Annotated in this window: 83 protein-coding genes, 1 tRNA gene and 3 pseudogenes; 63 read left to right on the top strand and 24 right to left on the bottom strand. The window is 65.4% G+C overall.

The genetic code is table 11. The annotated features are described in order from the left end of the window. Window positions 1-12: 12 nt before the first annotated feature. The 12 genes from kefB-GI to CDE01S_RS09945 form a co-directional block, all read right to left on the bottom strand. On the bottom strand, window positions 13-1,728 hold the full coding sequence (kefB-GI, locus tag CDE01S_RS10000) for a heat resistance system K+/H+ antiporter KefB-GI (protein ID WP_059889426.1): 1,716 nt from the start codon (window positions 1,726-1,728) through the stop codon (window positions 13-15). Window positions 1,729-1,731: 3 nt separating this feature from the next. After that, the gene (trx-GI, locus tag CDE01S_RS09995) at window positions 1,732-2,172 is read right to left on the bottom strand and encodes a heat resistance system thioredoxin Trx-GI (protein WP_012761376.1); all 441 of its coding nucleotides are present in this window, start codon (window positions 2,170-2,172) and stop codon (window positions 1,732-1,734) included. Continuing rightward, the gene (locus tag CDE01S_RS09990; protein WP_066706524.1) at window positions 2,162-3,307 is read right to left on the bottom strand and encodes a hypothetical protein; all 1,146 of its coding nucleotides are present in this window, start codon (window positions 3,305-3,307) and stop codon (window positions 2,162-2,164) included. Before CDE01S_RS09990 ends, trx-GI begins: the two co-directional genes overlap by 11 nt. A gap of 79 nt (window positions 3,308-3,386) precedes the next feature. Then, complete coding sequence (hdeD-GI, locus tag CDE01S_RS09985; RefSeq protein ID WP_003285392.1) at window positions 3,387-3,998, bottom strand: heat resistance membrane protein HdeD-GI; 612 nt, start codon at window positions 3,996-3,998, stop codon at window positions 3,387-3,389. Window positions 3,999-4,094: 96 nt separating this feature from the next. Next, on the bottom strand, window positions 4,095-4,982 hold the full coding sequence (gene yfdX2 / locus CDE01S_RS09980) for a heat resistance protein YfdX2 (protein ID WP_059889432.1): 888 nt from the start codon (window positions 4,980-4,982) through the stop codon (window positions 4,095-4,097). A gap of 102 nt (window positions 4,983-5,084) precedes the next feature. After that, entirely contained in the window at window positions 5,085-5,999 is a 915-nt protein-coding gene (gene yfdX1, locus CDE01S_RS09975) for a heat resistance protein YfdX1 (protein WP_059889434.1), read from the bottom strand. Between the two features lie 22 nt (window positions 6,000-6,021). After that, a complete protein-coding gene (gene hsp20-GI / locus CDE01S_RS09970) occupies window positions 6,022-6,480 on the bottom strand; it encodes a small heat shock protein sHSP20-GI (protein WP_059889436.1) in 459 nt (152 codons plus the stop codon). A gap of 78 nt (window positions 6,481-6,558) precedes the next feature. Next, on the bottom strand, window positions 6,559-8,388 hold the full coding sequence (ftsH, locus tag CDE01S_RS09965; RefSeq protein ID WP_059889438.1) for an ATP-dependent zinc metalloprotease FtsH: 1,830 nt from the start codon (window positions 8,386-8,388) through the stop codon (window positions 6,559-6,561). Window positions 8,389-8,415: 27 nt separating this feature from the next. Continuing rightward, window positions 8,416-9,846: a cardiolipin synthase gene (gene cls / locus CDE01S_RS09960; protein WP_059889439.1), complete on the bottom strand. Its 1,431-nt coding sequence runs from the start codon at window positions 9,844-9,846 to the stop codon at window positions 8,416-8,418. Between the two features lie 16 nt (window positions 9,847-9,862). Next, the gene (gene clpK, locus CDE01S_RS09955) at window positions 9,863-12,712 is read right to left on the bottom strand and encodes a heat shock survival AAA family ATPase ClpK (RefSeq protein ID WP_059889442.1); all 2,850 of its coding nucleotides are present in this window, start codon (window positions 12,710-12,712) and stop codon (window positions 9,863-9,865) included. A gap of 92 nt (window positions 12,713-12,804) precedes the next feature. Continuing rightward, window positions 12,805-13,374 (bottom strand): Hsp20/alpha crystallin family protein, encoded by a 570-nt coding sequence (locus tag CDE01S_RS09950; RefSeq protein WP_059889443.1) that lies wholly within the window; start codon window positions 13,372-13,374, stop codon window positions 12,805-12,807. A gap of 35 nt (window positions 13,375-13,409) precedes the next feature. Then, window positions 13,410-13,691: a helix-turn-helix domain-containing protein gene (locus CDE01S_RS09945; RefSeq protein ID WP_059889445.1), complete on the bottom strand. Its 282-nt coding sequence runs from the start codon at window positions 13,689-13,691 to the stop codon at window positions 13,410-13,412. A gap of 274 nt (window positions 13,692-13,965) precedes the next feature. Between CDE01S_RS09945 and CDE01S_RS09940 the strand changes: the two are divergent. Next, window positions 13,966-14,279 (top strand): annotated as a pseudogene (locus CDE01S_RS09940) (IS110 family transposase); the annotation flags it as partial. A 91-nt stretch (window positions 14,280-14,370) separates the two neighbouring features. Here CDE01S_RS09940 and CDE01S_RS09935 read toward each other — a convergent pair. Beyond that, window positions 14,371-14,800, bottom strand: a pseudogene (locus tag CDE01S_RS09935) (transposase domain-containing protein); the annotation flags it as partial. A gap of 139 nt (window positions 14,801-14,939) precedes the next feature. On the opposite strand from CDE01S_RS09935, the gene CDE01S_RS09930 reads away from it, so the two are divergent. The 34 genes from CDE01S_RS09930 to CDE01S_RS09765 all read left to right on the top strand — a co-directional run bounded on the left by CDE01S_RS09930 (window position 14,940) and on the right by CDE01S_RS09765 (window position 45,653). Further along, entirely contained in the window at window positions 14,940-15,848 is a 909-nt protein-coding gene (locus CDE01S_RS09930; protein ID WP_012761385.1) for a LysR family transcriptional regulator, read from the top strand. 539 nt (window positions 15,849-16,387) lie between these two features. Continuing rightward, window positions 16,388-17,146: a hypothetical protein gene (locus tag CDE01S_RS09925; RefSeq protein WP_003454930.1), complete on the top strand. Its 759-nt coding sequence runs from the start codon at window positions 16,388-16,390 to the stop codon at window positions 17,144-17,146. A 141-nt stretch (window positions 17,147-17,287) separates the two neighbouring features. Then, window positions 17,288-17,506 (top strand): AlpA family transcriptional regulator, encoded by a 219-nt coding sequence (locus CDE01S_RS09920; protein WP_003454927.1) that lies wholly within the window; start codon window positions 17,288-17,290, stop codon window positions 17,504-17,506. A gap of 40 nt (window positions 17,507-17,546) precedes the next feature. Beyond that, the gene (locus CDE01S_RS09915; protein ID WP_003454923.1) at window positions 17,547-18,413 is read left to right on the top strand and encodes a ParA family protein; all 867 of its coding nucleotides are present in this window, start codon (window positions 17,547-17,549) and stop codon (window positions 18,411-18,413) included. Beyond that, complete coding sequence (locus CDE01S_RS09910; protein ID WP_003454921.1) at window positions 18,397-18,654, top strand: hypothetical protein; 258 nt, start codon at window positions 18,397-18,399, stop codon at window positions 18,652-18,654. Before CDE01S_RS09915 ends, CDE01S_RS09910 begins: the two co-directional genes overlap by 17 nt. Continuing rightward, on the top strand, window positions 18,647-20,308 hold the full coding sequence (locus CDE01S_RS09905; RefSeq protein ID WP_059889552.1) for a ParB family protein: 1,662 nt from the start codon (window positions 18,647-18,649) through the stop codon (window positions 20,306-20,308). Before CDE01S_RS09910 ends, CDE01S_RS09905 begins: the two co-directional genes overlap by 8 nt. 12 nt (window positions 20,309-20,320) lie before the next feature. Next, window positions 20,321-20,881, top strand: coding sequence for a DUF2857 domain-containing protein (locus CDE01S_RS09900; RefSeq protein WP_003454899.1), 561 nt, complete (start codon window positions 20,321-20,323; stop codon window positions 20,879-20,881). Window positions 20,882-20,884: 3 nt separating this feature from the next. Continuing rightward, window positions 20,885-22,135, top strand: a complete 1,251-nt coding sequence (locus CDE01S_RS09895) for an STY4528 family pathogenicity island replication protein (protein ID WP_059889447.1) — start codon at window positions 20,885-20,887, stop codon at window positions 22,133-22,135. A gap of 229 nt (window positions 22,136-22,364) precedes the next feature. Next, entirely contained in the window at window positions 22,365-23,144 is a 780-nt protein-coding gene (locus CDE01S_RS09890; protein WP_059889449.1) for a PFL_4669 family integrating conjugative element protein, read from the top strand. After that, the gene (locus CDE01S_RS09885) at window positions 23,141-23,692 is read left to right on the top strand and encodes a DUF3158 family protein (RefSeq protein WP_003454894.1); all 552 of its coding nucleotides are present in this window, start codon (window positions 23,141-23,143) and stop codon (window positions 23,690-23,692) included. Before CDE01S_RS09890 ends, CDE01S_RS09885 begins: the two co-directional genes overlap by 4 nt. Continuing rightward, complete coding sequence (locus CDE01S_RS09880) at window positions 23,689-24,138, top strand: single-stranded DNA-binding protein (protein ID WP_003454893.1); 450 nt, start codon at window positions 23,689-23,691, stop codon at window positions 24,136-24,138. Before CDE01S_RS09885 ends, CDE01S_RS09880 begins: the two co-directional genes overlap by 4 nt. Window positions 24,139-24,415: 277 nt before the next feature. Further along, window positions 24,416-26,458, top strand: coding sequence for a DNA topoisomerase III (locus CDE01S_RS09875; protein WP_059889451.1), 2,043 nt, complete (start codon window positions 24,416-24,418; stop codon window positions 26,456-26,458). 807 nt (window positions 26,459-27,265) lie between these two features. Then, window positions 27,266-27,517 carry a hypothetical protein gene (locus CDE01S_RS09870; protein ID WP_003454891.1) on the top strand — a complete coding sequence of 84 codons (252 nt, stop codon included), beginning with the start codon at window positions 27,266-27,268 and terminating at the stop codon, window positions 27,515-27,517. 25 nt (window positions 27,518-27,542) lie between these two features. After that, on the top strand, window positions 27,543-27,935 hold the full coding sequence (locus tag CDE01S_RS09865) for a hypothetical protein (RefSeq protein WP_003454890.1): 393 nt from the start codon (window positions 27,543-27,545) through the stop codon (window positions 27,933-27,935). A gap of 103 nt (window positions 27,936-28,038) precedes the next feature. Then, entirely contained in the window at window positions 28,039-28,503 is a 465-nt protein-coding gene (locus CDE01S_RS09860; protein WP_003454889.1) for a hypothetical protein, read from the top strand. 80 nt (window positions 28,504-28,583) lie between these two features. Next, entirely contained in the window at window positions 28,584-29,300 is a 717-nt protein-coding gene (locus tag CDE01S_RS09855; protein WP_003454888.1) for a DUF5983 family protein, read from the top strand. 292 nt (window positions 29,301-29,592) lie between these two features. Further along, window positions 29,593-30,390, top strand: coding sequence for a hypothetical protein (locus CDE01S_RS09850; RefSeq protein ID WP_003454887.1), 798 nt, complete (start codon window positions 29,593-29,595; stop codon window positions 30,388-30,390). A 75-nt stretch (window positions 30,391-30,465) separates the two neighbouring features. After that, window positions 30,466-30,831 (top strand): DUF3085 domain-containing protein, encoded by a 366-nt coding sequence (locus CDE01S_RS09845; protein WP_003454886.1) that lies wholly within the window; start codon window positions 30,466-30,468, stop codon window positions 30,829-30,831. A 143-nt stretch (window positions 30,832-30,974) separates the two neighbouring features. After that, window positions 30,975-31,319, top strand: coding sequence for a hypothetical protein (locus CDE01S_RS09840; RefSeq protein WP_003454883.1), 345 nt, complete (start codon window positions 30,975-30,977; stop codon window positions 31,317-31,319). A gap of 298 nt (window positions 31,320-31,617) precedes the next feature. Next, window positions 31,618-32,190: an STY4534 family ICE replication protein gene (locus CDE01S_RS09835; protein WP_059889453.1), complete on the top strand. Its 573-nt coding sequence runs from the start codon at window positions 31,618-31,620 to the stop codon at window positions 32,188-32,190. 111 nt (window positions 32,191-32,301) lie between these two features. After that, window positions 32,302-32,931, top strand: coding sequence for a DUF3275 family protein (locus CDE01S_RS09830; protein WP_003454876.1), 630 nt, complete (start codon window positions 32,302-32,304; stop codon window positions 32,929-32,931). A gap of 101 nt (window positions 32,932-33,032) precedes the next feature. Further along, window positions 33,033-33,425, top strand: a complete 393-nt coding sequence (locus CDE01S_RS09825; protein WP_003454873.1) for a hypothetical protein — start codon at window positions 33,033-33,035, stop codon at window positions 33,423-33,425. Window positions 33,426-33,432: 7 nt separating this feature from the next. Continuing rightward, on the top strand, window positions 33,433-33,702 hold the full coding sequence (locus CDE01S_RS09820; protein ID WP_003454871.1) for a hypothetical protein: 270 nt from the start codon (window positions 33,433-33,435) through the stop codon (window positions 33,700-33,702). A gap of 137 nt (window positions 33,703-33,839) precedes the next feature. Continuing rightward, window positions 33,840-34,667, top strand: coding sequence for a DUF932 domain-containing protein (locus CDE01S_RS09815; RefSeq protein ID WP_003454853.1), 828 nt, complete (start codon window positions 33,840-33,842; stop codon window positions 34,665-34,667). A gap of 501 nt (window positions 34,668-35,168) precedes the next feature. Further along, a complete protein-coding gene (locus tag CDE01S_RS09810) occupies window positions 35,169-35,825 on the top strand; it encodes a hypothetical protein (protein ID WP_003454850.1) in 657 nt (218 codons plus the stop codon). A 67-nt stretch (window positions 35,826-35,892) separates the two neighbouring features. Continuing rightward, window positions 35,893-37,011 carry a DUF6094 domain-containing protein gene (locus CDE01S_RS09805; RefSeq protein ID WP_003454847.1) on the top strand — a complete coding sequence of 373 codons (1,119 nt, stop codon included), beginning with the start codon at window positions 35,893-35,895 and terminating at the stop codon, window positions 37,009-37,011. A gap of 132 nt (window positions 37,012-37,143) precedes the next feature. Continuing rightward, window positions 37,144-39,426, top strand: a complete 2,283-nt coding sequence (locus CDE01S_RS09800; protein WP_059889455.1) for a DEAD/DEAH box helicase family protein — start codon at window positions 37,144-37,146, stop codon at window positions 39,424-39,426. 160 nt (window positions 39,427-39,586) lie between these two features. Beyond that, the gene (gene pilL2, locus CDE01S_RS09795; RefSeq protein ID WP_003454835.1) at window positions 39,587-40,198 is read left to right on the top strand and encodes a PFGI-1 class ICE element type IV pilus protein PilL2; all 612 of its coding nucleotides are present in this window, start codon (window positions 39,587-39,589) and stop codon (window positions 40,196-40,198) included. Then, entirely contained in the window at window positions 40,195-40,839 is a 645-nt protein-coding gene (locus CDE01S_RS09790) for a hypothetical protein (RefSeq protein WP_059889457.1), read from the top strand. The genes pilL2 and CDE01S_RS09790 overlap by 4 nt, the downstream gene beginning before the upstream one ends. A 9-nt stretch (window positions 40,840-40,848) precedes the next feature. After that, window positions 40,849-41,580, top strand: a complete 732-nt coding sequence (locus tag CDE01S_RS09785) for a TIGR03759 family integrating conjugative element protein (RefSeq protein WP_003454822.1) — start codon at window positions 40,849-40,851, stop codon at window positions 41,578-41,580. After that, entirely contained in the window at window positions 41,565-42,164 is a 600-nt protein-coding gene (locus tag CDE01S_RS09780) for a lysozyme family protein (RefSeq protein ID WP_059889459.1), read from the top strand. Before CDE01S_RS09785 ends, CDE01S_RS09780 begins: the two co-directional genes overlap by 16 nt. Next, a complete protein-coding gene (locus CDE01S_RS09775; protein ID WP_059889462.1) occupies window positions 42,161-42,727 on the top strand; it encodes an integrating conjugative element protein in 567 nt (188 codons plus the stop codon). The genes CDE01S_RS09780 and CDE01S_RS09775 overlap by 4 nt, the downstream gene beginning before the upstream one ends. Window positions 42,728-42,747: 20 nt before the next feature. Next, window positions 42,748-44,907: a type IV conjugative transfer system coupling protein TraD gene (gene traD, locus CDE01S_RS09770; RefSeq protein ID WP_003454810.1), complete on the top strand. Its 2,160-nt coding sequence runs from the start codon at window positions 42,748-42,750 to the stop codon at window positions 44,905-44,907. Beyond that, window positions 44,904-45,653 carry a TIGR03747 family integrating conjugative element membrane protein gene (locus CDE01S_RS09765; protein WP_004265580.1) on the top strand — a complete coding sequence of 250 codons (750 nt, stop codon included), beginning with the start codon at window positions 44,904-44,906 and terminating at the stop codon, window positions 45,651-45,653. Before traD ends, CDE01S_RS09765 begins: the two co-directional genes overlap by 4 nt. Window positions 45,654-45,788: 135 nt before the next feature. Here the strand turns inward: CDE01S_RS09765 and CDE01S_RS09760 are convergent, their stop codons facing one another. Further along, complete coding sequence (locus CDE01S_RS09760) at window positions 45,789-46,658, bottom strand: ImmA/IrrE family metallo-endopeptidase (protein WP_003454806.1); 870 nt, start codon at window positions 46,656-46,658, stop codon at window positions 45,789-45,791. A 2-nt stretch (window positions 46,659-46,660) separates the two neighbouring features. Beyond that, the gene (locus tag CDE01S_RS09755) at window positions 46,661-47,047 is read right to left on the bottom strand and encodes a helix-turn-helix domain-containing protein (RefSeq protein ID WP_003454804.1); all 387 of its coding nucleotides are present in this window, start codon (window positions 47,045-47,047) and stop codon (window positions 46,661-46,663) included. Window positions 47,048-47,323: 276 nt separating this feature from the next. Between CDE01S_RS09755 and CDE01S_RS09750 the strand changes: the two genes are divergently transcribed. The 21 genes from CDE01S_RS09750 to CDE01S_RS09650 all read left to right on the top strand — a co-directional run bounded on the left by CDE01S_RS09750 (window position 47,324) and on the right by CDE01S_RS09650 (window position 66,134). Next, the gene (locus CDE01S_RS09750; protein WP_003454802.1) at window positions 47,324-47,548 is read left to right on the top strand and encodes a DUF2188 domain-containing protein; all 225 of its coding nucleotides are present in this window, start codon (window positions 47,324-47,326) and stop codon (window positions 47,546-47,548) included. Window positions 47,549-47,553: 5 nt separating this feature from the next. Continuing rightward, a complete protein-coding gene (locus CDE01S_RS09745) occupies window positions 47,554-48,555 on the top strand; it encodes a CBASS cGAMP-activated phospholipase (protein WP_003454800.1) in 1,002 nt (333 codons plus the stop codon). Continuing rightward, on the top strand, window positions 48,549-49,691 hold the full coding sequence (locus tag CDE01S_RS09740; protein ID WP_059889464.1) for a CBASS cGAMP synthase: 1,143 nt from the start codon (window positions 48,549-48,551) through the stop codon (window positions 49,689-49,691). The genes CDE01S_RS09745 and CDE01S_RS09740 overlap by 7 nt, the downstream gene beginning before the upstream one ends. Then, window positions 49,688-51,316 (top strand): ThiF family adenylyltransferase, encoded by a 1,629-nt coding sequence (locus tag CDE01S_RS09735; protein WP_059889466.1) that lies wholly within the window; start codon window positions 49,688-49,690, stop codon window positions 51,314-51,316. Before CDE01S_RS09740 ends, CDE01S_RS09735 begins: the two co-directional genes overlap by 4 nt. Next, window positions 51,304-51,780, top strand: a complete 477-nt coding sequence (locus tag CDE01S_RS09730) for a Mov34/MPN/PAD-1 family protein (RefSeq protein ID WP_003454794.1) — start codon at window positions 51,304-51,306, stop codon at window positions 51,778-51,780. Before CDE01S_RS09735 ends, CDE01S_RS09730 begins: the two co-directional genes overlap by 13 nt. A gap of 205 nt (window positions 51,781-51,985) precedes the next feature. Next, window positions 51,986-52,393 carry an integrative conjugative element protein, RAQPRD family gene (locus tag CDE01S_RS09725; protein ID WP_003454792.1) on the top strand — a complete coding sequence of 136 codons (408 nt, stop codon included), beginning with the start codon at window positions 51,986-51,988 and terminating at the stop codon, window positions 52,391-52,393. Then, the gene (locus CDE01S_RS09720; RefSeq protein ID WP_003454790.1) at window positions 52,390-52,629 is read left to right on the top strand and encodes a TIGR03758 family integrating conjugative element protein; all 240 of its coding nucleotides are present in this window, start codon (window positions 52,390-52,392) and stop codon (window positions 52,627-52,629) included. The genes CDE01S_RS09725 and CDE01S_RS09720 overlap by 4 nt, the downstream gene beginning before the upstream one ends. A 21-nt stretch (window positions 52,630-52,650) precedes the next feature. Then, window positions 52,651-53,028, top strand: a complete 378-nt coding sequence (locus CDE01S_RS09715) for a TIGR03745 family integrating conjugative element membrane protein (protein WP_003454787.1) — start codon at window positions 52,651-52,653, stop codon at window positions 53,026-53,028. A gap of 12 nt (window positions 53,029-53,040) precedes the next feature. Then, complete coding sequence (locus CDE01S_RS09710) at window positions 53,041-53,469, top strand: TIGR03750 family conjugal transfer protein (protein ID WP_059889468.1); 429 nt, start codon at window positions 53,041-53,043, stop codon at window positions 53,467-53,469. Beyond that, complete coding sequence (locus tag CDE01S_RS09705; protein ID WP_003454780.1) at window positions 53,466-54,158, top strand: PFL_4703 family integrating conjugative element protein; 693 nt, start codon at window positions 53,466-53,468, stop codon at window positions 54,156-54,158. Before CDE01S_RS09710 ends, CDE01S_RS09705 begins: the two co-directional genes overlap by 4 nt. Next, window positions 54,155-55,075, top strand: a complete 921-nt coding sequence (locus CDE01S_RS09700) for a TIGR03749 family integrating conjugative element protein (RefSeq protein WP_003454777.1) — start codon at window positions 54,155-54,157, stop codon at window positions 55,073-55,075. Before CDE01S_RS09705 ends, CDE01S_RS09700 begins: the two co-directional genes overlap by 4 nt. Further along, complete coding sequence (locus tag CDE01S_RS09695) at window positions 55,065-56,531, top strand: TIGR03752 family integrating conjugative element protein (RefSeq protein WP_003454772.1); 1,467 nt, start codon at window positions 55,065-55,067, stop codon at window positions 56,529-56,531. Before CDE01S_RS09700 ends, CDE01S_RS09695 begins: the two co-directional genes overlap by 11 nt. After that, window positions 56,512-56,946: a TIGR03751 family conjugal transfer lipoprotein gene (locus CDE01S_RS09690; RefSeq protein ID WP_033873709.1), complete on the top strand. Its 435-nt coding sequence runs from the start codon at window positions 56,512-56,514 to the stop codon at window positions 56,944-56,946. The genes CDE01S_RS09695 and CDE01S_RS09690 overlap by 20 nt, the downstream gene beginning before the upstream one ends. Further along, window positions 56,946-59,840 carry a conjugative transfer ATPase gene (locus tag CDE01S_RS09685; protein ID WP_066706506.1) on the top strand — a complete coding sequence of 965 codons (2,895 nt, stop codon included), beginning with the start codon at window positions 56,946-56,948 and terminating at the stop codon, window positions 59,838-59,840. The genes CDE01S_RS09690 and CDE01S_RS09685 overlap by 1 nt, the downstream gene beginning before the upstream one ends. A 13-nt stretch (window positions 59,841-59,853) precedes the next feature. After that, window positions 59,854-60,600, top strand: a complete 747-nt coding sequence (locus CDE01S_RS09680) for a DsbA family protein (protein ID WP_003454752.1) — start codon at window positions 59,854-59,856, stop codon at window positions 60,598-60,600. A gap of 193 nt (window positions 60,601-60,793) precedes the next feature. Beyond that, window positions 60,794-61,288, top strand: a complete 495-nt coding sequence (gene radC, locus CDE01S_RS09675) for a RadC family protein (protein ID WP_066706502.1) — start codon at window positions 60,794-60,796, stop codon at window positions 61,286-61,288. Window positions 61,289-61,444: 156 nt separating this feature from the next. Beyond that, the gene (locus CDE01S_RS09670; protein ID WP_003454745.1) at window positions 61,445-61,891 is read left to right on the top strand and encodes a TIGR03757 family integrating conjugative element protein; all 447 of its coding nucleotides are present in this window, start codon (window positions 61,445-61,447) and stop codon (window positions 61,889-61,891) included. Further along, window positions 61,888-62,838: a TIGR03756 family integrating conjugative element protein gene (locus CDE01S_RS09665; RefSeq protein ID WP_003454742.1), complete on the top strand. Its 951-nt coding sequence runs from the start codon at window positions 61,888-61,890 to the stop codon at window positions 62,836-62,838. The genes CDE01S_RS09670 and CDE01S_RS09665 overlap by 4 nt, the downstream gene beginning before the upstream one ends. Window positions 62,839-62,847: 9 nt before the next feature. After that, window positions 62,848-64,251 carry an integrating conjugative element protein gene (locus tag CDE01S_RS09660; protein ID WP_003454739.1) on the top strand — a complete coding sequence of 468 codons (1,404 nt, stop codon included), beginning with the start codon at window positions 62,848-62,850 and terminating at the stop codon, window positions 64,249-64,251. After that, a complete protein-coding gene (locus tag CDE01S_RS09655; RefSeq protein ID WP_004265620.1) occupies window positions 64,248-64,601 on the top strand; it encodes a hypothetical protein in 354 nt (117 codons plus the stop codon). Before CDE01S_RS09660 ends, CDE01S_RS09655 begins: the two co-directional genes overlap by 4 nt. 15 nt (window positions 64,602-64,616) lie before the next feature. After that, complete coding sequence (locus tag CDE01S_RS09650) at window positions 64,617-66,134, top strand: conjugal transfer protein TraG N-terminal domain-containing protein (RefSeq protein ID WP_003454733.1); 1,518 nt, start codon at window positions 64,617-64,619, stop codon at window positions 66,132-66,134. A 5-nt stretch (window positions 66,135-66,139) separates the two neighbouring features. Here CDE01S_RS09650 and CDE01S_RS09645 read toward each other — a convergent pair whose 3' ends face one another. From CDE01S_RS09645 to CDE01S_RS09635, 3 genes are all read right to left on the bottom strand, one after another. After that, on the bottom strand, window positions 66,140-66,511 hold the full coding sequence (locus CDE01S_RS09645; RefSeq protein ID WP_003454730.1) for a DUF3742 family protein: 372 nt from the start codon (window positions 66,509-66,511) through the stop codon (window positions 66,140-66,142). A gap of 86 nt (window positions 66,512-66,597) precedes the next feature. Beyond that, the gene (locus CDE01S_RS09640) at window positions 66,598-67,062 is read right to left on the bottom strand and encodes a type II toxin-antitoxin system YhaV family toxin (RefSeq protein WP_003454727.1); all 465 of its coding nucleotides are present in this window, start codon (window positions 67,060-67,062) and stop codon (window positions 66,598-66,600) included. Then, window positions 67,062-67,379, bottom strand: a complete 318-nt coding sequence (locus CDE01S_RS09635) for a type II toxin-antitoxin system PrlF family antitoxin (RefSeq protein ID WP_003454724.1) — start codon at window positions 67,377-67,379, stop codon at window positions 67,062-67,064. The genes CDE01S_RS09640 and CDE01S_RS09635 overlap by 1 nt, the downstream gene beginning before the upstream one ends. A gap of 320 nt (window positions 67,380-67,699) precedes the next feature. On the opposite strand from CDE01S_RS09635, the gene mobH reads away from it, so the two are divergent. After that, complete coding sequence (gene mobH / locus CDE01S_RS09630; RefSeq protein ID WP_031329115.1) at window positions 67,700-69,547, top strand: MobH family relaxase; 1,848 nt, start codon at window positions 67,700-67,702, stop codon at window positions 69,545-69,547. A gap of 26 nt (window positions 69,548-69,573) precedes the next feature. Here the strand turns inward: mobH and CDE01S_RS09625 are convergent, their stop codons facing one another. Next, on the bottom strand, window positions 69,574-69,879 hold the full coding sequence (locus CDE01S_RS09625) for a helix-turn-helix domain-containing protein (RefSeq protein WP_003454714.1): 306 nt from the start codon (window positions 69,877-69,879) through the stop codon (window positions 69,574-69,576). Window positions 69,880-69,983: 104 nt separating this feature from the next. On the opposite strand from CDE01S_RS09625, the gene CDE01S_RS09620 reads away from it, so the two are divergent. After that, window positions 69,984-70,610 carry a LysR substrate-binding domain-containing protein gene (locus CDE01S_RS09620; RefSeq protein WP_003454711.1) on the top strand — a complete coding sequence of 209 codons (627 nt, stop codon included), beginning with the start codon at window positions 69,984-69,986 and terminating at the stop codon, window positions 70,608-70,610. A 32-nt stretch (window positions 70,611-70,642) separates the two neighbouring features. Here CDE01S_RS09620 and CDE01S_RS09615 read toward each other — a convergent pair whose 3' ends face one another. Further along, window positions 70,643-72,499 (bottom strand): tyrosine-type recombinase/integrase, encoded by a 1,857-nt coding sequence (locus tag CDE01S_RS09615; RefSeq protein ID WP_003454710.1) that lies wholly within the window; start codon window positions 72,497-72,499, stop codon window positions 70,643-70,645. A 238-nt stretch (window positions 72,500-72,737) separates the two neighbouring features. Further along, a tRNA-Gly gene (locus CDE01S_RS09610) sits at window positions 72,738-72,811 on the bottom strand. A 376-nt stretch (window positions 72,812-73,187) separates the two neighbouring features. On the opposite strand from CDE01S_RS09610, the gene CDE01S_RS09605 reads away from it, so the two are divergent. Beyond that, on the top strand, window positions 73,188-73,730 hold the full coding sequence (locus tag CDE01S_RS09605) for a hypothetical protein (protein WP_066706497.1): 543 nt from the start codon (window positions 73,188-73,190) through the stop codon (window positions 73,728-73,730). Between the two features lie 13 nt (window positions 73,731-73,743). Here the strand turns inward: CDE01S_RS09605 and CDE01S_RS09600 are convergent, their stop codons facing one another. The 3 genes from CDE01S_RS09600 to CDE01S_RS09590 all read right to left on the bottom strand — a co-directional run bounded on the left by CDE01S_RS09600 (window position 73,744) and on the right by CDE01S_RS09590 (window position 78,127). After that, on the bottom strand, window positions 73,744-75,228 hold the full coding sequence (locus CDE01S_RS09600) for an NAD-dependent succinate-semialdehyde dehydrogenase (RefSeq protein ID WP_066706495.1): 1,485 nt from the start codon (window positions 75,226-75,228) through the stop codon (window positions 73,744-73,746). 195 nt (window positions 75,229-75,423) lie between these two features. Beyond that, a complete protein-coding gene (locus CDE01S_RS09595) occupies window positions 75,424-76,353 on the bottom strand; it encodes a sugar kinase (RefSeq protein ID WP_066706492.1) in 930 nt (309 codons plus the stop codon). Window positions 76,354-76,384: 31 nt separating this feature from the next. Further along, window positions 76,385-78,127: an IlvD/Edd family dehydratase gene (locus CDE01S_RS09590; protein ID WP_066706489.1), complete on the bottom strand. Its 1,743-nt coding sequence runs from the start codon at window positions 78,125-78,127 to the stop codon at window positions 76,385-76,387. Window positions 78,128-78,193: 66 nt separating this feature from the next. Between CDE01S_RS09590 and CDE01S_RS09585 the strand changes: the two are divergent. The 4 genes and pseudogenes from CDE01S_RS09585 to CDE01S_RS09570 all read left to right on the top strand — a co-directional run. After that, window positions 78,194-78,937 (top strand): annotated as a pseudogene (locus CDE01S_RS09585) (FadR/GntR family transcriptional regulator). Between the two features lie 22 nt (window positions 78,938-78,959). After that, on the top strand, window positions 78,960-79,505 hold the full coding sequence (locus CDE01S_RS09580; RefSeq protein ID WP_066706486.1) for a TRAP transporter small permease: 546 nt from the start codon (window positions 78,960-78,962) through the stop codon (window positions 79,503-79,505). A gap of 9 nt (window positions 79,506-79,514) precedes the next feature. After that, window positions 79,515-80,813, top strand: coding sequence for a TRAP transporter large permease subunit (locus tag CDE01S_RS09575; protein WP_066706479.1), 1,299 nt, complete (start codon window positions 79,515-79,517; stop codon window positions 80,811-80,813). Between the two features lie 43 nt (window positions 80,814-80,856). Next, a partial coding sequence (locus tag CDE01S_RS09570; RefSeq protein ID WP_066706527.1) for a DctP family TRAP transporter solute-binding subunit occupies window positions 80,857-81,542 on the top strand: 686 nt, incomplete at its 3' end.

The raw sequence follows: 81,542 nt of genomic DNA, 5'->3' as shown, positions 1-81,542 counted from the left end.
GGCGTGTTGATTTCATGACGATGAACTCCCTGGAAAACGGCTGCTGTCGAGACGGCGGCGCATTGCGCTGATGTGTCCTTCAATCAGCTCGGTCGACATGCCAAGCGTCGACATCACCTGTTCCGCCAGCCCAATAGCTGCGGCAAAGGATTGCTGGTACACGCGCACGTTGGGCATGGCGCGAAATGCATCGGCCGCGGTCGTACTTCTGCATGACACCCACAAGGTCAGCGCCGGACGGCGCTCGGCAATCGCCTGGGCGATGCGCAACGCTTGCTGGGCATGGGCGAACGTCAGCACCACCATGTGCGCATGCGTCAAGCCGGCAGCCAGCAAGGTATCGGGCCGACTGGCATCGCCATGGAACACCGGCGCGCCGGCGGCACGCGCGGCCTCGACCTTCTGCGCGTCCGCCTCCAGCAGCAGATGCGCCACGCCGGCGTGGCGAAGAATCTCGCTGACTGTCAGGCCAAGCTCGCCCGCGCCGCAAACGATGACATGGTCTCGATATCGCGCCGTCTGCGCGGCGATCTCGACTTCTTCAGCCTGGGGTGGCTGAATGACGCCGCCGGTGCGGCTCAAGAACCGGGCAAGTACATCGTGATGGCGGATCAGTAGCGGTGCCAGGGCCATGCTGAGCACCAGCGCAACTAGCATGGGTTGTACGACGGTCGCGGGGATCAGATGCTGCTGCAAGACCATGCCCAACAACAGCAGGGCGAACTCGCCGCCATGCCCCAACGCTATGCCCGTGCGCCAGGCATCGAGGGCGGACAAGCGCGTCGCCCGCAAGGCCAGGGTGTTGAGCCCGATCTTGACCGGTACCAGCACTGCCAGCCACGCCAACACCGTCAGCGGTGCCGAAAGAATCTGTGCTCCGTCCAGCTGCAGGCCGACAGTCACGAAGAACACCCCCGACAACACATCGCGAAACGGTTTGAGGTGGTTTTCCATGTGGTGCCGGACGTCGCTCTCGCCCAGCACCATCCCGGCCAGAAACGCGCCCAGGGCGGCGGATACGCCGACGGCGTGCGCAGCGGCGGCCGCGGCCACGACCACACACAAGGAGGCGAGCATGAACGCTTCCTCATGACCTTGGCGAGCCACCCAGCCCAGCAGGCCATGCAACAGACAGCGCGAAGCAACCGCCGCTGCTGCGAACAACACCAGCACGCCCAACACTTCGAGCAGCATGCTCTCGACCTTCGGCGACTCGCCGCGCGCCCAGATCGCCAGCAAGGCCAACAGGGGCACGCTGGCCAGATCCTGAAAGACCAGCACGGCGATGGCGCTGCGGCCATGGCGTGTGGTGAGTTCACCCTGGTCGGCCAACTGCCGGCTGACCAGCGCCGTGGAAGACATGGCCGCCGCAGCGCCGAGCAGCGCAGCGCTCTGAGCTGGCTGCCCCAACCCCATCAGCATCAGGGTCAGAGGTGCGGCCACAACGACCATCTGCAAACTGCCAGCCACCAGTACGGTCTTGCGAGTGAGCCAAAAGTGCCCGAGGGAGAATTCCAGTCCGACCATGAACAGCAGTAGCGCCACTCCCAGCTCGGACAGAAAATCAAGCGCTTCTCCCGGCGCGACTACACTGCTGACCGAAGGGCCCAGCAAGGCGCCGACGGCGAGGTAACCCAGCAAGGCGGGTACTCTGAACGCCGCCGTCGCCACCGCCGCGAGGCTGCATGCCGCCAGCAGGATCAGGGTGGCGCCGAACAAGTCCTGCATCGGTCAGCGCCCCACCTGTGCAGATGCCCAGCGCACGATGTCCTGCGCGCCCAAGGCGCCGGCCTGACGCCCGATCTCCCGCCCACCCTGGAACAGGGCGAGCGTCGGAATGCTGCGGATGCCGAACTGCGCGGCCAGGTGGGGTTCTGCCTCGGTATTGACCTTGGCCAGCCTGACCCTGGGTTCGAGCTGGCGCGCCGCTTGCTGGAACTGCGGGGCCATCATCTTGCACGGCCCGCACCAAGGTGCCCAGAAATCGACCAACAGTGGCAGGTCGCTGCGCTCCACGTGGCGCGAGAACGTCGCCGTGGTCAACTCGATGGGTTCGCCCGTGAACAAGGGCTGCTGGCAGCGGCCGCAGTTGGGATGTTCCGATAGCTTCGCAGTCGGTACGCGGTTGATGGACTGGCAATGCGGACAGACGAGGTGAAGATCATTCTTCATGGTTCGCCTCCTTGGACCACAGTGAGGCTGCCGCGCTTCGGGTCACAGACAATGCCGACCAATCAACGACTTGGAGCCAATCGTTCCCGTCTATGCTTACTCCGGCCTCTTCCAAATGAGCAGCGATGAACGCTTCGGCCTGCATCAGCCACCTTTGGACAGTATCTTCCTGACTAGGAATCAGCAGGATTTCAGAGACGCTGCTGGCATCCAGCCCGTCCACACGGATAAGCAGAAAAATGCGCCGCCACAAACGCGGCATGTCCTTCAGCAGGTCGAATGCAAAAGCGAACTCGCTCGACCGATCAACTAGCTCCTCCTGTTCCGCGATCGTTGCGGCATCGGGATGCTGACTGTCAGCGATGATATCGGCCAGCCTGAGTGTGTCATCGGGCTGATAAAATTCGAAGACTTCCTCTTCCACCATGGCCTCGGCGACGTCCTGGGCATCCGCTTCGACCGGCGCGTCCAGAGAAACGAATTCGCCAAATTGCCGGCTGTTTGCCACTTCGTGATCCAGGACGGCGAACAGATGCTTCAGAAGACCGAAGTAAGCCGCTTTTTCTTCCGGCACGGATTGCCATTCCACCTCAGCTTGGACAATCGCTTCATCCACCACGTCGCGCAGCGTCGGATAATCGCGCGGTAAATCGCCGACGGCACGCAGATAAGCCAGCTCACGCCTTGCGACAGCCTCAAGTTTCGACAGTAGAGGCATTCGGGTCACTTTGGCCTCATGGGCGGCTGACGCGGGTTTTGCGGCAATTCGCACCTTGAGCTCGCGCAAGCGCTCGCGTCGTGCTTTGCGCTTGATTTGGTCCTGAGCATGCAGCCGGTCAAAATGCTTCTTGGCCTGACGGAACAACGACTGTGCGAGCATCTGCGCGAGGGGCGTCAGCTCGTCATGTGATGCAGTAACGCTGACAATCTTTTTGCCGGGCAGGTGCATATAGCCACTGGCCAGAAATTGCCGCTTGGTCTTGTCGCGATCAAGGACGATTTGAAGTCGCACTGAATCTTTAGTGTGTTTGTCGAGCAATGGCTTGAGGGCGTGCTCGATCACATTTCCCAAAGCTCTCTGCCATGGTTCATGAAACTCTTTGTCGATAGCTCGATAGCTATATTGCATCTGCATATATGACTCCTTTGATGTCATTTCTATGGAGGCACGAACCGAAAATGCTCATATCCATAGAATTTAGTTTGACCCGCTCTTATCCCTGGCGCGTTTTGCGAAGACGCCAACTCAAGAACAAAAGCGTGACACCATAGACTGCCGCATAGAAGCCCAACAGCCAGCCTGCGGCCAGGAATGACTCGACCGGACGGGAAAAAAATATCCACAAGACGATAGCGCCAAGGACAATCGAGAGCAGTCCACTGAAGGCAAGCCAGATTTCACCCTTGATTTCTTGACGCAGCCGAACGGCGGCGGATATCTCCAGCACACCGGTGAAAATCGCCCAGAACCCCACGCTAGCCCATAAAAAAGAAGCCATGACCATCGTGGCGACCCAAGGAGCAACCAGGACGACGACGCCGGTAAGTATGCCGACAATGCCGCTGAACAGCAGCCAGCCCCAGCGCTCTTTTTTCTGGATATGGCGCACCGCTGCAACCAAGTTGAAAGCGCCATTGACCAAGGAAAATGCGCCGAACACTAAGGTCATGGCCAACAGAGCCGATTGTGGCATCCAGAACGCAAGGGCTGCGAAAATCAATGCCAAGACACCGCGCAACGCAAAAATCCACCAATTTTCGGTCAATGAACACAGTGTTTTGGTGGGCTCATCCGCACTGGAATCGGTGATGGTATCTGTATTCATGCTATATCTCCTAAAGATCTAATGGGGTGAAAAAGCAAACACTCCTGAGCCAAGAGAGGGGCGCGACGCGCCCCTCTTACGCCCTATCCAGCGGTTTCAGAACAACTTGGACAGCTTTGCCTTGATTTCATCGAGCCAGCCTTTTCCGCCGCCTCCCCCAGCCGTCTTTTGCTTGACTTTCTTGAGTTCGGCATACAGGGGCTCAAAGTCCTTCTTCTTTCCATAGCCCAGCAGTTCTGCCATTTCCAACTGCTGCCGCGCTTCGTTCAATAATGTCTCCAGGCGCTCATTGGACGCTTCGCTCCGCTGACCATCTTCTACCAAGGTCTCGGCGCGCTTCAGGAGCAGCCTGGCGCGCAGGGCGGGCAGCGGATGCACGCTGCGCGTCTCGACCAGCGTGCTGAGCGCTGCCTGCAGCGCGGCTTTGGCTTCTTCAATCTTGCCCTGATCGATCAGCGGCACGACTGACTTCACGGCTGCGGGATAGGACGCCAGAGGGATGTTGGTGACCGCGATCACGATTTCACTGGCCAGCAAAGCCAGCACGTGACGTGCCTGTTGCACCTCGCCATGTTTGAGGGCATCCAGCGCCTCGTCGGTCATCGCCTCAATGGTTTCCGTGTTGGCGAACAAGTCGTGCACGATGGTGCGCACATCAACGGGGGCCAGGGCAAGCGTGGGTTCGCGCGCGACGATCAGCTCCAGCTTTCCCGTCACTTCGGCCAGCGTTGCCAATGCGCGTGCAGCGTCCTTGCCGTCAAGTGCGGCCAGCGCTGATTTGGTCAGCGCCAAGGCCGAGACGGCCTCATCGAGGACTTGTTTACGTTTGTCTGCCGCCTGCGAGTCCGTTTCCTTCTGAACCTCAGGCTGTACCTCCGTGACGACTTCAGGCTTGGCCTGTGGACTGACAGGAAGGCTGCTTACCGCGGCCTGTTCGTTTATTTCTTTGTTCGTCGCATTGGGATTCGATGTTTGCTCATTCATGATGATATGCCTCGTATGAGTTAGTGAAAATAGGCGAATCTATTGGGGCTGACTGCGAACATCGCGAGACTGACCGACCGAACAGTCGGCCCCTTCATCACCTCAAAACAGCTTTTGGAGGCGCGTCTTCAACTCGTCGAACCATCCCTTGCCGCTTTTGCCACCAGCCGACTTTTGCTCAATGGACTTCACCTGATCGAAGATGGGTTTGAAATCCGCCTTCTTGCCATAACCCAGGATCTGCGCCATTTCGATCTCCGTGCGCACGGACGACAGTAAGGTGCTGAGCTCCTCGTTCTGCTTGGCATCGCGCTTGTCGGTCTCGGCCAGCTTTTCAGCTTTTGCCATCGCGGCTTCAGCCCGTAGCACGGGCAGAGGAAAGGCGACCGAGGTCACCACCAGCGTGTTCAGTGCGCGGGCGAGTTCCGCCTTGGCGTCGTCGATCTTGCCGCTGTCGATGAGCCGTGCGGCCGACTTGATCGCTGCCGGGTACGTTGCCATCGGCAGGTTGTCGGTTTCGATCACGATTTCGCTGGCCAGATTGGCGACGATGGGCCGGGCCTTTTGCACCTCGCCATCACCCAACAACTCCCGAGACAACTTGACCGCTTTCTTCACCGTTTCCACGTTGGCGTGGATATCGCGGGTGATGACGCGTACATGGACCGGCGCCAAAGCAAGTTTGGCGTCGCGTGCCAATACCAGTTCCAGCTTTCCGCTGGCCAGTTCCAGCGCAGCGAGCGCCTCCTTGGTCTTCTTTGCATCAAGAAGTGTCAAAGCCTCCTGGGTCTTGGTGAGCGCCGTGATGGCGTCCTGAGTGAGCTCAGCACGCTTTTTTTCGGCTTCCCGGGCGGCCTTGTCATCTACCTGTGGCTGCGCCGCCTTGGAAGCGGCAGAGGGGGCTGCAGCACCTGGGCTAGAACCTGCCGCCGATTGGGCCTGGGCTGGTCCGCTCAGTCCGACGACGACCGCCAGGGCAAGTGCGGAGAAGGTTGATTGGGGCTGTTTGATATTCATGATATTGGGCTCCTAAGTAAAGTTAGTTGACTGAGATTTCAATCTGTTTCGGTTTGGCTTGCTCGGCCTTGACAAGCCGCACTTCCAGTGCGCCGTCTTTCATCGAAGCCGTCACCTTGGTCGGATCAATGTTGTCAGGCAAGACAAAGCTGCGCACAAAGCGGCCATAAGCACGTTCGATGCGGTGGAACTTCTTGCCCTGCTCCTCTTTTTCCAGTTTGCGCTCGCCGCTGATGGTGAGCACGCCGTTTTCCGCGCTGACGCGCACGGCATCCTTGGGGACCTCCGGCAGATCCAGCTTGAGGAGGAATACGTTCTCATCCTCGCTGATGTCCACCATTGGTTCCCAGTCCGCCGTGGTCATGGCTTCGTTGCCAGTACGGGCGCCCTGTCGCTGGGGGGGCCGTCCCAACATCGTCGCCAGGCGGTTTTGCAATTCATCCAGTTCCCGGAAGGGGTCCCACGGAGTCAATGCAGACATATCGGTTCTCCTTGAACAATGCCGGCGAATTGGATGACGCAACGAACAGAGCCGCCGGCTCACTCTGAATAGCGCCTACTACTTTTGGTTTCCATCAAGAACAAGTCCTTGGGTCAATTGAAGGATGTCGTTCTCGTCGAGCGTTTCCCGCGCCAGCGGTTCGCGCGCACAACGCTCCAGCACCGCGCGGTTGGTGTCGAGGATCCGGTAGGCGCGCTCGAACACGCCCATCACGATGTCGCGGATGGCCTGATCGATGCGCGCCTGGGTCGATTCGGCCACCCGGCAGCCGCCGTGGGCCAGCTCGGGGACGTCGAGAAAACGCGGCCGCTGCGCCTCAAACGCGATGTAGCCGAGCCCCTCGTCCATGCCAAAGCGGGTGATCATGTCGCGCGCGATGTCGGTGGCTCGCGCCAGATCGTCTGCGGCACCGGTCGACAGTTCGCCAAACACCAACTTCTCTGCGGCGCGCCCGCCCAACAGTACGGCGATCTTGTGCTCCAGATCGGCGCGCGTCATCAGGAACCGGTCCTCGGTGGGGCGTTGCAGCGTGTAGCCCAGTACGCCGATGCCGCGCGGAATGATCGATATCTTGTGTACCGGGTCTGTGCCTGGTAGCGCCAGCGCCACCAAGGCATGGCCCATCTCGTGATAGGCCACCGTCTCGCGCTCCTTCGGGTTGAGGACACGGTTGCGCTTCTCCAAGCCGGCGACGATGCGTTCGATCGCTGCAGTGAAGTCCTGCAGCTCGACCGCACGGGCTTTGCGCCGGGTGGCAGCCAGCGCCGCTTCGTTAACCAGGTTGGCTAGGTCGGCACCAGAAAAGCCCGTGGTCAGTGCGGCTACCTGTTCGAGGTCTACATCCTGGGCCAGCGTCACCTTCTTGACATGAACCTTCAGGATGTCCAGCCGTCCCTTCTTGTCGGGCCGGTCCACCAGCACCTGACGGTCGAAGCGACCGGCGCGCAGCAGCGCCTGGTCGAGGATTTCGGGGCGGTTGGTGGCGGCGAGGATGATCAGCCCGACCGAGCTGTCGAAGCCGTCCATCTCCGTGAGCAGCTGGTTGAGGGTCTGCTCGCGCTCGTCGTGGCCGCCGATGGGGCCGCCGACGCCGCGCGCGCGGCCCAGCGCATCGAGCTCGTCGATGAAGATGATGGCCGGCGCCTGCCCGCGGGCCTGCTCGAACAGGTCGCGCACGCGCGCTGCACCCACGCCGACGAACATCTCGACAAACTCTGATCCGGAGATGGAGAAGAAGGGCACCGCCGCCTCGCCGACAACAGCCTTGGCCAGCAATGTCTTGCCGGTGCCCGGTGGGCCGACCAGCAACACGCCCTTGGGAATGCGCGCCCCGAGCCGTCCATACTCCTGCGGATTCTTGAGGAAATCGACGATCTCAACCAACTCCGCCTTGGCTTCATCGACGCCAGCGACATCGGCGAAGGTGACGCCGGTGTTCTTCTCCATGAACACCTTGGCGCGGCTCTTGCCGATGCTCAGGAAACCACCCATGCCCTGCTTCTCGGCAAAGCGGCGGAACAGGAAGAACCAGACGCCGAAGAAGGCCACCGCCGGCAGAATCCAGGACAGCACATCACGCAGCCAGGTGCTCTCCACCACCCGCGCATAGGGCACGTCGTACTTGGACAGCCGCTCGGCCAGGTCGGGTTCGACACGGGTGGCCACGATGGTGGTCTTGTCCCGGCTGTCCGGCGATTTCAGGCGTCCGGTGACCGTGCGGTCCGACACCAGCACTTCGGCGACGCGCCCCTCGGCCAGCGCCTTCTCGAATTCGCTGTAGGGCACGGGCTCGACGGTCTTCGCCGCCTGCCAGTAGTTCTGCAGCGTCAGCAGCAACAGGCCGGCGACGATCCAGTAGCCAATGTTCCATTGATCTTTCTTTTCCATGGGCCATGTTCCTCACAAGTCGTGCCGCTAGAGAATGGGGGTGAACAGACGGGCCACCCCGTCGCGCAAGCGGATGGCCAGCGGGCGGGCCCGCAACGCCATGGCCGATATCTCGTTCGATGCATCACGGGCGGCATCAAAAAGGGATTCCAGCCGCGTAGACAACGCGGTGTCGTACACCTCCACATTGAACTCGAAGTTGAGGCGCAGGCTGCGCGCATCCCAATTGGCCGAACCCAGGCAGCACCACGCTCCGTCTATCAGCATCAGCTTGCTGTGGTCGAACGGGCCCGGCCGTTCGAAGATGCGTACACCGTGCTCCAGCACCTGCCAGTAGAGGGCGCGCGCGGCCCATTGCACCGTGGGATGGTCGCCGTTTGCGGGCGTCAGCACCTCGACGCGCACGCCGCGCAACGCGGCCGTGCTCAGCGCCGCGATCATCGGCTGATCGGGCACGAAATACGGTGTCCAGATGCGCACCGAATGCTTCGCGGCGCTCAAAGCGCCCATGAAGGTCCAGCGCATCCGGTCCAGGGCCTCATCGGGACCGGCCTCGATGCCGCGCGCCCAACTGGTTCCCGGCTCATCAGCCGTTACGGGCGGTTCGCCCCAGTAACCCTTGCTGAGCCGCTCGCCCGTGGTATCGCACCAATCGTCGGTGAAGCACCGCATCAGATGCGCAACCACCGGCCCGCGCAGACGAAAGTGCAAATCGTGACAGGCCTGGCCCGGCGCATCGGGCCGCCAATACGGGCTGAAGATGTTCATGCCGCCGGTGAAACCCGTCTCGCCATCGATCACCAGCAGCTTGCGGTGATTGCGCAGATGCGCGGCATGCAGGCGCGCGGGAATCAATGTCGGGTTGAACGTCGCCGCCGGAACGCCGGCGCGCTGCAAGGCGCGGTAGGCGCTGCGGGGCGTCCAGCGGGCATACACGTCGTCGATCAGCACCCGCACTTGCACGCCGCGCTCATGAGCCCGGCGCAGCGCATCGACGAACTGCGCCCCAATGCCTTGGCTGTCGAAGATGTACGAGGCCAAGGCGACGCTGTACCGCGCCGATTCGATGGCGGCGAGCATGGCCGGGTAGGCCTGCTCGCCATCGACAAGCGGCTCGATGCGGTTGCCGCCGGTCAGCGACTGGCCGGTGGCGCGTCCCACCAGGTGGGCCAGACCGGCAAGTGGCGGCGATACAGCCCCGGGCATCGTGGGCGAGAGGTCTTGCCGAACAGCAGGATCTGCCCCCGGAAACAGCCGCCGCGCCCGCCGCTCGTAACGGTTGATGCCGAACAGCCCATACAGCAGCGAACCGCCCAGCGGCAACAGCGCGATCAGCAGCACCCACAGCGTGGCCGATCGAGGGTCACGCTTGTAGATGACCGCGTGCCCCGCTGTGGGGATAGCGACCGCCAGCGACACGAGGGTGGCTGCCCATGTCAGCCCGTTGGGGTCGGACACGACAGCCTCCCATCGCTCAAGATTCGCCGCCCGCTGACTTCTTCTTGCGCGCAGGCTTGCTCTCGTCGCTAGGCGGCGTCTCGGCCGCGTTCGCGGCATCGGGCTTCTCAGGCTCGGCCGGCTTCGCGGGTGGCTCCTGGCGCTCGAAGACCACCCGTTCGGCCTTGTCGTCCCAGCGGGCGCTGGCGTGATCGCCCTTGCCGATACTGCCACCCAGCATCTCGCGCGCCAGTGTCGTCTCCAGCTCGCTGCGGATCAGCCGCTTGAGCTCGCGCGCGCCGAACTCGGGTTTGTAGCCTTCCTCCGCGAAGTGGTCGATCAAGGTCTGATCGAAGGTCAGCGTCACGCCCTGGCTGGCGGCGTTGCGGGCCACACGATCGAGCTGCAGGCCGACGATATGGCGGATCTCCTCCTTGCCCAGCGCATGGAAGACGATGATCTCGTCGATGCGGTTGAGGAACTCGGGGCGGAAGTGTCCGCGCAGCACGTCCATCACCTCGGACTTGGTCTTCTCGTATTCCTCGCCGGCGGCGCCACGGGCCTTCAGCCGACGCTGGATGATGTCCGAGCCCAAGTTCGAGGTGGCGATGATGATGGTATTGGTGAAATCCACCACCCGGCCCTTGCCATCGGTGAGCCGCCCGTCGTCGAACACCTGCAGCAGGATATTGTAGACGTCGGGGTGAGCCTTCTCGATCTCGTCCAGCAGCAACACGCTGTAGGGCTTGCGACGCACCTTCTCGGTCAGCTGGCCGCCCTCGTCATAGCCGACATAACCCGGAGGCGCGCCCACCAGGCGTGCCACGGTATGGCGTTCACCGTACTCGGACATGTCGATGCGCAGCAGCGCACCTTCATCGCCATAGATGGACTCGGCCAGCGCCTTGGCGAGTTCGGTCTTGCCCACACCCGTCGGCCCGAGGAACAGGAAGGTGGCCACTGGCTTGCCGCCTTCGCGCAGGCCCGCGCGCGACAACCGCACGGCATCGGCCACCGCGCGCACAGCTTCGTCCTGGCCCACCAGGCGCTCGTGCAGCCGCTGCTCCAGATGCAGCAGCTTCTCGCGTTCTTCCACCGTCAGCTCGTTGACCGGAATGCCGGTCAGGCGCGAGACGATCTGCGCGACATGCTCGGCCTTGACTTCGGCGCTGCCCGAGGCGCGCTCGCGTTCCCATTCCTCGACAAGCTTCTTGAGTTCGGCCTCTTTGGCCTCGATGTGCTTGCCCAGCTCGGCGGCCTTGTCGTATTGCTTGCGCGAGGCCATGTAGTCCTGCTCACGCCGCAACTGGTGCAGTTCGGACTCCAGCTCCTGCACCGCCACCGGGCGGGCCGTGGCCGACAGCTTCACGCGTGCGGCAGCCTGGTCGAGCAGGTCGATGGCCTTGTCCGGCAAAAAGCGCGCGGTGATGTAGCGGTCCGACAACTCGGCGGCGGCGATGATCGCATCCTCGGTGATGCTGACCTTGTGGTGCGCCTCGAAGGTGTCGCGCAGGCCGCGCAGGATCATCATGGTCTGCGCCACCGTCGGCTCGGGCACCATCACCGGCTGGAAGCGACGCTCCAGCGCGGCGTCCTTCTCGATGTACTTCTGATACTCGTTGAGCGTGGTGGCGCCGATCAGGTTCAGTTCGCCGCGCGCCATCATCGGCTTGAACACGTTGGCCACGTCCAGCCCGCCTTCGCCGCCACCCTGGCCGGCACCGACGATGGTGTGCACCTCGTCGATGAAGAGAATCAGCTCACCCTGGTGCTCGGTCACTTCCTTGAGCACCTTCTGCACGCGCTCCTCGAACTCGCCGCGGTACTTGGCGCCGGCCACCATGGCATTGATGTTGAGTTCCACCAGGCGCTTGTCGCGCAGCGTCTCGGGCACTTCGCCGGCGACCATGCGCTGCGCCAGCCCTTCGACGATGGCGGTCTTGCCGACGCCGGGCTCGCCGATCAGCACCGGGTTGTTCTTCTTGCGCCGGGCCAGCACTTCGATGGTCGTCTCGATCTCCTGCGCGCGGCCGATGACCGGATCGAGCTTGCCCTCGCGCGCCATCTTGGTGAGGTCGCGCGAATACTTTTCGAGTTCCGGCGTATTGGTCGGCGTCTCGGCACGGCCGTCCTCGGCCCCCTTGCCGACCACCTTGCTCACCTGCTGGCGCAGCGCCTGCGGCGTGAGCCCGTAGCGGCGCAGCAGGTTGGCTGCCAAGCCTTCGCCTTCTTCGGCCAGGCCGATCAGAAAGTGCTCTGGCCCCACATAGGAATGACTCAACTCGTTGGAGGCCACGAAGGCACGGCTGAGCGCATCCTTGACACGTGGCGACACGCCGATCTCGCCTTCGAACGGCTTGTCGCCACGCTTGGCTTCGGATTCGATCTGCCGCTTGAGGTCATCGACCTTGATCTTGAACTGCCCTAAGATGGTCTTGACCACGTCGCTGTCGGTCAGCGCCAGCAGCAGGTGTTCGGTATCGACTTCGGGGCGGCCAAACTCGGCGGCATGTTTGGCGGCCTCCTGCAACAAAGCCTCGGACTGTTCGCTGATGCGGCTGGCGAGGCCACTGCCGCGACGGCGCGCAGTGCCCGTAGCAGCCGGGGCGGGTTCGCCGAACGAGGCATCGACCACCTCGTCGGTATCGGCCGCCATGGACGGTGCGTCGTCACCGATGCGGAAGAAGTCGCTGCCAAGGAAGTCTTCGAACAGGCCGCTGCGCGAGCCGAACAAGGCTTCGAGCGGCGAGACGGTGCGCTTTTGCTGGCGCACCAATTGGCGATAGTGATCGTCACACAACAGCATGGTGCTGTGGCGACCATTGAGATTGGCTTCCACCCGCACCGTGGCGGGCTGGCCGCAGACTTGGCATTGTTTTCTGGCCATGCTGATGCTCCTGTAAAGATGGATTTGATGAGACGCCGCCGATCACGGCGCCTCATCCTATTGTGGTTTTGAGAAAAGCGAGCCGACCAGCGTCAGCCGTTGATCGGGATCGAGCGGCCCTGCTTGGGCGCACTGGCCTCGCGCTTTTCCATCGTGATCGTGAGCACGCCGTTCTTGAAAGCGGCCTTGATCGTGTTCTGGTTGGCATCGGCCGGCAGGTTCAGAGCGCGCTGAAAGCTGCCGTAGGAGCGCTCCACCCGGTGGAAACCACCGTCTTTGGTTTCCTGCTCCTGGCGCTTTTCACCGCGCACCAGCAACACATCGTTATCGAGCGTGATCTGAATGTCCTTTTCCTCGACGCCGGGAACCTCCAAAGAAATCTTGTACTGCTTGTCTGTTTCCTGGATGTCCAGCGCCGGCTTCAGCATGCCCGGCCAGTCCGCCGGCCAGCGCGGCAAGGCCAGCGCCGGGAAACCGAAGCCCCGGAACGCATCATCGAACAGGCGATCGATTTCGCGATGCAATTGCAGGATGGGGCTGACCGGCCCGCCTGCCGCCGGCAGGTCATTGCGCTGCACCGGCAGTGAGGCGGTGCTCTGTTGTTCTTCCTGCTCCTTTTTGAACCAGTTCCAGGGAGCCAATTTCTTGAAATCAATGTCCATGTCACACCTCCAGCAGAAAAATTGAAGAATCTCGCTCACTCCGTTTGCCTGCGGCTATGGATAGCGCGCCCAGGCAACACGGGATGTTTCGCTGACTTCGGCTGCTCATCTGTACGTATCACCTCCTTCTTTCTGCCTGCTTGGGTCTGATCATTGATCCATCGATCGATTTCACTTTGACGAAACCGCCACGTCCCGCCGACCTTGAAGGCCGGAATCTCCCCGTGCGAGGCGAGCCGGTAAAGCGTCCGCTTGCCGACTTTCAAGTAGGCAGCCAACTCGTCGAGTGTGAAGATCGCCTGCTGGCGCGCTGTCATACCACCCCCACTAGTTCCGTCGTCACGCGGCCTCGCTCGAGGAAGTTCTTGCAAGACTTTGCTGAATGTTGCACCTAACATGCAGAAAGTCAACAGCCAACATCCAGCGATCTGCTGGCCGATTGATGTGAATTAATCGTAAGCAGCGAGGAAACAAATGTTGGCTGCCGCCGCGATGGTGCTCCCCAAGTCGTCAATCTGTAGCCATGTGAAGGGGAAGTCCATGAACGAGATTGCGCGAGTCGGGGTGGATCTGGCTAAGCGGGTTATCTAGGTGCATGCGGTGGATGCGCGCGTGGTGGTTGCCAAGGCGCTGGCCGCTGACAAGTTTGCGGCCCGGTGCGCGCAGTTGCCTCCCGGCTGCCTGGTGGCCCTGGAGGCCTGCGGCGGTGCGCATCACTGGGCACGCAAGCTGCGCGGCTATGGGCTGGATGCGCGGCTGATCGCAGGCCACTTCGTCACGCCCTACCGCATGGCCGTCAAGGGACGCAAGAACGATTCGGCCGATGGGCAACCCGCCCGCACATGCGCTTCGTGCCGGTGAAGACGCCGGCGCAGACGCTGCTGACCACCCATCAGCTGCGCAAACCTCCCGATTCACTCACGCAGCTGATTCCTGCTTGCCTAGGGACGACCATGTAAGCCGCAGATGGTCGGAGTCCTTTGCGACCAGCACCTACGTGAGCAGCCCGGAGGTGGGGATGCCCTTGGCGATGATCTCCGCCGGGACTGGCGCCTGGGTCAGCGTTCGGCACCTGTGCGCAGGTCCACTTGCCGCGGATGTGGCACTCTACCGTGAATACGCCCGGTGTGTTGTCCAGCTTCTCGCTGATGCGCTTGAGCGCACAGCCGCACGCGCAGCGAGTGTTCTCGGGCTCGTGGTGGCAGTCCACGCGCGGCAGGTCCGCCGGCAAGGCGGTGCGCTTAGGCATCGCGCCAGGCGTAGCCGGCGGCTTCTTCTTGCCCAGCAGTTCCTGGAGCTGCGCCTCAGCCGCGGCAAGGTCGGCGTCCAGAGCCTCGTCGAACAGCGCGCGTTGTTCGGCATCGAGCTGCTCGCTCTTCTTGCCGAACTTCAGGCGTCGCAGCTGGGCGATCTCGAACGAGAGCTTCGCCGTAGGCGCTGACATGGGCGAAAAGCATCCGAGCATCACCCCCCAGGATGGCTCTCATCTCGATACAGAGGTGAATCCTCCGCACTATTCGGCTCCCTACGATGATATGGACTGATCACATCGGTAGGGAGAAAGCATGAACTTACGCCATCTTCGCTGCTTCATCGCCGTAGCCGAGGAACTGCACTTCGGCCGGGCTGCTCGACGGCTGCACATCGAACAGTCTCCACTGTCGCGCACGATCCGCCAGATGGAGGCGGATTTAGGGGTGCCGCTGCTCAACCGCTTGCCACGCAGTGTTCGTCTCACACCGGCGGGACAGGTCTTCCTCGAAGAAGCCCGGCGCGTACTGCTGGCCTTCGAGCAAGCGCAGACCAAGGCACGCGCCGCAGCGAACCAGCGGAACACGCTGCGCATCGCACTATCTGGTGACATGGGGCAGGCCCGCTTGTCGGCGTTGCTTGCGCTTTGCCGCGAGGAGGCACCACAGGTCGGCATTCGGATATTTGAAACGCCACTGGCGCAGTTGGTGACCGGACTGCGCAACGACTTGTATGACGCAGGTTTTGCATTGGCTGGTGAAATGGACGCCGGCATCGTCGCCATGCCGGTGTGGCGAGACCCGCTGGTGGTGGCTTTGCCCGCCAGGCATCCGCTGCTGGCTTTCAAGGAAGTGCCGCTGGAGGAAGTGGCGAGCTATCCGCTGGTGCTGTGCGATCCCCAGGTATGCGAAGGTTGCAGCCGGCAGCGCGAACGGCTGCTCCGCACGGTGGATGCGCAGCCGACGGTAGCCGAGTACGTCAAGACCCATTCCCTGATGCTGGCCCTCGTGGCCGCCGGCTACGGCGTGGGCTTTTCGAGCGCGGCGCATCTGGCGGGTTGCCATCAGGCCGATGTCGTCGTGCGGCCGCTGGCCGACGAGACCGCTTCGCTGACGACCTATCTACTGCGACCCGAAGGCGAAATCATGGAGCCGCTGCGGCAGTTCATCGACCGCGTGGAGCGTGTCGGACGCCCGCAAGGCACCGATCAACGCCCGATGTGACGCGGGGATTTTGGACGGTACGATTCCCTTTCGGTCTGGACCTTGACCCGCATTGCATCGGCGGCCGACCTTTTGCGTCACGGGCATGGATGGCGAATCGGGCCTATCCACCCGGCATCAAGCAAGGCACCTTCAAGCTGTCGAGGTCACAGCAGTGACGCAGAACGCATGAGCCCTTGCTGGATGCAAACCGGCTCAGCCGGAAGTCGCATTGGCGCTTTACCCCGCCCGTATTCCTACGAAAACTTTGCCCTGGTTTTCCGGTAAAGCGCGGCATCCCTTCCTGATCGAACTTGGATGCGCGGCTTTTCAGACCGTTGCGCCGGTAACAAGATTTTTCGCAGGTGCATTATGGTTGAGGTGTAGCGGGCACCGCAAGGAGGTTTGCCCCCTGCGTAACGCTCGGCGACATCGCCGCACCCAACGTCCACCACGATGCCGACCGGCTCGCGCTTTATCGGGTTCTTTGGGCAATCGCTGCGCCCATGTGGGCCGCGCGCGCTTGCCATGTGTCGATCCGACGATGGGAAGAGCGCGTTATGCCGAAATCGAGCAGCCACGCCTTTGGCGCAAAGACGTACTACCGACCGATCGAGGCGGCCGTCCGCTGGTGCGGTCTCCTGCGCTTCGAGCAGCGTATTCTGGAAGCGCTGGAGCAGCGTGCCATGCCGGAGCCCGGCGAATTCCCGCGCTGGCCGCTGCTGCGCCTGTATGCCGAGCGCATCTTCGACGCGCTGACGCATGGCGAATTGCCCGGTGGCAAGGCCGGCATCGTGCTGGACTCGCAGCGGCCGGCGCTCGACGACCCCGAGTTGACCGTGCGCCACGTGGACTTGAAAGCGTGGATGTCGCAGTTCTACCCCGGCGATCGGCCGGGGTTTTTGTTTGACGGCATCGAACGCGCGGTGCATCCGGCGGTGAGCGTGGACACGCTCAACATTCTGCTGGCCGATCGCGAAGCAGCGAAGTCGCAACTTGCCGAACTTGCCCTGGTGCATGAAACGCTGCGCACCGCGCACGAAGCACTGGCGAAGGAACATGCCACGCGCGCGGCCAACGACGAACAGGCGCGCGAGCCTGGCCTGCGCAGCGAGACGACTTACCTCAACATCATCGGCGGACTGCTGACGCTGCTGCTGGGCAATTCGCCGTCAGGCGCGGCCTATTCGTCGTTCCGCAGCATGGATGCCGTGGTCAGCGCGCTGATCGCACACCATGAGGGGCGGCCGGGTCTCAGCGAGCGGACGCTGTGGAGCAAGCTCGCGCAGGCGCGGCGCCACCTGGAGGCGTCGCGCTGACGACGCGGCCAGCATGATGCCGATGCGGCGCACTGCAATTGCAGTCGCTGCTTCTGCAATTGCAGTGATTTCGGCGACCGCGGTGTATTGAATACGAGGCACTTTCCGAACAGCGCCAGTGAGCGTCAAGGAGTGTCTCTCATGTCTTCGCAGACCACCGCGCCGGCAGTGCCGGCCGAGCACCGCATCCTGCGTCGCGCCGAAGTCGAGGCCAAAACCGGCTTCAAGCGCGCGCACATCTACAGCCTGATGAAAGAAGGCAAGTTCCCCAAGGCGCTGCGCTTGGGCGTGCGCGCCGTGGGCTGGGACTCGGCGGAGGTCGAGCAGTGGATCGCCGATCGCCTCGATGAGCGCGCCTGACGCTTTTCCTCGGTACATGCCATTCAACCGGGAGAGGCCCATGCAGGTGGTGTCCATCATTTCGACCAAGGGCGGCGTCGGCAAGACCACGACGGCGGCCAACCTGGGCGGCTTCGCAGCCGACACCGGGCTGCGCGTGCTGCTGCTGGACCTGGACGTGCAGCCCACGCTGTCGAGCTACTTCACGCTGGCCGAGCGCGCGCCGGCCGGCATCTACGAGATGCTGGCCTACAACGAGCAGCGCGCCGAGCAACTGGTGTCGCGCACCGCGATCGAGCGGCTTGACCTGGTGCTCTCGAACGACGACCGCGGCGAGCTGAACACGCTGCTGCTGCACGCGCCCGATGGCAGATTGCGGCTGCGCCACCTGCTGCCCACGCTGGCGCCGCACTACGACCTGCTGCTGATCGACACCCAGGGCGCGCGCAGCGTGCTGCTGGAGATGGCGGTGCTGGCCTCGAACTTGGCGCTTTCGCCGGTGACGCCGGAAATCCTCGCGGCGCGCGAGCTGCGGCGCGGCACGCTGCAACTCATCGAGGACATCGCGCCGTACCGCCACCTCGGCATCGAGCCGCCGCCGCTGCACCTGCTCATCAACCGCGTGCATCCGGTGTCGTCGAATGCGCGGCTGATCCAGCAGGCGCTGCGTCAGGTATTCCAGGAGCAGCCTGGCGTGCGCGTGCTGGACACCGACGTGCCGGCGATTGAAGCCTATCAGCGCGCCGCGACGCGCGGACTGCCGGTGCATCGGGTGGAATACCGCCAGCCGGCGGGCCGCACGGCACCTGCCGCATTGGAGACCATGCGCGCGCTGGCCGGCGAGCTGTTCCCGGCGTGGCAGGAGCGCTTTGCGCTCGTCACCGGCCGAGGCGACGCGGGAGGGGCCGGCCATGGCCAGCGCACATGACCTGGCCCGCGGCCACAAGCGGCTGCGAGGGCTGATCGAGTTCGCCCTGGGAGAAGGTTGGAAGGTGGTGCGCACCCGCGGCGGGCACCTGCTGTTCACGAAGCAAGGCTGCGCGCCGATCTACACCAGCTCGACGGCGAGCGACCACCGCGCCGAGCGCAACGCCCGTGCGCAGCTTCGCCGCGCCGACCGACAGGCGGCCCAGGGTGTTGCAGCATCTCAGGAGAATGGCCGTGGCTGACCTGACGCCGCAGGACATGGCCGCCAATCTGCTGGCCTCGGGCTTCGAGCGCAACGGCCCTTCGGTCGCGGCCCTGAGCGACCCCATCGCCGACACGCCGATGGTGGTGACGCTGGACCAGTTGCGCCACTACGACCACGACCCGCGCGTGACGCGCAACCCGGCCTACGAGGACATCAAGGCCTCGATCCGCGAACGCGGGCTCGATGCGCCGCCCGCGATCACGCGCCGGCCCGGCGAACCGCACTACATCATCCGCAACGGCGGCAACACGCGCCTGGCGATCCTGCGCGAGCTGTGGAGCGAGACGAAAGACGAACGGTTCTTCCGCATCCCCTGCCTGTTCCGCCCGTGGCCGCAGCGCGGCGAAGTGGTGATGCTGACCGGGCACCTGGCCGAGAACGAGTTGCGCGGCGGGCTCAGCTTCATCGAGCGGGCCTTGGGCGTGGAGAAGGCGCGCGAGTTCTACGAGCAGGAAATGGGGCGGGACAGCGGCCAGCCGCTGTCGCAGAGCGAGCTGGCGCGGCGGCTTACGGCCGATGGCTTCCCGCTGCCGCAGTCGCACATCAGCCGCATGCAGGACGCCGTGCACTACCTGCTCCCGGCGATCCCCACGCTGCTGTACGGCGGGCTCGGCCGGCATCAGGTGGAACGGCTCGCGGTGCTGCGCAAGGCCTGCGAACGCACCTGGGAGCGGCGTGCCCTGAGGCGCAACCTGTCGATGGACTTCGCTACGCTGTTCCAGGACGTGCTGGCGCAGTTCGACACGCAGCCCGACAACTTCTCACCGCAGCGGGTGCAGGACGAGCTGGTCGGCCAGATGGCCGAGCTGCTGGAAGCGGACTACGACACGCTGAGCCTGGAAATCGACGACAGCGAGAGCCGGCAGCGCGCATTGACCAGCGATCCTGCGCCGCTGCAGGCGGCAAGACCTGCGGTGCCGGCCGGGCCACCGCGACCACCGTCACCGCCTTCGCTGCCGCCCGGCCCCTCGGTGCAGTCGTCGGAGCCTGGCCCTGGCCAGGCTGCGCAGGCCGGTTCCACGCCGGCCGCCAGCGACAAGGGCATGCAGCAGGATGACGAACGCCTGCAGGGTCACATCGTGTCCCCGGCCCCGACCACCGAACGCCTGCAATCCATCCAGCGCATGGTGGCCGATCAGATGGGCGACAAGCTGCCCGACTTCGAGGCCGACGCGCTGCGCGCGATCCCTGTGCAGGCGGGCGGGCTCTACCCCATCTCGGATGTCTGGTACATCGAGCCCGGCCTGGATGTGCCGGATCGGCTGCGGGTGCACATCGCGCAGTTCGCGCGCGAGATCGCCGAGGAAGCCGACGTGGCCGGGCAGGTCGAACCCAGCGAAGGCGGCATGGGCTTCGTCTGCGTGGCGCCCCCGGCGGTGCGCGCATTGCCTCCGTTCGCGTGTGCGGTGCTGACCTTGCTGCATGCGCTGTGCGCCGCGCCCCGACCCGCCCCCGGCTTCGATGGCGCCCGGCTGGCCGACGACCTGGCGGCCTTGCTGCATGGCGGCGGCGCATATCCGCGCCTGAGCGATGCCGGGCTGGTAAAGCTGTTCCGGCTGCTGCGCATGGCGCGCCGGCTGCTGGATCTGGAGACCGGCGCGGCCTCCAGCAACCCCGGCCACGGCGCCTGAGCAGAGGCCATCATGTCGGCACCGCATCCGCTCAACCAGGCCGTCATCGCACAGGCGCTGCACGACCTGCGCAATGGGCAACTGCGGCGCTGCAAGGCGATGGGCTTCGGCGAGGAGGAGCTGGACGCGCTCAAGCACCCCGAACTCGTGAGCATGCTGGTGAACGCCACGGTGTCGTGGTGTTCGGTGTCGGTGAACCGCGATGTGCTGAAGCGGCTGCTGAGCCAAGTGCACGACGTGGAGCGAGAGATCGCGACGGTCGACCGCATGCTGCGCCTGGGCGCCAGCACGGAGATGGTCAGCCGCTTCTACGGGCTTACGCACCAGGAGGTGGCCCTGCGCCGCGACATCCTCGGCCTGCCCAAGCGCAAGGGGCGGCATCCGGTGCTGGACGAGGCGCAGGACACGGCGCTGTGGAAGCAGTGGAAGGCCGGCGTCATGGAGCGCGGCATCGCGCTGGACGATGAGGTGGCGATGCTGACGCTGACCATGGACCTGGCCGAGACCTTGAACCTGCCGATGTCGGTGATCTGGTCGGCGATACGCAACTGGATCGACCAGGGGCTGGTGTAGGCCATGGCGACCGGCGGCGCACCCCGGCGCGATGGCCCCGTGGCGCTGTCGGCACTGTTCGACGACGCGCTGCGGGAACTGGTGCCACGGGCACCACCGACACCGCCAGCCCCGCGCGGCGCTGCTGCTGCATCGCCGGCCGCGCCGGTCAGCGACGGCTTCCTCTACAGCGGCAACCGGCACGAGAGCGTGCCGCGTGCGCTGTTCCTCGACCGGCGCCTGACGCCGCTGGAGCGCAACGCCTGGCAGGTGCTCCGCCTGCAGCTCCAGAGCGACGGCGTGACGGCGTTCCCGACCTACGACCAGCTTCGCCCCTACCTCGCCTCGATGCCCTGCGCGGCGCAGGCCTCGCACGAGACCGTGGCGCGCGCCTTGACGCTGCTGCGGCTGACGCGCTGGCTGAGCCTGGTGCGACGGCGCCGCGACCCGAAGACCGGGCGCATCCTGAGCAACCTCTACATGCTGCACGACGAACCGCTGACACCCTTCGAGGCGATGCAGCTCGACCCCGACTACCTCGGCCTGGTCGGCCAGGCGCTGACCCATGCGGCGAAGGCGGTGCAGATCGTCGGCATGAACACCCTGCGCGAGATCGCCGAAGACCCGATGCTCAACGGCCGCACGCTGCCCACGCGGCTGCAGGTGCTGGCACAGCGCATGGCGCGCAACGAATGGGCGGACGCGAGTTATCCACAAGCGCCTGTGGATCACGAATCCGAAGAAGGCCAGGACGGCCTGCTTCGGAATCTCGAAGGCCCGTCTTCGGAATCCGAAGCAGGGCTGAAATCCGCGCCAGACGGCTCACTTCGGAATCCGAAGGAGGACCGTACTGTACGTATGGATCGTATAAATCAAGTACGTACAGTACCGCGCGCGAAGTCGTTGCAGCACCTGCGCCTGCCCGAGCGCCTGCTGCGCTTGAAGGACGAGCAGCAAAGCGGCGCGATGGTGGCCTTGCAGCAGGTGGACGAGTCGCTGCGGCAGGCGGTGTTGGACGAATGGGATGCGCGCTGCCGCAACAGCGCGGTACGCAACCCGGCCGGCTATCTGTTCGGCATCATCCAGAAGGCGATCCGCGGCGAGTTCAAGGCCTGGGCCGGCGAAGGCGGTTCGCCATCGACGCCGCCTGCGCCGCCGCCACGGCCAGCCGCACCGGCACCGTCTGCACCGCCACCGCCCGCGCCGAACGGCCCTGGCCGCGAGGCAGCGCGGGCCTACCTGGCGAAACTGCGTTCAACCCTGGGCGATTCCTGAGCAGCTATCCCCAGGGGATAGCTGGGACACGAAGCCTTCCAGGCATCGGCTTCGGTTCTGTCATGCGTCGCACGGTCGCAGCCCGGCGCGGACCTATCCCCTGGGGATAGACGGAACACGCGACCTTCCGGGGCGACAACCGGGAGCGCACCCGCTGCGGTTTGTTGACTGACGCCCTTCCGGGCGATGCCGATGCTGGCGGCTCGTTCCCGTACCGCGAGTCGTCACCATGGCCAATGAATCCCAGCCGCCCCTGCAGTTGAATCTCGGATCGCTGCGCAGCGCGATGTCGCTGACGCTGCACACCCACCACGCTTCACGCATCTGGCATGGCCGAGCGCCTGCCGAGGGCCGGCCCGGGATCATCGGCCTGAACGGATACATCAGCGTGATGAACAAGATGAAGCGCGGCGCCGAGCAGGACGATCCCTACTCGGATTTCTGGATGCTGCGCATCGAGGACAAGCTGACGCAGACCAAGGACAGCTTGCAGGCGCTGCGTGAGCACGTGGACCAGGCGCTGGCCGACGTGCCGCCCGCGCTGTCGCTGGGCGAGAACATGAACGTGCAGCCCGTGAAGCTGCCGCTGTTCGTCAATGCGCAGCTCGGCTTCATGGCGGTGTACCTGCTGGCCGACTACGACGACCTGGCCCGCAAGCTGATCCTCGCCCACCACACCGCGCTGATCGACCGCAGCACGCTGGAACGCTGGCTCAACGACGGCGCGCATGCGCTGCGCAGCCTGTTCTCGCTGGCACAGCAGTACCGCTACTCCGGCGCGACGCGCGACGACTTCGCCTCGAAGAACGCGGTGGCGCGGGCGGCGCTGGAGAAGTTCGGCGAGTTGCCGCAGGACGTGCTCGAAGGCACGCGCCGCTCGCGCTTTGCGCCACCGATCGCACGGCGGTCGGGCAAGCCTGGTACAGCCGCGGATGCCGCACCCAGCGCTGGCGCAGCCGACGTGGCGGACGACGACCACGACCATGACGGCGAAGGCACGAAGGCATGACAGCATCGTCTTCCACCGGCCAACCGGCGCGCTTCCTGCCGCTGGAACAGGCGGACTTCCAGCGCCTGGAACACGGCTCCTACCTAAAAGGCCTTTTACAGCCTTTTAAAGGTAAGGGGAGTCTGGAGGCCTGGGCCAACCAGTGCACGGCGCTGCGCGACGACTTAATCGGGCTGGCGCAGCGGCGCGTGCTGCAACAGGCGCGGGCCTACCCCTTCTCGCTGCTCGACGTGCAACTGGCCCAGCAGACCACTGGCGCAGGCACGACCTTCCTGCGCTGGCGCAACCACGACCGTTCTTCCATGGGCGTGGCGCTGTGGGAATCGCTGCTCGACCGCCCGGCGACGCCTGCCTCGCTGATCGACGACCTGTACGCGATGGAGCTGCAGCGCATCGCTTTGAACATGCAGATCAGCCTCCTTCACACGCTGGGCCGCCAGGCCCAGGAGTGCGCCAGCAAGGCCGCGCAGGCCGAAGCGGCTTACCTGCGACGTGTCCACGGGCATGCCGCGTCGGTTCCATCCACCACCCCCAAGGAGTCTCCATGAGCACGCACTTCGTCGGCGAGGGCAACATCGGTTCCGCGCCGGACTATCGCGAATTCCCTAACGGCAACGACGAGCCGCGCCGGCTGCTGCGCCTGAACGTCTACTTCGACAACCCGATCCCAAAGAAGGACGGTGAATTCGAGGACCGCGGCGGCTTCTGGGCGCCGGTGGAGCTGTGGCACCGCGACGCCGACCACTGGAAAGACCTGTACCAGAAGGGCATGCGCGTGCTGGTAGAAGGCCGCACGGTGAAGGACGAGTGGGAGGACGCCGACGACAACGAGCGCACGACCTTCAAGATCGAGGCCCGCCGCATCGGCATTCTGCCGTACCGCATCCAGGCCGTGACCCTCAGCGCCAGGACGCTGGAACCCGAGGCCGCAGTACCGCCGCCGAAGGAGACCAAGGGGACGAAGGCGTCGAAGGAAACCAAGGCCAAGGGCTGATTCCCCGCAGGGGGCGGCTGTAGCAACCGTCAGACGCCCGCCATGCACCAGCTATCCCCAGGGGATAGCTCCAGGGTGTTCCACCGGGTTCCAGCCGCCCTCCCGAAACGACGCTCCCGCTGCGCCAGCCGTTGCGGCTTCGCGCATGCCGCTGCGGCAACGCATCGCCTGCCGATCACAAAGCGGTGTCTGCGCCAATCGGCTTCCTTGCTGCCGTCATCCGCTGGCCCGGCCAAGCTGGGGCCATCCGATGACCGCACACTTCCAAGGAGGCTTCATGCGCGTGTTCCTGTGCGAGAAGCCGTCCCAGGGCAAGGACATCGCCCGTGTGCTGGGCGCCGGCCAACGCGGCAACGGCTGCTACAGCGGTGCGGGTGTCGTCGTGACCTGGTGCATCGGTCATCTGGTCGAAGCGGTTCCGCCCGAAGGCTACGGCGAGCAGTACAAGCGCTGGGGCATCGAGCAACTGCCTATTCTTCCCGAGCGTTGGCGTGTCGAGCCCAAGGCGGCGACCGCGGCGCAGTTCAAGGTCGTGCAGCAGCTCGTCGCCAAGGCGGGCGAACTGGTGATCGCGACCGACGCCGACCGCGAGGGCGAGATGATTGCCCGCGAGATCATCGAGCTGTGCGGCTACCGCGGCCCGATCCAGCGCCTGTGGCTGTCGGCGCTCAACGATGCGTCGATCCGCAAGGCCCTGGGCACGCTCAAGCCGTCCGCCGAGACACTGCCGCTGTACTTCTCCGCGCTCGCCCGATCGCGTGCCGACTGGCTGATCGGGATGAACCTGAGCCGCCTGTTCACGCTGCTGGGCCGCCAGGCCGGCTACAACGGCGTGCTGTCGGTCGGGCGCGTGCAGACGCCGACGCTCAAGCTGGTCGTGGACCGTGATCGCGAGATCGCACGCTTCGTCTCGGTGCCGTTCTGGGCCATCGAGGTCGCGCTCTCGCATGCAGGCCAGTCCTTCGTTGCAAGCTGGACGCCGCCACAGGGCAGCACCGACGACGCCGGCCGCTGCTTGCAGCAGCCGGTGGCGCAGCAGGCCGCCGAACGCCTGCGCGCGGCCGGCACCGCCCAGGTGCTGTCGGTAGAGACCGAGCGCGTTCGCGAAGGCCCGCCGCTGCCGTTCGACCTCGGCACCTTGCAGGAAGTGTGTTCCAAGCAGTTGGGCCTCGACGTGCAGGAGACGCTGGACATTGCCCAGGCGCTGTACGAGACGTACAAGGCAACGACCTATCCGCGCTCGGATTCGGGCTACCTGCCCGAGAGCATGCTGGCCGAGGTGCCGGCCGTCCTCGACAGCCTGGTCAAGACCGATCCCGGTCTGCGGCCGCTGATCGACCGCCTGGACCGCCAGCAGCGTTCGCGGGCCTGGAATGACGGCAAGGTCACGGCGCACCACGGCATCATTCCGACGTTGGAGCCGGCCAATCTCTCGGCGATGAGCGACAAGGAGCTGGCCGTCTACCGGCTGATCCGCGCCCATTACCTCGCGCAGTTCCTGCCGCACCACGAGTTCGACCGGACGGTGCCGCAGCTCACGTGCGGCGGGCAGTCGCTGGTGGCGGTCGGCAAGCAGATCGCGGTGGCCGGATGGCGCCAGGTGCTGGCGGCGCCTGAGCCCGAGGACGGTGACGGTGACGGTGACGGTGAGGATGCACAGCGCGGACAGGTGTTGCCGGCGCTGCAGGCAGGTGCCGCCTGCCAGGTCGGCCAGGTCGAACTGAAGGCGTTGAAGACGCTGCCGTCCAAGCCCTACACGCAAGGCGAGCTGGTCAAGGCCATGAAGGGCGTCGCAAAGCTCGTGACCGACCCGCGCCTGAAGCAGAAGCTCAAGGACACCACGGGCATTGGCACCGAGGCCACGCGCGCCAACATCATCAGCGGGCTGCTGGCCCGCGGTTATCTGTTGAAGAGGGGTCGGTCCATCCGCGCGTCGGATGCCGCCTTCACGCTGATCGACGCCGTGCCTGCGGCCATCGCCGACCCGGGCACCACGGCGGTGTGGGAGCAGGCGCTGGACATGATCGAGGTCGGCCAGATGACGCTGGACACCTTCATCGCCAAGCAATCGAGCTGGGTCGCCCAGCTCGTGCAGCAGTACCGCGGCGCCACGCTGAACCTCAAACTGCCGCCCGCACCGAGCTGCCTGCAGTGCGGCGCACCGATGCGCCAGCGCAGCGGCAGGAGCGGCGCGTTCTGGTCTTGCAGCCGCTACCCGGACTGCAAGGGCACGCAGCCGGTCGAAGATACCGGAGCAGGCAAGCGCGGCGCATCCAGCCGTGCATCAGGCCCACCGCGTCGGCGCCCCAGGGCGAACTGACGCCCCCATCTCCCTCTGCCACGCCGGCTGCTGCCGACGGCGGGGCAAACCTCCCGCGCCTCGCGGGACTCCCCAGCGCGCGTTCCCTTCTGCAACGGTGTGCGCGTCCTGCACGGGCCGATCACGGCTGGCAGGGCGAGAAGGTCATTGTTCCATCGAATCGCGCTCGCCGCGATTCCGCTGATCGACGTGCTTCCGTCCATCCGCGAGCGGTCTCCTGACGCCTTGGCCCGCAAGGCTGCGAGGTGTCAGGAGACCGTTTGCGGTCGACGGTATTCGGTGCCGGTGCCCGCCGGCGGAACAACGGGTTCCCTTTGTGTGTGGATACACGCCAGAGGATGCCGGCCCCAGCCACGAAACGGGCCGGGTGAGATTGCTGACGCAGCGAATGGCTTTGACGATGGCCTGGCCTGCTTGCAGCCCACAGGTGGATTGATTTCTCTCCAGCCGAAGCCTTGCGAGGCTTCGGCGCCTTTGTCGTGGGCGAACGGAATCGTGCATCGCTGCTCTTGCCAGCGCTCGGCCCAAACTGGACGGCGTTCGGTTCCGTTTGATCAGCGACGGAGTGCCGCCGCGCTTTCATTCTTCCCGCATGTGTCGCTGACGGTCGTCAGCACCATGCCCTGGCAGCCCCGGTCCTCAAGGCTGCAACGCGGTTCGCCGCGTTGACCGATCCAGTCCGCTTCGCACCGACCACCGCGGACGCGCGTCGCCACGACGCGGGTGCTTTTCATGTTCAACCCTTCGGGAGGTATCCGCTCCCGTCAGGGCGTGGTGCTCCCGGTCTTCAACCAACAGGAGAAAACCATGTCCCTTGCGCTCGCATCGGCACCTTTGAGTGCTGAACAGGCCCGAGCCGAATCCATCGGCTACCAGGCCCTGGCCTGCGTCGGCAAGCGCCTGCCCCTGCAAGTGCTGTGCAGCGCAGCCGGCCACTACATCGGCACCGCCGATGCGGACGGCCCGGTCTCGCGGGAGTCGGTCAGCTACTTCCGCTCGCACCACGCCGCCGAGCACGCCCTGCAAACGGGCCGCTGGCAGCAGCGCCTCCACCCGTGATGTCCAACCACCAGGAGCCCATGTCATGAACCGTGCCCTGCCTCAAGAGGTACTTGATCAGATCGAGCTGGAACACCAGCACTTCGCCGCCGCGCCCCAAGCCTTCTTCGAGGCGTGGAAACGCGGCGTCGACATCGCCGGAGCCGAATGGTTCGGCGACGGCACCCGCGAAGGCCTGCAGCGTGCCACCACCAAGTGGGATCTGCGGCCGAAGCTGCTGATGCTCAACGATGCCCTCGGCGTCCTGAGCAGCGGCCAGCGGATGTTCCTGTCCGCGATGGTGAGCTTCTACAACGCCCGCGAGGGCGGGGCGATGCTCAAGCGTTGCGGCTTCGAGGGTCTGTCCGACCTGGGCGGCCTCGACCTGGAACGGCGCAAGGTCGTCGCCGACCTGACGCTGAACTACAACGGCTGGTGAGCCGCGCTGCGGCCTGCCGACGTTCTTCTTTTCTTCCCACCCCACGAGGGACATGCGTCCCTGCATGGGGCCATGTCCCTCCTTTTCTTGAAAGGAGTGATTCATGTCCCCTGACTTTTCCATCGGTCTGCTCGTGACCGACGACGACATCGATGCGGTCATCCTTGAAGGCTGGCCGGCCGACGTGCGCAAGCCGCGCATCGTGGTGCTCGACTACGCCGGCAATGATGTGCCCGACGAGTATGTGCTGCATGTCAGCAGCGGAACCCCGAATACCGGATTGACCGGGCGCGAGGTGTTCCCGGTCGAGTACGGACCCGACTGCCGCTACCCATCGCCCGCTGAAGTCCTTTCGGTGCTCGATGCACCTAAGCCGGCCGGAAAACCTTCCGCGCTGAGCATCGCCCGCAACGTGCACCAGAGCATCCTCAACCTGGATGCGCGGCTGGATCGCCTGGAGCAGGCGCCGACCGGCGACGACTACAACCGCCTGTACCAGCTTGCGAATGGCGGCCTGCTCGACCTGTTGAAGGCGCTGGGCGACCCGTCCTCTACCGCTGCCGACTGACCGGCTGCCACTTTATCCACCCGCTGGGGTTCAATCCCCAGCAGGGGATCGCCTCGGCCATCCTCTGCTGGAGAAATCCCATGTCCTACTCGAACAACAATCCCTTTATCCGCGGCTACGATGGCCTGTCGGTCGAGCGGCTGCTCGCCATCTCCTACGATGACGACTGCCCACTGACCTACCTGCCGCTGCATCCCTCGCAGTCGAATCTACCGGACAGCCAGATCGAACGGCGTAGCTGTGTCTTCTCGGACGACTTCGCGCTAATCACCGAAGACCAGGCCGTGCCTGCCGAGCTGGAAGCGCAATGCCGCAGTCACGGCCTCGCCCGCAACGTGGTCTATGCCGTCATGGCCGAGGAAGAAGGCAAGCCGCTGCACGTGGGCGATACCTACTCCGAGGAATCAGCCCGCGAAGTCGTGCAGCGCCTGCGCTTCGAGACCGGCTACTACAGCCGGTGCTGGGAGATCAGCAGCGCGCACCTCGACGTCGACGCGCATCGCTTCCTCGCCGAGCTGGCGGACATCGCCACGCCGACGCTGTTCCTGTTCGTCGCCTTCCGCATCCCGTACAGCCCGGCCATTGGGTTGAAGCTGATCGCCACGCCCTGGACCGACGAGAACCTGCGTGTGGTCGAAGGCATCACGGCCAAGCGGCTGATGCAGGAGCATCGCAAGAAGGGCATGCCGGAATCCCTCATGCACGTGCTGCACCTGGCCGCGCTCGCCGACGTGCGCATGCTGGTCTTCGATGCCGATGCGCAGGTGCTGGACGGCCTGCCGATCTACGACGACTGACACCACCTTTCGAGCCCCCACGCGGGGCTCGTATTCTTTCTGGACGAAGCCGGTGGACGCGCAGTGCCGATTCCCCCGCGTCGCTGGCCCACGCCTGACGCACGCTGCTCGCATGTTCGCTGGCGTTGCCGGCAAGCATGCCCAGGCAGTCGAGACCTTCGAGGCTGCGGCACGGTTCGCCGTGCTGGTTGCTATTCCTTCTCCGGGCGCATGTCGCGTCCATCCACCTCACCCCCAAGGGACACACCTCCCTTGCGGGCGGAAGTCCCTTGGTTGCCACAAGGAGTCTTCCATGGATACCCAAGCCATCCGCGCACAGATGCCGACGCTGGTTCGCGGCCACGTGCCTTCCAACGTCCGCAGCTTCAAGTTCAACATCTTCGACGGCCAGCCCAAGGTTTCGACGCTGGGCTTCCACGTTGATCCCAAGCCCTTCGAGGGCAAGGTCATCGCCACCACCGACGAGGCCATCGTCGTCAAGACGGGGCGGGCCGAGTTCGCGGTGCTCGACAAGGCCCTCGTCACCGACGTGCCCGACGAAGGCGCCAAGGTGCAGGTCGAACCGTATGCGCGGCGCCGCTTCGACGGCTTGCGCGCGGATACGCCCGAGGAGAGCACTGAGTTCACCGCCGACGGCCAGCCGTACACGGTGAAGCGGCTCATCCTGGGTTCCGCGCCGGCCAAGCTGCCGATCCCCGAGCCGCAGTGCCCCGAGCTGCAGGAGCTGATCCACCAACTGGAGCAGTTGCCCGCGCCCGATGGATTCCGCCGCATCACGCACCTGCTGGTGGATGCCGGCGCGCGGGACTTCACGGTGGTCGATCCGAGCCCCAGCAACATCATCGCCACGCCGCCGGCCATCGGCTTCACCGTCGCTTCGGCGAAGTTCCAGGGGCGCGTCACCGTGCTCTACGAACGCGGCCTCGACACCTACGCGGTGGAGCTGCATCGCGAAGGCGAGCTGGTCGAGCGGGTCGATGAAGTGTTCTTCGACACCTTGGGCCAGGTGCTGGAGCGGCTGATCGACGACGGGAGCTGGCGCCTCATCCGCGTACAGCGCCTGTCCGGTCGCAAGCCCGTCCAGCACTGATCCCCTCACGTCCCCAAGCGGCTTCCCGTCCTCGCGGCGGGAAACCTTCTTCCTTCACCGTTGGAGACCACTTCCATGACTGTTCGATTCAAAGGCACCGAGCTTCGGCCCGTGCTTGCCGAGGCGGCGGCCAACCAGTGCCGCGTCATCCTGGTCAAGGACCAGGGCGTGTATTTCATGGCCGAGCACGGCGAGAGCCGGCCCGATGGGCGGCGCAAGACCATCGCCTACGCCGTGGGCTGCAACCCCGATGTCGATGCGTTCGACGACTGGTGGGAACTGGCGCGCGCCGAATTCGGCGGCGACGACTTCGGCGAGTTCTTCGCCCTGCAGGAACGGGTCCTCACCCGTATCCTGCACAGCGAGGACGACCTCGAAGTGTCGGCCACGGTCACGCACCTGTCGATGCAGGCGGTATCCGCTGCACCGGCCGGCCACTGACCGTACTGCTTCCCAGCCCCCTTCACGGGGGCTTCTCTTTATCTCGTGCCGCGGCCCATGGCCGCATCGCACGCGCTCGTCTCCAGTCCGGCTCGGGCCGCTCACGCCGGCATCTGCCGGTGCCACCGCCTGGTGACGCCTGCATGCGAGACCCGTTCAAGATCGAGCAACCGACCTGCATCAGCTTCAGCGGCGGCCGCACCAGCGCGTACATGCTCTGGCGCGTGCTGCAAGCCAACGGCGGCCTGCCCGCAGATGCCGTCGTCTGCTTCGCCAACACCGGAAAAGAAGTGGAAGCCACCTTGCGCTTCGTGCGCGACTGCGCCGAGCACTGGCAAGTGCCGATCCACTGGCTGGAGTACCGGCCCATCGAACCGGGCTTCGTGGTGGTGGACTTCGATACCGCCAGCCGCGCGGGCGAGCCCTTCGAGATGCTGGTCCGCAAGCGGCAGTACCTGCCCAACCCGGTGGCGAGAGGGTGCCACTAATGCGGACAGCCGCCTGTGCCGATTGCCGCTCGCGCGGGCGCGCGCCTGGCGCCACGCTGCCGCCATGTTCCGCTGACGCCCGTCAGCAGCATGCCCAGGCAGTCTCGATCTTCAAGACTGCGACGCGGTTCCGACCGCGTTGATCAACCAGTTCGCTCCGGCATCCCAGCGCGAACAGCCATCGGTTCTCCCGATGGTGATGCCACCCAAGCTGTTCCTTCAACCCACGCGGGGGTTCCACACCTTCCCCGCCTTGGGTCGGGTGTGTCTCCGCCTCATTGTTCTCAGGAGATTCACCATGACCACTTCCACCGACAAGTCCTACTTCGACCTGCACATCACCGGACTCGGGTATCTCAATCGCATCCGCGAAGTGAAGCCCAAGAAAGGCGATGCGTTCCTGGCCTGCGACATCGCGGCGCTCAACGGCCCCAGCGATGACGTGGCCTACGTGCGTTTCGACACGCGCGTCTCGGGCTCCGAAGCGCAGCACCTCGTGCGCCGCTGCATCCAAGCGGTCGATGCCGAGAAGAAAGTGATGATCGGCTTCCGTCTGGGCGACCTGTGGGCCGACACCTTCACCTACTCCAAGGGCAAGCGTGCCGGCGAGCAGGGGGTGAGCTTCAAGGCCCGCCTGCTGTTCGTCAGTTGGATCAAGGTCGACGGCAAGCTCGTCTACAAGGCCGAGCCCAAGCCGACCGATGCCGACCAGCGCGACGAACGCGACGAACGCGACGTGCGTAACACGGATGTCCCCGCGACGTTCGCTGAGCCGCAAGCCGCTGCGTTCGAGCCCGCCAGGCCCGCCGCCGAAGCTGCCGACGAAGCCACTGCCGATGCGCCTGCATTGGAAGTTGCCGAGTCGTTCTGATCCGCAAGGCCCCGTCCCCTGGGGCCTTGTCTTCTTCCCACTCGCGTGCGCATGCGACCGTCGCCATGACGGCCGTGTGCGTGATCGCAGCTTCGTCCGCAGGAGTTCTTCATGATCACCATTCCCGGCCAATTGGCCATCAAGACCATCCACGGCCGTAACGGCGACTTCAACGTCGGGCGCCTTGCGACCTCCATCGGCGAGTTCGTCGTGAAGAACGCCGAACTCGACCAGTACGCCGAAGGCAAGTACGAGGGCGATTTCGCCATCGCGGAGATTCGCCCGTCCACGTACACCGCCAACGGCCGCATGGTCATTGAGATCCGCGCCCTCCTGGGTGGGATGACTTTGTCCAACATCGACGCCCTGAGCCGTGACGACGCCCGCCGGCTGAGTCCGCAGGAAGTCGATCCGATCGACGAGGAAGCGCAGACCGCCACGCCGACGCCGACGACCGCCCCCAAGGCGGCCGGCCGGAAGAAGGCGCGCAGCTCGCGCGACCCGCTGGTCGATACCACGCCGTTCGGCAGCGAGCCGGCTGCTGCGTCTGCCGAGGCTACGGCCCATGCGGACGACGACGGCGACGCGGCGCTGTTCGGCACACTCTGGCCGCTGGGCGATGTCGTCAAGCTCGATGCCACCGTGGATCGGCGCGTGCTGCGTCAGCAGCGCGACCGCCTCGGCGACCTGGGCTACGAGTTCGCTCCGCTGTCCCAGGACTGGCACCTCACCAGGGTCTGATCCCATCGCCATTTCACGCCGCATGCCTGCGGCTTTCCACCACCCGCCGGGGCTCCTTCCCCGGCGGGAGGACTCCGGCCCTTTCTCACAGGAGTCATTCCATGGGCTGGACATTCGTTCGATTGACGCGCGATCAGTTGATCCGCGAGCTGACCGCAACCGAGGAAACCGAGCGGTCGCGCAGTGAGGTCATCGACCACACGCTGGTCGGCAACGTGCTGTGGACGGTGGCGCGCGTCACCGCCAAGCAGGCCGGCGTCCTGGGTCTCGCACCCGGCGAGTCGGCCACCTTGATCGGCTGCCATCTGCTGGAAAGCGAGGGCCGCGAATGGGGCTACAAGTTCCTGGTCGAGGCCGAGCACCCGTACTACTACTCGTGCCCGCTGCGCTATCTCGACATGGCGCCGCAGCGCTGCGCCACCTGGCGCGCAAGGGTGCATGCCTTCCACCAGCAGCCGACGCGCAAAGCGGCCGGCGATGCAGCCACCGACTGAGGCGAACATGGACACCCTCATGTCGTCCTTGCCGCCCGAGCTGCTTCGCTTCGTCGAAGACCAGTTGGCCAACAACGAGGTTTCCGACGACGACGAACTGCGCGAGCACTTCATCGCCAACGGCCTGAGCGAAGAACAGGCGTGGCAGGCACTGACCTACCGCGCGCTGTACCTGCGACACGTCTTCCTCGACGGCTTCACGCCGATCCTCAAAGGCCAGGAAGCGCTTTGCTTCAACCCGCACAGCCGCGGCTGGGAGCCGGTTCCGAACCCATAGGCCGGCCTTCACGCGGCGCACTTCTTCATCCCTTTCATCAGGCCCTGTTCAGCAGGGCTTTTCTTCGTCCTACGCAATCGCGCGCATCCGGCCTCGGCCGCTGGATGCCGATTGCTCCATTCCGCAAGGAGATCATCATGCAACTCGCATCCCGCTTCGCCCCTCGTTCCCCGGTGCTGCGCGCCGACCATCCGTTGTCGGACGATCAGATTCGCACCGTGGCCCCATCCATCTTCGCGGACACCCCGCACGAAAGCCGCTCCGAACGGTACAGCTACATCCCCACGGCGGCTGTGCTGACCGAACTGCGCAGAGAAGGTTTCCAGCCGTTCATGGTGTGCCAGACCCGCGTGCGACACGAGGATCGCCGCGACTACACCAAGCACATGCTGCGCCTTCGCCACGCCAGCCAGATCAACGGCGCCGAGGCGAACGAGATCATCCTGCTCAACTCGCACGACGGCACCAGCAGCTACCAGATGCTCGCGGGCATGTTCAGATTCGTCTGCCACAACGGTCTGGTGTGCGGCGACACCTTCGCCGACGTGCGCGTGCCCCACAAGGGCAACGTCACCGATCACGTGATCGAAGGCGCCTACGAGGTGCTGCACGGCTTCGAGCGCGTGCAGGACTCGCGCGACGCCATGCGCGTCATCACCCTCGACGACGGCGAGGCCGAAGTCTTCGCCAGGTCGGCGCTGACCTTAAAGTACGACGAGTCGGGCAAGGCCTTGCCCATCACGGAGACGCAGATCCTGCGGCCTCGTCGTTTCGACGACAACCGTGCCGATCTTTGGTCGGTCTTCAACCGGGTTCAGGAGAACCTTGTCAAGGGCGGCCTGACCGGCTGTGCCGCCAACGGGCGCCAGCAGCGCACGCGACCCGTTCAGGGCATCGACCAGAACGTCCGGCTCAACCGGGCGCTTTGGCTGCTCGCGGATGGCCTGCGTCAGCTCAAAGCCTGACCCACAAGCGGATCGTGCCTCGCGGCATGGTCCGCTTTTTCTTTGGCGGCGCTGTGCTGCCAGCGCACCACGTTCAGTTTGGCTCGGTGTAACCCTAATGCGGCAATTCGCTGCCGCCGCGAAAATTGCGGTTCGACTGCATACCTCCCTGGCTTTTCCTCCCTGAGCCAAGCAGTCATCTTTGCCGCCTCGGTGTCCCCGGGGCGGTTTTCTTTTGTGGCCGTCCTTCCGGCGCCGCGGGCGATGCGCCAGAGCAAACAGGGTTGCGCGCCGGGTCGGTTTTCCGCTCCCGCGACACGCGCACCTTAGCGCAGGCTATGTCCCATGTCCGTCGGCGTTGCCGACAACATGCCCAGGTAGCCCAGACCTTCAAGGCTACGGCGCGTTGCGACGCACGGTCTGATTCTTCACCACGACGCTCACCGCGTCTTCTTCCATCCCCCTGGGGCAGTGACTGCCCTCGCGGGCGGTGCTGTCTCCGCTCACTTCGAGGACATCACCATGCCTGCACCTTCTTCCCCTAAGACGCTCTATCGCATCGACGAATGCCCCGACCTGATGGCCGATGGCGTCGTCGGTGACGAGAACGGCAACCTGGTCTTCATCTCCCTCTGGGCGCGCGACACCGCCGTCCAGGAATTCCTGGCCCGCCTTACCCTGGGCCGGGACGAACAGGGACTGGATCAGTTCCACCTCATCACCGAGCAGGGCGCGAGCATTCCGATCTTCGTCAGCAACGTCGAGAACCTGGAAAAGCGCAGCGCACGCGCCTACCGACGCACGCTGTTCGGCTCGCTGACCAACATCTGGCTGTTCGATCGGCGCTGCGTCAAGCCCGACAAGGCCAACGCCAGCGCGCTGGCGCTCCTGCCTCGCGATTCCACGCACCGGCTCGACCGGCTGTGGAAGCTGGTGCGGGATACCTGCCCGCTGCCGCTTCTTGATCCCTGGCGCGAACCCGTGCTGGAGCTGCTGCAGGCGAAGTCGATGCTGACGCGCCTGCCGTTCGCCCTCGGACCTCTGGAGGGCCATCGACTCGCCATCGACGTGCCGACGCTGACCCAGGTGCTGGGCGGCCTGATCCGCAGCGGCGCGCTCGTCGCGGGCACACCCGCCAGCCGCACCCCTTCGGCACGACCGCTCGAAGCGGTGGCTTGAGGTTTTCGCATCGGACATGCACGCGCGCGTGTCCGCATCCCTTCATCTTCAATGCCAGGAGATTCCCATGGCCCTCATGTTCCCGCGGCTCGCCCGCAACTTCGTCAAGAACGGGTACTTCCCCACGGATGAACCCACGCTCGAAAGAGCACTCGCCGCACTGGCGCCCGCCGAATCCTCGAACGGGCCGCTGTGCATCATCGATCCCTGCGCCGGCGAAGGCGTGGCGATCGCCGAAGCCGCGCACGCCCTCGGGCGCGAGCAGGTCCAGGCCTTCGCCGTCGAGTACGAGGCCGAGCGTGCGCACCACGCCCGGCAACTGGTCGATCGCTGCATCCACGGCGACCTGATGGACACGCTGATCAGTCGGCAGAGCTTTGGCCTGCTGTGGCTCAACCCGCCGTATGGCGACCTGGCCAAGGACACCAACGGCAACGTCGGCTACCAGGGCCAGGGCCGCGCGCGGCTGGAAAAGCTGTTCTATCAAAAGGCGCTGCCACTGCTGCAGTACGGCGGCGTGCTGATCTACATCGTGCCGCACTACGTGCTCGATGCCGAGCTGGTCGGGTGGCTGACCCGGCACTTCGCCGATCTGCGCATCTACCGCGCGGTGGAAGCGCAGTTCAAGCAGGTGGTGATCTTCGGCCGCCGTGTTCGTCAGCGCGACCAGGCATCGGATTCGGTCAAAGCCACGCGCGCGCTGCTGCTGCAGATCGGGCAAGGCGACGCCGAAGCGGAGGAGCTGCCGGTCGAATGGCCGTTCCTGCCGTACACGGTGCCTGCCAGCCCGGCCGAGCCGGAGCACTTCTACCGCGTGACGATGGAGCCCGAGCAGTTCGCCGATGAAGTCGGCCGGCTGCAAGGGCTCTGGCCGACGCTCGACACGCACCTGGGCGCCGCGCAGCAATCGCTGCGGCCTCCGGCGCGGGCCTTGTCGCACTGGCATCTTGCCTTGGCGCTTGCTGCCGGCGCGATCTCCGGCGTGGTGAAGTCCAAGACGGGCCGCGTGCTCGTCGTCAAGGGCGACACCCACAAGGAGAAGACGCTGCAGACGGAATACACCGAACGCGACGACGGCTCCGTGGCCGAGACGCGCATCCTGACCGACAAGTTCGTGCCGGTCATCCGTGCCTGGGACATGACACCAGGCTCGCCGACCTGCGGCGAGGTGTTGACCATCCGCTGATCGCTGTTCCCTGACGGTTCGCCGTCGATCTGTTCTTCCACTGCGGCTTCGCGCCGTTCCCCTCTTCCCACCCCGGGGCATGCCATCGCCCCGCAGGGGAGGTGCATGCCCCATTTTCTTTGGAGCATCACCATGTCCCTCGATACCGACGTTGTTCCCGCCGCCGACAGCACGCCCATCCAGGGCGACCTGCTCGAAGCGGCCGCTTCTCCCTTGGCCTTGAGCCTTCAGGATTTCGTCGCCGAGTTCGGCGACGAGCTGCTGGATTCGCTCAACCGCGCCAACCCTCCCGTCTACACCGGCCAGGCCCGGTCGCACCGCCAGCTCGTGCTGGCCAGTCTCAAGCGCAAGCTGTTCCAGGCGCAGGCCGAGGTGGTACATGCCGTCACCGAGCTGTTGGCCGACCGTGGCGAACGCGCCGCGATCGTCAATGGCGAGATGGGCTGCGGCAAGACGACCGTCGGCATCGCCACGGCCGCCGTGCTGCACGCCGAAGGCTACCGCCGCACTCTGGTGCTGTCGCCGCCCCACCTGGTCTACAAGTGGCGCCGCGAAATCCAGGAGACGGTGGCCGGTGCCAAGGTCTGGGTGCTCAACGGCCCGGACACGCTGGTCAAGCTCATCAAGCTGCGCGAGCAGTTGGGCGTACCGGCGCGCGGCCAGGAGTTCTTCGTGCTCGGGCGCGTGCGGATGCGCATGGGTTTCCACTGGAAGCCCGTCTTCAACGTGCGGCGCACGCGGCACGGCGAAGTAGGCGCATGCCCGGACTGCGGCCAGGTCATCACCAACCTCGACGGCGAGCCGATCAACCCGGTCGAACTCGAAGCCGAGGACTACCGCCGCCGGTGCAGCCATTGCGCCGCACCGCTGTGGACGCTGATGCGACCGAGGAGCCTGTCCGCCAGCGACCAGTCCACGGCCGTCTTCAAAGCCTTGCAGCGCATCCCGACCATCGGGGAAGTCACCGCGCAGAAGCTGATGCGCAAGTTCGGCGACTCCTTCCTGGCGTCCATGCTCGGCGACAACATCCACGAGTTCATCAACCTCATGGATGCCAACGGCGAGCTGGTCTTCTCGGATCGCCAAGCGCACCGCATGGAGCGGGCGATGGCGAACATGGAGTTCGGCTTCGGCGAGGGCGGCTACCAGCCGTCCGAGTTCATCAAGCGCTACCTGCCGCAAGGCACGTTCGACCTGCTCATCGCCGACGAGGCGCACGAGTACAAGAACGGCGGCTCCGCACAGGGCCAAGCGATGGGGGTGTTGGCGGCCAAGGCACGCAAGACGCTGCTGCTCACCGGCACGCTGATGGGCGGCTACGGCGACGACCTTTTCCACCTGCTGTTCCGAGCCCTGCCGGGGCGAATGATCGAAGATGGCTACCGCCCGACCAAGAGCGGCAGCATGACCTCGGCCGCGATGGCGTTCATGCGCGATCACGGCGTCCTCAAGGACATCTATTCCGAGAGCACCGGCACGGCGCACAAGACGGCCAAGGGCAACAAGATTTCGGTGCGCACCGTCAAGGCGCCGGGCTTCGGCCCGAAGGGCGTGCTGCGTTGCGTGCTGCCGTTCACGGTCTTCCTCAAGTTGAAGGACATCGGCGGCAATGTGCTGTCGCCCTACGACGAGGAGTTCCGCGAGGTGGCGATGGACACGGCGCAAGCCGCGGCCTATCGCGATCTGTCAGGTCGGCTGACCACAGCGCTGAAAGAAGCGCTGGCGAAGCGCGACACGACGCTGCTCGGCGTGGTCCTCAACGTGCTGCTGGCCTGGCCGGATTGCTGCTTCCGGTCGGAGGCGGTGGTGCACCCGCGCACGCGCCAGACCTTGGCCTTCGTTCCGGCTCAGTTCAACGAGCTGGAGGTGATGCCCAAGGAGCGCGAGCTGATCGAGATCTGCAAGCAGGAGAAGTCTGCGGGTCGCAAGACGCTGGTCTATTCGGTCTACACCGGCACGCGCGACACCACGTCGCGCCTGAAGGTGCTGCTGGAGCAGGAAGGCTTCAAGGTGGCGGTGCTGCGCGCAAGCGTGGATGCCTCCCGCCGCGAGGACTGGATCGCCGAGCAGTTGGACCGCGGCATCGACGTGCTGATCACGAACCCGGAGCTGGTCAAGACGGGTCTCGACCTGTTGGAGTTTCCGACGATCGTGTTCATGCAGTCGGGCTACAACGTCTACAGCCTGCAGCAGGCGGCCCGGCGCTCATGGCGCATCGGCCAGAAGCTGCCGGTTCTCGTGATCTACCTCGGCTATGCGGCTTCCTCGCAGATGACCTGCCTGGGGCTGATGGCGCGAAAGATCATGGTCTCGCAGAGCACGTCGGGAGACGTGCCCGAGTCGGGATTGGACGTGCTGAACCAGGACGGTGATTCCGTCGAGGTAGCACTGGCCCGGCAACTCGTCGCGGCCTGATCCACCCACCCACGCCGGCTGCCCTTCGGGGCGCCGGCTTCTTTTTTCCGTGCATCGATGGCGCGCGATGAAGTCGGGCGCCTGCCAGTTCCCTTTGTTTGCTGCCCGAACGCTTCGCGGCGGCGATGGTGAGGGCTCCGTGTTCCAGGGAACTTGCCCCATGCAACCACTCACCTGCGTCGCCCACCGCCTGGCTGTGCCTGCATTGCTCGCCGGCTGCGTACTGATGGCCGGCTGCGCCACCACGGGCGTGGCGAATCCCCCGACGGCCGCTGCCACCGCGCCCGAGCCTTCGGCGTTTGTCAGGGCCATCGCCCCGGAGTCTGAGCCGAACCTGATCCCGGTGGCGCGCTACGGGCGCTACACGCTGGTCGAGATGGTGCCCGAGCCGGCGCAGCGCGACCTGCTGCGGCAGGTGATCGAGATTTCGATTCCGCCGACCTTGGACGCGAGCGTCGGCGATGCGCTACGGCACGTGCTGCTGCGCACCGGCTACCGCCTTTGCGACGCGCCGGACGCCGCTTCGCTGTTCACGCTGCCGCTGCCGGCGGCGCATCTGCGGCTCGGGCCACTGCCGTTGCGCGATGCCTTGCTGGCGCTCGCCGGGCCGGCCTGGGAGTTGTCCGTCGATGACGCTGCGCGCGCGGTGTGCTTCGCGCGCGTGACGACTGCGCGTGCGCCGAGTGCAAGCCCGATTCCCGCGCCTCCGGCACCGAGCGCGCCGGCCGACGAACCCGCCGATCCCCATGTGCCCCAGGAGGCCCAGCCATGACCATCCCGCAGCTTCCCGACGAGAATGCCGGCCGCGCGCGCTGGTTGAAGATCACAGCGGCCGCGTGGCTGCTGCTCGTGAGCATCCTCGCGGTGGTCAACAGCGTGGGCCTGTCGCGCCTGAGCGAGCAGAGCCAGGCCAGCGCCCAGGACGCGCACGTGCAGGCGCTCAACACGCGCGTCGCCGAACTCGAACAGCAGGCGGCGACCTCGAAGAATCAGCCCAAGCCTGTCACCCAGCCCGACTTCGAGGCCACCCGCAAGGCGCTGGACGAACGCCTGGCACAGGTGGAGCAGGCCCAGGCCACAGACGCCCATGCCGGCGACGTGCAGGCGCTGCAGGCCCGCGTGGGCGACATCGAAGCCCGCATGAAGCGAACCGCCGCGCCTGCCGCAGCACCCCAGCGCACCGCCGAGCCGGCCAAGCCCAAGGTGCCCGAACCGCCATTCCACGTCGTGGGTGTGGAGCTGCGCGGCGGCGAGCGCTTCCTGTCGGTGACGGCACCCAAGGCGTCGTCGGTGCTGGACGTGTGGCTGCTGCGCGAAGGCGATGCCGTGGGCGCGTGGCATCTGCTGGCGATCGAGGCACGCGCCGCCGTGTTCCGCGTGGACGGCCAGACCCAGCGCCTCGCGCTGCCGTAGGGGCCGGCCATGAAGCACGCCGCGATCTGCTTCGCCGCCATCCTCGCCGCTGTCGCAGGAACGGCAGGCACGGCCTCGGCACAGTCGGCGCCGGTCGCGTCCTCGCGCACGGTGCCCGCCCAGATTCAGAACAGCAGCGACGCCGCGCTGGACGAACGGCTGGCGCGCGATTGGGGCCTGCGCTCCGATGAGTGGGCGCGCTACCGCCAACTGATGCAGGGGCCGCTGGGCATCTATTCCCCGAACCTCGATCCGCTCACGGCGCTGGGCATCGAGGCGCGCAGCGACGAGGAACGCAACCGCTATGCGGAGCTGCAGGTGCAGGCGGAATCGAAGCGCGTGGGCAAGACGCTGGCCTACCAGCGGGCCTACGACGCGGCGTGGAAGCGGCTCTATCCGGGACAGCAGCGCGTGAACATGCCGGGTGCGAAGGCGCCGGGCGCCGGCAACCGGGGCTCGGGCCGGCTGGCGGTTTTCGTGAAGGCCGAGTGCCCGTCGTGCGAGCAGCGCGTGCGCCAGCTGCAGGTGGCCGGCACCGCCTTCGACCTCTACATGGTCGGCAGCCGCCAGGAGGACGCCCGCATCCGCCAGTGGGCGACGCAGGCTGGCATCGACGCCGGCCGCGTGCGCTCGCGCGCCATCACGCTCAACCATGACGCCGGGCGCTGGCTGTCACTCGGCCTGCCCGGCGATCTGCCCGCCGTGGTGCGCGAGGTCAACGGCCAATGGCAGCGCCAATAGCGGCATCGAGTTTGGCTCGCCGCGCCGGCCGCGCGGCAGTGGCCCTGGTGCTCTGCGCCTGCACGGCCATCGCCTTCGGCCAGGAGGTGCCACCACCCGCCTACCAGCTCGCCGCCCAGCAGGCGGGTGTGCCGTCGCCGGTGCTGTACGCGGTGGCGCTGCAGGAGAGCGGCGCGCGGCTGCGTGGCCGCCTGATCCCCTGGCCTTGGACGCTCAACGTCGCCGGCCGCGCCGAACGCTACGCCACACGGGCCGGGGCCTGCGCCGGCATTCGCCAGGCGCTCGCCCGCGTGCCGGCCAATCGCATCGACGCCGGACTCGGCCAAGTCAACCTCGGCTACCACGCGCAGCGCTACGAGCATCCCTGCGAACTGCTCGACCCGTACCGCAACCTCGCCATCGCCGCGGAAATCCTGCAGGAGCAGCACACGCCGGGCGAGGACTGGTTGATCGCCATCGGCCGCTACCACCGCCCCGCGGGCGGGGCGCCTGCCGCCCGCTACCGCCGCTGTGTCCACCAGCACCTGACCCGCGTGCTCGGGCCGGGCGCTGCACTTCCCACTGCCCGGAGCCCCATGTCATGAACCGCATCCTCCTTGCCGCCATGGCGGCACTGCTGGCCGCCACGGCCCACGCACAGGGCCGCGGCCCGGTCATCAAGAGCAGCTCCCCGCCGTTGATCGTCGTCGAGGACAAGGGCGGCAGCTCGGCACTGCCGCACTACCGGGCCTTGAACCCGCAGGATGCGCAGCCCAGTCAGCCAGCCACGCCGCAACCAGCGCCGCAATCCAGGCCGCGCATTGGCGGCCCGACCGATGCCGAGGCGGCCATGCTGCCGGTGCGCTCGATGCGGCTGACACCCGGCGACGAGCCGCGCCGCGTGATCCGCGCGCCGGGCCTGACGCCGCTGTTCCTGGTCGGCGACGACGACCGCTCGCGCGACTGGCTCCAACAGCGGGGCAAGGACTTACAGGCGCTGCGCGCCGTGGGGCTGGTGGTCAACGTCGCGACACCCGAAGCACTGGCCGCGCTGCGCCGCCTCGCGCCGGGCTTAGTGCTGTTGCCCGTCTCGGGCGACGACCTGGCGCAACGCCTGGGCATCAAGCACTACCCGGTGCTGATCACCGCCACGGGCATCGAGCCCTGACGTGACGTGAAGCGCCCGCCATGGCCCAGTCCCAAGCCGTCGAAGTCCTGCTGCGGCCAGCGGTGGAGCTATACACCGTCGCGGTCTGTGCGGGCGCCGCGTTTCTGTGCCTGGTGGCCCCGTGGTCGCTCGCGCTGAGCCCCTTGCTGGGCCTGGGCAGCGCGCTGGCCTTCCTGACCTTCGGCGCGCTGCGCTTGCACGACGCCTGGGCCATCTTGCGCTACCGGCGCAACATCCGGCGCCTGCCGCGCTATGTGATGACCAGCCGCGACGTGCCGGTCAGCCAGCAGCGGCTCTTCGTCGGCCGGGGCTTTCGCTGGGACCAGCGCCACACGCACCGGCTGATGCAGACCTACCGGCCGGAGTTCCGACGCTACGTCGAGCCGACGGCGATCTACCGGATGGCGCGGCGCATGGAAGAGCGCCTGGAGTTCGCGCCGTACCCGTTGTCCAAGATGGCGAAGGCCCTGGCCTGGGACAACCCGCTCAACCCGGCGCGTCCGCTGCCGCCGGTGGGCGGTATGCCGCGGCTACACGGTATCGAACCGCACGAGGTCGACGTCACGCTGCCATTGGCCGAGCGCGTCGGCCATAGCCTGGTGTTAGGTACGACCCGCGTCGGCAAGACGAGGTTGGCCGAGCTGTTCATCACCCAGGACATACGGCGCAAGCTCAACGGACAGCACGAGGTCGTGATCGTCTTCGATCCCAAAGGCGATGCGGACCTCCTGAAGCGCATGTACGTGGAGGCCAAGCGTGCCGGGCGCGAGGGCGAGTTCTATGTGTTCCACCTGGGCTGGCCGGACATCTCCGCGCGCTACAACGCGGTGGGACGCTTCGGGCGCATCTCGGAAGTTGCCACGCGCATCGCCGGCCAGCTTTCCGGTGAAGGCAACAGCGCGGCGTTCCGCGAGTTCGCCTGGCGCTTCGTCAACATCATCGCGCGGGCGTTGGTCGAGCTGGGGCAGCGGCCCGACTACCTGCTGATCCAGCGCCATGTCATCAACATCGATGCGCTGTTCATCGAGTACGCCCAGCACTACTTCGCCCGGAACGAGCCCAAGGCCTGGGAGGTCATCGTCCAGCTCGAAGCCAAGCTGAACGACAAGAACATCCCGCGCAACATGATCGGCCGCGAGAAGCGCGTCGTCGCGCTGGAGCAGTACCTGTCGCAGGTGCGCATCTACGACCCTGTGCTCGACGGCCTGCGCAGCGCGGTGCGCTACGACAGGACGTACTTCGACAAGATCGTCGCATCGCTCCTACCGCTGCTGGAGAAGCTGACCACCGGCAAGATCGCGCAGTTGCTGGCGCCGAACTATTCGGACCTCGCCGACCCACGCCCGATCTTCGACTGGATGCAGATCATCAGGAAGCGGGCCGTGGTCTATGTCGGCCTCGATGCACTATCGGACGCGGAAGTCGCGGCGGCGGTCGGCAATTCGATGTTCTCCGACCTCGTATCCGTCGCGGGTCACATCTACAAGTTCGGCATCGACGACGGCCTGCCGGGTGCCGCGACGGGCATCAAGGTGCCCATCAACGTCCATGCCGACGAGTTCAACGAACTCATGGGCGACGAGTTCATACCCATGGTCAACAAGGGCGGCGGCGCGGGCGTCCAGGTCACGGCCTACACGCAGACCCTCTCGGACATCGAGGCGCGCATCGGCAACCGCGCGAAGGCGGGCCAGGTCGTCGGCAACTTCAACAACCTGTTCATGCTGCGCGTGCGCGAGACCACCACGGCCGAACTGCTGACGCGCCAACTGCCCAAGGTCGAGGTCTACACGACGACGGTGATGAGCGGCGCCACCGACAGCTCAGACCCGACCGGCAACACCGCCTTCACGTCGAACACGCAGGACCGCATCAGCAGCAACAGCGTGCCGCTGATCGAACCAGCGCACGTCGTGGGCCTGCCCAAGGGCCAATGCTTCGCGCTGATCGAGGGCGGCCACCTGTGGAAGGTGCGCATGCCACTGCCGGCGCCCGACCCCGACGAGGCCATGCCCAAGGATCTGCAGGAACTGGCCGGCTACATGCGGCAGCACTACGTCGAGGCCGGCGAGTGGTGGGACAACAAGGGGCTTCCCGGCCTGCAGGACCAGGCGCTGCCCGACGATCTGCTGGCCGACTTCAAGCAGATGGCCAGCGCGGATGAAGGGGCCACGGCATGAGCGACCCCGCCGTCGCCGTCCAGCGCCAGCAGGTTCGCCAGCAGGGCCTGATCGCAGGCCTCATCACGCTCCCGTTCCGGCTGTTCGGGGTGTTGGCCGGTTCGCTGGTGCTGTGCATCGCGATCGAGTGCATCGGCATGCACTTCTTCTGGCCCGAGCAGGGCTGGCGCCATGCGCAGGGCATGCTGAACTACGAGCTGTCGCAGGTCTCGGAGCATTTCACGCAAAGCGTGCTGGTGCAGGAGCCGGGGCGCAGCGCCCTCCAGCTCGTCGAGTGGGCCTACCAAGGACTGTTCGTGAAAACGGGCCTGCTGGACTGGATACGCGACGCGGCGGCGCAATCGCGTGCCGGCGCGCGCAGCCAGGCGCAGGACTTCCGCTACTACATCGGTCAGCTCTACGTGCATGTCGAGAGCTACCTGATCGCCTCGGCGTACACAGTGCTGGTGTTCCTCGTGCGGCTGCTGGTGCTGGTCCTGACCTTGCCGCTGTTCCTGATGGCGGCCTTCACCGGCCTGGTGGACGGGCTCGTGCGCCGCGACGTGCGCGGCTTCGGCGCCGGCCGCGAATCGGGCTTCGTCTACCACCGGGCGAGAGCCAGCCTGATGCCGCTGGCGGTGCTGCCCTGGGTCACTTACCTCGCGCTGCCGGTCAGCGTGCATCCGCTGCTGATCCTGCTGCCCAGCGCGGCGCTGCTCGGCGTCGCGGTGTGCATCGCGTCGGCGACGTTCAAGAAGTATCTGTGAAAGCGGTTCAAGATAATCTCCGTCTCACTCTTCATGGCGACTCATCGACACCAAACATCTTTTGACCTTTGACACTGCATCCAGCCTACATCTTCGAGGCCATGTGGCCACTCAGACACACGAACGCAAATGGCCTCAGCGGCGCCTGCTGCGTCCCGGCCACGGTAGCTGCCCAGTGAGTTCAGCCAAGCCACCGTCGTCCTCGACGCGTACACCGAAGCGGTTCACTTCGACCTCAGGTAAATCGTCGCTGTCGAACCAGAGCAGCGAGGTCGTGGTGTCAGTACGTGCGTAGTGCCTGGAGAGTTCCCAGAGATCGAGGCCCTTTTCCCAGTTGTCGAACCAGATGTCTTGTGCAACCTCATCTGTGTCGGCAGCACTGCTGCCTGAAGAACGGAGACGGTGAGCCACAGAGCCGACAGGAATGGCAGACCTGGGAGATATCCAAGCCCCAGCCTGTCGCAAACTGGTGGAGCGTGCCGCGTAGCGCACTGCACCGCGCTCCATGGTGACGAAGGCGCAAGGGATGTCGCTGAGGGAGGCGAACCGCGACGCAGCGGCGGGAAATGATGTGCTGAAAAGCGCCGCCATGCCCTGGATCAGCTCCAGCGAAGGTTCTTCCTTGGGCACAAGCGATAGCCATTGCTGATACGGCATCAGCAACTCGGCGGCGAAAGTGTCGCATGCGATTTCGTTCGGATGCCGCTTCGCATAGGACCAGGACGGCACCTCTTCGTGGCTCGATTCCAGCGCAAGGACGATATGCGCAATTTCGTGGCAGATGGTGAAGCGTTGGCGTTCTTCTGTCTCCAGCGAATTCACCGTGATCACGTGCTTGCCATTCGGCTTGGTGATCGTGTAGCCGGACTCCCCCTCACTAAGCTCCTCTTTCTTGACTTTGGCGTTGGCCGCGACCACATAGGGCGTCAGGTCTTCTCGGATGCCGGACACATCAACCTTCGCAACAAAGGCCCGTGCTTTCTGTGTGACATCCGCTTCATCCATATTCAGTCGTCCTCGTCCTCGAATGCTCGCTGTATCCGGGCGATCAGTGTCGCGGGATCGGGCCTTGTATTTCCACGATGCCTCACGCCTGCTGCAGCCGAAAAGATGTCGATGCTGATGGAAGGATCGTTCAGCACGAATTCAACAAGGCGGGGATCGGCCTCCGCATGGTCGACAAGCCACATCACCAGCGCAGCATCTCTTTCACCTGGTTTGAGAACCTTCAGCAGCTTCTCGACTAAGTCCACTGACGGATTTGTCTTTTCGCCGGACTCCAGCCGGTGGACATAGGCATGGTCCACCGAAGACAGTTGACCGATTTCGCGCAATGAGAGGGTTCTGCGCTCGCGTAGCGTCTTGAGGGCGACGCCCAGGCCTGTTTGTGACATCCGTTCCGTTCCTTGTGGCTGCGGCGGACAACGGTGTGTGTCCGGTCCGAAGCAGTTGCGTTCTGCGGCACCAAGCCCACCATTTGCAGCTTGGCACCAAGTCTGATACATTGTTGTCCAGCCAGACAACAGAAGTGAGTTCTACGACTGCAGCAAGTTGATTTGGCTTGACTCGCCCGTTGTCTGCAAGAGCAACGAATTTTGCTTCAACCGGTGGTCATTGGCAACCCGGCCGGCTGGCCGGGGTCTCGATGGTTCAACTTTAGGAAATTCGCCATGACAGGCAAAAATCAGCATGTAGTTCCTCACCAGGACGGTTGGGCCGTCAAGGGTGCCGGCAATCAACGGGCAACCTCCGTGCACGATACGCAGCAGCAGGCCATTGACGCGGCGCGGGACATCGCACGCAACCAGCAGTCCGAACTGGTCATCCACCGTCCGGACGGTCGCATCCGTGACAAGGACAGCCACGGTAACGACTCCTTCCCGCCGAAGGGCTGAGTGCCATGATGGGCGTGCCCACCTACCATGTGCTCGCCCTGTCTGGGGGCGGCTATCGCGGCTTGTACACAGCGACGGTTCTTGCCGAGCTTGAAGCCGTGCTAGGCCGCCCCATCGCTTCGCACTTCGACCTGATCTGCGGCACCTCTGCAGGCGGGATGCTGGCCTTGGGGCTGGCCGCGGAAATCCCCGCCATTGAACTCAAAGCCTTGTTCGAACGACAGGGCTCCCGCATCTTTGGTTGCCGAAGTCTCGCTCGGCGCCTTCTGGGCTTCTGGTTGACCGCCAAGCACGACTCCGCAGGGTTGCGGGGCGTGCTGACCGAGCGCTTTCAAGACGCCACGATCGGCAACTTGAAGCACCGCGTTCTCGTGCCAGCCGTCAACTACTCGACGGGGCGCGGCCAGTTCTTCAAAACGCCTCACCATCCCTCATTTGAGATGGACCACCGCATGAGGATCGTGGATGTGGCGTTGGCGACCGCCGCTGCGCCCGTTTACTTTCCGCTAGCGCGCAACGATCGTGGCGTCTTTGCGGATGGAGGACTGGTCGGCAATGCGCCAGGACTGTTCGGGCTGCACGAAGTCAATACGTTCCTCGCGCCGAAACAGAATGCACTGGTCCGGGTGCTGTCCATCGGCACGATGACGATCGGTGCAACCGTCCGTGGCGGCGCCAGCCTCGACCGCGGATTCGGCAAGTGGCGCGGAGGGCTGTTCGATCTGGTGATCTCTGCCCAGGAGTCGTCGGTGGACTACATGCTGCGCCAGTCGTTGGGTAGCAACTACTTCCAGATCGACGACAAGGCCACGCCCGATCAAAGCAAGGACGTAAAGGCGCTGGACCGGGTTTCCATCGGCGCCACGAATACGCTGAAGGACCGCGGCAATCATGCAGCGCAGCGCGCGCTTGGCGACCCTCTTTTCCAACCGTTTCGAGCGCACCAGGCCGGCGCACCCACCTTCTATCACGGCCCCAACAAGAATGTGCCGGAGGCCGAATGCTGAACCTGAGCCCGCTTTTCTTTACCACCGTCGATGACGAATCCTGCATGCATGACGAGCTGGATCTGTCGCCCGAGCAACGAGCCTGGATCGCCAGCGCCCGAAATGATGTCAGGAACTGCCTTCGCACCGGAATTCCGCGCGTGCTGCGCGAACGCGGGTACACGGACGACGTGCCGCAGCCACGCTTCTTCACGCAAGGATCGTGGGCGTACAAGACCTTGAACGGCCCGGCACAATGGCCCCAGCAGGCGGATGTCGATGATGGTTGCTATCTGCCGTTGAGTTTTGTCTCGCAGACGAAGCGTCCCAGCAGGGCCACAACGGTGTTCTTTGCAGCTGCTGAAGAAGCCTTGAGGCTGTTGGTCGAGGAGAAGCACTGGAAGCTTGTCACCGACAAGCCGACATGCATCCGGATTGTCATTGCGGCCTATGCCCACATCGACATTCCGTTGTACGCCATCCCCGACGAAGAATTCGTCACGCTCGCGAAAGCCTCGATGGAGCGATACGGCTATGACTCGCTGACGGAGGCGGTGAACATGGCAGAGCGGGATGCCTGGACGGCATTGCCCGCTGATAAAGTGCTCCTGGCTCACCGCGAGTGCAACTGGATGCCCTCCGACCCCAGGCCTGTGAAGGAATGGTTTTTGGGCGAGGTGGAGGCCAGGGGCGAACAGTTCCGCCGCGTGATTCGCTACTTGAAGGCGTTTCGCGATTGGCGGTGGTCGAGCGGTGGACCGGCTTCGATTCTGTTGATGGCCGCTGCGGCTCCGCTATTCGAGAAGCGGGATCGGCGCGACGACCTGGCGTTGCTGGATGTCGTCGCGGCATTGCCGGCCCGGCTGCGCGCGGGGGTGAACAACCCCGTTGATGAGTCGGAGTCGCTTACTGCACGCCTTGGTAAAGAGGGCGTCGAAGAGGCTGCGAAAGCGTTCGAAGCATTCGAAAAAGTGCTGCGCGGAGCCACCAACGCCGGCAGCCCTTCACAGGCCTGCGTCTGGATGCAAGGCGAATTCGGTCCGCGTTTTCCGAACGAGCCGGACCGGGTCAAGGTGGTATCCGTTGTCGCCACCATTGCCGCAGCGCCGGCTACGGCTGGTCCGAGCGAATTGGTCGGGCGCACGAAGGCCGGATGAGCAGCGTCGCCGTGGTCTCCGATGTGGTCGAAGCCTTCAGGCTGCAAGGCTTCGAGTTTGTCGGCAAGACGGACGACGGCTGGTTCAAGCTGAGGGGGCCGTTGATCCCGTGCGGCGCGGACGATGGCATTCCATGTGAGGTTCAGCTCGACCCTACCTTCTTCGACCTGCCTCGCATTCGGCTGCTCGAAATTCCGCCTGAACTGCCCAATGCAGTTCCTCATCTTGGCGCGGAGGGCGGCCTTTGCTATCTGGCCAAGGGAACTGTCGTGCTGGACATCTACGATCCTGTAGGGCAGTCCTTGGCGTGCCTGCAACGGGCGGCAGCGGTGCTCGGGCAGATCTTGAAGGGCGAGATGATCGAAGATCTCGCCGAAGAGTTCTTTGCCTACTGGAACGGCTGGCTTTGTTTTGTGGACATGCAAGGCGAAGATCTGGGGCGACAAAACTGTATCGTTGCGCAAGCCAATGGGAATCCACTCTGGTTCATCACCGACAACGAAGATCGAACAACAAGAAAGTTGCATTCACTCGGCTACCAGGTCACTGATAAAACGGTGCTGACATACCGGGTCAAGACCACCGCGCAACCCCGCCCACTAACCAGCCACTGGCCCCCCGAAACGGTGGGGGACGTCTTGGCTTGGCAAAGCACCCTGGACCCACGGTGTCGGCGCAAGATTCACGAACGAATCAAGGAAGGGCAAAGCAAAAAAGCAAATGGCGTCCTGATCATCATCGAATCGCCACTGATGACCTACGGCTTTGCCGTGCTCTTTGACCACCAAGTGAGTCAAAAGACCAAGCTTGCTGATCGCAGGGATTCGAGTTTTGGGCTGAAGGTAATGCCCGTCTCAGTGATCAGGATCGATGAACGGTATCTGGCCCAGCGCAACATCCCCAAGTCGAAAACGTTGGCGGGGAAACGAATCGCACTTGTGGGTTGCGGCACGATCGGCGGATACCTCTCGGACATGCTGGTCAAGGCCGGGGCAGGATCATGCGGAGGGAAACTCACGCTGGTGGATTTTGATGGCCTCCTTCCACAGAACATCGGACGGCATCGGCTCGGCTTCCCGGACCTGTTGTCGAACAAGGCTGAGGCGATGGCGAAGGAACTCAAGCGCTTGTCGCCAGGCGTCGAGGTTCATGCGCTCCCCGTGGACGTGAGACAGGCCCAACTGGGAAAGCTGGACCTACTCATCGATGCCACCGGCGAAGAATCCCTCGGGCATTGGCTGTGCGGCCGCTACAGGGCTCCCACGCCCATGCTTTCTGTTTGGATCGAAGGGCCGGGAACGGCTGTGCGTGCGCTCCTGAGAACGAACGCATCGGGTGCGTGCTACCGATGCCTATGGCAGAGCCACAGAAGAGGCGAACTTCGCTCGACCATTGATGCTCTGCCTAACATCTTGGCAGGCCACGGGTGCGAGGGCTTGTATGTGCCATTTCCGGCTTCGGTGTCGGTGCAGGCAGCCAGCTTGGGTGCTGAGATGGCCCTTGATTGGGTCAAGGGCGTCCACTCTCCTGCATTGCGGACCCGGCTGATCGACCAGACCCATCATCTGGCCACGCCTGACTGCGATCCTCTGCGAGATCATGATTGCCCTCTATGCAATTCCTAGGGTCCTGGGCAACTGGCGACAAGAGCAGGTTGCTGCATTTTTCGACCCAGACGCTGGAGACATTCAGTCAGCATATCCAGGCTAGTGATGCCGACTGCGAAGCGGGCGGACTCTTGCTTGGTTCTGTACATGGAGCCCATTTGCTCATTGAGCAGGCGACGGTTCCTACCGCGTGGGACAAGCGGTTTCGCTATCTGTTCGAGCGGATGCCGTTTGGTCATGAGGCTATTGCGTTGTCGCGATGGACGGCGAGTCAGGGAACTGTCCGCTATTTAGGCGAATGGCATACCCACCCGGAAGACCATCCCCAGCCTTCTAGCCTTGACAGATCTGAATGGACTTTGTTGGCAGCGCAGCGTCGGGACAAGCGGCCAGTGCTCGCTGTCATCATCGGGCGTAGATCTCTGTATGCAGAGTTGGTGCCGAGATCAGGCGAAGGGTCGATATTCTTCCCCGTGGAGTAGAGCACTAGCGCAACAACCATCATCGTCTTGACTTGCACCTCCACTCAGACGGTAGTGCATTAAAGACGACGTCATCGGGGAAATTCCTTCCTCTGCAGCGGAGTTTGCCGCGGAAAGCGGTGGCTGGCCGGTTCCGATTGATTGCGGCGCCGGAAGACCGGCCGTTTGAGCATCGAGCCATCCGCATCCCTCGGAGAACGGCTCGATGGAAACCACTCGCAATCCCGCGCAGGTTCGGCGCTTCGCCGTCGAGGCACCCTGGGCCGTGCGTGTTGCCGCGCTGCTGCTTGCCGCTGCCGGATTGCAGCCCGCCATCGCCGCTGACGCCTCCGACAACGCTGCGGAGCGCGAGATGCTCGCCGCGGTAACGCGCCAGCTCGAACTGCTGGACCGCCTCGCCGAGCACGCCGCCACCACCGCGCCGCAGGAGCGCGCCCGCTACCACTTCGACTACGCGCGGCTGCGCGCCGACCTGGAGCGCGTGCGCACCGGCGTGCGCGACTACCTCGTTCCGCAACGCGCCCAGCCGCGTGATCCCGTGCCGCTGGCCGGTGACTACACGCGCAGTAACGCGGCGCCTGCGACGTCGCCCAAGGAGGCGCCGTCGCCATGACGCCTTCCGCCGATCAGGTCGCCGCCTTCACGGCCAACGGCGGCTTCGCGCCCGGGGCCGTCTCCACCGTCGTGCTCGGCTTCGTCTTCGCCATCCTGCTGCTGTGGGGCGTGTGGGCGATGCGCACTGCCTATGTCGGCTGGGCCGAGCACCACCTGACCCAACGCCAGTTCCTCGGCGTCATCGTGCGCTTCGTCGCGATGTACCTGGTGCTGGGCTTTTTCCTCCTGTCCTGACCCCATGAAAGGTACTTCGCCATGAACGCTCCCGCTACTTCTCGCCGTCCCACGTCGCGGCCCGCCGCGCGCATCGCCGCGCTGCTGATCCCGCTGGGCATCGCCGCCACGCCGCTGCCGTCGTTCGCCGACCTTCCCACGCTGGAAGACCCGTCGCGCGGCACCGGCAGCGGCATCATGCAGACGCTGCAAAACTACGGCTACGACATCGTGCTGCTGATCGCGCTGCTCGTCGTCGCCTCGATGTTCGTCGGCGTCTGCTACCACGCCTACACGCGCTACGCCGAGATCCACACCGGCCGCGCAACGTGGGGGCAGTTCGGGTTGACCGTCGCGGTGGGCGCGATCCTGCTGGTCGTCGGCATCTGGCTGCTGACCAAGGCTACCGGCGTCCTGTAAGGCCCGGCAACGATGGCCGGCGCCCTGGAGAGTCCGTCGCGCGACGGGCTCGTGACCTTCCTGCCGCACCGCCTCAACCGCCACCCGGTGGTCGTGCGCGGGCTCACGGCCGACGAGCTGTGGGTCTGCGCCGGGCTGTCCGGCGCGGCCGGTCTCGTGGCCGGCGTACCGCTGGCCTGGCTGACGCACAGCATCGCGATGGTGCCCACGCTGATCGTCGCCGGCATCGGTGTCGGTGTCTTCGTGGGCGGCGGCCTGCTGCGGCGGTGGAAGCGCGGCCGGCCCGACACCTGGCTGTACCGCCAGCTCCAGTGGCGCCTCGCGCTGCGCTACCCCGCGCTGGCTGCGCATGCGGGCGGGGGCCAGCTCATCACCCGGTCGGGCTGGTGGTCCACGCGGCGCCTGCGGCCCGATCCGTCCCTGCGTCGAGGTAGACTATGAGCCGATTCAAGAACGAGGTCGCGCACCTGCAGGCGCATGTGAAGACCTTGCGCCTGGCTGGCGCCGCACTGTTCGTCGTGGCGCTGCTGCTCGGCTTCGGCTGGTGGAGCGCACCCAAGAGCCTGACCATCCACGTGCCACCCGACCTGCGCTCGGGCAGCACGCGCAAGTGGTGGGACGTGCCGCCGGAGAGCGTCTACGCCTTCACCTTCTACATTTGGCAGCAGGCCCAGCGCTGGCCGACCAATGGCGAGCAGGACTACCCGCGCAACCTGCATGCACTGTCTGCGTACTTCACGCCGAGCTGCCGTGCCTTCCTGCAGCAGGACTACGAATTCCGGCGCAGCAACGGCGAGCTACGCCAGCGCGTGCGCGGCATCTACGAGATTCCCGGCCGCGGCTACGGCGACGAGCCGGCCATGCGCGTGCGCACCGTGTCGGCCAACAACTGGATCGTCACGCTGGACGTGAGCGCCGACGAGTACCTGGGCGCCGAGCAGGTCAAGCGCGCGCTCGTGCGCTATGCACTCAAGGTTGTGCGCATGGACGTGGACCCCGAGCGCAACCCCTTCGGCCTGGCGCTGGACTGCCATGCACGCGCGCCGGAGCGCATCGAGACCCCGCCGCCTGCGGCGCCGCCCGGCCGGGCCGCAAGCGCCGGCTCCAACTTGCAGGGAGACACCCCATGAAGTCCCTCGTGAAGCGTTCATCTGCGGCGGCCCTGGCTGGCCTGCTGCTGTGCCTGGCCTTCGTGCCTGCGGCCCATGCCGTCGAAATCCTGCGCTGGGAGCGCCTGCCGCTGGCGGTGCCGCTGGTGGTCGGCCAGGAGCGCGTGGTGTTCATCGAGCGCAACGTGCGCATCGGTGTGCCGCCCACGGTTGGCGAGCAGTTGCGCGTGCAGAGCGCTGGTGGCGCGATCTACCTGCGCGCGAGCGCGCCGATCCCGCCCACACGGCTGCAACTGCAGGACGTGGAGTCGGGCGCGCTGATCCTGCTGGACATCGCGGCCGAGCCGGCGAAGGCGGGCCAGCCTGCACTCGAACCCGTGCGCATCGTCGAAGGCGACGTGCCGGCGACGCGCTACGGCGAGCCGGCCAAGCCGGCGGACGACGATGCGGAGCGCACCGTACCCGCAGCGAAGCGCGCCACGCCGGTGGCGGTTGTGCTCACGCGCTATGCGGCGCAGAACCTCTACGCGCCGCTGCGCACCGTGGAGCCCGTTCCCGGCCTCGGCCGCGTCAATCTGCGCCGTGGGCTGGAGCTTTCCACCTTGCTGCCCACACTGCCGGTGCGTGCGCAGGCGCTGGCCGCTTGGCGGCTCGAAGACCAGTGGGTGACGGCGGTGAAGCTCACCAACGCCTCCGGGCGCTGGCTCGACCTCGATCCCCGCGCGCTGCAGGGCGACTTTCTCGCCGCGACCTTCCAGCACCCGAATCTGGCGCCGGCCGGCCGCGCCGCCGACACCACGGTGGTCTACCTCGTGACCCGTGGCCACGGCCTGGCCGAGTCGCTGCTGCCCAAGCTCTCACCGATCGACGCGACGGTGAACCTGCCGCCGGCCGCGGCGGCCGGCCAGGCCGAAGGAGGTGCCCGCCATGAAAAGTAACCCCCTCCTGAAGTGGCTGCTGATCCCGATGGCGCTGGTGCTGCTGTTCGTCGGCATCAAGATGTTCTCCGGGGATCGCGGCGCCAAGCCCGTTCCGGCCGGCAGCGCCAACTCGCTCACGCCCGAAGAGATGAAGGCGCTGGGCATCGAGGGCGACACGCCGCGCGATACCGTTGCCACACTGGTGGCCCAGGTCAAGCAGTTGCGCAACGAGCTGCAGACGGCGCTCAACGACAACAAGAACCAGAAGAGCGAGAACGAGCGTATGCGCGCGCGGGAAAGCGCGATCGACCAGCGCATCCAGTCCGCGCTGGATGGTGAACGCGGCCGCCTGCAGCAGGACCGCGAGCAGTTGGCCGGCGACCGCCAGCAGACCCAGGGCCTGCTGCAAGACCTGCAGCGGCGCCTGGATGGGCTTTCCGGCAAGGGCGGCCAGGCCGATCTGCCGGTCGGGCTCGGCCTGGAGGACGGCGACGGCAAGGGCTTCAGCGGCAGCCAGGGCGGCGCCGCGCGCAGCACCAGCGGCACGCGCTGGGTGGAACCGGACGATGCGAAGCCTTCGGCGAAGAACGGCAGCAGCGGCGGCCTGAACTTTCCGACCAGCTTCGGGCCGGCGCAGAAGACGCTTTCCGACACGGCCGACAACGTGGCCAGCACCGTCGCGGATGCAGGCAGCCGCGCCGTGGGCACGTCGTCCAAGCCGGTCTACACGGTGCCGTCGAACTCGACGCTGATGGGCTCCATCGCGATGACCGCGCTGATCGGCCGCGTGCCGATCGACGGCACGGTCAACGACCCGTACCCCTTCAAGGTGCTGATCGGCCCGGACAACCTCACCGCCAACGGCATCGACATTCCCGACGTGGCGGGCGCGGTGGTCAGCGGCACGGCCTCGGGCGACTGGACGCTTTCCTGCGTGCGCGGGCAAATCCGCTCGGTGACGTTCGTCTTCAACGACGGCACGGTGCGCACCATGCCGGAGGACGGCAACCGCAACCAGAACGGCGGCTCGGGCGGCAACGCGAACAGCACCACGCACGGCGGCCTGGGCTGGATCAGCGACCCCTACGGCGTCCCCTGCGTCAGCGGGGAACGGCGCAGCAACGCGCAGCAGTACCTCGGTTCGCAGGCCCTCATCACCGCGGCCGGTGCCGGTGCGGCCTCCCTCATCAAGTCGGACAACGGCAGCGTGGCCGTGGTCGCCAACAGCAACGGCTCGCTCGGCACGGTGGGCATTACCGGCAACGAGGCCATGGGCCGCATCCTGGCCGGCGGTGTGCGCGACATGGCCGATTGGGTCAACAAGCTTTACGGGCAGGCCTTCGCCGCCGTCTACGTGCGCCCCGGCGCCAAGGTCGCCGTGCACCTGGAGCAGCCGCTCAACATCGACTACGACGCCAAGGGGCGCCGGGTCAATCACCGCATCGGAGGCAAGCATGCGTCGGATTTGGATTGAATCGGCCGTGGTGCTGTGCGCGGTCGTGGTGCTGGGCGGCTGCGCCACCAGCAAGGACAAGGTACTCCCGCACGGCGACTACACCATGCTCGACGTGTGGAACCAGGAGACGGGCGGCAGTGCCGGCGGCGGGCAAGCGGCGCGGCAACTGCTCGATGCACGCCAGGGCCTGCGCCGGCCGCTGACGGAGGCCGACGTGCATGCGGCGCCCGCCGCCGCTACCGCCTACACGCGCACCGCGGCCAACGAGATCTACCGCCAGTTCCACCGGCTCCCCAACCCCGATCTGGTCATGTACGTGTTCCCGCACCTGGCTGGCAGCGATCCGGTGCCAGTGCCTGGCTACACCACCGTCTTTCCCCTGTATCAGAGGGTCCAGTACGCCATGCCCGGCGAACGCCTGGAGGACTACTGATGGCCTGGACCTTGCCCTGGCCGCGCAAGGCCCTCGCATCGGCTGGCCCTGAGCTGCACGACGAGGATGCCTGGTCGCGGCATGTGACGACACTGGCGGCACACGGCATCCCGGAGCCGGGCACCGTCGCGGATGACCGGCGGCACCGTCCTGCTACCGAGGCGGACCAGCAGGCGCTCTACGGTGTGGCGCCGTCCTTCGCCGACCTGCTGCCTTGGGTGGAGTACCTGCCGGGTTCCAAGAGCATGCTGCTGGAAGACGGCCAGTCGGTGGCGGGCTTCTTCGAGCTGGCGCCGGTGGGCACCGAGGGCCGCGAGATGGCCTGGCTGTGGCAGGCGCGCGATGCGCTGGAGAACGCACTGCAGGACTCCTTCGACGAACTCGACGAGAACCCCTGGGTGGTGCAGCTCTATGCCCAGGACGAATCGAGCTGGGACAACTACCTGCGCGGGCTGGCCGACTACGTTCGGCCGCGCGCCCAGGACAGCGCCTTCACCGACTTCTACCTGCGCTTCTTCGGCCATCACCTGCGCGCCATCGCCAAGCCCGGCGGCCTGTTCGAGGACACGACGGTGACGCGCCTGCCGTGGCGCGGCCAGGTGCGGCGCGTGCGCATGGTGGTCTACCGGCGTGCGAGCGCTACGACCGCATCGCGGCGCGGTCAGTCGCCCGAGCAGGCACTGACGACGATCTGCGACCGGCTCGTGGGCGGCCTCGCCAACGCGGGCGTGAAGTCCCGGCGCATGGCGGCCGACGACATCCACGACTGGCTGCTGCGCTGGTTCAACCCGCACCCGACGCTGCTCGGCCCCAGCGCCGATGACCGCGAGCGCTTCTACGAGCTGACCCGTTACCCCGAGGAAACCGAGCAAGGCGAGATCGAGCTGGCCAGCGGGGACTTCGCGCACCGCCTGTTCTTCGGCCAGCCGCGCTCGGACATGGCGAACGGCACCTGGGTGTTCGACGGCATGCCGCACCGGGTCATCGTGATGGACCGGCTGCGCATGCCGCCCGCCACCGGCCACGTCACCGGCGAAACCCGCAAGGGCGGCGATGCGGTCAATGCGCTGTTCGACCAGATGCCCGAGGACACGGTGATGTGCCTGACGGTCGTCGCGACGCCGCAGGACGTGCTCGAAGCTCACCTGAACCACCTGAGCAAGAAGTCGGTCGGCGAGACGCTGGCCTCGGAGCAGACACGCCGCGACGTGCAGGAAGCGCGCGGGCTGATCGGCAGCGCGCACAAGCTGTACCGCGGCGCGCTCGCCTTCTACCTGCGCGGGCGCGACCTGACGCAGCTCGACGCCCGCGGCCTGCAACTGGTCAACGTCATGCTCAACGCCGGTCTGCAGCCGGTGCGCGAGGAAGACGAGGTGGCGCCGCTGAACAGCTACCTGCGCTGGCTCCCGTGCGTGTTCGATCCGGCGCTGGACAAGCGCCAGTGGTACACGCAACTGATGTTCGCGCAGCACGCCGCGAACCTTGCGCCGGTGTGGGGCCGCAGCCAGGGCACGGGGCATCCGGGCATCACGTTCTTCAACCGCGGCGGCGGGCCGATCACCTTCGATCCCTTGAACCGGCTCGACCGCCAGATGAACGCGCACCTGTTCCTGTTCGGGCCGACCGGCTCTGGCAAGTCGGCAACGCTCAACAACATCTTGAACCAGGTCACGGCCATCTATCGGCCGAGGCTGTTCATCGTGGAGGCTGGCAATAGCTACGGTCTGTTCGGCGACTTCGCCACGCGGCTCGGCCTCAAGGTGCATCGCGTGAAGCTCGCGCCCGGCGCCGGCGTCAGTCTCGCGCCGTTCGCCGACGCGCACCGGCTGGTCGATACGCCCAGCCAGGTGCAGACCTTGGATGCCGATGCGCTGGACGAGGACCAGGAGCCCGCAGCGCAGGCGGCGAGCCGCAGCGACGAAGTGGACGAGCAGCGCGACGTGCTCGGCGAGCTGGAAATCACCGCGCGGCTGATGATCACCGGTGGCGAGGACAAGGAAGAGGCGCGCATGACGCGCGCCGACCGCAGCCTGATCCGCCAGTGCATCCTCGATGCGGCCCAGCGTTGCGTGGCCAACCAGCGCACCGTCCTGACGCGCGACGTGCGCGATGCGCTGCGCGAGCGCGCCCGCGATACGGCACTACCCGAGGTGCGGCGCGCGCGGCTGCTGGAAATGGCCGACGCGATGGATATGTTCTGCCAGGGCGTGGACGGCGAGATGTTCGACCGGCCCGGCACGCCCTGGCCCGAGGCCGACATCACCATCGTCGATCTGGCGACCTTCGCACGCGAGGGCTACAACGCGCAGCTTTCCATCGCCTACATCAGCCTTATCAACACGGTCAACAACATCGCCGAGCGCGACCAGTTCCTCGGCCGGCCGATCATCAACGTGACTGACGAGGGGCACATCATCACCAAGAACCCGCTGCTTGCGCCCTACGTCGTCAAGATCACGAAGATGTGGCGCAAGCTCGGCGCCTGGTACTGGCTGGCGACGCAGAACATCGACGACCTGCCCAAGGCCGCCGAGCCCATGCTCAACATGATCGAGTGGTGGATCTGCCTCTCGATGCCGCCCGACGAGGTGGAGAAGATCGCGCGCTTTCGCGAGCTGAACGCGGCGCAGAAGGCGCTGATGCTGTCGGCCCGCAAGGAGGCCGGCAAGTTCAGCGAGGGCGTGATCCTTTCCAAGAGCATGGAAGTGCTATTCCGCGCGGTGCCGCCCAGCCTGTACCTGGCGCTGGCTCAGACCGAGCCGGAAGAGAAGGCCGAGCGTTTCCAGTTGATGCAGCAGTACGGCATCGGCGAACTGGACGCCGCTTTCAAGATCGCCGAGAAGATCGACCGCGCCCGCAGCATCGAGCCGCTGGTGCTCGATGCGCTGGCGTGACGGGGAGTCCACGATGCGCATCCCTCGCTTCGCGCCGTCCCGCACCGTCCTTGTCGTCGCGCTGCTGATGGCCGCGGCCCTGACAACGGCCGCATGGCTCGGCCTGCGGCCGCAGTCGCCGCCCGCCGAACCCGATTTTCCTTCGGCAGAAGCAACGCCTGCGCCGGCAACGGCACCAGCCGGCCCGCCCTGGCGCTATGGCCGCGCCGATGCGCGCTTCACGGTGGTCGAGTACGCCGACCTCGAATGCCCGTTCTGCCGCGCCTACTTCGCAGTGCTCAAGCGCTGGATCGACGCGCACCCGGACGTGAGCTGGCAATGGCATCACCTGCCGTTGCCGTTGCACGAGCCGGCCGCGTCTGCCGGTGCGCGCCTGGTGGAGTGCGTCGGCGAGGCCGGCGGCCAGGCCGCGTTCTGGCAGGCCGCCGAGTGGGTCTACACGCACACCCGCGGCGACGGTCAGGGCCTGCCCGAGGGCCTGCGCTATCCCGACCTCACGCCGGCCGCGCAGCAGTGCCTCGACAGCGACCGCCCCGATGCGCTGATCCGCGCACAGTCGGCGAGCGCGGCGCAGGAGGGCATCAAGGTCACGCCCACGCTGCGCCTGCAGGATCGCCAGTCCGGCAAGACGCTGCTGCTGCACGGCCCGGTCGAAGGAGATGCCTTGCTGTCCGCGATCGACCTGCTGGCGGCCAGTGCAGCGGCCGAGCCCGCATCGAAGGAAATGCCTGCCGAGTCTCTCGGAGACATGCCCAGGTAGCCACGATCTTCAAGGCTACGACGCGGCTTGGCCGTGCTGATCGACCCCGTTCGCTGCGCATCCCTGGACGCGAACAGCCACTGTGCATGCGGTGGCGGATGCCCGCTCTTCTGCCGCTTGTTCTTCATCGTCCCCGGAGGGTTTGTCCCTCCCGGGACAGGCGTCCTCCGACTTCATCCCGTGGAGGTTCGCCATGTCCTATGTCGTCGCCGACTCGCGTCCCGAGTCGCTCAGCCTGATCGCCGCCCAGCACGAAGACTGGATCATCCGCCAGGCCATCGCCTTGCTGGAACAACGCATCTTCAAGGCCGGCCCGATGCTGAACAGTCCCGCCGCCGTGCGCGACTACCTGCATCTGAAGCTGGTCGCGGAGCCCAACGAGGTCTTCGCCGTCGTGTTCCTCAACTCTCAGCACCAAGTCCTCGCCTACGAGCCGATGTTCAAGGGCACGGTCGATCAAACCTCGATGTACCCGCGGGTGCTGGTGCAGCGCGCCCTGGCCCTCAACGCCTCGGCGGTCATCCTGGCCCACCAGCATCCATCTGGCATGACCGTGCCTTCGGCCGCCGATCAGGCGCTGACCGACCGGCTCAAAGCCGCCCTGGCGATAGTCGATGTCCGGGTGGTGGATCACTTCATCGTCGGCAAGGGCACGCCGTACTCCTTCGCCGAATTCGGCCTGCTGTAGCGCCGCTGACCGCCTGGTCCCCGCGGGAGCCTCGGCTCCCGCTTTTCTTTCGCCTGTCTGCCCAAAGCGGAGCGCGCGCGGTGCGCATTCCTTGTCGCGGTTGGACTGCCTTCGGCGTTCGACTAGAGCCTTGCTCTCATTCCCAGGACACCCGCCATGACGGCTCCCTTCTTGAAACCCATCCCGCGGCTGCGGTGTACGCGCATCGCCTGCGCGGGAGGGCTGCTGCTGTGCCTGCTCGGCCAGGACGCATCCGCAGCCGACGTGCTGGTCGTGACCGACAGCCGCCATCCCGTGCAGTCCGCATCCGGCGCGCGCGTGATCGAGCTGGATCTGCCCGAGCGCATCGAGGCCGAACTGGCCGCGGGCCTGCCTGCCGATCCGGGCCGCGCGGCCGCGCTCGTGCAGCAACGCCTGCGCGATGGCAGCCAGGCACTACAGCGCCGCATCGGCAGCGCCTACCAGGGCGTCGCCGATGCCTGGGGCTTGGGGCTGGCCAAGGTGCCTGCCGTGGTGGTCGATCGCCGCTACGTGGTCTACGGCGAGCCCGATGTCGCGCGCGCCGTGGCACGCATCGAATCACATCGGAGGGCACAGCCATGAACCGCCTGCTGTCGGCGTCGTCGCGCCGGGCCCGCCTTGCCATCGCTTCGGTGCTGCTCGGCGGCGCCGCTTCGAGCTTCGCGCTGAACACGGCTACCATCGTGTCCTCGGCCCTGTCGCCCGACTGCCTGGAATATCGCGTCGTCGGCATCTGCTACTGGCTGTTCTGCACCTGGACGGGCTGCACGGTGCGCACCTCGGTGAAGGTGCGCCACTACATTCCCGACGCGGTGGTGTCGAGCTACAGCAACACCGGCGAGAACCCGTGGATCGAGGTGCGCGCCATGAGCATGCCCAATCCCACGGCGCAGGCCGGCGGCGACGGGACGACGAACCACGACAACGAGAACAACCTGGCGAAGTTCAAGAACGCCGACGTGATCGGGCATCCCGGCGGTTCGGTGTTCAGCCAGTTCGCCAGCGCGTCCGGCTACGCCTGCCAGGGCGCAGGCACGGCCTTCATGCCGTACCTGCTGAGCACCCTCGACACGCTGGCCTGGCGCTACAACGTCCCGGAGATGGTGTACCCCGAGGCGGTGATCCCCGGCATGCGCGAGATCGGCGGCCGCACGACGCTCAACCTGTGGGGCAACGTCTATCCGCGCGGCGGCTTCCTGCATCAGACCGACGACTACAAGAGCGGCGCCGTCGTCGCGCAGCGCGCGGGCGATGTCGTCACGCGGCGCATGCAGCCGCACGTCTACCAGCCGCTGCTCGCGAGTTCGAGCGACGGCTATTGGCCGGCCGGCGCCCTGGTGGAGAGCGATGCCTCCACCGGCAAGTGGCAGGAGCTGACGCCGACCCTCTCCAACTCCTGCGCCGTGTTCCCCCACTCCAACACGCGCGTGCAGGCCCAGCAAGGCGACTACGCCTGGGCGCTGTGGCGGCCCTATGCCTGCTGCCAGCGCCGCGGGCAGGTCTTCCTCGGCAGCGTCGATTTCCTCTGAGGTATTCCGATGAAAGCGTCTCTCTCCCGTTTCGCACAGCGCGCCAGGCCCTACGCGCTCAGCATCGCGCTCGCCTGCGCCGTCACGGCCGCAGCCGGCGTCGCGTGGGCGCAGACCCGCATCAGCCCCACCGGCGTCGGCGTGAGCGGCAGCGTCATCGGCGACGACGTGCTCTACAGCATCGGCGGCGGCCGGGCCGTGTCCATGGGCGGCGCCGGGAACATGCAGAGCATCGGCGTGGGCATCGGCTGGAACAGCAACCTGATCTGCGGAAACATGAGCATCACGACGACGCTGCAGAACCAGTTGAACGGCCTCACCAATGGCTTTCAGCAGATCATGTCCTCGGTGATCCAGAGCGCCACCAGCGCCGTGGCGTCGCTGCCGGCCCTGATCATCCAGCGCGCCGATCCGGGCCTCTACAACCTGCTGACCAACGGCGTGCTGCAGGCTCGGCTCGATTTCGACCGCAGCAAGTTGACGTGCAAGGCGATGGCCAACCGGATGGCGGACATGGCCGGCGGCCAGGCCGGGTGGGATCAGCTCGCCGAAGGTTTCGCGCTGCGCGATGCGGTGAGCAGCACCGATGCGGTGTCCGCCGTCGAGCAGGCCGAATCGAACAAGGGCAACAACGGCGTGCCCTGGGTGGGCGGCGGCAACGCGGGCGGCTCGGGCCAGGGTTCCATCAAGGTGGTCGGCGACGTGACCCGTGCCGGCTACAACCTGCTCAACAGCCGCGGCGTCAGCGACACCTCATCCATCCCGCGCGCGTCCTGCGGCAACCGGCTGACCTGCCAAACCTGGTCCTCGCCGCAGGCCGCAGCGGACTTCGCAACCCGCGTGCTCGGCGAGCGCGAGCAACGCACCTGCGAGACCTGCACCAAGACGCAGACCACGCCTGGCGTCGGCCTGACGCCGGTGATCCAGGAAGAGTACGAGACCAAGCTGCAGGCACTGCAGGGCCTCGTGACGGGCTCGACGCCGATGACGGTGGCAAACCTCGAAGCCGCCGGCAGCAACTCGCTGCCGATCACGCGCGGCGTGATCGAGGCGCTGCGCGACGAGCCCGATCAAGACCTGCTCGGCAAGCGCCTGGCGTCCGAAGCCGCGCTGTCGAGCGTGCTGGAGAAGGCCCTGCTGTTGCAGCGCACGCTGCTGACCGGCAAGAAGGAGCCGAACGTCGCCGCCAACGAGCTGGCCGTGAAGGCGGTCGATCAGGAGAACAACGCGCTGGAGCAGGAGATCAACAACCTCAAGACCGAGCTGGAGCTGCGGCGCACGCTGGCCGGCAATTCGGCGATGGCGATCGTGCAGCGCCACGGCACCCGCGCCGCGGGCTCGCGCGGCATCTTCGAGGGCGACACGACGCGCGACCGGCTCAAGGAAGTGCAGAAGCCGCGGAGCGGGCCATGACCAGCCGGGCCTGGCTGCGGCCGGCACGGCTGCTCGGCCGCCGCGTCGGCATCGTGCTGCTGTGGGTGCTGCTGGTGGCGGGCATCGCGGTCGGCGTGAACGTCGTCGGCCTCCACATCGTCGGCAGCATCGACGGCTGGGAGCAGTGGCTGCGCGAGCACTCGGGCCACTTCCTCGTCTGGCGGCTGCTGCTCTACGCGGCGACGGCCTACGGCTGGTGGTGGATGCGTCGGCGCCTGCGCGAACGCGAGCCATTGGCCGAGACCCATCAGCGCCTGCTGCGCGCCGAGATCGCGGCCGTCGCCACCCTCGTGCTGCTCGAAGGCAGCCAGCTACTGCGCAATGGCTGAGCCCTGGAGAACGCCATGACGCTCAACACAACGGACTACCTGGAGTATTACCTGACCCTGGTCGGGTGGATCGTCAGCAACGGCATCTGGAACATCCTCGTGGCCAGCGGCGTATTCGCGCTGCCCTTCGTGGTCATGGTGGTGCAGGAATGGCTGCGCGCGCGGGCCGAGGGTGCGGACGAGGGCAACAAGGGGGTGCTGTCATCGATGCGCATCGAGAACCGCGTGTGGGTGGCGATCGTCGTCATCCTGTTCGCCGGCATCCCCTTCATTCCGGTCGACCTCAGCACCATCAAGTTCGACACGACGCGCTCCGCGCAATGCCAGGTCAGCGTCCCGCAGCCCACCGACACGGGCTGGTCGAACGCCTACACCACGCTCAACAACCAGAGCGCGCTGGTGCCGGTGTGGTGGTTCTTCATGCACGCCATCTCGAAGGCGGTGACGGGCGGCGCGGTGGCGGCCATCCCCTGCGGAACGGATCTGCGTCAGATGCGCATGGACGTGGATGCCACGCGCATCGATGACCCGGTGCTGGCCCAGGAGGTCGGCGACTTCGTGCATGACTGCTACGGCCCCTCGCGCGCCAAGCTGTTCATGTCTCGGCCCACGCTCTCCGACGAGCAGATGAATGACGTGACCTGGATCGGTTCGAGCTACTTCCTGAACAACGCGGGCTTCTACGACACCTACCACTCGAACACGCCACGCACGGCCTGGCCCTACGACGCGACGCGCGATGCGGGGCTGGCCCAGGTGGATAGCGGCGGGGGCTACCCCACGTGCCGGCAGTGGTGGTCGGACGGCGGCAGCGGCCTGCGCGCGCGCCTGCTGGCCCAGGTCGATCCCGACCTGCTGACGCGCATCGGCCGCTGGGCGGGCTTCCTGTCGCAGAGCGAGGTGAACGACTCGGTGATCCGCGCCGTGGTCTCGCCGCGGCAGCAGAAGATGAACCAGGGCTCGGTCTACACCGACTACGGCGGCCAGATCGAGAAGACGCTGCCCAACGTCGTGACGCGCGGCGCCGGCGACCTGGGGCTGACCATGGGCTCGCTGGGCTTCTTTCCGGCGATGGACGTGGTACGCCAGGCGCTGCCGATGGTGCTGTCGCTGCTCAAGATGGCGCTGGTGATCTGCATCCCGCTGGTGCTGGTCTTCGGCACCTACGAGCTGAAGGCGCTGGTCGCGGTGAGCTGCGTGCAGTTCGCGCTGTTCTTCGTGGATTTCTGGTTCCAGCTCGCGCGCTGGCTGGACAGCACGATCCTCGACGCGCTCTACGGCTGGGGGTTCGGCGCGAACCGGCCGCACAGCAACTTCGATCCGCTGATCGGCCTGAACAACGCCTTCGGCGACATGCTGCTGAACTTCGTCATGGCGACGATGTTCATCGTGCTGCCTACCTTCTGGGTGGCTGCGCTGGGCTGGGTAGGCGTGCGCGCGGGAACGGCAATTCAAGGGCTGGCGGCAGGAACCAGGGATGCCCAAGCTGCTGGCGGCAGGGGTGCGGGTGTCGCTATGAAAGCAGCGAAGTAACGCCTCTAGGCTTGCTCGTCTTCTGGATCGTGGGGGTCGATCCGGTAATCGTCATGGGTGTAGAGGCCGTACCCGGCAGGGCCGTATCGCCATTCCGGCTTGTGTTCCTCGTCGTAGCTCCCATCGTCGTTGCGGACTACCCAGGCGCCGACCAGCGCGAACGCAAGCAGCAGTGCCAGCCAGAACGCGGTGTAGAGCAGGACACCGATCGCAGCGAGCTTGACGGCCAGCAGCGCGGCCTTGGCAATGCCAGGCGCCCATCCCTGCGCGAGCAGCCAGCCCTGCGCCCGCCGATCCAGACGCGCGCAGCCTCTCCACGCCCGGCCCAGTGTCCGGCCGAGGCGTTCTGCGAAGGTGGTCTGTGCGGCGGTCTTCATGGTGGCTACCTCATGTTCATCCTGTCGTGTGGCTGTGATCCCTGTCCGTGTCGCGATTGAAACCTGTGCTGTTCTTCAACCGCGGTCTAGTCCTTGTCTGCTGCGCGCCAGTCGGCCTGGCTTGCGGCCACCAGCGCCGCCCAATCGTCCGGCGGGTTGCCGCGTCCCAACATCTTCTCGAACACCGCATAGGGGTCGGACTTGCTGCCCGACGACCGCAAGGTCTGCTCGTCGTTGACCCAGGCGAACACGATCGCCTTGGCCTTGGAGTCGAAGCGGAAGAACAGCCGGAACCGCCTCCCGATCTTTGCGCGCCGCCAGTGCCGGTAGGCCGGCCCCAAGGTGTTGCCCTGGCGGAATTCGTCGCGCGCAGGATCGCTCGGCACGACATCCATGATCAACTGGCTCAACGCCCGGAACAGCTTGACGTTGGCGTTGCTCTCGAACCCCTGCGGGTCGTTCTGTTCGGCCCGTTCCGCGGCCGCGTGCAGCTTGCGCAACTGCTCGATCACGCCCTCGTGGAACAGGAGCGTCCAACCGTGCCGCTGCATCAGAGCGCCACTTCGCCTTCGATGTCTTCATCGAGGTTCACCGCGTGGTGCGCGTTGGCCAGCATGGCCCGCGCCAGATCGTCCGGCAGGGACTGGACGTGCCGCCCGGCCCGGATGTCCGCTTCCAGCAGCCCCAGGAAGGCGCCGATGGCCGGGTCTTCATGGTCGGCGTCGGCGCGGGTCACGACGACTTCGCCGCCGCGCAGGTCGAACGCCACCTTGCCGCCGGTGTCCACGCCCAGCGCTTGCCGGATGGACTTGGGCAGCGTGATCTGACCCTTGGAGGTCAGCGTCGCGACTTCGTGGATTTCGGGCATGGCGGCACTCCTGATGGCAATGCCTGGATGGTAAGGAAGTTTCCTTACCTTGTCAATCTGGGTGTGCATGGTGCTCCGTCCGGTCGATGAAACGGCTCCATCGTAGGGGCGGCACAGCCAGCCTTCCCGCATCAATCCGACTTGGGCCAAACCCGCATTGGTTGTGGTTCGGCAGGCGTCGTTGCCCTATATCCAAAGGTTTCCGTAAAGGCCAAAGGCCAAAGGGCTGGGGAAGGGGCAAGGGAATGGGGCCAAGGGGAAAGGCCCTACCCGAAAAGGCCAAAAGGCTCTCCCGACCGGCCCGCCGTCTGGGGTTCGCCATGCTCTCGCTGTTCCAACGCAAACGGGTGCCACCTGCCGCCAGTGCGCCACCGCCCAAACCTCCCGCCGAGCCCGGCAAAGGGCTGATGCGGCCGGAGCCGGCCGCATCGCTGCTGGCGACGCCGCGCCGGCAGAAGCTGCTGGAACACATCTGGCAGCGCACCTCGCTGTCGCGCCGGCAGTTCGCCACGCTGTACCTCGCCCCGCTGGAACGCTACGCCGAGCTGGTCCAGCAATTCCCCGCGTCGGAGGCCCATCACCACGCCTATCCGGGCGGCATGCTGGACCACGGCCTGGAGATCGTCGCCTACGCGCTCAAGCTGCGGCAGTCGCATCTGCTGCCCGCCGGCGCCACGCCGGAGGCGCAAGCCGCCCAGGCCGAGGCCTGGACCGCAGGCACCGCCTATGCTGCGCTGCTGCACGACATCGGCAAGATCGCGGTCGACCTGCACGTCGAGTACGCGGACGGCACGGTCTGGCATCCCTGGCACGGCCCGCTGCGGCGGCCGTACCGCTTCCGCTACCGCAGGGAGCGCGAATACCGGCTGCACAGCGCCGCCACCGGGCTGCTCTACGCCCGGCTGCTCGATCCGGGCATCTTCGACTGGCTCGCCGACTACCCCGACCTGTGGGCCGCGCTGCTGTACGTCCTGGCCGGCCAGTACGAGCACGCCGGCATGCTCGGCGAACTGGTCGTGCAGGCGGACCAGGCATCCGTCGCCCAGGAACTCGGCGGCGATCCGAGCAAGGCCCTGGCAGCGCCCCGGCACGCACTGCAGCGCAAGCTGCTCGATGGCCTGCGCTACCTCCTGAAGGAAGAATTCAAGCTGAACCAGCCCCAGGCCTCGGATGGCTGGCTGACCCAGGACGCGCTCTGGCTGGTGAGCAAGACCGTCTCGGACAAGCTGCGCGCGCATCTGCTGTCGCAGGGCATCGACGGCATCCCGGCCAGCAACACGGCGGTGTTCAACGTGCTGCAGGATCACGGCATCGCCTTGGCCACACCGGACGGCAAGGCGATCTGGAAGGCCACCGTCACCAGCGATGCCGGCTGGTCGCACAGCTTCACCTTCCTGAAACTGTCTCCGGCCATGGTCTGGGATGCGGCCGACCGGCCGGCGCCGTTCGCGGGTCGCGTGCAGGCCGACGAGGAACAAGGGGCGCCGACACCGCAGGCACCGGCATCCGAAGCGCCAGGCTTGGAAAGCGCCGATACGGCGCCACCAAGCATCGCGCCGACCGTCCCTATGCCCACCGACAACGGCGTGGCTGCGCTGCTCGATCTGCTGAGTGACACGGCCCCACCCGTAGCGCCGGAGGCCCCGAGCGAACCCGAGCCTGCCTCGCCACCGGCGCCTACGGTGCTGCCGCAGATAAGCCTCGCGCCATTTCAGGATCGGCCGGAGCCATCCGGCGAGCATTTCATGGCCTGGCTGCGTCAGGGCATCCAGACGCACAAGCTCATCATCAACGACGCCAAAGCCTTGGTGCACAGCGTCGCCGGAACGGCCTACCTGGTGAGCCCCGGCGTCTTCCAGCGCTATGCGCAGGAACATCTGCAAATCGCCGCACTGGCGAAACCGGAGAACCTGGAGGGATGGCAGTGGGTGCAGAAGCGTTTCGAGAAGCTAGGCCTGCACCGCAAGCAAGCCAGCGGGCTGAATATCTGGACCTGCGAAGTCACGGGGCCGCGCAAATCCAGGCGACTGCACGGCTACCTGCTGAGCGCTCCCGAAGCGCTGTTCCAGGAAATGCCTCCGGACAATCCATACCTGCGCCTCCTCACCGAGGCCGTAAAGCGCGAAAATTCAGCCGCCGGTAATAAGAACGACAACGAACAGGGGTAGACAAGGAGCCACGGCGCGGGCCGGCTTCAGTCCGCTGATTTAGGCGGAGCCGTCTCTGCCAGCTTGGCTTCAGTCAGCGCCATCAAGTGGGCAGAACTGCATTTCAGCGCACGGGCGATTTTGAGAATGAGGGGGAGCGTGGGGACATGCTCGCCACGCTCGATCTTTCCCATGTGCGAACGCTCGATTCCTGACAGATGAGCCAGCGTTTCCTGGGCGATGCCTTGACTGGTTCTTTCTTCGCGCACGGAGGCCCCAAACGCGATGGCTGGTTCCGCTTCGTAGGTTGTTGTCCCGGTGGGCCGGCCTCTTTGAATCGAACGCTTTTGCATTGCCAAAAGCGTCGAGGATTGACACGATATAAACCACGTTAAACTTAACTCAATAGAAGCGACTTCATCGGTCGCCGCGAGTTCACTGCCTGGAGGAACTGGACGTGAAATCGAGCGATGCCTCCACTGAAATCCGGGTGGCTGTGCTCGGCGAGTGGGTGCCTTCACCGCTTGCCGACTTGCTGGCGTTGCAGCGCGCCGAAGAGCCAGAGACCGCCACCGCCTTGATCGGATGCAGTTCCACAGCGCAGGCGCAGGAACTGCCGCACGATAACTTTGACTTGGCCCTGTCCACAGCCGCCTGGGAGTGGCCAGGCTGGGTGTGCGAGCCGTTGTGGCATGACACGCTGGCAGTCGCCGTCGCCAAGCGCTCGCACCTGCTGTCCTACCGTGAAGTGCCTCGCCAAGAGCTGCTCAAGCAGCCGTTGATCTGCGCGCAGTCAACGGCCGACGAGCCGTGGCGCGCGGTGGCGCATGGCCTGGTCGAGGATGCACCGCAGGGCCATGAGCAGACCGTCAGCACCTTCGACATGGCGATGACGCTCGTCTCCGCGGGCTACGGCATTGCCGTCGCACCCGCCGCGAGACTGACCTGCTACCTGCGTCGCGGCATCGCCGCGCGGCCATTGGCTGGCGCACCCATCATCGTGATGGCCTACCTGCTTCGCCCGTCCTCGTCCTTGACCGAGCCCCAGGAAAGATTCGCCCGCCGCGCGCGCTCCGTGTCCTGAGACAGGGGCGCGCACTGCTGGGCGCTGGCGCGCTACGCAAACGCCACCTGCTGCGGGGACCACTCGCTTTCCTTCACCGTCGTGCTCACCGCCATGATGATCTTGTCGAGATTTGTGGCACTGACGCTTTCCAGAGCCGAGCCGCCGCGCAGCTTCGCGCGCGGCTGCAGGAGCGCGTTGTAGATCTGCCAAGGGTCGGCGCCCCTGGTCAGCTTGAGGACCGCCTGGATCAGCGCGTGCTTGACCGGATCGAGATGCCAATCCGGCACGCGCTGACCACGGTTGCCCAGGTTCAGCGCCAGCAGGTTGCCGGCCTTGATCTCGTAGCTGATCCACCGGCGGGACTTGCCCGCCATCTTCGCGTACTCGGCGACTGGCAGGTTGTGTGGTGCCTCGAAGACATCGACCAGTTCCATCCGCTGGCGCTGTATGTCGGACAGCGGTTCCTCCATGACGGAACGCGGCAACGGCACTGCGGGCAGCCGATGCGTCTCGGCTGACACCAGTGGCATCGCGTCTCCCGGCCTGGTCACGATCAGGAGCGGCGCCGACGCGGCCGCTGGTTTGGGTGGCGCACTCGCGGCTTCCTCATCCGAGAGGACGGGCACGCCCTCCAAATGAATGGTGAGCGGCATGCTCGCTGCCTCGACCATGTTCTGCTCGAAGAGATCGAGCCGGTCGGCCCAATCCTGCATCATCCGCCGCCGCTGCTCGACGTACTCGGCGTGGTTGTAGGTGGCACTGACCTTGTTGGGATCGACGTGCGAGAGTTGCGCGTCCACCCACACCTTCGGGTAGCCGATCTCGTTGAGCGCGGTGGACATCGTGCCCCGGATGCCGTGCCCGGTCAGCAGGTCGCGATAGCCCATGCGCTTGAGCGCGCCGTTGAGCGTGTTCTCGCTCATGCGCTTCTTCAACTCGCTGTCGTGGCGGAACAGATAGTGCTGGGCCGGTTTGAGCTGTTCGAGCAGGTGCCGGACGATCTCGATGGCCTGCACCGACAGCGGCACGATGTAGGGTGGAATGTCCTTGGGCAACTGGCGCTTCCTGCGCATGTCCACCTGGAGCTGCTTCACGACCTCGGGCGGGATGATCCAGAGGCCCCGATCGAGGTCGAACTGATCCGGCGTCGCCAGGCGCAGCTCGCCCGTGCGCACGCCGGTGAATAGCAGCAGCCGCAGACCGAGCTGGGTCTGCAGCCGGCCACGATACTTGCGCAGGCGCTGCAACAGCTTCGGCAACTCGGCCATGCGCAGGAACGGGTTGTGGTTCACCGGGGGCAGCGGCAGCGCCACCACGTCGAGGTCGGAAGCCGGGTTCTGCTCCAGGCCCGGCACGACCACCAGCGCGTAGCGGAACATCTGGTTGAACCACGTCCTGACTTTCTCGGCGACGGAGAGCGCCTTGCGCCGCTCGATCCTGGCGATCACTTCCAGCAGGTCAGGGCGTTTGATGTCGTAGATCGAGCGCTTGCCCAGCAAGGGCAGCACATCCTTGGCGAAGACGCGAGGGAGGATCGAGAGGGTGGTCTGCCGGCCCTTCTTGAGGCCGAGTTCGCGGTGGGCAAGCCACTTCTTGTAGATCGCCTCGAAGGTGTTTTCACCGGCGAGTTTGACCGCGGCGCGCTTTTGCTTGCGGTGAAGGCGCGGGTTGATGTCCTTGGCCACCAAGGCGCGCGCCTCGTCACGCAGGGCGCGTGCCTCACGAAGGGACACCTCGGGATAGGTGCCCAGCGACATGCGCTTGGGCTCCTTCATCCAGTAGTAACGGAAGTGCCAGCTCTTGCTGCCCGTGGCCGTCACGGCCAGGGAGAGACCATCGATGTCTGGAAGTGTGTAGGCCTTGCCGGTGGCTTTGGCTTGGCGGACCACCAAGTCTGAGAGTGCCATGCTCTAGCTCCTGAACATGAGTCAGGAACCAGATGCTTAACCCATCGACCTCAGCGCCCTAGCAACAATCCGGAAGCCGTCGTGCCCGCAAAAATGGACACAAAAATGGACATAAACGTCGTGGCTTCAGGTGGATTTCCGTGGAGCCCACTGGAACATCGAGGTGTCGAAAACTCAACCAGAATCAACGACTTACGATGCCTCTTGGACTTCCTCAGAATTCCCTGGAACGATGCAGTGGAGCGGGTGAAGGGAATCGAACCCTCGTATGAAGCTTGGGAAGCTGCCGTTCTACCATTGAACTACACCCGCGAACTGGCAGAGATTCTACAGGAGGCAAGAATGAGGGTTTCCCTGGGCGGGTGACGGGTATACAGGCCGGGGGGTGAGGGTTTATGCTGCGAAACTCCGAAACCTGCAGGGTGCTCCATGACTGCAAGAACCGCAACTATCCGCAAAGCCGGGCTGCAGATCGTTCTGTTGTGTCTGGCGTGGTCGAAGCCTATACGCAACCCATATGCTTTGTGGATGAGCCTTTCCCGTCAGTCGCGGCTCTATACTGACCTGAACCGGTACAAAGGGGGAGATTGGCATGAGAACAAGAAATCTTCTGCAATTCAGCGGCGTTGCCGCAAGCTTGGTGCTTGCGGGCTGCGCCGGCCCGGGAGACAGGAATGCCCGGCCGGAAATGGTGATCGATCGCCAGGGCATTGACGTGGTGGCGGCTGACTACGCGCGCCAGTTCACGTATTTCAAGGCGCATGGCGCGAAGGAGCGTTACTGCCGTGGGCCGGGACCTGATGCGATCACGACCAGCAGTTCAGGGGTTGAGCTTGGCGTGCCAGCCCAATCGGGAGGCGTGGGCGCCATTGGCAGCAGTTCCGCCAGAGGGGGGGTTGATCTGGGCGGGCGCAACCCGGCGGTACTGATTTCGCGCGAGTTGCTTTACCGTGCGTGCGAACTGGCGTCCAACGTCAATGCCGATCCTGCGACGGAGTTGAGGATCTATCAGCAGTTCCTGGACGCGATCGTCACGATTTCCAAGACACAGGTATCCACCGGCAATGCGGCATTGGCGGCAACGCCCATGGCGCCGGCCCTGCCGCAGCCGGTAGCTGCGGCGCCTCAGCCCAATCCGGTGGACGGCTCGACGATGAATCCCGGCAGCACGACCTCGGGCACCATCACACCGCCTGTGGACACGGGAACGTTATCGCCCACAACACCTTGATAGCCGTGGGTGGCTATTTCAGGATGTCACCCAGGCAGAGGTACTTCATCTCCACATAGTCTTCCATGCCGTGGCTGGAGCCCTCGCGGCCCAGGCCCGACTGCTTGACACCGCCAAACGGCACGTGTTCGGTGGCGATGATGCCGACGTTGATGCCGACCATGCCGTACTCCAGTGCCTCGCTGACGCGGAAGATGCGGCCGATGTCGCGGCTGTAGAAGTAGCTGGCCAGGCCGAAGATGGTGGCGTTGGCCGCATCGATGACCTCCTGCTCGGTCTTGAAGCGGAACACCGGGGCGAAGGGGCCGAAGGTCTCTTCGGTGGCGCACAGCATGCTGGCGTTGGCCTCGGCAATCACGGTTGGCTCAAAGAACTGGCCGCCCAGCTTCTTGCCGCCGGCCAACACTTTGCCGCCCTTGGCCACGGCATCGGCTACGTGGCGTTCCACTTTCTGTACCGCAGCATCCTCGATCAGTGGACCCTGCGACACGCCGTCTTCGAAGCCGTTGCCGACCTTGACTGCCTTGACCTTGGCGGCGAACTTCTGCACGAACTCGTCATACACGCCGTCCTGCACGTAGATGCGGTTGGCGCAGACGCAGGTCTGGCCGGCGTTGCGGTACTTGCTGGCCATGGCGCCTTCCACCGCGGAATCGATGTCGGCGTCATCAAACACGATGAAGGGCGCGTTGCCGCCGAGTTCCAGCGAGAGTTTCTTGACGGTCGGGGCGCTCTGAGCCATCAGGATGCGGCCGACTTCGGTGGAGCCGGTGAAGCTGATGTGGCGCACCACCTCGCTGGCGCAGAACACCTTGCCCACAGCGATCGAGTTGTCGCCATCGGCGGTGATCAGGTTGAGCACGCCGGCCGGAATGCCGGCGCGGATGGCCAGTTCAGCCACCGCCAGAGCAGTCAGCGGCGTCAGCTCGGCCGGCTTGATGATCACCGGGCAGCCGGCGGCCAGCGCCGGCGCCACCTTGCGCGTGATCATGGCCAGCGGGAAGTTCCACGGCGTGATGGCGGCACAGACGCCGATCGGCTGCTTGATGACCATCAGGCGGCGGTTGTTGTCGAACTGTGGCAGGGTTTCGCCGTTGACGCGCTTGGCTTCCTCGGCAAACCACTCGACGAAGCTGGCGCCGTAGGCCACTTCACCCTTGGCCTCCGGGAAGGGCTTGCCCTGCTCGGCGGTCATGATGCGGCCCAGGTCTTCCTGGTTGGCCATCAGCAGCTCGAACCATTTGCGCAGGATGATGCTGCGCTCCTTGGCGGTTTTGGTGCGCCAGGCCGGCCAGGCGGCGTTGGCTGCCTTGATGGCCAGTTCGGCATCCGAGGGGCCGAGGTTGGCCACGTCAGCCAGCTTGGTCCCGGTGGCCGGATCCAGTACGTCGAAACGGCTAGCGGCGGCCCCCTTGACCCATCGGCCGTTGATCAGCGCATCGGTCTTGAGAAGGGATGGGTCTTTCAGCAAGGAAAGCGGAGAGGTTTTCATGTCCATGGTGTGTACCTGCGGGGTCGGAGATTAGACAACTTTAGCGCGATTGTGTGGGGGGGCCTGTCGCAGACAAGGCAGGCCTGCGAGACGGCACAGGCCGATCTTTGCACATAGTGCCAAGCCTTGTTCCAGCGTATCCCAGGTCTGTCCGTGCCGGCGAGTTGATTGTCGATGGAACATGGTTTGCGGGCAAGGGGCTCACAGCAGCGCTTTTACCTGGGTCGGGCGGGGCAGCGGGGCGACTGCGCCATAACCCTGTACAGACAGAGCGGCTGCGGCGTTGGCGTAACGTGCGGCCTCCGGGAGTGGGGTGCCGAGCGACCGTTGCGCCAGCAGGTTCCCGCAGAAGCAGTCTCCCGCTCCTGTTGCGTCGATCAGAGGCACAGGCAGGGCGGGGAGGTAGTGGCGTTCGCCGTTCATGCTGCTCATCACGCCGTGATCGCCCAGCTTGAGAACCACCTCATGCGCGCCCAGCGCATGACTCCAGTCAACGATGGCGTCGGGGTTGCTCAGGCCGGTCAGCGTCGTGATGTCCTCCAGGCTGGGGAGGAACACATCGCACAGTGCCACAGCGCGTTGAATGCAGGCGCGGGCCTTGTCCAGCGGCCAGAGCTTGAGACGCAGATTGGCATCAAACGCCACGCGGGTGCCGGCTTCGCGCGCCAGCTGAATGGCCGTGTAGACGGTCTCGCGGGCACTGTCGGAAATCGCCAGCGAGATGCCGGAGACATGAAGGAAACGCGCGGAGACAATCATCTGCGCGGCCGGTCCGGCCTGCAGCCAAACCGGCGTCATGTGGCTGGCTGCCGAGCCTGCGCGGTAGTAGCTGAAGTCGTGGCCGTGGGCGCCGTGGGTGACGAAGTAGATGCCAGTGGGCGCCTGCGCGTCGCGCTCTACGCCCCGAGTGTCCACACCCTCGTCGGCCCAGAGTTCTAACAGGCGGGTGCCGAAGGCGTCGGCGCCAACGCGGCTGAGGTAGGCGGTGCGCGCGCCGGCACGGGCGGCGGCAATGACCACATTGCTGGTGTCGCCACCAAAACCCTGCAGATAGTTCGGCTGAGCGGCCTCTGTCTGGTTGAATTCCAGCATGGCCTCGCCCAAGGCGACCACGTCCAGTGTCTTGTCCATGTTGACTCAGCGCAAGGGGAAGCGGCGCATGTCAGTGGTTGTCCTTCGGAACGAAGGCACCGCGTTGACCAACCAGGAAATCCAGATCAGCACCTTCATCGGCCTGCAGCACATGGTCCACATACAGTTTCCAGTAGCCGGACTGCAGCGGCGGCTGGGGGGCCTTCCAGCGGTCCAGGCGGGCCTTCAGCTCCTCGTCGTTGATCAGCAGCTGCAGCCGGCGCTCGGGCACATTGAGCTCGATCATGTCGCCGTTCTGCACCACGGCCAGAGGCCCGCCGGCGGCCGCCTCAGGCGCCGTGTGTAGCACCACCGTGCCATAGGCTGTCCCACTCATGCGCGCATCGCTGATGCGCACCATGTCCGTGATGCCTTTTCTCAGGATCTTGGGGGGCAGGGGCATGTTGCCGACCTCGGCCATGCCCGGGTAGCCCTTGGGGCCGCAGTTCTTCAGCACAAGGATGCAGTTCTCATCCACGTCCAGCTGCTCGTCGTCAATGCGCTTATGGAAATCGTCACTGTTCTCGAACACCACGGCGCGGCCCTTGTGCACCATCAACGCCGGGGTGGCGGCGCTGGGTTTGATGACGGCGCCGCGCGGTGCCAGGTTGCCGCGCAACATGGCGATGCCGGCCTTGTCCTTGAAGGGCTTGGGAAACGTCTTGATGACCCGCGGGTCGTAGTTCTGTGCGTCGCCCACGTTTTCGGCGACGGTTTTTCCGTTTGCTGTGATGATGTCCTTGTGCAGCAGATGCAGTATCTCTTTCATCACCACTGGCAGGCCACCGGCGTAGCAGAAGTCTTCCATCAGATGCTGGCCTGAGGGCTGGAGGTTCACCAGGCAAGGCAGCTCGCTGGCGAGGCGATCGAAATCATCCAAGGTGAGCTTGATGCCCAGCCGTCCGGCGATGGCAATCAGGTGGATGACGGCATTGGTCGAACCGCCGATGGCGGCGAGTGTCTTGATCGCGTTCTCAAAGGCCTCGCGCGTGAGCACCTTGGAGATGGTCTGGTCGGCGTGCACCATCTCGACGATGCGCCGGCCCGCGTTGCGCGCCAGTACATTGCGCCGGCCATCCACCGCAGGATAGGCCGCATTGCCGGGTAGGCCGATGCCCAGGGCCTCAACCATGCTGGCCATGGTGGAGGCCGTGCCCATGGTCATGCAGTGGCCGTGGCTGCGGTGCATGCAGCTCTCGGCCTCGAAAAAGTCCTGCAGTTTCAAGGTGCCGGCGCGTACCTGTTCGCTCATGCTCCACACGCCGGTGCCGGAGCCGAGCTCTTGGCCGCGCCACTTGCCGTTGAGCATGGGGCCACCGGAGACGCCGATGGTGGGCAGGTTGACGCTTGAGGCGCCCATCAACAAGGAAGGGGTGGTCTTGTCGCAACCCATGAGCAGTACCACACCGTCGATCGGATTGCCGCGGATGCTTTCCTCCACGTCCATGCTGGCCAGGTTGCGGTACAGCATGGCCGTGGGGCGCAGCAGCGTCTCGCCCAGTGACATCACGGGGAATTCCAGCGGGAAGCCGCCGGCCTCGTACACGCCGATCTTGACCTGCTCGGCCAAGGTGCGGAAATGCGAGTTGCAGGGTGTCAGCTCGCTGAAGGTGTTGCAGATGCCGATGACAGGCCGGCCGTCGAACTGGTCATGCGGAACCCCTTTGCCCTTGACCCAGCTGCGGTAGGCAAACCCATCGCGGTCCTGGCGGCCTAACCATTGCTGGCTGCGGAGTTCCTGGGGCTTCTTCTTGGGACGGTCGGCGTTCGACATAGGGTAAATCCGGGACAGAAAAACATATTATCGTCATACCATTGGGAAAAGCGCTTAGTAAAAACCATGATCAAAAATGTCCACGGCAATACTGTCGATCACCTGGGGGCAGCCATCGTTGCCGGCCACTACGCCCCGGGTGCCTCCATTCCGCCCGAACCCTTGTTGTGCGAAGAACTCGGCGTCAGCCGCACCGTGGTGCGTGAGGCGGTGAAGTCGCTCATCGCTAAAGGGTTGGTGAGCGCAGGACCCAAGGTGGGCACGCGCGTGCTGTCCGAGCATCAGTGGAACTGGTTCGACCCCGACATCATTGCCTGGCAGGCCCAGGCTGGCCTTACCCCCGAATTCCTGCGTGATCTGATGGATCTGAGGCGCGTGGTGGAGCCTGCCGCCATGCGCCTGGCCGCGCAGCGCGCCATGCCCGAGGACATCGCGTTTGTGGAGGAAGCCTACGCCGGCATGGCCCGCGCGGTGAAGGAGGGTGGTGATTACGTCACACACGACTTGCGTTTTCACCAAGGGCTGTTGCGTGCCAGCCGCAACCGCATGCTCATGCAGATGAGCAAGGCCCTGGGTGCCTTGTTGCACACCAGTTTCGAGTTGGCCACCAAGAAGAAAGACGGTCCTGCGCGTTCGCTGCCGTTGCACCGGGCCGTACTGGACGCCGTGATTGCCCATCAACCGGCCAAGGCCTAGAAAGCCATCCTCGTCCTTATCGACGGCGCGCACGAGGACATCGAGGAAATCCTGGCCTCGCGCCGCCGGTTGCCACGGCTGAATACACCGGCCTCGGTGCTCAAGGCCGTCTGAAATTCATCACGCAAGAATTCCGATGCACAAGCTGGTACATCTTTTTTTCAAGCTGCTGGAACTCCTGGTCGTCATCTGCATGGTGGCCATGGTGGTGATGGTGTTTGGCAACGTCGTGTTGCGCTACGGCTTCAACTCGGGCATCGACGTGTCGGACGAGTTGTCGCGCTACTGCTTCATCTGGCTGACCTACCTGGGCGCCATGATCGCCATGCGCGAAGGAGGGCACCTGGGCGTGGACACCCTGGTCCAGCACCTGCCGCTGTTGGGCAAGAAGGCCTGCCTGTTCCTGAGCGAATGCCTCATGCTGTTCTGCAACGGCCTGTTCCTGCTGGGGACCTGGAAGATGCACGAGCTTCAGGTAACCAATGAATCGCCGGTGCTGGGCATCTCCATGATCTGGGTGTACGGCATCGGCTACGTGGTCAGCGTGGTTATGGGGTGGATCAATCTGAATGTGCTGTACGAGTTGCTGAGCGGCCGTCTGCGCACCGACGAGCTGGTGCAGGTGAGGGAGGCCGAGGGCCTGGCCGACGCCGAGGAGCAGCTCCGTGAAGTCAAGACCTGAGGCCCTGTCATGACTGTTGCTGTTTTTGTATTCAGTCTGCTGGGTGCCATGGCGATCGGCATGCCCATTGCCTACGCCTTGCTGGTGTGCGGTGTCGCGTTGATGGCCTTTCTTGGTGCCACCACCACGCTGGTCAGTTTCGACAGCCAGATCCTGGCGCAGCGTTTTGTTGACGGGGCCGACAACTTCCCCCTGCTGGCCGTGCCTTTTTTCCTGCTGGCCGGCGAGTTCATGAACGCAGGCGGCCTGAGCCGGCGCATCGTCAACTTCGCCATGGCCTGGGTCGGCCACTTCCGCGGCGGACTGGGTTATGTGGCGGTGATTGCCGCCATCATCATGGCCTCGCTGTCCGGCTCGGCCGTGGCCGATACCGCCGCGCTGGCTGCATTGCTGATCCCCATGATGCGCGCGGCCGGTTACGACATCGGTCGCTCAGCTGGTCTGATCTCGGCGGGCGGCATCATCGCGCCAGTGATCCCGCCATCGATCGGCTTCATCATCTTCGGCGTGGCCGGCAACGTCTCGATCACCAAGCTGTTTCTAGCCGGTATCGTGCCGGGCGTCCTGATGGGAGCTACCATCGGGGTAGCCTGGTGGTGGGTGGCCAAGACGGAAAAAGTGCAGCCCGCACCGCGCATGCCCTTGGGGCAGCGTCTGAAGGTCACGGTCGAGGGTTCGCTGGCGCTGGCCTTGCCGGTGGTCATCATCGGCGGCATGAAGATCGGCATCTTCACGCCCACCGAGGCGGCCGTGGTGGCGGCGGTCTATAGCTTCGTCGTCGGTATGTTCTGTTACCGCGAGCTCAAGCTCAAGGAACTCTATGGCCTCACGTTGGCCGCCGGCAAGACCACAGCCGTGGTGATGTTCCTCGTGGCGGCCGCCATGGTCAGCGCCTGGCTCATCACGGTGGCCAACATTCCGGATGAAGTCGCCCGGCTGCTGCAGCCCTTCATGGGCAGCAAGATCCTGCTCATGCTGGTGATGATGCTGCTGATCGTCATCGTCGGTACCGCACTGGACTTCACACCCACGGTGCTGATCCTCACGCCGGTGTTGATGCCAGTGGTCAAGGCGGCAGGCATCGACCCGGTCTATTTTGGTGTCCTGTTCATCATGAACAACGCCATCGGTCTGATCACGCCGCCGGTGGGGACTGTGCTCAACGTGGTCTGCGGCGTGGCCCGCATCAGCATGGGAGAGGCCTTCCGGGGCGTGCTGCCCTTTTTGCTGGCGGAACTGGCTGTGCTGTTCCTGCTGGTGCTGGTGCCCGACATTGTTCTCGTCCCGCTGAAGTGGTGGATGCACTGACAGTTCCCTCAACCCTCTGCCGTTATTACCAAAGGAGACACATATGCTGAAACGCAGAACTATCGCTTCGATGCTCGCTGGCGCCGTGCTGGTCGCGGCGACATCGGCCCACGCCCAGTTCACGGAGCGCACGATCAAGCTTACCAATGGAGTGAATGCCGACCATCCGGTGAGCGCGGGTGTGAAGCGCATGCAGGAAGTGCTGGACGCCAAGACCGGCGGCAAGATCAAGCTCAATGTCTTCTGGGGTGGCGCGGCCGGTGGTGATTTGCAGGCCACTCAGGCGCTGCGCGCCGGTACCCAGGAAATGGTCTGCACCTCGAGTTCGCCGCTGGTGGGTATCGTCAAGGAGCTGGGGGTGTTTGACCTGCCCTTCCTGTTCGCCAACGAGAAAGAGGCAGACGCCGTGCTTGATGGACCGGCCGGCCAGTACTTCAACAGAAAGCTCGAAGCCGCAGGCCTGGTGAATCTGGCTTACTGGGAAAACGGTTTCCGAAATCTGACCAACAGCAAGCGCCCGGTGAACAAGGTGGAAGACTTTGAAGGCGTCAAGGTGCGCGTGATGCAGAATAACGTCTTCCTTGACACTTTCAAGACCTTGGGCACCAACGCCGTGCCCATGTCCTTTGGTGAGGTGTTCACCGCGCTGGAGACCCGCACCATCGACGGCCAGGAAAATCCTTTTGTGACCATTGACAGCTCCAAGTTCTACGAGGTCCAGAAGTACCT

It is taken from the genome of Curvibacter delicatus NBRC 14919 (assembly GCF_001592265.1).
Classification (GTDB): Bacteria; Pseudomonadota; Gammaproteobacteria; order Burkholderiales; family Burkholderiaceae_C; genus Hylemonella; species Hylemonella delicata.
This window is presented reverse-complemented; position numbering and strand designations above follow the sequence as displayed.

Coding starts and splice junctions, on each gene's coding strand:
- kefB-GI (WP_059889426.1), bottom strand. CDS start 1,728: ATGCAGGACTTGTTCGGCGCCACCCTGATCCTGCTGGCGGCATGCAGC.
- trx-GI (WP_012761376.1), bottom strand. CDS start 2,172: ATGAAGAATGATCTTCACCTCGTCTGTCCGCATTGCCAGTCCATCAAC.
- CDE01S_RS09990 (WP_066706524.1), bottom strand. CDS start 3,307: ATGCAGATGCAATATAGCTATCGAGCTATCGACAAAGAGTTTCATGAA.
- hdeD-GI (WP_003285392.1), bottom strand. CDS start 3,998: ATGAATACAGATACCATCACCGATTCCAGTGCGGATGAGCCCACCAAA.
- yfdX2 (WP_059889432.1), bottom strand. CDS start 4,982: ATGAATGAGCAAACATCGAATCCCAATGCGACGAACAAAGAAATAAAC.
- yfdX1 (WP_059889434.1), bottom strand. CDS start 5,999: ATGAATATCAAACAGCCCCAATCAACCTTCTCCGCACTTGCCCTGGCG.
- hsp20-GI (WP_059889436.1), bottom strand. CDS start 6,480: ATGTCTGCATTGACTCCGTGGGACCCCTTCCGGGAACTGGATGAATTG.
- ftsH (WP_059889438.1), bottom strand. CDS start 8,388: ATGGAAAAGAAAGATCAATGGAACATTGGCTACTGGATCGTCGCCGGC.
- clpK (WP_059889442.1), bottom strand. CDS start 12,712: ATGGCCAGAAAACAATGCCAAGTCTGCGGCCAGCCCGCCACGGTGCGG.
- CDE01S_RS09950 (WP_059889443.1), bottom strand. CDS start 13,374: ATGGACATTGATTTCAAGAAATTGGCTCCCTGGAACTGGTTCAAAAAG.
- CDE01S_RS09945 (WP_059889445.1), bottom strand. CDS start 13,691: ATGACAGCGCGCCAGCAGGCGATCTTCACACTCGACGAGTTGGCTGCC.
- CDE01S_RS09930 (WP_012761385.1), top strand. CDS start 14,940: ATGAACTTACGCCATCTTCGCTGCTTCATCGCCGTAGCCGAGGAACTG.
- CDE01S_RS09925 (WP_003454930.1), top strand. CDS start 16,388: ATGCCGAAATCGAGCAGCCACGCCTTTGGCGCAAAGACGTACTACCGA.
- CDE01S_RS09920 (WP_003454927.1), top strand. CDS start 17,288: ATGTCTTCGCAGACCACCGCGCCGGCAGTGCCGGCCGAGCACCGCATC.
- CDE01S_RS09915 (WP_003454923.1), top strand. CDS start 17,547: ATGCAGGTGGTGTCCATCATTTCGACCAAGGGCGGCGTCGGCAAGACC.
- CDE01S_RS09910 (WP_003454921.1), top strand. CDS start 18,397: ATGGCCAGCGCACATGACCTGGCCCGCGGCCACAAGCGGCTGCGAGGG.
- CDE01S_RS09900 (WP_003454899.1), top strand. CDS start 20,321: ATGTCGGCACCGCATCCGCTCAACCAGGCCGTCATCGCACAGGCGCTG.
- CDE01S_RS09895 (WP_059889447.1), top strand. CDS start 20,885: ATGGCGACCGGCGGCGCACCCCGGCGCGATGGCCCCGTGGCGCTGTCG.
- CDE01S_RS09890 (WP_059889449.1), top strand. CDS start 22,365: ATGGCCAATGAATCCCAGCCGCCCCTGCAGTTGAATCTCGGATCGCTG.
- CDE01S_RS09885 (WP_003454894.1), top strand. CDS start 23,141: ATGACAGCATCGTCTTCCACCGGCCAACCGGCGCGCTTCCTGCCGCTG.
- CDE01S_RS09880 (WP_003454893.1), top strand. CDS start 23,689: ATGAGCACGCACTTCGTCGGCGAGGGCAACATCGGTTCCGCGCCGGAC.
- CDE01S_RS09875 (WP_059889451.1), top strand. CDS start 24,416: ATGCGCGTGTTCCTGTGCGAGAAGCCGTCCCAGGGCAAGGACATCGCC.
- CDE01S_RS09870 (WP_003454891.1), top strand. CDS start 27,266: ATGTCCCTTGCGCTCGCATCGGCACCTTTGAGTGCTGAACAGGCCCGA.
- CDE01S_RS09865 (WP_003454890.1), top strand. CDS start 27,543: ATGAACCGTGCCCTGCCTCAAGAGGTACTTGATCAGATCGAGCTGGAA.
- CDE01S_RS09860 (WP_003454889.1), top strand. CDS start 28,039: ATGTCCCCTGACTTTTCCATCGGTCTGCTCGTGACCGACGACGACATC.
- CDE01S_RS09855 (WP_003454888.1), top strand. CDS start 28,584: ATGTCCTACTCGAACAACAATCCCTTTATCCGCGGCTACGATGGCCTG.
- CDE01S_RS09850 (WP_003454887.1), top strand. CDS start 29,593: ATGGATACCCAAGCCATCCGCGCACAGATGCCGACGCTGGTTCGCGGC.
- CDE01S_RS09845 (WP_003454886.1), top strand. CDS start 30,466: ATGACTGTTCGATTCAAAGGCACCGAGCTTCGGCCCGTGCTTGCCGAG.
- CDE01S_RS09840 (WP_003454883.1), top strand. CDS start 30,975: ATGCGAGACCCGTTCAAGATCGAGCAACCGACCTGCATCAGCTTCAGC.
- CDE01S_RS09835 (WP_059889453.1), top strand. CDS start 31,618: ATGACCACTTCCACCGACAAGTCCTACTTCGACCTGCACATCACCGGA.
- CDE01S_RS09830 (WP_003454876.1), top strand. CDS start 32,302: ATGATCACCATTCCCGGCCAATTGGCCATCAAGACCATCCACGGCCGT.
- CDE01S_RS09825 (WP_003454873.1), top strand. CDS start 33,033: ATGGGCTGGACATTCGTTCGATTGACGCGCGATCAGTTGATCCGCGAG.
- CDE01S_RS09820 (WP_003454871.1), top strand. CDS start 33,433: ATGGACACCCTCATGTCGTCCTTGCCGCCCGAGCTGCTTCGCTTCGTC.
- CDE01S_RS09815 (WP_003454853.1), top strand. CDS start 33,840: ATGCAACTCGCATCCCGCTTCGCCCCTCGTTCCCCGGTGCTGCGCGCC.
- CDE01S_RS09810 (WP_003454850.1), top strand. CDS start 35,169: ATGCCTGCACCTTCTTCCCCTAAGACGCTCTATCGCATCGACGAATGC.
- CDE01S_RS09805 (WP_003454847.1), top strand. CDS start 35,893: ATGGCCCTCATGTTCCCGCGGCTCGCCCGCAACTTCGTCAAGAACGGG.
- CDE01S_RS09800 (WP_059889455.1), top strand. CDS start 37,144: ATGTCCCTCGATACCGACGTTGTTCCCGCCGCCGACAGCACGCCCATC.
- pilL2 (WP_003454835.1), top strand. CDS start 39,587: ATGCAACCACTCACCTGCGTCGCCCACCGCCTGGCTGTGCCTGCATTG.
- CDE01S_RS09790 (WP_059889457.1), top strand. CDS start 40,195: ATGACCATCCCGCAGCTTCCCGACGAGAATGCCGGCCGCGCGCGCTGG.
- CDE01S_RS09785 (WP_003454822.1), top strand. CDS start 40,849: ATGAAGCACGCCGCGATCTGCTTCGCCGCCATCCTCGCCGCTGTCGCA.
- CDE01S_RS09780 (WP_059889459.1), top strand. CDS start 41,565: ATGGCAGCGCCAATAGCGGCATCGAGTTTGGCTCGCCGCGCCGGCCGC.
- CDE01S_RS09775 (WP_059889462.1), top strand. CDS start 42,161: ATGAACCGCATCCTCCTTGCCGCCATGGCGGCACTGCTGGCCGCCACG.
- traD (WP_003454810.1), top strand. CDS start 42,748: ATGGCCCAGTCCCAAGCCGTCGAAGTCCTGCTGCGGCCAGCGGTGGAG.
- CDE01S_RS09765 (WP_004265580.1), top strand. CDS start 44,904: ATGAGCGACCCCGCCGTCGCCGTCCAGCGCCAGCAGGTTCGCCAGCAG.
- CDE01S_RS09760 (WP_003454806.1), bottom strand. CDS start 46,658: ATGGATGAAGCGGATGTCACACAGAAAGCACGGGCCTTTGTTGCGAAG.
- CDE01S_RS09755 (WP_003454804.1), bottom strand. CDS start 47,047: ATGTCACAAACAGGCCTGGGCGTCGCCCTCAAGACGCTACGCGAGCGC.
- CDE01S_RS09750 (WP_003454802.1), top strand. CDS start 47,324: ATGACAGGCAAAAATCAGCATGTAGTTCCTCACCAGGACGGTTGGGCC.
- CDE01S_RS09745 (WP_003454800.1), top strand. CDS start 47,554: ATGATGGGCGTGCCCACCTACCATGTGCTCGCCCTGTCTGGGGGCGGC.
- CDE01S_RS09740 (WP_059889464.1), top strand. CDS start 48,549: ATGCTGAACCTGAGCCCGCTTTTCTTTACCACCGTCGATGACGAATCC.
- CDE01S_RS09735 (WP_059889466.1), top strand. CDS start 49,688: ATGAGCAGCGTCGCCGTGGTCTCCGATGTGGTCGAAGCCTTCAGGCTG.
- CDE01S_RS09730 (WP_003454794.1), top strand. CDS start 51,304: ATGCAATTCCTAGGGTCCTGGGCAACTGGCGACAAGAGCAGGTTGCTG.
- CDE01S_RS09725 (WP_003454792.1), top strand. CDS start 51,986: ATGGAAACCACTCGCAATCCCGCGCAGGTTCGGCGCTTCGCCGTCGAG.
- CDE01S_RS09720 (WP_003454790.1), top strand. CDS start 52,390: ATGACGCCTTCCGCCGATCAGGTCGCCGCCTTCACGGCCAACGGCGGC.
- CDE01S_RS09715 (WP_003454787.1), top strand. CDS start 52,651: ATGAACGCTCCCGCTACTTCTCGCCGTCCCACGTCGCGGCCCGCCGCG.
- CDE01S_RS09710 (WP_059889468.1), top strand. CDS start 53,041: ATGGCCGGCGCCCTGGAGAGTCCGTCGCGCGACGGGCTCGTGACCTTC.
- CDE01S_RS09705 (WP_003454780.1), top strand. CDS start 53,466: ATGAGCCGATTCAAGAACGAGGTCGCGCACCTGCAGGCGCATGTGAAG.
- CDE01S_RS09700 (WP_003454777.1), top strand. CDS start 54,155: ATGAAGTCCCTCGTGAAGCGTTCATCTGCGGCGGCCCTGGCTGGCCTG.
- CDE01S_RS09695 (WP_003454772.1), top strand. CDS start 55,065: ATGAAAAGTAACCCCCTCCTGAAGTGGCTGCTGATCCCGATGGCGCTG.
- CDE01S_RS09690 (WP_033873709.1), top strand. CDS start 56,512: ATGCGTCGGATTTGGATTGAATCGGCCGTGGTGCTGTGCGCGGTCGTG.
- CDE01S_RS09685 (WP_066706506.1), top strand. CDS start 56,946: ATGGCCTGGACCTTGCCCTGGCCGCGCAAGGCCCTCGCATCGGCTGGC.
- CDE01S_RS09680 (WP_003454752.1), top strand. CDS start 59,854: ATGCGCATCCCTCGCTTCGCGCCGTCCCGCACCGTCCTTGTCGTCGCG.
- radC (WP_066706502.1), top strand. CDS start 60,794: ATGTCCTATGTCGTCGCCGACTCGCGTCCCGAGTCGCTCAGCCTGATC.
- CDE01S_RS09670 (WP_003454745.1), top strand. CDS start 61,445: ATGACGGCTCCCTTCTTGAAACCCATCCCGCGGCTGCGGTGTACGCGC.
- CDE01S_RS09665 (WP_003454742.1), top strand. CDS start 61,888: ATGAACCGCCTGCTGTCGGCGTCGTCGCGCCGGGCCCGCCTTGCCATC.
- CDE01S_RS09660 (WP_003454739.1), top strand. CDS start 62,848: ATGAAAGCGTCTCTCTCCCGTTTCGCACAGCGCGCCAGGCCCTACGCG.
- CDE01S_RS09655 (WP_004265620.1), top strand. CDS start 64,248: ATGACCAGCCGGGCCTGGCTGCGGCCGGCACGGCTGCTCGGCCGCCGC.
- CDE01S_RS09650 (WP_003454733.1), top strand. CDS start 64,617: ATGACGCTCAACACAACGGACTACCTGGAGTATTACCTGACCCTGGTC.
- CDE01S_RS09645 (WP_003454730.1), bottom strand. CDS start 66,511: ATGAAGACCGCCGCACAGACCACCTTCGCAGAACGCCTCGGCCGGACA.
- CDE01S_RS09640 (WP_003454727.1), bottom strand. CDS start 67,062: ATGCAGCGGCACGGTTGGACGCTCCTGTTCCACGAGGGCGTGATCGAG.
- CDE01S_RS09635 (WP_003454724.1), bottom strand. CDS start 67,379: ATGCCCGAAATCCACGAAGTCGCGACGCTGACCTCCAAGGGTCAGATC.
- mobH (WP_031329115.1), top strand. CDS start 67,700: ATGCTCTCGCTGTTCCAACGCAAACGGGTGCCACCTGCCGCCAGTGCG.
- CDE01S_RS09625 (WP_003454714.1), bottom strand. CDS start 69,879: ATGCAAAAGCGTTCGATTCAAAGAGGCCGGCCCACCGGGACAACAACC.
- CDE01S_RS09615 (WP_003454710.1), bottom strand. CDS start 72,499: ATGGCACTCTCAGACTTGGTGGTCCGCCAAGCCAAAGCCACCGGCAAG.
- CDE01S_RS09605 (WP_066706497.1), top strand. CDS start 73,188: ATGGTGATCGATCGCCAGGGCATTGACGTGGTGGCGGCTGACTACGCG.
- CDE01S_RS09600 (WP_066706495.1), bottom strand. CDS start 75,228: ATGGACATGAAAACCTCTCCGCTTTCCTTGCTGAAAGACCCATCCCTT.
- CDE01S_RS09595 (WP_066706492.1), bottom strand. CDS start 76,353: ATGGACAAGACACTGGACGTGGTCGCCTTGGGCGAGGCCATGCTGGAA.
- CDE01S_RS09590 (WP_066706489.1), bottom strand. CDS start 78,127: ATGTCGAACGCCGACCGTCCCAAGAAGAAGCCCCAGGAACTCCGCAGC.
- CDE01S_RS09580 (WP_066706486.1), top strand. CDS start 78,960: ATGCACAAGCTGGTACATCTTTTTTTCAAGCTGCTGGAACTCCTGGTC.
- CDE01S_RS09575 (WP_066706479.1), top strand. CDS start 79,515: ATGACTGTTGCTGTTTTTGTATTCAGTCTGCTGGGTGCCATGGCGATC.